116 protein-coding genes, 2 tRNA genes and 2 pseudogenes (1 of these 120 only partly in view) are annotated in these 109,857 nt (G+C 69.9%); 86 read left to right on the top strand and 34 right to left on the bottom strand.

Translation table 11 applies throughout. The features are described from left to right. Positions 1-1,238, top strand: the 3' end of a protein-coding gene (locus tag EZ242_RS15520; RefSeq protein ID WP_135286096.1) for a DUF1631 family protein. The gene continues 1,600 nt to the left of window position 1, outside the view; the window shows 1,238 of its 2,838 coding nt (coding positions 1,601-2,838); its start codon lies off the left edge, out of view; it ends in the stop codon at positions 1,236-1,238. Positions 1,239-1,522: 284 nt separating this feature from the next. Here the strand turns inward: EZ242_RS15520 and EZ242_RS15515 are convergent, their stop codons facing one another. The 3 genes from EZ242_RS15515 to EZ242_RS15505 all read right to left on the bottom strand — a co-directional run bounded on the left by EZ242_RS15515 (position 1,523) and on the right by EZ242_RS15505 (position 4,495). After that, positions 1,523-2,020 carry a Smg family protein gene (locus EZ242_RS15515; RefSeq protein ID WP_135286095.1) on the bottom strand — a complete coding sequence of 166 codons (498 nt, stop codon included), beginning with the start codon at positions 2,018-2,020 and terminating at the stop codon, positions 1,523-1,525. A 79-nt stretch (positions 2,021-2,099) separates the two neighbouring features. Beyond that, positions 2,100-3,239: a DNA-processing protein DprA gene (gene dprA / locus EZ242_RS15510; protein WP_135286094.1), complete on the bottom strand. Its 1,140-nt coding sequence runs from the start codon at positions 3,237-3,239 to the stop codon at positions 2,100-2,102. Positions 3,240-3,253: 14 nt separating this feature from the next. Further along, positions 3,254-4,495, bottom strand: a complete 1,242-nt coding sequence (locus tag EZ242_RS15505; RefSeq protein ID WP_135286093.1) for a LysM peptidoglycan-binding domain-containing protein — start codon at positions 4,493-4,495, stop codon at positions 3,254-3,256. A gap of 139 nt (positions 4,496-4,634) precedes the next feature. Here EZ242_RS15505 and def point away from each other — a divergent pair, with 139 nt between their 5' ends. The 5 genes from def to EZ242_RS15480 are packed head-to-tail and all read left to right on the top strand — an operon-like array spanning position 4,635 to position 8,405. Then, the gene (def, locus tag EZ242_RS15500) at positions 4,635-5,147 is read left to right on the top strand and encodes a peptide deformylase (RefSeq protein ID WP_135286092.1); all 513 of its coding nucleotides are present in this window, start codon (positions 4,635-4,637) and stop codon (positions 5,145-5,147) included. Positions 5,148-5,153: 6 nt separating this feature from the next. Beyond that, the gene (gene fmt / locus EZ242_RS15495) at positions 5,154-6,125 is read left to right on the top strand and encodes a methionyl-tRNA formyltransferase (RefSeq protein WP_135286091.1); all 972 of its coding nucleotides are present in this window, start codon (positions 5,154-5,156) and stop codon (positions 6,123-6,125) included. Further along, positions 6,125-6,856: an AzlC family ABC transporter permease gene (locus EZ242_RS15490; RefSeq protein WP_135286090.1), complete on the top strand. Its 732-nt coding sequence runs from the start codon at positions 6,125-6,127 to the stop codon at positions 6,854-6,856. The genes fmt and EZ242_RS15490 overlap by 1 nt, the downstream gene beginning before the upstream one ends. Next, positions 6,853-7,182 carry an AzlD domain-containing protein gene (locus EZ242_RS15485; RefSeq protein ID WP_135286089.1) on the top strand — a complete coding sequence of 110 codons (330 nt, stop codon included), beginning with the start codon at positions 6,853-6,855 and terminating at the stop codon, positions 7,180-7,182. The genes EZ242_RS15490 and EZ242_RS15485 overlap by 4 nt, the downstream gene beginning before the upstream one ends. A 29-nt stretch (positions 7,183-7,211) precedes the next feature. Then, a complete protein-coding gene (locus EZ242_RS15480) occupies positions 7,212-8,405 on the top strand; it encodes a phosphoglycerate kinase (RefSeq protein ID WP_135286088.1) in 1,194 nt (397 codons plus the stop codon). Between the two features lie 286 nt (positions 8,406-8,691). Here the strand turns inward: EZ242_RS15480 and EZ242_RS15475 are convergent, their stop codons facing one another. Further along, positions 8,692-9,756 (bottom strand): fatty acid desaturase, encoded by a 1,065-nt coding sequence (locus EZ242_RS15475; RefSeq protein WP_240787112.1) that lies wholly within the window; start codon positions 9,754-9,756, stop codon positions 8,692-8,694. Between the two features lie 141 nt (positions 9,757-9,897). Here EZ242_RS15475 and pyk point away from each other — a divergent pair, with 141 nt between their 5' ends. From pyk to EZ242_RS15460, 3 genes are all read left to right on the top strand, one after another. Further along, positions 9,898-11,331, top strand: a complete 1,434-nt coding sequence (gene pyk, locus EZ242_RS15470) for a pyruvate kinase (protein WP_135286086.1) — start codon at positions 9,898-9,900, stop codon at positions 11,329-11,331. A gap of 144 nt (positions 11,332-11,475) precedes the next feature. Continuing rightward, complete coding sequence (gene fba / locus EZ242_RS15465; RefSeq protein ID WP_135286085.1) at positions 11,476-12,540, top strand: class II fructose-bisphosphate aldolase; 1,065 nt, start codon at positions 11,476-11,478, stop codon at positions 12,538-12,540. Positions 12,541-12,667: 127 nt separating this feature from the next. Further along, positions 12,668-13,576, top strand: a complete 909-nt coding sequence (locus EZ242_RS15460) for a phosphoribosylaminoimidazolesuccinocarboxamide synthase (protein ID WP_135286084.1) — start codon at positions 12,668-12,670, stop codon at positions 13,574-13,576. Here the strand turns inward: EZ242_RS15460 and trxA are convergent, their stop codons facing one another. Then, positions 13,577-14,467, bottom strand: a complete 891-nt coding sequence (trxA, locus tag EZ242_RS15455) for a thioredoxin (protein WP_135286083.1) — start codon at positions 14,465-14,467, stop codon at positions 13,577-13,579. Between the two features lie 50 nt (positions 14,468-14,517). Here trxA and purE point away from each other — a divergent pair, with 50 nt between their 5' ends. The 4 genes from purE (at position 14,518) to EZ242_RS15435 (ending at position 18,200) form a co-directional block, all read left to right on the top strand. Then, a complete protein-coding gene (gene purE, locus EZ242_RS15450) occupies positions 14,518-15,015 on the top strand; it encodes a 5-(carboxyamino)imidazole ribonucleotide mutase (RefSeq protein ID WP_135286082.1) in 498 nt (165 codons plus the stop codon). Further along, positions 15,012-16,178, top strand: coding sequence for a 5-(carboxyamino)imidazole ribonucleotide synthase (locus EZ242_RS15445; protein ID WP_135286081.1), 1,167 nt, complete (start codon positions 15,012-15,014; stop codon positions 16,176-16,178). Before purE ends, EZ242_RS15445 begins: the two co-directional genes overlap by 4 nt. 4 nt (positions 16,179-16,182) lie before the next feature. Then, on the top strand, positions 16,183-17,175 hold the full coding sequence (locus EZ242_RS15440; RefSeq protein WP_135286080.1) for an L-threonylcarbamoyladenylate synthase: 993 nt from the start codon (positions 16,183-16,185) through the stop codon (positions 17,173-17,175). A gap of 71 nt (positions 17,176-17,246) precedes the next feature. Next, positions 17,247-18,200, top strand: coding sequence for an SGNH/GDSL hydrolase family protein (locus EZ242_RS15435; RefSeq protein WP_135286079.1), 954 nt, complete (start codon positions 17,247-17,249; stop codon positions 18,198-18,200). A gap of 12 nt (positions 18,201-18,212) precedes the next feature. Here EZ242_RS15435 and dacB read toward each other — a convergent pair whose 3' ends face one another. Then, a complete protein-coding gene (dacB, locus tag EZ242_RS15430) occupies positions 18,213-19,619 on the bottom strand; it encodes a D-alanyl-D-alanine carboxypeptidase/D-alanyl-D-alanine endopeptidase (protein WP_135286078.1) in 1,407 nt (468 codons plus the stop codon). A 52-nt stretch (positions 19,620-19,671) separates the two neighbouring features. Here dacB and tsaB point away from each other — a divergent pair, with 52 nt between their 5' ends. From tsaB to EZ242_RS15415, 3 genes are read left to right on the top strand one after another with little or no spacing between them, the layout of a single operon-like run. Next, on the top strand, positions 19,672-20,403 hold the full coding sequence (gene tsaB, locus EZ242_RS15425; RefSeq protein ID WP_240787111.1) for a tRNA (adenosine(37)-N6)-threonylcarbamoyltransferase complex dimerization subunit type 1 TsaB: 732 nt from the start codon (positions 19,672-19,674) through the stop codon (positions 20,401-20,403). After that, a complete protein-coding gene (gene rimI / locus EZ242_RS15420) occupies positions 20,400-20,867 on the top strand; it encodes a ribosomal protein S18-alanine N-acetyltransferase (RefSeq protein WP_135286076.1) in 468 nt (155 codons plus the stop codon). The genes tsaB and rimI overlap by 4 nt, the downstream gene beginning before the upstream one ends. Positions 20,868-20,877: 10 nt before the next feature. Next, entirely contained in the window at positions 20,878-21,672 is a 795-nt protein-coding gene (locus tag EZ242_RS15415; protein ID WP_338101469.1) for a uracil-DNA glycosylase, read from the top strand. A gap of 6 nt (positions 21,673-21,678) precedes the next feature. On the opposite strand, the gene EZ242_RS15410 is transcribed toward EZ242_RS15415, so the two are convergent. Together EZ242_RS15410 and purU are read right to left on the bottom strand one after the other, a co-directional pair. Beyond that, positions 21,679-23,175 carry an FAD-linked oxidase C-terminal domain-containing protein gene (locus EZ242_RS15410; protein WP_135286075.1) on the bottom strand — a complete coding sequence of 499 codons (1,497 nt, stop codon included), beginning with the start codon at positions 23,173-23,175 and terminating at the stop codon, positions 21,679-21,681. A 35-nt stretch (positions 23,176-23,210) separates the two neighbouring features. Continuing rightward, positions 23,211-24,059: a formyltetrahydrofolate deformylase gene (purU, locus tag EZ242_RS15405; RefSeq protein WP_135286074.1), complete on the bottom strand. Its 849-nt coding sequence runs from the start codon at positions 24,057-24,059 to the stop codon at positions 23,211-23,213. Positions 24,060-24,144: 85 nt separating this feature from the next. Between purU and aptA the strand changes: the two genes are divergently transcribed. Further along, on the top strand, positions 24,145-25,479 hold the full coding sequence (gene aptA / locus EZ242_RS15400; protein ID WP_135286073.1) for an omega-aminotransferase AptA: 1,335 nt from the start codon (positions 24,145-24,147) through the stop codon (positions 25,477-25,479). 22 nt (positions 25,480-25,501) lie between these two features. On the opposite strand, the gene EZ242_RS15395 is transcribed toward aptA, so the two are convergent. The 4 genes from EZ242_RS15395 to EZ242_RS15380 form a co-directional block, all read right to left on the bottom strand. Beyond that, positions 25,502-26,227 carry a ChaN family lipoprotein gene (locus tag EZ242_RS15395; RefSeq protein ID WP_240787110.1) on the bottom strand — a complete coding sequence of 242 codons (726 nt, stop codon included), beginning with the start codon at positions 26,225-26,227 and terminating at the stop codon, positions 25,502-25,504. Between the two features lie 91 nt (positions 26,228-26,318). After that, positions 26,319-26,591: a BTH_I0359 family protein gene (locus EZ242_RS15390; RefSeq protein WP_135286071.1), complete on the bottom strand. Its 273-nt coding sequence runs from the start codon at positions 26,589-26,591 to the stop codon at positions 26,319-26,321. A 107-nt stretch (positions 26,592-26,698) separates the two neighbouring features. Then, complete coding sequence (locus EZ242_RS15385) at positions 26,699-27,724, bottom strand: DUF3108 domain-containing protein (RefSeq protein WP_167784814.1); 1,026 nt, start codon at positions 27,722-27,724, stop codon at positions 26,699-26,701. After that, positions 27,721-28,497, bottom strand: a complete 777-nt coding sequence (locus tag EZ242_RS15380; RefSeq protein WP_135286069.1) for an IclR family transcriptional regulator — start codon at positions 28,495-28,497, stop codon at positions 27,721-27,723. Before EZ242_RS15380 ends, EZ242_RS15385 begins: the two co-directional genes overlap by 4 nt. A 90-nt stretch (positions 28,498-28,587) precedes the next feature. Between EZ242_RS15380 and EZ242_RS15375 the strand changes: the two genes are divergently transcribed. Then, positions 28,588-29,550 (top strand): fumarylacetoacetate hydrolase family protein, encoded by a 963-nt coding sequence (locus tag EZ242_RS15375; protein ID WP_135286068.1) that lies wholly within the window; start codon positions 28,588-28,590, stop codon positions 29,548-29,550. Positions 29,551-29,564: 14 nt separating this feature from the next. Here EZ242_RS15375 and otsA read toward each other — a convergent pair whose 3' ends face one another. The 4 genes from otsA to EZ242_RS15355 form a co-directional block, all read right to left on the bottom strand. Then, on the bottom strand, positions 29,565-30,983 hold the full coding sequence (otsA, locus tag EZ242_RS15370; protein WP_135286067.1) for an alpha,alpha-trehalose-phosphate synthase (UDP-forming): 1,419 nt from the start codon (positions 30,981-30,983) through the stop codon (positions 29,565-29,567). A 26-nt stretch (positions 30,984-31,009) separates the two neighbouring features. Then, positions 31,010-32,794, bottom strand: a complete 1,785-nt coding sequence (locus EZ242_RS15365) for a glycoside hydrolase family 15 protein (protein WP_135286066.1) — start codon at positions 32,792-32,794, stop codon at positions 31,010-31,012. An 8-nt stretch (positions 32,795-32,802) separates the two neighbouring features. Then, positions 32,803-33,543, bottom strand: a complete 741-nt coding sequence (gene otsB, locus EZ242_RS15360) for a trehalose-phosphatase (RefSeq protein WP_135286065.1) — start codon at positions 33,541-33,543, stop codon at positions 32,803-32,805. Positions 33,544-33,645: 102 nt separating this feature from the next. Further along, positions 33,646-34,059, bottom strand: coding sequence for a VOC family protein (locus tag EZ242_RS15355; protein WP_135286064.1), 414 nt, complete (start codon positions 34,057-34,059; stop codon positions 33,646-33,648). 60 nt (positions 34,060-34,119) lie between these two features. On the opposite strand from EZ242_RS15355, the gene EZ242_RS15350 reads away from it, so the two are divergent. From EZ242_RS15350 to EZ242_RS15330, 5 genes are all read left to right on the top strand, one after another. Continuing rightward, complete coding sequence (locus EZ242_RS15350) at positions 34,120-34,482, top strand: DUF2946 domain-containing protein (protein ID WP_135286063.1); 363 nt, start codon at positions 34,120-34,122, stop codon at positions 34,480-34,482. A gap of 111 nt (positions 34,483-34,593) precedes the next feature. After that, positions 34,594-35,121 carry a copper chaperone PCu(A)C gene (locus EZ242_RS15345; RefSeq protein ID WP_135286062.1) on the top strand — a complete coding sequence of 176 codons (528 nt, stop codon included), beginning with the start codon at positions 34,594-34,596 and terminating at the stop codon, positions 35,119-35,121. A gap of 66 nt (positions 35,122-35,187) precedes the next feature. Further along, on the top strand, positions 35,188-35,871 hold the full coding sequence (locus tag EZ242_RS15340) for a PhaM family polyhydroxyalkanoate granule multifunctional regulatory protein (protein WP_135286061.1): 684 nt from the start codon (positions 35,188-35,190) through the stop codon (positions 35,869-35,871). Positions 35,872-35,884: 13 nt separating this feature from the next. Beyond that, the gene (locus EZ242_RS15335; protein ID WP_135286060.1) at positions 35,885-37,147 is read left to right on the top strand and encodes an FIST signal transduction protein; all 1,263 of its coding nucleotides are present in this window, start codon (positions 35,885-35,887) and stop codon (positions 37,145-37,147) included. 10 nt (positions 37,148-37,157) lie between these two features. Continuing rightward, positions 37,158-37,646, top strand: a complete 489-nt coding sequence (locus EZ242_RS15330; protein ID WP_135286059.1) for a DUF456 domain-containing protein — start codon at positions 37,158-37,160, stop codon at positions 37,644-37,646. Positions 37,647-37,661: 15 nt separating this feature from the next. Here the strand turns inward: EZ242_RS15330 and tgt are convergent, their stop codons facing one another. Continuing rightward, positions 37,662-38,822 (bottom strand): tRNA guanosine(34) transglycosylase Tgt, encoded by a 1,161-nt coding sequence (gene tgt, locus EZ242_RS15325; protein WP_135286058.1) that lies wholly within the window; start codon positions 38,820-38,822, stop codon positions 37,662-37,664. Positions 38,823-38,824: 2 nt separating this feature from the next. Beyond that, positions 38,825-39,856 (bottom strand): tRNA preQ1(34) S-adenosylmethionine ribosyltransferase-isomerase QueA, encoded by a 1,032-nt coding sequence (queA, locus tag EZ242_RS15320; protein ID WP_135286057.1) that lies wholly within the window; start codon positions 39,854-39,856, stop codon positions 38,825-38,827. A gap of 68 nt (positions 39,857-39,924) precedes the next feature. On the opposite strand from queA, the gene recG reads away from it, so the two are divergent. Continuing rightward, positions 39,925-42,003: an ATP-dependent DNA helicase RecG gene (gene recG / locus EZ242_RS15315; RefSeq protein WP_135286056.1), complete on the top strand. Its 2,079-nt coding sequence runs from the start codon at positions 39,925-39,927 to the stop codon at positions 42,001-42,003. A 6-nt stretch (positions 42,004-42,009) separates the two neighbouring features. Then, positions 42,010-42,966, top strand: a complete 957-nt coding sequence (locus tag EZ242_RS15310) for a LysR substrate-binding domain-containing protein (protein WP_135286055.1) — start codon at positions 42,010-42,012, stop codon at positions 42,964-42,966. A 25-nt stretch (positions 42,967-42,991) separates the two neighbouring features. On the opposite strand, the gene EZ242_RS15305 is transcribed toward EZ242_RS15310, so the two are convergent. Further along, positions 42,992-43,534 (bottom strand): hypothetical protein, encoded by a 543-nt coding sequence (locus EZ242_RS15305; protein WP_135286054.1) that lies wholly within the window; start codon positions 43,532-43,534, stop codon positions 42,992-42,994. A gap of 116 nt (positions 43,535-43,650) precedes the next feature. Here EZ242_RS15305 and ubiA point away from each other — a divergent pair, with 116 nt between their 5' ends. Beyond that, positions 43,651-44,574 (top strand): 4-hydroxybenzoate octaprenyltransferase, encoded by a 924-nt coding sequence (gene ubiA / locus EZ242_RS15300; protein ID WP_135286053.1) that lies wholly within the window; start codon positions 43,651-43,653, stop codon positions 44,572-44,574. A 12-nt stretch (positions 44,575-44,586) separates the two neighbouring features. On the opposite strand, the gene proC is transcribed toward ubiA, so the two are convergent. Together proC and EZ242_RS15290 are read right to left on the bottom strand one after the other, a co-directional pair. Further along, positions 44,587-45,408 carry a pyrroline-5-carboxylate reductase gene (gene proC, locus EZ242_RS15295; protein ID WP_135286052.1) on the bottom strand — a complete coding sequence of 274 codons (822 nt, stop codon included), beginning with the start codon at positions 45,406-45,408 and terminating at the stop codon, positions 44,587-44,589. A gap of 22 nt (positions 45,409-45,430) precedes the next feature. Beyond that, on the bottom strand, positions 45,431-46,480 hold the full coding sequence (locus tag EZ242_RS15290; RefSeq protein ID WP_135286051.1) for a LacI family DNA-binding transcriptional regulator: 1,050 nt from the start codon (positions 46,478-46,480) through the stop codon (positions 45,431-45,433). A 239-nt stretch (positions 46,481-46,719) separates the two neighbouring features. Between EZ242_RS15290 and EZ242_RS15285 the strand changes: the two genes are divergently transcribed. The 31 genes from EZ242_RS15285 to EZ242_RS15135 all read left to right on the top strand — a co-directional run bounded on the left by EZ242_RS15285 (position 46,720) and on the right by EZ242_RS15135 (position 71,195). Next, complete coding sequence (locus EZ242_RS15285) at positions 46,720-48,153, top strand: ABC transporter substrate-binding protein (RefSeq protein WP_167784812.1); 1,434 nt, start codon at positions 46,720-46,722, stop codon at positions 48,151-48,153. A gap of 138 nt (positions 48,154-48,291) precedes the next feature. Beyond that, positions 48,292-49,200 (top strand): carbohydrate ABC transporter permease, encoded by a 909-nt coding sequence (locus EZ242_RS15280; protein WP_135286049.1) that lies wholly within the window; start codon positions 48,292-48,294, stop codon positions 49,198-49,200. After that, a complete protein-coding gene (locus EZ242_RS15275; RefSeq protein ID WP_135286048.1) occupies positions 49,197-50,036 on the top strand; it encodes a carbohydrate ABC transporter permease in 840 nt (279 codons plus the stop codon). The genes EZ242_RS15280 and EZ242_RS15275 overlap by 4 nt, the downstream gene beginning before the upstream one ends. After that, the gene (locus tag EZ242_RS22545; protein WP_135286047.1) at positions 50,033-51,082 is read left to right on the top strand and encodes an ABC transporter ATP-binding protein; all 1,050 of its coding nucleotides are present in this window, start codon (positions 50,033-50,035) and stop codon (positions 51,080-51,082) included. Before EZ242_RS15275 ends, EZ242_RS22545 begins: the two co-directional genes overlap by 4 nt. Before the next feature lie 19 nt (positions 51,083-51,101). Continuing rightward, positions 51,102-52,718 (top strand): arylsulfatase, encoded by a 1,617-nt coding sequence (locus EZ242_RS15265; protein WP_135286046.1) that lies wholly within the window; start codon positions 51,102-51,104, stop codon positions 52,716-52,718. Beyond that, a complete protein-coding gene (locus EZ242_RS15260) occupies positions 52,715-53,644 on the top strand; it encodes a formylglycine-generating enzyme family protein (protein WP_205960666.1) in 930 nt (309 codons plus the stop codon). Before EZ242_RS15265 ends, EZ242_RS15260 begins: the two co-directional genes overlap by 4 nt. Before the next feature lie 7 nt (positions 53,645-53,651). Continuing rightward, entirely contained in the window at positions 53,652-55,148 is a 1,497-nt protein-coding gene (gene glpK / locus EZ242_RS15255; RefSeq protein ID WP_135286045.1) for a glycerol kinase GlpK, read from the top strand. After that, the gene (locus EZ242_RS15250) at positions 55,145-56,743 is read left to right on the top strand and encodes a glycerol-3-phosphate dehydrogenase/oxidase (protein WP_420821255.1); all 1,599 of its coding nucleotides are present in this window, start codon (positions 55,145-55,147) and stop codon (positions 56,741-56,743) included. Before glpK ends, EZ242_RS15250 begins: the two co-directional genes overlap by 4 nt. A gap of 194 nt (positions 56,744-56,937) precedes the next feature. Further along, entirely contained in the window at positions 56,938-57,306 is a 369-nt protein-coding gene (rplN, locus tag EZ242_RS15245) for a 50S ribosomal protein L14 (protein ID WP_135286044.1), read from the top strand. Positions 57,307-57,318: 12 nt separating this feature from the next. Further along, the gene (rplX, locus tag EZ242_RS15240; protein ID WP_135286043.1) at positions 57,319-57,636 is read left to right on the top strand and encodes a 50S ribosomal protein L24; all 318 of its coding nucleotides are present in this window, start codon (positions 57,319-57,321) and stop codon (positions 57,634-57,636) included. Between the two features lie 11 nt (positions 57,637-57,647). Beyond that, the gene (gene rplE, locus EZ242_RS15235; RefSeq protein ID WP_135286042.1) at positions 57,648-58,187 is read left to right on the top strand and encodes a 50S ribosomal protein L5; all 540 of its coding nucleotides are present in this window, start codon (positions 57,648-57,650) and stop codon (positions 58,185-58,187) included. An 8-nt stretch (positions 58,188-58,195) separates the two neighbouring features. Further along, the gene (gene rpsN, locus EZ242_RS15230; protein WP_135286041.1) at positions 58,196-58,501 is read left to right on the top strand and encodes a 30S ribosomal protein S14; all 306 of its coding nucleotides are present in this window, start codon (positions 58,196-58,198) and stop codon (positions 58,499-58,501) included. A gap of 21 nt (positions 58,502-58,522) precedes the next feature. After that, on the top strand, positions 58,523-58,918 hold the full coding sequence (gene rpsH, locus EZ242_RS15225) for a 30S ribosomal protein S8 (RefSeq protein WP_135286040.1): 396 nt from the start codon (positions 58,523-58,525) through the stop codon (positions 58,916-58,918). Between the two features lie 16 nt (positions 58,919-58,934). Next, the gene (gene rplF, locus EZ242_RS15220; RefSeq protein ID WP_135286039.1) at positions 58,935-59,468 is read left to right on the top strand and encodes a 50S ribosomal protein L6; all 534 of its coding nucleotides are present in this window, start codon (positions 58,935-58,937) and stop codon (positions 59,466-59,468) included. Between the two features lie 11 nt (positions 59,469-59,479). Next, a complete protein-coding gene (rplR, locus tag EZ242_RS15215) occupies positions 59,480-59,845 on the top strand; it encodes a 50S ribosomal protein L18 (RefSeq protein WP_135286038.1) in 366 nt (121 codons plus the stop codon). Between the two features lie 17 nt (positions 59,846-59,862). Beyond that, complete coding sequence (gene rpsE / locus EZ242_RS15210) at positions 59,863-60,384, top strand: 30S ribosomal protein S5 (protein WP_135286037.1); 522 nt, start codon at positions 59,863-59,865, stop codon at positions 60,382-60,384. Positions 60,385-60,398: 14 nt separating this feature from the next. Further along, positions 60,399-60,581, top strand: a complete 183-nt coding sequence (gene rpmD / locus EZ242_RS15205) for a 50S ribosomal protein L30 (RefSeq protein WP_135286036.1) — start codon at positions 60,399-60,401, stop codon at positions 60,579-60,581. A 1-nt stretch (position 60,582) separates the two neighbouring features. Beyond that, entirely contained in the window at positions 60,583-61,017 is a 435-nt protein-coding gene (gene rplO, locus EZ242_RS15200; RefSeq protein WP_135286035.1) for a 50S ribosomal protein L15, read from the top strand. A gap of 24 nt (positions 61,018-61,041) precedes the next feature. After that, positions 61,042-62,361, top strand: coding sequence for a preprotein translocase subunit SecY (secY, locus tag EZ242_RS15195; RefSeq protein WP_135286034.1), 1,320 nt, complete (start codon positions 61,042-61,044; stop codon positions 62,359-62,361). Positions 62,362-62,388: 27 nt separating this feature from the next. After that, on the top strand, positions 62,389-62,502 hold the full coding sequence (rpmJ, locus tag EZ242_RS15190) for a 50S ribosomal protein L36 (protein WP_011481465.1): 114 nt from the start codon (positions 62,389-62,391) through the stop codon (positions 62,500-62,502). Between the two features lie 26 nt (positions 62,503-62,528). Next, a complete protein-coding gene (gene rpsM, locus EZ242_RS15185) occupies positions 62,529-62,894 on the top strand; it encodes a 30S ribosomal protein S13 (protein WP_135286033.1) in 366 nt (121 codons plus the stop codon). A gap of 18 nt (positions 62,895-62,912) precedes the next feature. Beyond that, positions 62,913-63,317, top strand: coding sequence for a 30S ribosomal protein S11 (gene rpsK, locus EZ242_RS15180; protein ID WP_135286032.1), 405 nt, complete (start codon positions 62,913-62,915; stop codon positions 63,315-63,317). 130 nt (positions 63,318-63,447) lie between these two features. Continuing rightward, positions 63,448-64,071 (top strand): 30S ribosomal protein S4, encoded by a 624-nt coding sequence (gene rpsD, locus EZ242_RS15175; protein ID WP_135286031.1) that lies wholly within the window; start codon positions 63,448-63,450, stop codon positions 64,069-64,071. A gap of 118 nt (positions 64,072-64,189) precedes the next feature. Beyond that, complete coding sequence (locus EZ242_RS15170; protein ID WP_135286030.1) at positions 64,190-65,179, top strand: DNA-directed RNA polymerase subunit alpha; 990 nt, start codon at positions 64,190-64,192, stop codon at positions 65,177-65,179. A gap of 198 nt (positions 65,180-65,377) precedes the next feature. Then, entirely contained in the window at positions 65,378-65,770 is a 393-nt protein-coding gene (gene rplQ, locus EZ242_RS15165; RefSeq protein WP_135286029.1) for a 50S ribosomal protein L17, read from the top strand. A 36-nt stretch (positions 65,771-65,806) separates the two neighbouring features. After that, a tRNA-Met gene (locus EZ242_RS15160) sits at positions 65,807-65,883 on the top strand. A gap of 302 nt (positions 65,884-66,185) precedes the next feature. Beyond that, positions 66,186-66,875, top strand: coding sequence for an iron-containing redox enzyme family protein (locus tag EZ242_RS15155; RefSeq protein ID WP_135286028.1), 690 nt, complete (start codon positions 66,186-66,188; stop codon positions 66,873-66,875). A gap of 9 nt (positions 66,876-66,884) precedes the next feature. After that, positions 66,885-67,133, top strand: coding sequence for a hypothetical protein (locus EZ242_RS15150; RefSeq protein ID WP_135286027.1), 249 nt, complete (start codon positions 66,885-66,887; stop codon positions 67,131-67,133). After that, the gene (locus tag EZ242_RS15145; protein ID WP_240787109.1) at positions 67,094-67,519 is read left to right on the top strand and encodes an N-acyl amino acid synthase FeeM domain-containing protein; all 426 of its coding nucleotides are present in this window, start codon (positions 67,094-67,096) and stop codon (positions 67,517-67,519) included. The genes EZ242_RS15150 and EZ242_RS15145 overlap by 40 nt, the downstream gene beginning before the upstream one ends. A 24-nt stretch (positions 67,520-67,543) precedes the next feature. Next, complete coding sequence (locus tag EZ242_RS15140) at positions 67,544-70,036, top strand: ATP-binding response regulator (RefSeq protein ID WP_135286026.1); 2,493 nt, start codon at positions 67,544-67,546, stop codon at positions 70,034-70,036. Between the two features lie 16 nt (positions 70,037-70,052). Then, complete coding sequence (locus EZ242_RS15135) at positions 70,053-71,195, top strand: hybrid sensor histidine kinase/response regulator (RefSeq protein WP_135286025.1); 1,143 nt, start codon at positions 70,053-70,055, stop codon at positions 71,193-71,195. Positions 71,196-71,257: 62 nt separating this feature from the next. Here EZ242_RS15135 and EZ242_RS15130 read toward each other — a convergent pair whose 3' ends face one another. Further along, positions 71,258-72,145, bottom strand: coding sequence for a LysR family transcriptional regulator (locus EZ242_RS15130; protein ID WP_135286024.1), 888 nt, complete (start codon positions 72,143-72,145; stop codon positions 71,258-71,260). A gap of 69 nt (positions 72,146-72,214) precedes the next feature. On the opposite strand from EZ242_RS15130, the gene EZ242_RS15125 reads away from it, so the two are divergent. Genes EZ242_RS15125 through EZ242_RS15115 form a run of 3 tightly spaced genes read left to right on the top strand, consistent with a single transcriptional unit; the run spans position 72,215 to position 74,894 of the window. Further along, a complete protein-coding gene (locus EZ242_RS15125) occupies positions 72,215-73,582 on the top strand; it encodes an acyclic terpene utilization AtuA family protein (RefSeq protein ID WP_135286023.1) in 1,368 nt (455 codons plus the stop codon). Further along, a complete protein-coding gene (locus EZ242_RS15120; RefSeq protein WP_135286022.1) occupies positions 73,579-73,896 on the top strand; it encodes an AtuA-related protein in 318 nt (105 codons plus the stop codon). Before EZ242_RS15125 ends, EZ242_RS15120 begins: the two co-directional genes overlap by 4 nt. A 29-nt stretch (positions 73,897-73,925) precedes the next feature. After that, positions 73,926-74,894, top strand: a complete 969-nt coding sequence (locus EZ242_RS15115; RefSeq protein WP_135286021.1) for a Bug family tripartite tricarboxylate transporter substrate binding protein — start codon at positions 73,926-73,928, stop codon at positions 74,892-74,894. 51 nt (positions 74,895-74,945) lie between these two features. On the opposite strand, the gene EZ242_RS15110 is transcribed toward EZ242_RS15115, so the two are convergent. Further along, complete coding sequence (locus tag EZ242_RS15110) at positions 74,946-75,527, bottom strand: Hsp20/alpha crystallin family protein (RefSeq protein ID WP_135286020.1); 582 nt, start codon at positions 75,525-75,527, stop codon at positions 74,946-74,948. Positions 75,528-75,817: 290 nt separating this feature from the next. On the opposite strand from EZ242_RS15110, the gene EZ242_RS15105 reads away from it, so the two are divergent. The 3 genes from EZ242_RS15105 to EZ242_RS15095 all read left to right on the top strand — a co-directional run bounded on the left by EZ242_RS15105 (position 75,818) and on the right by EZ242_RS15095 (position 78,523). Next, complete coding sequence (locus tag EZ242_RS15105; RefSeq protein WP_135286365.1) at positions 75,818-77,563, top strand: PHA/PHB synthase family protein; 1,746 nt, start codon at positions 75,818-75,820, stop codon at positions 77,561-77,563. A gap of 36 nt (positions 77,564-77,599) precedes the next feature. Then, complete coding sequence (locus EZ242_RS15100) at positions 77,600-77,818, top strand: TRAP transporter large permease subunit (protein ID WP_135286019.1); 219 nt, start codon at positions 77,600-77,602, stop codon at positions 77,816-77,818. 201 nt (positions 77,819-78,019) lie between these two features. After that, positions 78,020-78,523, top strand: a complete 504-nt coding sequence (locus EZ242_RS15095; RefSeq protein ID WP_135286018.1) for a septal ring lytic transglycosylase RlpA family protein — start codon at positions 78,020-78,022, stop codon at positions 78,521-78,523. Positions 78,524-78,533: 10 nt separating this feature from the next. Here EZ242_RS15095 and EZ242_RS15090 read toward each other — a convergent pair whose 3' ends face one another. After that, positions 78,534-79,220, bottom strand: a complete 687-nt coding sequence (locus tag EZ242_RS15090; protein ID WP_135286017.1) for a hypothetical protein — start codon at positions 79,218-79,220, stop codon at positions 78,534-78,536. Between the two features lie 60 nt (positions 79,221-79,280). Between EZ242_RS15090 and EZ242_RS22450 the strand changes: the two are divergent. The 5 genes and pseudogenes from EZ242_RS22450 to EZ242_RS15065 all read left to right on the top strand — a co-directional run. Next, positions 79,281-79,810, top strand: a pseudogene (locus tag EZ242_RS22450) (methyl-accepting chemotaxis protein); the annotation flags it as partial. 139 nt (positions 79,811-79,949) lie between these two features. Next, entirely contained in the window at positions 79,950-80,717 is a 768-nt protein-coding gene (locus EZ242_RS15080) for a GntR family transcriptional regulator (RefSeq protein WP_135286016.1), read from the top strand. A 5-nt stretch (positions 80,718-80,722) separates the two neighbouring features. Next, complete coding sequence (locus EZ242_RS15075) at positions 80,723-81,691, top strand: Bug family tripartite tricarboxylate transporter substrate binding protein (protein ID WP_135286015.1); 969 nt, start codon at positions 80,723-80,725, stop codon at positions 81,689-81,691. Between the two features lie 15 nt (positions 81,692-81,706). After that, positions 81,707-82,825 (top strand): Rieske 2Fe-2S domain-containing protein, encoded by a 1,119-nt coding sequence (locus EZ242_RS15070; protein ID WP_135286014.1) that lies wholly within the window; start codon positions 81,707-81,709, stop codon positions 82,823-82,825. Positions 82,826-83,444: 619 nt separating this feature from the next. Next, a complete protein-coding gene (locus EZ242_RS15065) occupies positions 83,445-83,777 on the top strand; it encodes a hypothetical protein (RefSeq protein ID WP_135286013.1) in 333 nt (110 codons plus the stop codon). Between the two features lie 453 nt (positions 83,778-84,230). On the opposite strand, the gene EZ242_RS15060 is transcribed toward EZ242_RS15065, so the two are convergent. Beyond that, positions 84,231-84,306 (bottom strand) — tRNA-Arg (locus tag EZ242_RS15060). A 114-nt stretch (positions 84,307-84,420) separates the two neighbouring features. Between EZ242_RS15060 and EZ242_RS15055 the strand changes: the two genes are divergently transcribed. Continuing rightward, a complete protein-coding gene (locus tag EZ242_RS15055; RefSeq protein WP_135286012.1) occupies positions 84,421-85,389 on the top strand; it encodes a c-type cytochrome in 969 nt (322 codons plus the stop codon). Positions 85,390-85,430: 41 nt separating this feature from the next. On the opposite strand, the gene EZ242_RS15050 is transcribed toward EZ242_RS15055, so the two are convergent. The 4 genes from EZ242_RS15050 to EZ242_RS15035 form a co-directional block, all read right to left on the bottom strand. Then, positions 85,431-85,964 (bottom strand): DUF2946 family protein, encoded by a 534-nt coding sequence (locus EZ242_RS15050; protein WP_135286011.1) that lies wholly within the window; start codon positions 85,962-85,964, stop codon positions 85,431-85,433. Positions 85,965-85,999: 35 nt separating this feature from the next. After that, positions 86,000-86,758 (bottom strand): sulfite exporter TauE/SafE family protein, encoded by a 759-nt coding sequence (locus EZ242_RS15045; protein WP_135286010.1) that lies wholly within the window; start codon positions 86,756-86,758, stop codon positions 86,000-86,002. Between the two features lie 125 nt (positions 86,759-86,883). Continuing rightward, positions 86,884-88,629 carry a GMC family oxidoreductase gene (locus EZ242_RS15040; protein WP_135286009.1) on the bottom strand — a complete coding sequence of 582 codons (1,746 nt, stop codon included), beginning with the start codon at positions 88,627-88,629 and terminating at the stop codon, positions 86,884-86,886. Positions 88,630-88,657: 28 nt separating this feature from the next. After that, complete coding sequence (locus EZ242_RS15035) at positions 88,658-90,199, bottom strand: CoA-acylating methylmalonate-semialdehyde dehydrogenase (RefSeq protein ID WP_135286008.1); 1,542 nt, start codon at positions 90,197-90,199, stop codon at positions 88,658-88,660. A gap of 153 nt (positions 90,200-90,352) precedes the next feature. On the opposite strand from EZ242_RS15035, the gene EZ242_RS15030 reads away from it, so the two are divergent. The 6 genes from EZ242_RS15030 (at position 90,353) to EZ242_RS15005 (ending at position 96,093) form a co-directional block, all read left to right on the top strand. Next, positions 90,353-91,486 (top strand): MlaE family ABC transporter permease, encoded by a 1,134-nt coding sequence (locus EZ242_RS15030; protein ID WP_420821254.1) that lies wholly within the window; start codon positions 90,353-90,355, stop codon positions 91,484-91,486. After that, complete coding sequence (locus tag EZ242_RS15025; protein ID WP_135286007.1) at positions 91,483-92,286, top strand: ABC transporter ATP-binding protein; 804 nt, start codon at positions 91,483-91,485, stop codon at positions 92,284-92,286. The genes EZ242_RS15030 and EZ242_RS15025 overlap by 4 nt, the downstream gene beginning before the upstream one ends. Positions 92,287-92,302: 16 nt before the next feature. Further along, complete coding sequence (locus tag EZ242_RS15020) at positions 92,303-93,280, top strand: MlaD family protein (protein WP_135286006.1); 978 nt, start codon at positions 92,303-92,305, stop codon at positions 93,278-93,280. Continuing rightward, positions 93,277-93,936 carry an ABC-type transport auxiliary lipoprotein family protein gene (locus EZ242_RS15015; protein ID WP_135286005.1) on the top strand — a complete coding sequence of 220 codons (660 nt, stop codon included), beginning with the start codon at positions 93,277-93,279 and terminating at the stop codon, positions 93,934-93,936. Before EZ242_RS15020 ends, EZ242_RS15015 begins: the two co-directional genes overlap by 4 nt. A gap of 67 nt (positions 93,937-94,003) precedes the next feature. Beyond that, positions 94,004-95,509 (top strand): class I SAM-dependent methyltransferase, encoded by a 1,506-nt coding sequence (locus EZ242_RS15010; RefSeq protein ID WP_167784807.1) that lies wholly within the window; start codon positions 94,004-94,006, stop codon positions 95,507-95,509. A gap of 2 nt (positions 95,510-95,511) precedes the next feature. Further along, complete coding sequence (locus EZ242_RS15005; protein ID WP_167784805.1) at positions 95,512-96,093, top strand: GNAT family N-acetyltransferase; 582 nt, start codon at positions 95,512-95,514, stop codon at positions 96,091-96,093. Between the two features lie 10 nt (positions 96,094-96,103). On the opposite strand, the gene EZ242_RS22070 is transcribed toward EZ242_RS15005, so the two are convergent. The 3 genes from EZ242_RS22070 to EZ242_RS14995 all read right to left on the bottom strand — a co-directional run bounded on the left by EZ242_RS22070 (position 96,104) and on the right by EZ242_RS14995 (position 98,583). Continuing rightward, complete coding sequence (locus EZ242_RS22070; protein ID WP_167784803.1) at positions 96,104-96,568, bottom strand: CesT family type III secretion system chaperone; 465 nt, start codon at positions 96,566-96,568, stop codon at positions 96,104-96,106. Beyond that, on the bottom strand, positions 96,561-97,763 hold the full coding sequence (locus tag EZ242_RS22065; protein WP_167784801.1) for a hypothetical protein: 1,203 nt from the start codon (positions 97,761-97,763) through the stop codon (positions 96,561-96,563). The genes EZ242_RS22070 and EZ242_RS22065 overlap by 8 nt, the downstream gene beginning before the upstream one ends. 73 nt (positions 97,764-97,836) lie before the next feature. Next, positions 97,837-98,583, bottom strand: coding sequence for an SDR family oxidoreductase (locus tag EZ242_RS14995; RefSeq protein ID WP_135286001.1), 747 nt, complete (start codon positions 98,581-98,583; stop codon positions 97,837-97,839). Between the two features lie 87 nt (positions 98,584-98,670). Here EZ242_RS14995 and EZ242_RS14990 point away from each other — a divergent pair, with 87 nt between their 5' ends. After that, positions 98,671-99,297, top strand: a complete 627-nt coding sequence (locus EZ242_RS14990; protein ID WP_135286000.1) for a 2-hydroxychromene-2-carboxylate isomerase — start codon at positions 98,671-98,673, stop codon at positions 99,295-99,297. After that, complete coding sequence (locus tag EZ242_RS14985) at positions 99,290-99,973, top strand: dienelactone hydrolase family protein (protein ID WP_135285999.1); 684 nt, start codon at positions 99,290-99,292, stop codon at positions 99,971-99,973. The genes EZ242_RS14990 and EZ242_RS14985 overlap by 8 nt, the downstream gene beginning before the upstream one ends. 134 nt (positions 99,974-100,107) lie before the next feature. Here the strand turns inward: EZ242_RS14985 and EZ242_RS14980 are convergent, their stop codons facing one another. Together EZ242_RS14980 and hemB are read right to left on the bottom strand one after the other, a co-directional pair. Further along, the gene (locus EZ242_RS14980) at positions 100,108-101,220 is read right to left on the bottom strand and encodes a magnesium transporter CorA family protein (protein WP_135285998.1); all 1,113 of its coding nucleotides are present in this window, start codon (positions 101,218-101,220) and stop codon (positions 100,108-100,110) included. A 3-nt stretch (positions 101,221-101,223) separates the two neighbouring features. Then, a complete protein-coding gene (gene hemB / locus EZ242_RS14975; RefSeq protein ID WP_135285997.1) occupies positions 101,224-102,225 on the bottom strand; it encodes a porphobilinogen synthase in 1,002 nt (333 codons plus the stop codon). A gap of 265 nt (positions 102,226-102,490) precedes the next feature. Between hemB and EZ242_RS14970 the strand changes: the two genes are divergently transcribed. The 9 genes and pseudogenes from EZ242_RS14970 to EZ242_RS14930 form a co-directional block, all read left to right on the top strand. Then, positions 102,491-102,919: a CopD family protein gene (locus EZ242_RS14970; RefSeq protein ID WP_135285996.1), complete on the top strand. Its 429-nt coding sequence runs from the start codon at positions 102,491-102,493 to the stop codon at positions 102,917-102,919. 3 nt (positions 102,920-102,922) lie between these two features. Continuing rightward, positions 102,923-104,086: a VanZ family protein gene (locus EZ242_RS14965; RefSeq protein WP_135285995.1), complete on the top strand. Its 1,164-nt coding sequence runs from the start codon at positions 102,923-102,925 to the stop codon at positions 104,084-104,086. A 25-nt stretch (positions 104,087-104,111) separates the two neighbouring features. After that, a complete protein-coding gene (locus EZ242_RS14960; protein ID WP_135285994.1) occupies positions 104,112-104,435 on the top strand; it encodes a (2Fe-2S) ferredoxin domain-containing protein in 324 nt (107 codons plus the stop codon). A gap of 2 nt (positions 104,436-104,437) precedes the next feature. Next, complete coding sequence (locus tag EZ242_RS14955; RefSeq protein WP_135285993.1) at positions 104,438-105,064, top strand: alpha/beta hydrolase; 627 nt, start codon at positions 104,438-104,440, stop codon at positions 105,062-105,064. A gap of 14 nt (positions 105,065-105,078) precedes the next feature. Further along, entirely contained in the window at positions 105,079-106,239 is a 1,161-nt protein-coding gene (locus tag EZ242_RS14950) for a D-alanyl-D-alanine carboxypeptidase family protein (RefSeq protein ID WP_135285992.1), read from the top strand. Between the two features lie 163 nt (positions 106,240-106,402). Then, positions 106,403-106,780 carry a 30S ribosomal protein S12 gene (gene rpsL, locus EZ242_RS14945; RefSeq protein WP_135285991.1) on the top strand — a complete coding sequence of 126 codons (378 nt, stop codon included), beginning with the start codon at positions 106,403-106,405 and terminating at the stop codon, positions 106,778-106,780. Between the two features lie 159 nt (positions 106,781-106,939). Next, positions 106,940-107,413: a 30S ribosomal protein S7 gene (gene rpsG, locus EZ242_RS14940; RefSeq protein ID WP_135285990.1), complete on the top strand. Its 474-nt coding sequence runs from the start codon at positions 106,940-106,942 to the stop codon at positions 107,411-107,413. Between the two features lie 68 nt (positions 107,414-107,481). Next, the gene (gene fusA / locus EZ242_RS14935; RefSeq protein ID WP_135285989.1) at positions 107,482-109,584 is read left to right on the top strand and encodes an elongation factor G; all 2,103 of its coding nucleotides are present in this window, start codon (positions 107,482-107,484) and stop codon (positions 109,582-109,584) included. 196 nt (positions 109,585-109,780) lie between these two features. Then, a pseudogene (locus tag EZ242_RS14930) lies at positions 109,781-109,857 on the top strand (GTP-binding protein); the annotation flags it as partial.

Here is a 109,857-nt window from a genome sequence, read left to right as displayed (position 1 = left end):
CGAGCCGAGCCGGCGAGAAGGCGGTCATCGAGATCGTCGCGCTCATGTTCCAGAGCATCCTGGCCGAAGAGCGCATCCCACCGGCCGTTCGCGTGTGGTTTGCGCGGCTGCAGATGCCGGTGCTGCGCATTGCGCTGTCGGAGCCGGAGTTCTTCGGCAGCCTGCAGCATCCTGCACGCCAGTTGATCGACCGCATGGGCTCCTGCGTGCTCGGCTTCGATGCGGGCACCATCGACGGCCGCGCCCTGGAGGCGGAGATCCGCCGGGTGGTGCAGACCATCGAGCAGTACCCGGAGACCGGGCGCAAGGTGTTCCAGCTCGCCGTGGAAGAGTTCCAGAAGTTCCTGGCCCGCTTTCTCACCGGGCGCGGCCGCACGCAACGCCTCGTCACCGTGGCGCAGCAGATCGAGCAGAAGGAGACCATGGCGGTGCGCTACACCATCGAGCTGCGCAAGATGCTCGAGGGCATGCCGGTGCGCGAGGAGATCCGCAGCTTCCTCTTCAAGGTCTGGGCCGAGGTGATGGCCGTGGCCGCCGTGAAGAACGGCTCCCAGCATGCCGACACGCTGGCGCTGCGCAAGTCCGCCTCCGAGCTGGTCTGGGCCGCCAGTGCCAAGCCCAACCGGGCCGAGCGCGCCCAGGTGATCCAGGGCCTGCCTGCCCTCCTGCAGCGGCTGCGCCAGGGCATGGGCCTGCTGGGGCTGGACGCGGCCGAGCAGGAAGCCCACATCAAGGTGATCGGCGACACCTTCGCCGACGCCTTCCAGTCCAAGACGGCCGCCATTCCGGCCGCGAGCATCGAGGCCATCGCGCGCCGCCTGGCCGACCTGGAGGACACGCTGGGCGAGGAGCCCGAAGGGGACCTGCCCCTGGTGGCCGAGAGCATCGAGCTGATGCTCGGCATGGACAGCAGCGGCATCGAAGTCATCACCGACGGCGGCAGCACGCCCGGTGCGGCCATGCTGGCCTGGGCCCGCGAGCTGCAGCCGGGCACCTGGTTCAGCCTGGACCACAACGGCCGCATGCACCAGGTGCAGTACGTCTGGCGCAGCGAACACGGGCAGCTCCATCTCTTCGTGTCTGAAGCGGGCCCGAGCTTCCTGGTGCAGCTCGGGCGCCTTGCGGCCTACCTGCAGGCCGGTCTGGTCCTGCCGGCCGAGGAAGAAGCGCTCACCGTGCGCGCCACGCGCGAGGCACTCGCCAAGCTGGACGCCAACCCGGAGCGCCTCTTCGCCTGAAGGTGTGAATGAATCTACTGCGCGGCCCGATCTGGCGCCTGCGCTTCTCGCCGTACGCTTGTACGGGTGCGATGCTCCGCGCCACCTCGGGCCGCTCGCTACGATTCCTTCACACCTTCTTCAGCGGACCTAAGGACCCGCTTTGTCTCTCCTTTGCGACCCGATCTGGCGCCTGCGCTTCTCGCCGTACGCTTGGAGGGCTGCGATGCTCCGCGCCACTTCGGGCGGCTCGCTACGATCCCTTCACACCTTCTCAACGGACCCTCAGGGCCCGGTTTCTGAGCTCAGTGCGGCAGCCGGCTGCGGGTGTCGTCGCAGAGTTCGTCGAGCACCAGCGCGTCCAGCTCGGTGCCGCAGCTCCAGTAGACCATCAGCACGATGATCTTCAGTTCGTCCAGCGACACCGGGTCGCCGGGCGCGGCCATGGCGCGATCGACGACGATCTCGCGCAGCGGCGGCGGCAGCACGCCGGCGGCGTCGAGGAAGGACAGGAAGCCCAGGCACTCGGCACCCAGGTGGTCCTGTTCGGCGACCGAATAGACGCGCAGGCTGGTGGGGGACGGGAGAACCGGCGCGAAGCCGGTGCTGGCGGGGCAGGCCTCGTCGGGGGCGAGCTGGGCGTTCTGCGCCGCGAGGGACAGTCCATCGAGCCAGAGCAAGGCTTCCTGGATCTCCTCGGGTTCGAAGCCGTGGGCGCTCAGCTTGCGCTCGAGTTGATGCAACTCGGGGCACGCGTCGCCGCGCCAGTAGTTTTCGTAGACGAACACCAGCACTTCAAACATGGGGCTCAATATAGCCCAGAAGCGCGGCCGCAATGCGCTCTTGCACGAGGCGCGTTGTTGCCCGTGCGCAGCACCTGCGTCAGGCCGACCCCATGCGCTGGTACAGCCCACCGGGCAGGCGCGCGAGTTCGCCCGCGAGTTCCAGTTCGAGCAGGCGCACCTGCAGTTCGGCGGTCGACAGGCCGGTGCGCGCCTGCAGCGCATCGAGGCTGACCGGGTCGTGGCCTGCGGCACCGAGAAGAGGGTCGGCGGAGGATGCGGCGAACGCTTCGGCAGGGATCGGGCGCGCGGTCGGTGCGCTTGCCGGGAGCAGTTCGTCCATCACGTCCTGCGCCGTCTCCACCAGCTTGGCGCCCTGCTTGATCAGCGCATGGCAGCCGCGCGACTGGACCGAGTGGATGGAGCCCGGAATGGCGAAGACCTCGCGGCCCTGTTCGGCGGCCATGCGCGCCGTGATCAGCGAGCCCGACTGCACGGCCGCCTCGACGACCAGCGTGCCGCGTGCCAGCCCGGCGATGAGGCGATTGCGGCGCGGGAAGTTCTCCGGCAGCGGGGGCGTGCCCAGGGGGTACTCGCTGACCATGAGGCCGTGCTCGTGGATGCGGTGCGCCAGCGCCAGGTGCTGGCGCGGGTACACGCGGTCCAGGCCGGTGCCTACCACGGCAACCGTAGCCGGGTGGTCCGCGCCGGGTGAGCCCTCCAGCGCGCCTTCGTGCGCCGCGCCGTCCACGCCGAGCGCCAGGCCCGAGACCACGCACCAGCCGGCCTGCGCGAAGCTGCGCGCGAACTGGCGGGCATTCGATGCGCCCTGGGCCGTCGGGTTGCGACTGCCGACGATGGCGATGGCCTGCCGGGGCCAGGGCAGTGAGGCCTGCCCCTCCACCATGGCGCCGGAGACCCACAGCATCAGGGGCGGATCGGCGATTTCGAGCAGCGCCTGGGGATAGTCGGCATCCGCCAGCGTGAGCAGGCGCCGGCCGGGCTGGGCCAGCCAGGCCCGCGTGGCCTCGCGCAGGCTGGGCAGGCCCTCGGGCTCGCCGCGCAGGGCGTTGACCTGGGCGCTCGTCGCGACCTGGGCCAGCGCCGCTGCCGAAGCGCCGAAGATGTGGTCTGGCAGGCCGAAGGCGGCCAGCAGCCGCCTGGCGGTGAGCGCGCCGACCTGCGGCGTGAGCGCCAGGCGCAGCCAGCCGTCCAGGCCCTCGAGCGCGTCCGCTGCCATGGGCGCGGGAAGGATCAGCGCGGCGAGACGAGGCGGTCGCCGACCTTCACGCCTTCGGAGGTCTCGAGCACCAGCGCATAGGACAGCCGGTCGAAACTGCGGAACACCATCAGCAGGCCGTTGCGCTCGTCGGGCAGCTTGATCTGCTCGCGATCGCCATTCTGGGCCCGGTCCAGCACGCGACGGCCTTCCTTGAGGATGGCCAGCACGTGCCCGGGTTCCAGGCCGTCGGCCCGGCCCTTGTTGAGGGTGACGATCTGGTTCTGGCCCGCGACCCCCACGGCGTTGCCGTACATGGAGACCACGGCGGCGCCCTGCAGCGGCTGCTGCGGGGCGCGGGGCACGTAGCTCACCAGCTCGCGCGGCGGCTCGGGCAGCAGGCGGTCGCCGACGCGGATCTCCTCGCGGGCGGAGACCACGTCCAGCGAAGCCGGGACCGGCAGCGTGCGGGTCTCGCCGTCGGCCGTGCGAACGGCCTCCTGCGATTCGCCGCGTACGAGCACGGCACGGGCCACGTACTGGGCCTCGTAGCCCAGCACCGCCCGGGTGACCGGGTCCAGCAGCGGACGGGCACTGCGGAAGATGCGGTAGGCATCGCCAGCGGCGGACGCCGCTTCGCGCAGCGGCGCCTCGGGCAGGCCGCGCGCGTAGGCGCGGTCGCCCTGGGTGATGAGCACGCGCGTGTCGGGCGCGGCGACGATGCGCGGCGCGCGCTCGAGCACCCCTTCCTCGACGATCAGCGGCTCGGCCAGGAAGGGCTCGATCAGGTGCGGCTGCAGCGTGGGCAGGGCCAGGTCCGGCAGGGGCTGCACGCGGGTGCGCGGCGACACGCGCACGGTCTCGATGGGCGCGTCGTTCGAGGGCTGGGCCAGGCGCAGGCGGGCGCGGCCGTCCACCTTCTCCAGCACCAGGCGCTGGCCAGGGTAGATGAGGTGCGGGTTGCGCACCTGGTCCATGTTCATGCCCCAGAGCTCGGGCCAGCGCCAGGGCGTGCGCAGGAACAGGGCCGAAATGCCCCAGAGCGTGTCGCCGCGCTTGACCGTGTGGCTGTCCGGCGCGTTGGGCGCGAGTTCCGACAGCGGCACGCCGGCCTGGGCCACCTGCTGCGCGGTGGCGCGCTGGGCCGGGGTGATGGGAAGGTTGGGGAAGCTCTGCGACAGGGCGGGGACCGCGGCCGCAGCCGCCAGGAGCGCCGCGGCGGCGCCGGCCAGGCGGGGCGGGGTGAGGAGGGGGGCGGTCTTCCGTCGTGCCGTCATGGATCGCTTTCCAGGCTCTTCTTGATAAGTCACGCGCGATTCTGGCCCCAAGCCCTTGACGGGGCAATGTAATTGGCGCCGGCGACGGGGAGGCTGGCGCCAAAGTGGCGGAAAATAGCGACACCCTTGCGACCCCGCCATGGCACTTCTTCCCATCCTCGTTTTTCCCGATCCCCGTCTCCACACCGTGGCCAAGCCGGTCGCGGCTATCGACGATCGCGTGCGCCAGCTCGTGGCGGACATGACTGAGACCATGTACGACGCCGAGGGCATCGGCCTGGCCGCCACCCAGGTGGACCGCCACGAACGCGTCATCGTCATCGACGTGTCCGAGCAGCGGAACCAGCCCCTGGTGCTGATCAACCCGGAAATCGTCTGGGCCAGCGAGGAAACGCAGGTCGGCGACGAAGGCTGCCTGTCCGTACCCGGCATCTACGACGGCGTGGAGCGTTCCACCTCGGTCAAGGTGCGTGCTTTGGACCAGGACGGCACCGAGCGGGTGATCGAGGCCGAAGGGCTGCTGTCGGTGTGCATCCAGCACGAGATGGACCACCTGGCGGGCAAGGTCTTCGTCGAGTACCTGTCGCCCCTGAAGCGCAATCGCATCAAGAGCAAGATGCTCAAGTCCCGGCGCGAGGCCGTGCGGGCCTGAGCACCGATGCGCCTCGTCTTCGCCGGCACGCCCGAGTTCGCCCGCGTGGCGCTGGAGCGCCTGCACCAGGCCGCCGGCTTCGAGATCGTCCTGGTCCTCACGCAGCCGGACCGGCCGGCGGGCCGCGGCCTGAAGCTGCAGCCGTCGGCCGTGAAGCAGTTCGCGTTGGCCGAGGCGCTGCCGGTGGCCCAGCCGCGGGGCCTGCGACTGGACGGTCGCTGGGCGGACGACGCCGCCGCGGCGCGGGACGCCATCGAGGCCGCGCAGGCCGATGCCATGGTGGTCGCTGCCTACGGCCTCATCCTGCCGGCCTGGGTGCTCGCGGCCCCGCGCCTGGGCTGCCTGAACATCCATGCGTCGCTGCTGCCGCGCTGGCGCGGCGCCGCGCCCATCCACCGCGCCATCGAGGCGGGCGACGCCGAGACCGGCGTCACCATCATGCAGATGGACGAGGGCCTGGACACCGGCGGCATGCTGCGCAGCCAGGCCCTGCCGATCGAGCCCGGTGACACCACCGGCAGCCTGCACGACAAGCTCGCGGCGCTGGGCGCGGACCTCATCGTCCAGGCGCTGCAGGACGCCGGCCGGGATGCCCTCAGGGCGCGGCCCCAGCCGGCCGAGGGGGTCACCTACGCGCACAAGATCGACAAGGCCGAGGCGCAGCTCGATTGGTCGCAGCCCGCCGAGGTGATCGCGCGCCGCATTCGCGCCTTCGACCCCGCCCCGGGTGCTCAGGCGCGGCTGTCGGGCGAGGTCTTCAAGCTCTGGCGAGCGCAGCCCCTGCCCGGCGAGGCCGAGGCGCCGCCCGGCACCGTGGTGGCGGCGGATGCCGGCGGCATCGACATCGCCTGCGGCACCGGCCGCCTGCGTGTCACGGAACTGCAGCGCGCCGGCGGCCGCCGCCTGCCCGCGGCGCAGCTGCTGCGCGGTTTCGCCATCGCGCCCGGCATGCGCTTTTCCGCAGGGGAGGCCGCCTGATGTTCTGGCGCCCCGAGCTGTACCGGCATCCGCAGTTCCGGGTCGGCGTGCGCGACATGCTGCCGCAGACCCCGGGCACCGCCGCCTGGGGGCTCATGACCGGCGTGGCCATGGCCAAGTCGGGCCTGTCGCTGGTGGAGTCGCTGTCCATGGCCCTGCTCGTGTTCGCGGGCAGCTCCCAGCTCGCCTCGCTGCCGCTGCTGGTGGCGGGCGCGCCGATGTGGGTCATCTTGGCGACCGGCTTCTGCGTGAACCTGCGCTTCGTCGTCTTCAGCCTGCACCTTCGCAACTACCTCATGCACCTGCCGCTGGCGCGAAGGCTGGTCACGGGCTACCTCACCACGGACATGAGCTACGCCATCCTCACGCGCCGCCACCCGCACGCGGCGGCCGACGAGGCGGGGCGCCACGGACAGCTCGCGCACCTGGCCGGAAGCTGCCTGGCGAACTGGCTGTCCTGGATGCTGCCCAGCCTGGCTGGCATCGTGCTGGCCAACTTCATTCCCGTGGAATGGGGCCTGGGCTTCGCCGGCATCCTGTGCCTGCTGGGGGTCATGGCCACGCTGGGCACGACCCGATTGCGCCTGGTGTCCGCCGCGGTGGCGGGAGCCACGGCCGTCGCTGCCTACGCGCTGCCCTTCAAGCTCAACATCGTGCTGGCCATCGGCGTCGCGGTGCTGGCCTGCCTGGCCCTGGAGGGCCGCCCCCGCCTGACGCAGGCCCAGCCATGACCGACGCCTGGACCTTCGCGGCCATCGTGGGCCTGGCCTGCGTCACCGTCATCACGCGCAGCTTCTTTTTCATCTCCAGCCGCCGCTGGCCGCTGCCGGCCTGGGCCGAGCGCGGGCTGCAGTACGCCCCGATTGCCGCCCTGGCGGCGGTGGTCATCCCCGAGATCGTCACGGTGCAGGGCGAGTTCATCGACACCTGGAAGGACGCCCGCGTCTTCGGCGCGCTGGCGGGCCTGGCCGTGTTCGCCTGGCAGCGCAGCGTGCTGTGGACCATCATCGTGGGCATGGCCGTCTACCTGCCCCTGCGCCTGGCCCTCGGCTGGTAAGCTTTCGGGCCGATTTTTCGCAGCCAGACATGAACATCCTTCGCTTTTCCGATCTGTGTGCCCAGGGCAAGGCCCGTGGTCAGCGCGTCTTCATCCGGGCCGACCTGAACGTGCCGCAGGACGAGGCGGGCCACATCACGGAAGACACGCGCATCCGCGCTTCGCTGCCCTGCATCCGCATGGCGCTGGACGCCGGCGCGGCGGTGATGGTCACCTCGCACCTGGGCCGGCCGACCGAAGGCCAGTTCAAGCCCGAGGATTCGCTCGCGCCCGTGGCCGCGCGCCTGTCCGAGCTGCTGGGTCGCGAGGTGCCGCTGCGCGCGGGCTGGATTGATGGCGTGGAGGTGGCTCCGGGCGAGGTGGTGCTGCTGGAGAACTGCCGCCTGAACAAGGGCGAGAAGAAGAACGACCCCGAGCTGGCCCGCCGGATGGCCGCCCTGTGCGACATCTTCGTGCACGACGCCTTCGGCACCGCGCACCGCGCGGAAGCCTCCACCTATGGCATCGCGCAGTTCGCCAAGGTGGCCTGTGCCGGCCCGCTGCTCGCGGCCGAGATCGACGCGATCACGCAGGCGCTGGCGAATCCGAAGCGGCCGCTGGCGGCCATCGTGGCCGGCTCCAAGGTCTCCACCAAGCTCACCATCCTGCAGTCGCTGGCGAAGAACGTGGACCAGCTGATCGTGGGCGGCGGCATCGCCAACACCTTCATGCTCGCGGCCGGCCTGCGCATCGGCAAGTCGCTGGCCGAGGCCGACCTGGTGGGCGAGGCCAAGGCGGTGATCGAGGCCATGAAGGCGCGCGGCGCCGAGGTGCCGATCCCGACCGACGTGGTGGTCGCCAAGACCTTCGCGGCCGACGCGCCGGCCACCGTCAAGGCCGCCACCGAGGTGGAGGACGACGACCTCATCCTCGACATCGGCCCCCAGACCGCGGCCCGCCTGGCCGAGCAGCTCATGGCGGCCGGCACCATCGTCTGGAACGGCCCGGTGGGCGTGTTCGAGTTCGACGCCTTCGCCCATGGCACCGAAACCATCGCCCGTGCCATCGCCCGTTCCACCGCCTTCAGCATCGCCGGCGGCGGCGACACGCTCGCGGCCATCGCCAAGTACGGCGTCGAGAAGGACGTGGGCTACATCTCCACCGGCGGCGGCGCCTTCCTCGAAGTGCTGGAAGGCAAGCAGCTGCCCGCCTTCGAGATCCTGGAAAAGCGCGCCTCGGCCTGAGCCTTCATTCGCCGCGGCCGCAGCCGCGGTGGAAGACCTGCCGGATCAGACATATCCGTTCGGCCTGAGCCTGTCGAAGGGCCTGTCCTGAGCTTGTCGAAGGGCCCGCGTGGTCGTCTCGCGCAGGGCTTGGACAGGCTCTCAACCAACAGCGAATCCACGGACCCCGTCGGGTCCCACCGTTCGGGCTGAGCCTGTCGAAGCCCATCGCGCGAGCCCTTCGACAGGCTCAGGGCGAACGGTGTCAAGCGACCGGAACAGGGTTTGTCGTTTGTTCACAGGCTCATCAGCTGGTCGGCTGTCCTGCGTAGTCCGTCCATCCATCGCGCCCGAAGTCATAGAGCTTGCACCGGCGCGCGGTGTCGAAGTACCAGCGCCAGGAAAAGCGCTGGACGATGATCCGCCCGGGCAGCATCTCCTCCAGCCGTGCCTGCGCCTGCTCCAGGCGGTACAGCGGAATGCTCATGTCCACGTGGTGCGCCGTGTGCTCCATGATGTGGTGCATCAGCGCGCCGATGCGCAGCGGGAAGGTGAGGTGCACCGTGGTCGAGACGAAGGGCTGCGACTGCTGCCAGGCCGCGCGGTCCGCATGCCAGTGCACGCGGGGGTGCGTGTGGTGCACGTACACCACGAAGCCGATCATCGAACACCAGAAGAAGAAGGGCAGCGCCACGCCGGCGGCCAGTACCACGGCCACCGATTGCCCGGTCGCCACCGCTGCCCAGGCCAGGCCGCCGACCCAGGCGGCGGCGAAGGCCGAGACCAGCAGGCCGTCCCAGGTGAACACCGGGCGGCGCGAGGGCATCTGGCGTGCGTTCGGGAAGAACATGCGCTTCCACCAGATCTCCACCAGGTAGTACAGCCCCGGCGCCCAGCCGCTTCGGTAGATGCGGTCCATGAGGCGTCCGAAGGGGCTCATGGCCTGGTACTCCTCGCGCGTGGCCGGCGCCCAGACGAAGTCCACGCCCTTGAGGTTGGTGAAGCCGTGGTGCACCACGTTGTGCCCCGCATCCCACAGGCTGTAGGGCGTGAGCGAGGGCAGGAAGGCGATGCGCCCCAGCCACTTGTTCAGGCGCCGGCGCGGGGTGAGGCTCTGGTGGCAGGCGTCGTGGCCGATGATGAACAGGCGCCCGGTCACGAAGCCGGCGACCCCGCCGCACAGGACCTTGGCCCAGGCCGCCTCCAGCAGCACGGTGCCGGCCAGGGCGGCCAGCCACAGGAGCGCGTCGAACGCCAGCAGCGCGATGGCGCGGGGCGTGGCGCGTTGCGACAGGGGAGCCAGCCATTGCCGGAGCACCTTGCGGTGCGGGAGGGGGGCGTCGGGAGCGAGCGGGCTGGCGGGGGCGGACATGAGGGTTCGAAGCGGCGGCCTGTTGCCGCGAGGATGCAAAGCCTCGCATCGTAGGAAGGTCCTGCGCCGATTCCATGACATGGATCAAGCGGGCTGCGTGAGAATGCCCTCTTTCCTGTCGTATCCGAGGAAGGTTTGTTCATGGCCCGTCGAGCCACCAAGATCGTTGCCACCCTGGGCCCCGCATCCAGCGACCCGAAGCTGCTGGAGGAGATGGTTCGCGCCGGCGTGAACGTCGTGCGGCTGAATTTCAGCCACGGCAAGGCCCAGGACCACATCGACCGGGCGAAGCTCGTTCGGGAAGTGGCGCAGCGCGCGGGCCGCGAGGTGGCCATCATGGCGGACCTGCAGGGTCCCAAGATCCGCGTGGGCAAGTTCGCCGAGGGCAAGGTGCTCCTGGAGCCGGGCAGCCGCTTCGTGCTCGATGCCTCGCGCGAGGCGCCGGGCGACGTGTACGGCGTGGGCCTGGACTACAAGGAGCTGCCGCGCGACGTGCGCGCCGGCGACGTGCTGCTGCTCAATGACGGCCTCATCGTGCTCACGGTCAATGCCGTGGAGGGCGAGCAGGTGCACACCACCGTCAAGCTCGGGGGCGAGCTGTCCAACAACAAGGGCATCAACAAGCAGGGCGGCGGCCTGTCCGCGCCGGCGCTCACGGCCAAGGACATGGAGGACATCCGAACCGCCATGAGCTTCCAGGCCGACTATGTGGCCGTGAGCTTCCCCAAGACCGCCACCGACATGGAGATGGCGCGCCAGCTGTGCAACGTGGCGGCCGCCGAGTACCGCCACAAGGCACACCTGATCGCCAAGATCGAGCGGGCCGAGGCCATTCCCAACCTGGAGTCCATCCTCAAGGCCAGCGACGGCATCATGGTCGCGCGCGGCGACCTGGCGGTGGAGGTGGGCAATGCGGCCGTCCCGGCGCTGCAGAAGAAGATGATCCGCATGGCCCGCGCCAACGACAAGCTGGCCATCACCGCCACGCAGATGATGGAGTCCATGATCACCAACCCGGTCCCCACCCGGGCCGAGGTGAGCGACGTGGCCAACGCGGTGCTCGATGGCACCGACGCCGTGATGCTCAGCGCCGAGACCGCCGCCGGCCGCTACCCGCTGGAGACCGTGATCGAGATGGCCAACATCTGCGCCGAGGCCGAGATGGCCGAGGAGGTCACGCTCGATGCCGACTTCACCAGCATGGACTTCCAGCGCATCGACCAGTCCATCGCCATGGGCGCCCTCTTCACGGCGCACCACCTGGGCTGCAAGGCCATCGTGGCATTGACCGACTCCGGCTCCACGGCCCTCTGGATGAGCCGCCACCGCATCCACATTCCCATCTATGCGCTCACGCCCCGGCTCAGCACCCAGCGCAAGATGGCGCTGTACCGCAACGTGCGTCCGCTGCTCATGGACCAGAGCGCCGACCGCGACACCGCGCTGCGCGAGGCCGAGGCGCACCTGAAGCGCCGCGGCATCGTGGGCAAGGGCGACATCTACGCCATCACCTGCGGCGAACCCATGGGCGCGCCCGGCGGCACCAACATGCTCAAGATCTGCCGGGCTGAGTAGGGCCGAGGGCCCTGTCGGGCCCGGACATAGCCCGTCCGGGCCATGTCGGGGCCGCGGCCGGGGGTGGCCCCGATAAAATCGTCCGCATCGCGCAGGCGCGGCCCGGCTGCCCTGCCCCAGTTTCCAACATCGATCGGACCCACCATGCCCCTCGTTTCCATGCGCGAACTGCTGGACCATGCCGCCGAGAACGGCTACGGCATCCCGGCCTTCAACGTCAACAACCTCGAGCAGGTCCAGGCCGTGATGGAAGCGGCCAAGGAGACCGGCGCCCCGGTGATCCTGCAGGCCAGCGCCGGCGCCCGCAAGTACGCCGGCGAGTCCTTCGTCAAGCACCTGATCCAGGCGGCCGTGGAGGCCTATCCCACCATTCCCCTGGTCATGCACCAGGACCACGGCCAGAACCCCGACGTGTGCCACGGCGCGATCGACCTGGGCTTCACCTCCGTCATGATGGACGGCAGCCTGGAAGCCGACGGCAAGACCATCGCCAGCTACGACTACAACGTGGACGTCACGCGCAAGGTCGTGGACCTGGCCCACAAGCTGGGCGTCACGGTGGAAGGCGAGCTGGGCTGCCTGGGCTCCCTGGAGACCATGCGCGGCGACAAGGAGGACGGCCACGGCACCGACGCCACCATGACCCGCGAGCAGCTCCTCACGGACCCCGAGCAGGCCGCCGACTTCGTCAAGAAGACCCAGCTGGACGCCCTGGCCATCGCCATCGGCACCAGCCATGGCGCCTACAAGTTCACCCGCAAGCCCACCGGCGACATCCTGGCCATCGACCGCATCAAGGAGATCCACCGGCGCATCCCCAACACCCACCTGGTGATGCACGGCTCCTCCAGCGTGCCGCAGGACCTGCTGGCCGTCATCCGCCAGTACGGCGGCCAGATGAAGGAAACCTACGGCGTGCCGGTGGAAGAGATCCAGGAAGCCATCAAGCACGGCGTGCGCAAGATCAACATCGACACCGACATCCGCCTGGCCATGACCGGTGCGGTGCGCAAGTTCCTGGCCGAGAACCCCGAGAAGTTCGACATGCGCGAGTGGATGAAGCCCGCACGCGAGGCTGCCAAGCAGATCTGCAAGCAGCGCTACATCGAGTTCGGCTGCGAAGGCCAGGCCGGCAAGATCAAGGGCGAGAGCCTGCAGGTGATCGCGCGCAAGTACGCGCAAGGCGAGCTGGCCCAGGTGGTGCATTGAGCCACCCGGCCGCTGCGTCAGGCCGCCTTCGGGCGGCTTTTTCACGCAGGCTCGCCCGCCCGGCTGCCGAGTTCGCGCAGCCGGTCAAGGGAACGACAATCAGCGACGGCTTCACTCCGACAAGCTCATGACATCCGCCCTGCATACCTCCACCCTCACGTCCCTGCCGCTGCTGGCGCGCGGCAAGGTCCGGGACAACTACGCGGTCGGCGAGGACCGCATCCTCATGGTGGCCACGGACCGGCTCTCGGCCTTTGACGTGATCATGGGCGAGCCCATCCCCGGCAAGGGCGAGCTGCTCACCCACATGTCCCTGTTCTGGTTCGGCAAGCTCGCGCACCTGTGTCCCAACCACCTCACCGGCGAGCTGCCCGAGAGCGTGGTGAGCTCCGCGGAGCTGCAGCAGGTGATCGGGCGCTCCATGCTGGTCAAGCGGCTCAAGCCCATCCCCGTGGAGGCCGTGGTGCGTGGCTACCTCGCGGGCAGCGGCTGGAAGGAGTACCAGGACGGCGGCACCGTCTGCGGCGTGCCCCTTCCGCCCGGCCTGACCAATGCCGCGCGCCTGCCCGAGCCGATCTACACGCCCGCGGCCAAGGCGGCTGTCGGCGAGCACGACGAGAACATCAGCTACGAGCGCACCGTCGAGATGATCGGCCCCCAGCTCGCGGCCCGGATCCGCGACACCAGCCTGGCGCTGTACCGCGAGGCCGCTGCCATCGCGCTGGCCAAGGGCATGATCATCGCGGACACCAAGTTCGAGTTCGGCCTGGACGAGGAAGGCACCCTGGTGCTGATGGACGAGGTGCTCACGCCCGACTCGTCCCGCTACTGGCCGGTGGAAGGCTACGAGGAGGCCGCCCGCCGCGGCGAGAACCCGCCCAGCTACGACAAGCAGTTCGTGCGCGACTGGCTGGAGCAGGTGCGAATCAACGGCAAGCCCTGGGACAAGACGCCGCCCGCGCCGCGCCTGCCCAAGGAAGTGATCGAGAAGACCGCCGCCAAGTACCGCGAGGCGCTGGAGCGGCTGACGAGCTGATCAGCTCAGCACGACGCTCGACAGGCGCCTGCGGTAGGTCGCCACCACCGGATCGTCGGGCGGGATCTGGCCGTCGGCCACCTTGGGCCGGGGCGGCTCGATGAGGTCGATGATGGCGATGTACAGCTTGCGTGCGGCCTCGTCGTTCCAGGCCTTGTCGCGCATCAGGATCTCCAGCAGCTCGTCCATGGACTCGGTCCATTGCTGGCGCGCGGCCAGCAGCTGGGCGCGGCCGAAGCGGGCTTCGAAGTCGCGCTTGTTGGCCGCGATGCGGGCGTCCAGCGCCTGCGCATTCGCCTCGGGCGTGGCCGCATAGGCCATGGCCTCCATCACGCGCTGCAGCGAGTCGAAGCGGCGCACCAGGGCCACCTTGTCCACCACCGGGGCGAAGGCGGTCTTGGCCTCCTCCATGCGGCCGGCCAGCATCAGGGCCTTCACGTAGCTGAAGCGGGCGTCGTCGTTGGCCGGGTCGGTGGCGACGGCGTGCTGGAGCTGTTCGAGCTGGACGTCGCTGCCGGCCGGGGCCTCGGGCGCGGCCTCCACCTCCTCCTCGGGCAGGTCCTCGGCCGGCGGCAGGTGCTTGTCCAGGAACTCCTTGAGCTTGCCTTCGGGCAGCGCGCCCATGAAGCCGTCCACCGGCTGGCCGCCCATGAGCAGGATGCAGGTGGGAATGCTGCGGATGCCGAAGGCGGCGGCCAGCTGCTGCTCCTGGTCGGAGTCGATCTTGACCAGCTTGAAGCGGCCTGCGTACTCCAGCTCCAGCTTCTCCAGCAAGGGGCCGATCACCTTGCAGGGTCCGCACCAGGGGGCCCAGAAGTCCACCAGCACGGGGACCTGCATCGAGGCCGCGATGACCTCGGTTTCGAAATTTTCCAGGGTGACGTCGATCATTCGGGTGCGCTCTGCGGGCAAATTAAACTCAGACCTTTTGGACGGCAGGCATGAGCACGGTTCAGGTTGGCGTGGTGATGGGGTCCGGCAGCGACTGGGACACCTTGCAGCACGCAGTGGCGATTCTCCAGGAATTCGGCGTGCCGCACGAAGCCCGCGTGGTCTCGGCCCACCGCATGCCCGATGACATGTTCGCCTACGCCGAGGCCGCCGCCGGGCGCGGGCTGCAGGCCATCATCGCCGGGGCGGGCGGCGCGGCCCACCTGCCGGGGATGCTGGCCGCCAAGACCACGGTGCCGGTGCTGGGCGTGCCGGTGGCCAGCCGCCACCTGCAGGGCGTGGATTCGCTGCACAGCATCGTCCAGATGCCCAAGGGCATCCCGGTGGCCACCTTCGCCATCGGCGCGGCCGGCGCGGCCAACGCGGCGCTGTTCGCCGTGGCCCTGCTGGCCACGCACGACGAGGCGCTGCGCGAGCGGCTGGAAGCGTTCCGGCGCCGCCAGACCGAAGCCGCACGCGCCACCACCCTTCCGCCGGCCGCGCCATGAAGCCCCAGACCCTGCTTGCCGGTGCCACGCTGGGCGTGATGGGCGGTGGCCAGCTGGGCCGCATGTTCGTGCACGCGGCCCAGCGCATGGGCTATTCCACCGTGGTGCTCGACCCCGACGCCACCAGCCCCGCCGGCCGCGTGAGCCACCACCACCTGCACGCCGACTACCTGGACACGCGCAACCTCGCCGAGCTCGCGCGCCTGGCCGACGCCATCACCACCGAGTTCGAGAACGTGCCGGCCGACGCGCTGGCCCAGCTCGCGGCGCACCGGCCGGTGGCGCCCGCCGGCGAGGCGGTGGCCATCGCCCAGGACCGGGCACGCGAGAAGGCGCACTTCACCCGCTGCGGCGTGCGCTGTGCCCCTTACGCGGTGATCGAGTCCGAGGAGCAGCTCGCGCTGGTGCCCGACGCGCTGGTCCCCGGCATCCTGAAGACCGCGCGACTGGGCTACGACGGCAAGGGCCAGGTCCGCGTGGACGGCCGCGAGGCGCTCGTGGCGGCCTGGGACGGCCTGGGCCGCGTGCCCTGCGTGCTGGAGCAGCGACTCGCGCTGGCTGCCGAATGCTCGGTGGTGGTGGCCCGCGGCGCCGGTGGCACGCTGGTGCACCTGCCGCCGCAGCGCAACCTGCACCGCGCCGGCATCCTGGCCGTCACGGAGGTGTTCGACGGCGTGCTGCCCGACGCGCTCGCACAGGAGGCGGTGCAGGCCACGCGGTCCATCGCCGAGGGCCTGGACTACGTCGGCGTGCTCTGCGTCGAGTTCTTCGTGCTCCAGGACGGCACGCTGGTGGTCAACGAGATGGCGCCGCGACCGCACAACAGCGGCCACTGGAGCCTGGATGGCAGCGACGTGTCGCAGTTCGAGCTGCAGGTGCGTGCGCTGGCCGGACTGCCACTGGTGCAGCCGCGCCAGCACAGCCCGGCCATCATGCTCAACCTGCTCGGGGATCTCTGGTTCCGCCCGGGCGCGGACGCACCCGTCGAGCCCGACTGGCCGGCCGTGCTCGCCCTGCAGGGCATGCACCTGCACCTGTACGGCAAGTCCGAGGCCCGCCCCGGCCGCAAGATGGGCCACCTGACCATCACCGGCGCCAGTCCCGTGGCCGTGCGCCAGGCGGCGCTTGCGGCCTGCGACGTGCTCGGCATCGAGCCGTTCTGACGCCGTGATCCTGGACGGGCGTTCTCCTTCGGCCATCGGCGAGGCCGCACGCGCGCTGGCCCGCGGCGCGCTGGTGGGCTTTCCTACCGAAACCGTCTACGGCCTGGGCGCCGATGCCGCGAGCGACGAGGCGGTGGCCGGCATCTTCCGCGCCAAGGGCCGGCCGAGCGACCACCCGCTCATCGTGCACGTGAGCGACGCCGAGGGCGCACGGCGCTTCGCCGCCGACATCCCGCCCGTGGCGCAGCGGCTGATGGACGCCTTCTGGCCGGGTCCGCTCACCCTCATCCTGCCGCGACGTCCGGAGGTCGCCCAGGCGGCGGCCGGCGGCCACCCGAGCATCGGCCTGCGCTGTCCGGCCCACCCGGTGGCCCGGGCCCTGCTGCAGGCATGCGCCCGGCTCGATCCGCCGCTGTCCGGCCTGGCCGCGCCCAGCGCCAACCGCTTCGGCCGCGTGAGCGCCACCACGGCCGCCCATGTGGAAAGCGAGTTCGGCGCCGGGCTGCTGGTGCTCGATGGCGGCGCCTGCGAGGTCGGCATCGAGTCGGCCATCGTGGACTGCACACGGGGCGTGCCGGTGCTGCTGCGCCCCGGCGTGCTCACGCGCGCGCAGATCGAGGCCACCTGTGGCGAGCGCCTGCGCGATCCGCAGGAACTGGCACAGCCCGCGCCGCGCGCCTCGGGCACCCTGGAGTCGCATTACGCACCGCAGGCCAAGGTCCGCCTCATGGACGGCAAGAGCCTGCAGGCGGCCCTGGACGTGCTGGGGCGGGACGCCGCCGGCATCGCGGTGTGGGCCCGCACCGGGCTGCGCACCGCCTCGCCCGGCTTGCTGCTGCGCCCCATGCCCGACGACGCCGCGCAGGCCGCGCGAGAGCTGTTCGCCGTGCTGCGCGAGTTCGACGCGCAGGGTGTGCGCCTGATCTGGATCGAGACGCCGCCCGATGCCCCGGAATGGGCGGGCGTGCAGGACCGCCTGCGCCGCGCGGCCGCCTGAAGTGAGCCTGGCTGCCGCTCGCTACACTCCCCGGCTGCCCTGATGTCCGTTCATCCCTGGAGACGAGTTCCATGAGTTTTCAACGCACGCGCCGCGCCCTGCTCGGAGCGGCCTGCCTGTCCGGCCTGCTGGCCGCCTGCGGTGGCGGTGAGGTCGAGTCGCAGCTGCAGCCGCGGCGCCTGGTCGTCTTCGGCGACGGCTTCGCCGACCTGGGCCAGGGCGGCTCGCGCTACACCATCAACGACGGCACGGTGAACAACTGGACGGCGCAGCTCGCGCAGCGCTACGGCCTGTCGCTGGCACCGTCCAGCGCGGGCGGCACCAGCTACGCCACCGGCAATGCCCGCGTGGTGGCCGAGCCCGACGCGGCCGGCAGCACCGCAACGCCCACGGTGGCCGAGCAGATCGACGCCTTCTTCGCCGGTGGCGGCAGCTTCGCCGAGAACGACCTGGTGGTCGTGGCCGCCGGCATCGCCGACATCGTGGCCGAGGTCGGCCAGACGCAGGCCGGTGCGCAGACCGCCGCGCAGGCCCAGGCTGACATCGCCGCTGCCGGGACGGCGCTGGGCAACCAGGTGCGCCGGCTGGTGAACGCCGGGGCGCGGCACGTGACGGTGGTGGGTCCCTACAACCTCGGCCGCACCCCCTGGGCCATCGCCACGAACCAGAAGGCGCTGCTGGAGAGCTACACCACGCGCTTCAACGACTCGCTGCTGATCTCCATCGTGGACCTGGGTGCGCGCGTGCTCTACGTGGACGCCGCCCTCTACTACAACCTGGTGACCGCCGGGCCGGGCGGCTACGGCCTGTCCAACGTCACGGAAGCGGCCTGCACCTCGGTCGATCCGGGCCCCGGCATCGGCATCGGCGCGGGACAGGTCAATTCGGCCCTGTGCACCCCGGACACGGTGCGTAGCGGCATCGACCGCAACGCCTGGTTCTTCGCCGACGCGATCTATCCCAGCCCCGCCGCGCAGCGCCTCTTCGGCGACTACGCCTACGACCGCATCCGCGCGCGCTGGTAGGCGCATCGCGCCTCAGGGCTCGCGCAGGGTCCAGTCGATCAGCGCATCGATCACCGGCCGGAACTCGCCGGCCCGGGGGTGGTTGGCGATCGCCACCAGCACGCGCCGGCGTCCGTCCGGCAGGTGCACATAGCCGGCCACGCCGGTCACGTCACGCAGGCTTCCGGTCTTCAGGTGCGCCCGCCCGGCGGCGAGCGCCCCGGTGCGGCGCGCGGTGCCGTCGAGCCCGCTGACCGGCAGTGAGGCGATGAACTCCGGCATCAGCGGCGAGGCCCAGGCGTGCTGCAGCAGGCGGGCCAGCTGCGCGGCGGTGATGCGCTCCTCGCGCGACAGGCCTGATCCGTTCCCCAGCTGGGGCGGCTCGCCGCCCAGGCGCTCGCGCCACCACTGCTGCACCAGCTCGCGCGAGGCCTGTGGCGTGCCCTGCCCCAGGCGCTGCAGGCTCAGGGTGAGGAACACCTGCTGGGCCATCACGTTGTTGCTGTACTTGTTGACGTCGCGCACCACCTCGGCCAGCGTCGGCGAGACCGACTCCACCACCGCCTGCGCCCCCGCGGGCGCCGCGCCCTCGCGCACCACGCCGTCCAATGCGCCGCCCAGCTCCTGCCACAGCCCGGCGACGGCACGGCCCGCGTGGGCGGCCGGATCGGCCCCGGCCAGGGGCCAGCTGCGCGCGCCGCACGCAGCCGGATACGTCCCCTCCAGGCGCACGCGCGCCGGGTCGCTGAAATCGGCCTTGAGCGCGCCGCGCCAGTCGTTGCACGGCCCGTTCGCCAGGGGCACGCTGCGCGGCACCTGCACGCCGGCCAGGGGCGGCTCCATCTGCACCCGGGCCGCGTCGCCCAGGGGCGTGAAGTGCAGCAGCACCGCCCGGAAGTTCACCAGCAGCGCGTCGGGCGCGGCGTTGTAGGGGCGCAGGGGCTCGCCGTCGAAGGCCGCCGGGTCCTGCGCGGGCACCGCGAAGGCGCTGCGGTCGATCACGATGTCGCCGGCGATGCGCCGGATGCCCAGGCCCTGCACGCGCCGCAGCAGCAGCCAGAGGCGCTCGGCCACGAGCTTGGGGTCGCCCTGGCCCTTCAGGTACAGGTTGCCCTGCAGCGTGCCGTCCCGCACCGGCCCGTCGATCAGCACGGGCGTGTTCCAGGTGAAGGCGGGCCCGAGCAGCTCCAGCGCGGCGAAGGTGGTGACCAGCTTGGTGACCGAAGCCGGGTTGACGCTGGCGTCGGTGCGGTGCGCCAGCCGCGGGCGCCGCCGCCCCTCGGCATCGGCCACCATCAGCGTCACGCTGTCCTCGGGAATGCGGCTTTTCGCCAGCGCCGCCGCGACCTCCGGCGGCAGGCCCCGGGCCGTGGCGGCCAGTGGCAGCAGGGACGTGGCGGCCAGCAGCAGCCAGCGGGCAAGGCGTGGGGGAGCGGGCATGCGGGATTATGGTCGGCGGGATAATCGCGGGTTCCCCCCTGCTGCGCCTGACGTGCCCCAGAACCTTCTTGCCTTCGACACCAGCACCGAGTCGCTGTCGGTCGCGCTCGCCTGGAACGACGGCAGCGGCCGGCGCCTGCTCGCGCGCGAGGCCGAGGGCGGCCGCGCCGCCTCGGCGGCGCTGGTGCCCGCGCTCATGGATCTGCTGCGCGACGCCTCGCTTCCCCTCGCGCGGCTCGACGCCATCGTGTTCGGCCAGGGGCCGGGCTCCTTCACGGGCCTGCGCACCGCCTGCGCCGTGGCCCAGGGCCTGGCCTGGGGCGCCGGCCTGCCCGTGCTGCCGGTCGAGACCCTGATGGCGGTGGCCGAGGATGCGCGCGAGCGCCACGGCGCCGAGCGGGTGGCGGCGGTGATCGACGCCCGCATGGGCGAGGTGTACTCGGCCGACTACGAGCACGCGCAGGGCCAGTGGCAGCGGCTGGGGCCGATCCGCCTCGGCCCGCCGGAGGCGCTGGTCGTGCCGGCGGGTTTCGTGCTGGCCGGCAATGCCTTCGCAACCCTCGGCGAGCGGCTTCCCGCAGGCGCCGAGCGCCTGCCGGCAGCGCCCACGGCCGCCGCGCTGTTGCGCCTGGCCCCCAGCCTCATCGCGCGCGGCGGCGCCGTGGCACCGGGCGAGGCCCTGCCGCTGTACATCCGCGATAAAGTCGCCCAGACGACGCAGGAGCGCCTCGCCGCCCGCGGCGAAACGTCTCCCGAATTTCCGGCTCCACCCGCAGTCGCATGAACGCCCTGGTCCACGCCGCCGAAGCCGAGTTCGAAGCCATGTCCGAGGCAAGGCTGGAGGCCGTCATGGACATCGAGACCCGGGCCTACGAGTTTCCCTGGTCGCGCGGCAACTTCAGCGACTCGCTGCGCGCCGGCTACCAGGCCCAGCTGCTGGTCGCCGAGGGCGCAGTGCTCGGCTACTTCGTGGCCATGAAGGGCCTGGACGAGGTCCACCTCCTCAACCTCACCGTCGATCCGGCCCTGCAGGGGCGCGGCTGGGGCCGCGTCATGCTGGAGGCGCTGGCCACCTGGGCGCGCGGCAAGGGGGCCGAGTGGCTGTGGCTGGAAGTGCGCGTGAGCAACCTGCCGGCGCAGCGCCTGTACGAGCACGTGGGCTTCCGCACCGTGGGGCGCCGGCCCGCCTACTACCCGGCCGCGGCCGGCCAGCGCGAAGACGCCATCGTCATGAGCCTGAAGCTGTGAGGACGCCCCGGTGAGCCTGTCCCTCGACGCCCGCCAGCGCGCGATGCTGGCGGAAATGGGCATCCGCCTGTTCGAGCCGCCGGCGTCGGATGCCGCCGTGCCCGCGCCCGCGCGTGCAAGCCCACCCGCGCGTGCGACCGTGCGCGAGCAGGCACCGGCCAGGCCGGTCGAAGCGGCGCCCGCCCCGCCGCCTGCGTTCGAAGCCGCGGCCGCGCCGGCCGCGGGCCAGGTGCCTGCATCGCTCGACGTCGAGGCCATGGACTGGGACACGCTCGGCCAGGCCGTGGCCGGCTGCCAGGCCTGCGGCCTGTGCCAGGGGCGCCGGCAGGCGGTCTTCGGCGCGGGGGACCGGCAGGCGGCATGGATGGTCGTGGGCGACGCCCCGGGCGAGGAGGAGGACCTGCGCGGCGAGCCTTTCGCCGGCCAGGCCGGTCAGCTGCTGGACAACATGCTGCGTGCCGTGGGCGTGGACCGGCAGCAGGGCGCCTACCTCACCACCGCCATCAAGTGCCGCCCGCCGGGCAACCGCCCGCCCGCGCCGCAGGAGCTCGCAAGCTGCGCGGCCCACCTGCGCCGGCAAGTCGCACTGCTCCAGCCGCGCGTCATCCTGGCCCTGGGCCGGCTGGCGGTGCAGAGCCTGCTGGGAAGCACCGAGCCCCTGGGACGCCTTCGGGGCGGCGTGCACGAGTTCCAGGGCGTCCCGGTCGTGGTGAGCTACCCGCCGGCCTACCTGCTGCGCAACCCGGGGGACAAGGGGAAGGCCTGGGAGGATCTGTGCCTGGGCCTCACGAAGCTGGAGCCGTAGCCGGGCTCAGAGCCGTTCCAGCTCCGGGTGGGCGATCTTGCCGCCCCGCACCAGCATCTTTCCGTACTCGGCGCACCGGTTCAGGGTGGGGATCACCTTGCCGGGGTTCAGCAGCCCTTGCGGATCGAAGGCGCGCTTGAGGCCCAGCATCTGCTCGCGTTCCTCGGGCGAGAACTGCACGCACATGGAGTTGAGCTTCTCCACGCCCACGCCATGCTCCCCGGTCACCGTGCCGCCCATGGCCACGCTGGTCTCCAGGATGTCGGCGCCGAAGAGCTCGCAGCGGTGCAGCTGGTCGGGGTCATTGGCGTCGAAGAGGATCAGCGGATGCAGGTTGCCGTCGCCGGCATGGAACACGTTGGCGCAGCGCAGGCCGTACTTGCGCTCCATGGCCTGGATGGCCAGCAGGATGTCGGCCAGCCGCTTGCGCGGGATGGTCGAGTCCATGCACATGTAGTCCGGACTGATGCGGCCCGAGGCCGGGAAGGCGTTCTTGCGCCCGCTCCAGAAGCGCAGCCGCTCGGCCTCGTCGCGGCTCACGGCGATGGCGGTGGCGCCAGCCGCGCGCAGCACCTCGCTCATGCGGCCGATCTCCTCTTCCACCTCCTCGGGCGTGCCGTCGCTCTCGCACAGCAGGATGGCCTCGGCCGTCAGGTCGTAGCCGGCGCGCACGAAGTCTTCCACGGCCGCCGTCATGGGCTTGTCCATCATCTCCAGCCCGGCCGGGATGATGCCGGCGGCGATGACGGCGGCCACGGCGTCCCCGGCCTTTCGCACGTCGTCGAAGCTGGCCATGATGCAGCGCGCCAGTTGCGGCTTGGGCACCAGCTTCACGGTGACCTCGGTGGTGATGGCCAGCATGCCTTCGCTTCCGACCGCCACGCTCAGCAGGTCGAAGCCCGGCACGTCCAGCGCGCGGCTGCCGAAGGTCACCGGTTCGCCTTCGACGGTGAAGCCGCGCACCTCCAGCACGTTGTGCAGGGTCAGGCCGTACTTGAGGCAGTGCACCCCGCCCGAGTTCTCGGCCACGTTGCCGCCGATGGTGCAGGCGATCTGGCTGGACGGATCGGGCGCGTAGTACAGGCCGTACGACGCGGCGGCCTCGCTGATGGCGAGGTTGCGCACGCCGCATTGCACGGTGGCCGTGCGGCTCACCGGATCGACCCGCAGGATGCGGTTGAAGCGCGCCAACGACAGCGTCACTCCCTCGGCGTGCGGCATGGCGCCCCCCGAGAGGCCGGTGCCGGCGCCGCGCGCCACCACCGGCACCGCCAGCGCATGGCAGGCCCGCAGCACCGCCTGCACCTGCGCCTCGGTCTCGGGCAGGGCCACCACCAGCGGCCGCTGCCGGTAGGCCGTGAGGCCGTCGCACTCGTAGGGCGTGGTGTCCTCGGACTGCCAGAGCAGGCCGCCTGCCGGCAGCAGCGGCGCGAGCGCCGCGACCACCTGCTGCTGGCGCGCGGCGCGCGCGGCAACCGGGGTAGGGTCGTGGGGGGCGTTCATGGGAGCGAGTGTAGGCAGGTGCCGCTCGCAGCGCTCTACTTGAAGATCACCGTCTTGTGCCCGTTCAGCAGCACCCGGTGTTCGCTGTGCCACTTCACGGCGCGGGCCAGCACCAGGCTTTCGGTGTCGCGGCCCAGGGTGGTGAGGTCCTCCACCGTCTTGCTGTGGTTCACGCGGGCGACGTCCTGCTCGATGATGGGGCCCTCGTCCAGGTCGGCGGTGACGTAGTGGGCCGTGGCGCCGATGAGCTTCACGCCCCGGTCATGCGCCTGGTAGTAGGGCTTGGCGCCCTTGAAGCTGGGCAGGAAGCTGTGGTGGATGTTGATGGCCCGGCCCTCCAGCTTGCGGCACAGCTCGTCCGACAGGATCTGCATGTAGCGGGCCAGCACCACCAGCTCGGCGCCCTCGGCTTCGACGATCTCGTACTGCCGGGCCTCGGCCTGGGCCTTGGTCGCGGCACTGACCGGGATGTGGTGGAAGGGCACGTTGTAGCTCGCCGCGAGCTGGTAGAAGTCGCGGTGGTTGGAGACGATGGCGCGGATGTCCAGCGGCAGCAGGCCGCTTTTCCAGCGGAACAGCAGGTCGTTCAGGCAATGGCCCTCGCGGCTGACCATGATCACGGTGCGCATGGGCTGCGCCGCCTCGTGCAGGCGCCAGCTCATTTGCAGGCCCGTCGCGAGCTGCGCGAGCTGGGTCTTGAGCTCCTGCGTTCCCAGCGCCTCGCAGGCGAAGCGCACGCGCATGAAGAACAGCCCCGTGTCGCGGTCGTTGTACTGCGCGGCCTCTTCGATGTTGCCGCCGCGCTCGAACAGGAACCCCGAGACGGCATGCACGATGCCCGGCCGGTCCGGGCACGAGAGGGTGAGGATGTAGGCGTGGCTCATAGGCCGCCGATTGTCGCAGCGCCCGCAGGGTGGCCGTCGGCGGCACAATGGGCCTTCGGGAAGTGAACGCAAGAAGGAGACTGGCATGGCCTACAACGATTTCGACACGGGCAACCACTGGCTGCCCTTCACCCCCAACCGGCATTTCCGCAAGGAGCCGCGCGTGTTCGTGCGGGCCGACGGCATGCACCTGACCACGCACGACGGCCGGCAGGTGATCGACGGCATCTCCAGCCTCTGGTGCGTGGGCGCCGGGCACAACCGGCGCGAGATCAACGAGGCCATCAAGACCCAGCTGGACACGCTGGACTACGCCACCACCTTCCAGGCATCCAACGACCGCGCCTTCGAGGCCGCCGGCATGATCGCCGCCCTCGCGCCCGGCGACCTGAACAAGGTGCTGTTCTGCAACTCGGGTTCCGAGGCGGTGGACACGGCGCTGAAGGTGGCGCTGGCCTACCACCGCGCGCGCGGCGAGGGGCACCGCAACGTCTTCATCGGGCGTGAACGCGGCTACCACGGCGTGGGCTTCGGTGGCATCAGCGTGGGCGGCATCCCGGCCAACCGCAAGGCCTTCGGCGTGGCCATGCTGCCGCGCGTGGACCACATGCGCTTCATCCACGACCCGGTGGACAACGCCTACATCCATGGCAAGGACCCGGTCTGGAAGGAAGACCCCTTGCTGGAGCTGGAGCAGCGCATCCTGCCCCTGCACGACCCGAGCAACGTGGCGGCGGTGATCGTCGAGCCGGTGGCGGGCAGCGCCGGCTGGTACCTGCCGCCGCAGGGCTACCTCAAGCGCCTGCGCGAGATCTGCGACAAGCACGGCATCCTCCTCATCTTCGACGAGGTGATCACCGGCTTCGGCCGCATGGGCACGCCCTTCGCGGCGGACTTCTACGGCGTGGTGCCCGACATGATGACCTTCGCCAAGTGCGTGACCAACGGCGTGCAGCCGCTGGGCGGCGTGGTCTGCCGCGACAAGCTGTACGACCAGATGATGAAGACCGATGCGCCCGAGCACGTGGTCGAGTTCTTCCACGGCTACACCTACTCGGGCCATCCGGTCGCCTGCGCCGCAGCGGTGGCCACGCTGCAGCTGTATCAGCAGCACAACCTCTTCCAGCGCGCGGGCGAGATGGGCAAGGTGCTGGGCGATGCCTTCCATTCGACGCTCAAGGGCCTGCCCAACGTCATCGGCATCCGCAGCCTGGGCTGCGCGTCGGCGGTGGAGCTGGCGCCCATCGCCGGAACGCCCGGCAAGCGGGCCTACGACATCTTCCTGGACTGCTTCAAGCGCGGCGCCTGGGTGCGACCGGCCGGCGACGTGCTGGTGATCGCACCGCCCTACATTGTGGAGAAGTCGCACATCGAGCAGCTCGTGGGCACGCTGGCGGAGTCGATCCGCCGCCACGCCTGAGGAAATTGCTGCGCGACCTGCCTCACCGGCCCATCTGCCGGCGCAGCTCGGCGCAGTAGTCCTTCTTCGGGGGCTGCGGCGGCCAGGTGACCGGCCGCACGGAGAGGTCTTCCCGCAGGTGGCGCGGCACGCCCAGCTCGGGGTCGACGTGGCCGCTGCCGGCCAGCAGGACCACGGTCGCGCCGCGCCGTGCCGCCTGCGCCAGGGTGCGCGCCATCGCTTGGTCGCGGGCCACCTGGATGCGGGCCATGGGGCCGAGGCGCTCGGCGGGGATCAGGTCGCAGTGGCCGGCGCGGATCGCCTCCCGGTGGCGGGCCATGGCCTCGGGTGGGAGCGCGGCGTCCAGGCGGGCATCCGCCATCGCACCGCGCATCTGCTGGCGGGGCAGGTTGGCGCCCAGCACCGGCACCCCGGCACGCACGGCCGCCATCACGGCCGGCGCGTAGGCCTGCCAGTGCCAGGCCTGTTCGCTCCAGCCGAGCGCGCTGCGCACGGCCGACTCGTCGGCGTTGCGTGGCAGGCCAGCCGTCGTGGCGCCCTCTTCGGCCATCTCCAGCACGAGCGCGGCCAGACGGCCGCGGCCGAGCAGGTCGACCACGGTCTGGTGATGCAGGCGCTGGTGCTCGGCCGCATCGTGCTGCTCACCCAGCAGGAGCAGGTCCACGTCCTTGTCGCCAGCGGCGGGCGGCGCGGCCGCGCAGCCGGCGGCCAGCGTGGCGCAGGCAAGCAGGAAGGAAAGCAGGCGCACGAGAGGTAAGCGCAAGAAGCTGTCCCGAAGCGGGCGCGGTGGGATCTGAAAGCGCGACCGCGGTCGGTGCAGCGCTCGCGCGCGGGAAGCGTCAGTGCATGACGAGCGGGTTCTGGGCCAGCTCGGCGTAGCCGTCCAGGGTTTCCTCGACCTCTTCCTGTGTCGGGGTGTTCACCTGCCAGGCGTTGATCTGGCGCTGGAAAGCCTCGGCCCAGCTGCCGTCGAGGTAGACCTCCTTGTTGGACCGCTTGTCGACGATTTCAAAGCCGTGACGCGCGATGCTAGGCTCCGGTTCGCCCTCCGACGGGGCGTTGGCCTGCATGTGCACGACGACGAAGGCGTCCGAGTCATAGAGCATTTGCATGGTTCTCAATCCCTTCTAGCCACAGAGGTGGCACCGATCCGGCGCTGTTCAAGAGCCAGAAGGGCGCCTTTCGGCTTCCATGGCGGCCAGATTAGGGGCGTGCGCGTTCAGGGCCTGTCGGTTGCGGACCAGCGCTGATCCATCCATTCCCCGTCCGGCTGTGTCAGACGCAGGCGCACCGGGGCGTAAGCGTGCCCGGGAGCCAGCCACAGTTCGAGCTGGCTATCGTGCGGCTCGCGTGGCCGCCGAAGCAGCTTGAGCGCCGGTACCGTGCCGGCGGGAAGGGACAGTGTTTCCTCGCCGGCCGCTTCGAATTCCCAGACCTCGGCGCCGCGGACGCCGGCCACCTGCATGGACACGCCGCTGCGCGCCAGCGTGGGATCGGCCGCCAGCAGGGCGGACAACTGCAGCACCACGCTCAGGCGGTCCTGGGCGCCGGGCAGCAGGGCGACCGGCTCGCGCGGGCTGCTGAAGACCAGGCGGCCGCGCTCGCGCTCGAAGTGCACGGCCTGCTCGCCGCGCCGCTGCTCCGAGAAGCGGTCCGGCGCCAGGCCCTGCGGCGTGACCCGGCCGCTGCTGCGCAAGGTGCGTGCGGGCGCGGGCAAGGCGCGCAGCGTCATGCGGGCTTCGTACCGGACGCCGTCGTGCGACCACTCGAGCTCGCCCTGGCCAGGCCACTCCAGTCCATGGCTGCGCAGGGTCAGCACGTACTGCAGCCGCACCGGCGCCGGGACCTGGACGATGGGCAGCGGCCTGGCAGGCTGGGCGGGGGTGGTGGGCGTGGCGGGCGTGGCCGGCGTGGCCGGCGTGGCCGGCGTGGCCGGCATGACGGGTGCGGCAGGCGTGGCAGCCACCGCCGGGGTGCGGGGAACCGGGCCGGACGGCGTCGCTTCGGCGGCGCGCGGCGGCGAGCGGGGTGCCGCGGACGGCGGCGATGGCCTGGGCGGCGTCCCGGCATCCCGCGGTGGCGCTGGCGGCGCCTCGGCCAGTCGGACGAGGGGCCGCAGGACGGGCGGCGCGGCTTCGGTGCGCGGAGACTGGGCCCGGGCCAGGCCTTCCAGGCCGCCGAGGTGCAGGGCCGACACGACGATCACCAGCAGGGCCAGCGCGCGGCCGTGCTGGCGCGGCGTCATCCCCGCCACCCCAGGTCGCTGGACAGCTGCGACGCACATTCCCGCAGCGGGCCGGCGACGGCGCCCTTCCAGTCGGCGTCGAAGCTGCCGGTCGGGCCCATGGCCACGATGCCGAGCGCGAGGTGCCCGTCGGCGTCGAAGACCGGGGCGCAGAAGCCCGCCACGCCGGGCAGCAGCACGTCCACGACACGGGCGATGCCGCGCTCACGGACCTCGACGAGCATGCGCTCCACCTCGGCCATGGTGGACGGCAGTTCGCGCAGGCCCTGGCGCCGTGCGCGGGCGAGTTCCTCGGTGAGCAGGGGCGCGATCGCATCGGCGGGCGCCCAGGCCGCGAAGCAGCGGCCCGTGGCAGACGACAGCAGGGGCATGACGTCCCCCAGCCGCAGGTTCACGGTCACCGCATGCGGTGGCTCTTCCCAGTGGACGATGGTCGGCCCGTGGTTGCCCCGGACCGCCAGCGCCAGCGTATGCTCGACGCGGGTCATGAGCTGGGGCATGCGTTCGCGGGCGAGCTTGACGGCGTCCAGCCGCGACAGCGAGGCCAGCCCCAGGCGCAGCGCCGCGGGGCCGAGGTCGTAACGGGTGCTCACCGCGTCCTGCACCACCAGGGCCAGGCGTTGGAAGCTCACGAGGTAACGGTGCGCCTTGGCGGCGCTCATGCCGGCGGCGGCCGCCAGGTCCCGCAGCATCAAGGGGCCGCGCGCCTGGCCCAGGACTTCGAGCAGCGAGAAGCCCACCTCGACCGACTGAATGCCTGCGCGTTCCTTCACGGTCGTCCCGTACAATTTCGTTTAGGTAAATTCATTTCACAATGCGTAACGACGCACTGTAACGCAGCCCACGGCTGGGAGACAAGCGGCATGAAACTCGCCACGTACAAGGACGGCTCGCGCGACGGGCAGCTGGTGGTCGTCTCGCGCGACCTGGCCGCGGCGCATTATGCGACCGGCATCGCCGACCGCCTGCAGCAGGTGCTGGACGACTGGAACTTCCTCGCGCCGCAGCTTCAGGACCTGTACGACGCCCTGAACCAGGGCCGAAGCCGCCACGCCTTCGCCTTCGACCCCGCGCGCTGCATGGCGCCCCTGCCGCGCGCCTACCAGTGGGTACGCGGCTCGGCCTACCTCCAGACCGACAGCTTGATCGACCAGGGTGCGAGCGACCACTTCCTGGGTCCGCGCGATCCCATCGTGCTGCCGCGCGAGGAGCTCGGGGTGGACTTCGAGGCCGGCCTCGCGGTGGTCACGGGGGACGTGCAGCGGGCTGCGTCGCCCGAGCAGGCGCTCGACGGGGTGCGCCTGCTGATGCTGGTCAACGACGTGAGCCTGCGCAGCCTGGTCGCGCCCGAGCGCGAGGCCAAGGACAGCGCCGGCGTGCAGGGCCGCCCCGCGACCGCGTTCAGCCCCGTGGCGCTCACGCCCGACGAGCTGGGCGAGGCCTGGCAGGGCGGCCGCGTGCACCTGAGCCTGCATAGCAGCTGGAACGGCCGCAAGGTCGGCCTGTGCGAGACCGGGCCCGACATGCGCCTGCACTTTGGCGAGCTCATCGCCCAGGTCGCTCGCCTGCGCCCCGTGCGGGCCGGCAGCATCGTCGGTTCCGGCGTCGTGAGCAATCCCGCCGTCGAAGCGGCCTCCGGCCGCATGGAATGGCCGCGCGGCTTCAGTTGCATCGCCGATAAGCGAGCCGCCGAAATCGTCCTCGATGGCCAGCCGAGCAGCGGCTACCTGAAGTTCGGCGACACCGTGCGCATCGAGATGAAGGGCAAGGACGGCCAGAGCCTCTTCGGCGCCATCGACCAGGAGCTCGCGTCCGGCGAGGCGTAGCGCGGTCCACGCGCCTACAGCCGCAACCAGGGCGTCCCGGACTCCTGCGCATGCGTGGTGCCGAGGTCCTCCAGGAAGGTGTCGCACCACCAGTGCACGTCCCAGCGCTTGCAGACCGCCAGCAGCGCCCGGTGCCGCTCGCGGCGCTCCTCCAGCGGCATCTGCAGCGCCAGGTGGATGGCCTCGGCCGTGCCTTCGCTGTCGTAGGGGTTGACCAGCAGGGCTTCCTTGAGCTGCTCGGCCGCGCCGGCAAAGCGTGAGAGCACGAGCACGCCCGGGTCCTCCGGATCCTGCGCCACGACGAATTCCTTGGCCACGAGATTCATGCCGTCGCGCAGCGGCGTGACCAGCGCCACCTGGCTGGCGCGGTACAGGCCCGGCAGGCGGGCCCGCGCCACCGTGCGGTGGATGTAGCGCACGGGCATCCAGTCGAGTTCGCCGTAGTTGCCGTTGATGGAGCCGCACAGGCTCTCCAGCTCGTGCAGGATGTCCGTGTAGGCGCCCACGTCCTCGCGGCTGGGCGAGGCGATCTGGATCAGCGTGGCGCTGCGGTGCGTGTCGGGGTAGTTCTGCAGCAGGGCGCGGAAGGCTTTCAGGCGGTGCGGCAGGCCCTTGGAGTAGTCGAGGCGGTCCACGCCCACCAGCAGCTTGCGACGGGAGTATTCGCGCTTCATGCGCTCGTACATGTCGCGTGCCTCGGGGGCCTCGGCCAGGGCGTTGAATTCCTCCACGTCGATGCCGATCGGGTAGGCGCCTGCGCACAGCGTGCGGTTGAACACCCGCCACTGGGCGCCCTCCAGCGATTGCGCGTGGAACTCGCCCTGGATGTACTGGCAGAAATGCGCATGGTCCGCCTGGCTTTGCAGGCCGACCAGGTCGTAGGAGCACAGGCCCTTCATCAGCCAGTCGTGTCCCGGGATGGCCGCGAACATGGGCGGCGGCGGCAGGGGCACGTGCAGGAAGAAGCCGATGCGCTGCTGGCAGCCCAGCGCGCGCAGCTCGCTGCCCAGGGGAATGAGGTGGTAGTCGTGCACCCAGACGATGTCGTCGGGCTGCAGCAGCGGCGCGAGCTGGCGCGCGAAGAGCTGGTTCACCCGCCGGTAGCCCTGGATGTCGCTGGCCTCGAAGTCGGCCAGGTCCAGCCGGTAGTGGCACACCGGCCAGAGCACGCCGTTGGAGTAGCCGAGGTAGTACGCGTCGTGGTCCTCGCGGCTCAGGTCCAGGGTGACCAGCTTGACCGGCCCGGCCTGCTGCGAGTGCATCTGCGCCTCGCCCGCGCGTCCGCCTTCGGCGGGCTCGACCACCTTGCCGCTCCAGCCGAACCAGATGCCCCCAGTGCTGTTCAGGAACTCGGCCAGGGCGACGGCGAGGCCGCCGGCGGAGGCCTTGCGCGGATCGGCCACGCGGTTGGAGACGACGACGAGACGGGCCATGTGAGACGACTCCTGGTGGCGGGACTTCAGATCACCGTGTCCCAGCTGGACGACAGGCGCGTGGCGGCATTGATCAGGCCGACCATGGAATAGGTCTGGGGGAAGTTGCCCCACAACTCGCCGGTCGTGGGGTGGGTGTCCTCGGACAGCAGGCCCAGCGGGTTGCGCAGCGTCAGCATCTGCTCGAACAGGGCCCGGGCCTCCTCGCGCCGGCCGATGCGCGCGAGCGCGTCGATGTGCCAGAAGGTGCAGATGTTGAAGGCGGTCTCGGGCCGGCCGAAATCGTCCGGGGCTTCGTAGCGGCGCATGTAGGGCCCGTCGCAGAGCGTGCGCTCCAGCGCCTCCACGGTGGAGACGAAGCGCGGGTCCAGGGGCTCGATGAAGTTGACTTCGGCCATCAGCAGCACGCTGGCGTCCAGGTCGCGCCCGCCGAAGCTCTCGGCGAAGGCGCCGCGCTCCTCGCACCAGGCCTCGCGCAGGATGCGCTCGCGGATCATCTCGGCGCGCTCGCGCCAATGGCGCTCCCGCGGCGGCAGGCCGAGCATCTGCGCCACCTTGGCCAGCCGGTCGCAGGCGGCCCAGCTCATGAGCGCCGACGAGGTGTGGATGCGGGCGCGCGTGCGCAGCTCCCACATGCCGGCGTCGGGCTCGGCGTGCACGCGGAAGGCCTGCTCGCCCACGGCTTCCAGGTAGCCGAACTCGGTGCGTCCGGAGCGGCGGAACAGCCGGTGGTCGTGGAAGGCCTGGGCCGCGCCCAGCACGATGTTGCCGTACACGTCGTGCTGGAAGTGCTCGGCGGCCTGGTTGCCCACGCGCACCGGCCCCATGCCGCGGTAGCCGGGCAGGTGGTCCATGACGGCTTCGGGCAGCATGTCTTCCTGGCCGATGCCGTACAGCGGCTGGATGTGCCCGCCCCGCGAGCGCACCACCACGTTGTTGAGCCAGCGCAGGTAGTCCTCCATGGTGCCGACCTCGGACAGGCTGTTGAGGGCGCGCACCACGAAGAAGGCATCGCGAAGCCAGCAGAAGCGATAGTCCCAGGTGCGGCCGCTGTCCGGCGCCTCGGGAATGCTGGTGGTCATGGCGGCCACGATGGCGCCGGTGTCCTCGAAGAGGGACATCTTCAGCGTGATGGCCGCGCGGATCACCGCGTCCTGCCATTCCAGCGGCACCGACAACGCCCGCGACCACCCCTTCCAGTAGCTGCTGGTCTCCTGCTCGAAGCCGCGCGCGGTGTCCTCGATGCCGGACAGCAGCGTCTCGTCCGGCCCCAGGATGAAGTTCATGGGGCGGTCGGCCACGAACCAGCGCTCGGACAGGATGTACGACAGCGGCGCGTCGCTGTTCAGGCGCAGCGCCGTGTGCTGGCCCACGTAGCGGATGTGCGTGCTGCCCTGCGTGATCTGCGGCACGTCGCGGCCCCAGTCGAAGCGCGGCCGAAGCAGCACCCGCATGCGCGGCGAGCCGCCCAGCACGCTGATGCGGCGCACCAGCGTGAGCGGCCGGAAGGTGCGGCCGCGGCTGAGGAAGCGCGGCGCGAAGTCGCTGATCTCGATGCCCTGGCCCTGGCGGTCGTACAGGCGCGTGCGCAGGATGGCGGTATTGGGCTCGTAGCGCTGCTCGCTGCGCTCGAAGTCCTCCAGCTCGAAGGTCCAGAAGCTGCCCTGGTCGCTCGCGTCCAGCAGCGCGTTGAACACCGGGTCGCCGTCGAAGCGGGGCAGGCAGCACCAGACGATGGCGCCGCGCGGATCGACCAGCGCGCTGTAGGCGCAGTTGCCGATGACGCCCAGGTCCAGCGATTGCGGCAGCATCGGCGTGTTCAGGCGACCGGGCGGGCCGCGCGTTCCACCAGGTTCCCCAGCTGTTCCCGCAGGGCCTGCGGCGTGTCGATGCGGTGGTCGGCGACGCTGGCGCCCTCGCCCACCTTGACCGCCACGCCCCCGAGGCGCTGCACCACGGCGAAGCCCACCTCGTCGGTCACGTCGTCGCCGATGAACACCGGCGTGCGGCCGGCAAAAGGCGCCTCGCGCAGGAAGTCCTCGATCGCGTGGCCCTTGCTCGCGCGGGCGGGCTTGGCCTCCACCACCATCTTGCCGTGCAGCAGGATCAGGCCCGGCGATTCGTCCACCGCGGCCTGCATGGCGGCCACGCAGGCGGCTTCGAGCTGCGGCGCAAGGCGGTAGTGCAGCGCCACGGCGCCGCGCTTGAGTTCCACCTGCAGGCCCTCGTGCTGCTGCGCGAGCTGGCGCGCCGCCGCTTCCACGCGGGCCGGCGGCTCGGCCTCCATGTCCACCCGGCTGCCGTCGGCGCGCCGACGCTCCACGCCGTGCACACCGGCCACGGGCAGGCGCTGCGGCGCGAGGAACTGGTCGAGCTGCTCGATGGGCCGGCCGCTCACCACGGCCACAGCGCCGCCCAGCCAATGCCCGAGCGCGTCGAGAAGCGGCGCCAGTCCCGCATCCACCTGCACCGCCTCCGGCCGCGGGGCGAGGTCCACCAGGGTGCCGTCGAAATCCAGGAAGAGGGCGCAGTTCGGGTTCAGGTACTCGGACAGATTCATTGCTCCCGAAGGTAACCCAAGCGCACGGCCGGGTCAGCCCCCGCCGCCCGCTTCGCCCTGTAGGAGCCGGCCGACAGCCGGGTTCGCCGTGCGCTTGCGCCTTCAGCGCGCGTACAGGCCGTCGAGGGAGCGGAAGCCCTTGATTTCGATGGGATTGCCGCAGGGGTCGCAGAAGAACATGGTGGACTGCTCGCCCGGCTCGCCCGGATAGCGCAGGTGCGGCTCGACGATGAAGGCCGTGCCCGCGTCGCGCAAGCGCTGCGCGAGCGCGTCCCAGTCGGGCTGCAGCAGCACCAGGCCGAAGTGCGGCATGGGCACCAGCCGGTCGCCCACGCGCCCGGTGAGGCTGGTGCGCAGGGGCTCGCCCAGGTGCAGCGAGAGCTGGTGGCCGAAGAAGTCGAAGTCCACCCAGGTGTCCGTGCTGCGCCCTTCGGTGCAGCCCAGCACGCCGCCATAGAAGCGGCGGGCCTGGTCGAGGTCGGTCACGTGGAAGGCGAAGTGGAAGAGGCTGCGCATGGGCGCCAGCTTAGCAAGCCGGCGACAATCGCCGTCTGCTTTGCCGATCGCGACCCCGCCATGCCGCCCCGCCGCCTGCACCTCCTCGCCCGCCTCGCGCTGGCCTGGCTGCTGCTCTGGGTCGCTGCAGCCTCCGCCGCACCCTGGCTGGGCGGAGGATCCGGCGAGTGGGTGTGCTCCGGCGGTAGCCTCAAATGGGTCGACGGCCAGCCCGATGCCACCCCGGGCGGCGGCCGGCCCATGCTGGAATGTCCGAGCTGCCTGGGCCTGGATGCGCCCGCGCCCCCGTGTGGCATCGCCCCGCCCGTCCAGGCCCCGCAGGCCAGCCGGCTCGCGCTTCCTGCCGGCGATGCACCACCGGCACCGCGTGCTGCAGCCCCCTTGCCGGCCCGCGGTCCGCCCGCGCACGCGAAGCACGCCTGATCCATCGCCATCCCGACGCTCGCGGCACCGGGGTCCAGGTCTCCACGCCGGAACACCGTCCCGCCCCGCCCGCGCCGTCCCATGTCCACCAAGCCTCAGTCATTCCCGATCATGAATACGTCACGTCAACGCACCCTCCTGCGCGGCCTCGCCTTCGCTTGTCTTCCCCTGGCGCTCGCCACGTTCGCGCAGGCCCAAGCTTCCTTGCAGGTTGAAGCCCCCTGGGCCCGCCTGAGCGTGCCGGGCCAGCAGGCCAGCGGCGCCTTCATGCGCCTCACGGCCGCCGAGCCGCTCAGCCTGGTGGGTGCGCGTTCGCCCGTGGCCGGGCGCGTCGAGGTGCACGAGATGAAGATGGACGGCGATGTCATGCGCATGCGGCCGCTGACCGCTTTGCCGCTGCCGGCGGGGCAGGCGGTCGAGCTGCGGCCCGGCGGCCTGCACCTGATGCTGCTGGACCTCAAGGCGCCCCTGCAGGCCGGAACGCTCGTGCCGCTCACGCTGCTGCTGCGCGACGCGCGCGGCGCCGAGCAGCAGCTTGCGCTGGACGTCCCGGTGAGCGCCCGCCCGCCCGGCGCGGCCGGCGGTGCGCGCGTGGCGCCGCCCGCCGATGCCCATGGTGGCCACGGCCACAAGCACTGAGGGCCTTCGTCCTCCAGGGCCGTGGGCCTCTGATAAGCTGGTTGGCCCACGGCCTGGAGGACTTCGATGAGCGACTCACAGAACTTCAGCGGCTTCGGCCAGTTCGTCCCGGGGTTCGACTTCCTGCAGAACCTCGCTAAGGGCGCCTCGGAAGCCATGCCGCAGATGCCCACCCTGTCCAGCTGGATCGCGCCCACGCTCAGCGTGGAGGAACTCGACAAGCGAATTTCCGAGCTGCGTGCCGTGCTCTTCTGGCTGGAGCAGAACCAGAAGGCGCTGGGCGCGACCATCCAGGCGCTGGAGGTGCAGAAGATGACCCTGGCCACGCTCAAGGGCATGGACCTGACCCTGGCCGACCTGGCCGAGGCGATGAAGGTCAAGCCCGCGCCCGCGTCGCCGGCGGCCCCCGCACCCACCGAAGCGGCAGCGGACGCTGCCGGGACGGAGAAGAAAGGCGCGACGCGCGCGGCGGGCGGTGCGAAATCCGAGCCGGCCCAGGTGGTCGATCCGGTGCAGTGGTGGACGGCGCTCACGCATCAGTTTCAGCAGATCGCCGCCAATGCGCTGCAGCAAGGCGCGCAAGCCGCCGCCGCGGCCGCGCCGGCAACGACGGGACAGCCACAGGGCCGCGCCGAGGGCAGTCCGGCCCCGGGCGAGGGACAGGGCGCCGTTGCGGCCAAGCCGCGCGCCCCGGCCGCGCGCAAGCGTGCGAGCACCCGCCCGCCCGGCAAGCGCAGCAAGCTCGCCTGAGGGCCGCGCCCGCATGAAGCTGTTCCCTTTCGGGCACGCCACGCATCCGCAGTGGCAGATGGCCGCCGGCCTGGTGCTGGCGCAGCTGCGCGCCCAGATGGCCCGCCCGGACTACGCGGGCGCGCCCACCCTGGGCCTTCTGTACATCACCGACCACTACGCCGGGCAGGCGCGGGACATCCTCGACCACCTCTCGGCCGAACTGCCCCTGGTCACCGACTGGACCGGCACCGTGGGCGTGGGCATCTGCGCGGGCAGCGCCGAGTACATCGACGAGCCGGCGCTCGCGGTCATGCTGTGCGCGGTGCCGCCGCACCAGTACCGGGTGTTCTCCGGCGTCGCACCGCTGGGGGCCGGCGAGGGCATGGGCTTCGAGGCGCATGCCGCCCTGGTGCATGCGGACGCGCAGACGCCGGAGCTGGCGGAACTGCTGGCCGAGATGGCGGGCCGCACCACCAGCGGCTACCTGTTCGGCGGCCTGGCCTCCAGCCGCGGCCCGGCGGTGCAGTTCGCCGTGGGCGGCAACGGCAACATGCGCGGCCAGGGCGCGGCCAGCGGCGTCTTCAGCGGCGGCCTCTCGGGCGTGGCCTTCGGCGAGGAGGTGGCGCTGGTCTCGCGCGTCACGCAGGGCTGCCAGCCGGTCACGGCGCAGCGGCGCATCTCCTCGGCCGAGGGCAACGTCATCCTGTCCTTGGACGGCGAACCCGCGCTGGACCTGCTGCTGCGCGAGCTGGGCCTGTCGCTGGACGAGCCGCAGGAAGCCATCGCCACCCTGCGCGCGACGCTGGTGGGCCTCACTTCCGCTGGCAGCCAGGCTGTCGACCGCACCGGCAGCTTCGGCACCGACGTGCGGGTGCGCCACATCATCGGCCTGGACCCGGGGCGGCGCGGCGTGGCCGTCGCCGACCAGGTCGAGGCCGGCATGCCCATGGCCTTCTGCCAGCGGCACGCCCGCGCGGCGCGGGCCGACCTCATGCGCGTGTGCGCCGAGATCCGCGAGGAGCTGGAGCCGCACGAGATGAGCCTGTCCACCGCCACCGCACTCGCCGCCGACGAGGCGCTGGCCGCACCCAGCCCGGCGCGCCGGATCGCCGGGGCCATCTATGTGAGCTGCGCCGGCCGGGGCGGCCCGCACTTCGGCGGCCCCAGCGCCGAACTGCAGATCGTGCGCCACGCCCTGGGCGACGTGCCGCTGGTGGGCTTCTTCGCCGGCGGGGAGATCGCGCGCCACCACCTCTATGGCTACACCGGCGTGCTGACGGTGTTCACCGCCTAGGCGTCGCCGGATGGAGTTCACCGACCTGCTTCTGTGGGTGCTCAGCGTGCTGCTGATCGGCGTGGGCATCGCCGGCACCGTGCTGCCGGCCCTGCCCGGCACGGTGCTGGTGCTGGCGGGCATCGTGGTCGGCGCCTGGATCGACGACTTCACCCGCGTGGGCTGGGTGGCGCTGGCGAGCGTCACCGTGCTGGCCATCGTGAGCGGGGTGGTGGACTATCTCTCCGGTGTGCTCGGGGCGCAGCGCGCGGGGGCCAGCCGCCTCGCGGTGATCGGCGCGGCCGTCGGCACGGTGGCCGGCATCTTCATGGGCTTCGTGGGCGTGCTGTTCATGCCGCTGGTGGGCGCGGCCGTGGGCGAGTGGCTGGCGCGGCGCGACCAGGTGAACGCCATGCGCATCGGCGTGGCCACCTGGGTGGGCCTGATGATCGGCATGGTCGCCAAGGTGGCCCTGGCCTTCGTCATGGTGGGCATCTTCGTCGTCGCGCTGCTGGTGTAGCAGCGGATCGCTTTTTCACACCCCGCGCCGACGGTCCTCGCGGAAGGCCTGCGCCCAGGCCGTGAACCGTCCGGCGTCCAGCGCCTCGCGGATCTGGCGCATGGTGTCCAGGTAGAAGTGCAGGTTGTGGATGCTCGCCAGCATGGGCGCGAGCATCTCGCCGCAGCGCTCCAGGTGGTGCAGGTAGGCGCGCGAGAAGCCGCCCGACACGGTGCCGTCGGCGTTGGTCACGCCGCGGCAGGTGTAGCAGCCGCAGGTCTCGTCCAGCGGGCGCTCGTCGCCGCGGTGGCGGGCGTTGCGGATCTTCAGGTCGCCAAAGCGCGTGAAGAGGTGGCCATTGCGGGCATTGCGGGTGGGCATCACGCAGTCGAACAGGTCCACCCCTTGGGCCACGCCCTCGACCAGGTCCTCGGGCGTGCCCACGCCCATGAGGTAGCGCGGCTTGTGCGCGGGCAGGCGCTGCGGGGTGTGCGCCATGATGCGCAGCATGTCTTCCTTGGGCTCGCCCACGCTCACGCCGCCAATGGCATAGCCGGGGAAGTCCATCTCCACCAGCGCCTCCAGCGACTCCTGCCGCAGGTGCTCGAACATGCCGCCCTGAACGATGCCGAAGAGGGCGTTGGGGTTTTCAAGCCGCTGGAACTCCGCCTGGCAGCGCAGCGCCCAGCGCCGGCTCAGCTCCATGGAAAAGCGCGCCTCGGCCTCGGTGGTGCGATGCCCCTTGGTCTCGTAGGGCGTGCACTCGTCGAACTGCATGACGATGTCGCTGTTCAGGATGCGCTGGATCTGCATGGAGATCTCGGGCGTGAGGAAGAGGCGGTCGCCGTTGACGGGCGAGGCGAACTTCACGCCTTCTTCGCTGATCCTGCGCATCTCGCCCAGGCTCCAGACCTGGAAGCCGCCCGAGTCGGTGAGGATGGGTTTGTTCCACTGCTCGAAGCGGTGCAGGCCGCCGAACTGCTGCAGCACGTCCAGGCCCGGGCGCATCCAGAGGTGGAAGGTGTTGCCCAGGATGATCTGCGCGCCCATCTCCTCGAGCGAGCGCGGCGTCACGCCCTTGACGGTGCCGTAGGTGCCCACGGGCATGAAGATGGGCGTCTGCACCACGCCGTGGTTCAGGGTGAGGCGGCCCCGGCGCGCGAGGCCTTCGGTGGCAAGGAGTTCGAACTGGAGCATGGTCAGGAGCTGGCCCGGGCCAGCAGCATGGCGTCGCCGTAACTGAAGAATCGGTAGCGCTGCGCGATGGCGTGCCGGTACAGCGCCATCACGGGCTCGTAGCCCGCGAAGGCGCTGATCAACATCATCAGCGTCGAGCGGGGCAGGTGGAAGTTGGTGAGCATGAGATCCACGAGGCGGAACTCGAAGCCCGGCGTGATGAAGATGTCCGTGTCGCCGCTGGCCGCGCCCGAGCGCGCCCAGGATTCGAGCGTGCGAACGGTGGTCGTGCCCACGGCGACGATGCGGCCGCCGCGCGCGCGGGCGCGGTCGATGGCCTGCTGCGTGGCTTCGGGCACTTCGTACCACTCGCTGTGCATGCGGTGCGCGGCGAGGTCCTCGGTCTTGACCGGCTGGAAGGTGCCCGCGCCCACGTGCAGCGTGACGGCGGCGCGCTCGATGCCGCGCGCGGCCAGCGCGCCCAGCACCGCGTCGTCGAAGTGCAGGGCGGCCGTGGGGGCGGCCACCGCGCCGGGGCGCCTTGCGAACACCGTCTGGTAGCGCGTCTCGTCCTCGGCGCTGTCGGCGTGCTCGATGTAGGGCGGCAGCGGCACATGCCCATGACGGGCCATGAGTGCGTGCGGCTCGTCGTCGAAGGCCAGGCGAAACAGCGGGCCGTCGTCGTCGGGCCAGCGCCCGAGCAGCGTGGCCGTGAAGCCGCCCTGCATGGAAAGCCGCGTGCCCACGGGCGGCTTCTTGCTCACCTTCATGTGCGCCACGACCTCGCGCTCGCCGATCACCCGCTCGACCAGCAGCTCCAGCTTGCCGCCGCTGGGTTTCTCGCCGAAGAGGCGGGCCTTGAGCACCTGCGTGTCGTTGAAGACCAGCAGATCGCCGGGGTCCAGCAGCGTGGGCAGCTCGCGGAAGATGCGATCGATGGGGTCGGGGCCGCGGCCGTCGAGCAGGCGCGAGGCGCTGCGTTCGGGGGCCGGGTGCTGGGCGATCAGCTCGGGCGGGAGCTCGAAATCGAAATCGGACGTGCTGAAGTGGCGCATCGCTTGAGGGTCGGACGGACCCGTGCCAAGGAAAAGGGAGGAAGGGCCGGAAGAGGCAGAATTCTCCCATGCCCGCCGCCGCGCCCGCCCAGGCGCCCCTGTCCGCCCCCCAGAAGGCCCTGGTCAAACTGGGCCTGGCGCGCGACATCGACCTGGCCCTGCACCTGCCGCTGCGCTGGGAGGACGAGACCCGCATCACCCGCCTGGCCGACGCGCGCGAAGGCGAGGTGGTGCAGGTGGAGGGCGTGGTCACCGACAACCAGGTCGCCTTCCGGCCGCGCCGGCAGCTGGTGGTGACCCTCGACGACGGCAGCGACACCTGCCAGCTGCGTTTCCTGCACTTCTACCCTTCGCAGCAGAAGGCGCTGGCGGTGGGCACACGCATCCGCGCGCGGGGCGAACTGCGCGGCGGCATGTTCGGCCTGCAGATGGTGCACCCGGCCACGCGGCCGGCAAGCGCCGAGTTGCCCGACACCCTCACCCCCGTCTATTCCACCGTTGCCGCATTGCCGCAGGCCTACCTGCGCAAGGCCGTGCAGTCGGGCCTGGTGCGCGCCGACCTGGGCGACACGCTGCCGCCGGGCGCGGCGCAGGCCATGGGGCTGGATTCGCGCTGGGGCCTGCGCGAATCGCTCCGGTTCCTGCACCATCCGCCGCCCGAGGCATCGGCTGCGGCGCTCGAAGACCGCAGCCACCCGGCCTGGCAGCGCCTGAAGGCCGAGGAGCTGCTGGCGCAGCAACTCTCGCAGCTGGCGAGCAAGCGCGAGCGCGATGCCCTGCGCGCGCCGCGCCTGCCCACGCGCGCGGGTGGGCTGCAGGAGCAGCTGCTCGCGGCCCTGCCCTTCGCACTCACCGGCGCGCAGCACCGCGTGGTGCAGGAGATCGCGCGCGACCTGGACCGCGAGGTGCCCATGCACCGCCTGCTGCAGGGCGACGTGGGTTCGGGCAAGACCGTGGTCGCGGCGCTGGCGGCCGCGATCGCCATCGAGGCCGGCTGGCAGTGCGCGCTCATGGCGCCCACCGAAATCCTCGCCGAGCAGCATTTCCGCAAGTTGATCGGCTGGCTGGAGCCTTTGCTCGCCGGGCGCGCACGGTCCGTCGCCTGGCTCACCGGCAGCCAGAAGAAGAAGGACCGTGCGCCCATGCTGGAGCAGGTGGCCAGTGGCCACGCGGCGCTGGTGGTGGGAACGCACGCCGTGATCCAGGAGCAGGTGCAGTTTCAGCGCCTGGCCCTGGCCATCATCGACGAGCAGCATCGCTTCGGGGTCGCGCAGCGCCTCGCCCTGCGAAGCAAGATGCAGGTGGCGGGGCAGGAGCCGCACCTGCTGATGATGTCGGCCACGCCCATCCCGCGCACGCTGGCCATGAGCTACTACGCCGACCTGGACGTCTCCACCATCGACGAGCTGCCGCCCGGCCGCACGCCCATCGTCACCAAGGTCATCGCCGCCAGCCGGCGCGAGCAGGTGATCGACCGCATCCGCCTGCAGCTGGCCGAAGGCCGGCAGGTGTACTGGGTATGCCCTCTCATCGAGGAGAGCGAGGCGCTGGACCTGGCCGACGCCACGGCCACGCACCAGCAACTGAGCGAGGCCCTGCCCGATGCCCTGGTGGGCCTGCTGCACTCGCGCATGCCGCCGGCCGAGAAGAAGGCGGTGATGGCCCTCTTCACCGGCGGGCAGATGGGCGTGCTCGTCTCCACCACCGTGATCGAGGTGGGCGTGGACGTGCCCAATGCCTCGCTCATGGTGATCGAGCACGCCGAGCGCTTCGGCCTGTCGCAACTGCACCAGCTGCGTGGCCGGGTGGGGCGGGGCGCGGCGGCATCCACCTGCGTTCTGCTCTACGCCCCCAACGAGAACGGCCGCCTGGGCGACACCGCGCGCGAACGCCTGAAGGCCATGGCCGAGACCGCCGACGGCTTCGAAATCGCCCGCCGCGACCTCGCCATCCGCGGCCCGGGCGAGTTCCTCGGCGCGCGCCAGTCCGGCGCGCCCCTGCTTCGCTTCGCGGACCTGGAAGCGGACCGCGACCTGCTCGAGGCCGCCCGCGAGCTCGCGCCGCGCATGCTCGATCGGCACCCCGAACTGGCCGAGCGGCATGTGCAGCGGTGGCTGGGGGGAAAATGGGAGTACCTGAAGGCCTGAGACCCCATGACCCTCACAGAACTCAAATACATCGTCGCCGTCGCCCGCGAGAAGCACTTCGGCAAGGCCGCCGAGGCCTGCTTCGTCTCGCAGCCGACGCTGTCGGTGGCGATCAAGAAGCTGGAGGAGGAGCTGGAGGTCAAGCTCTTCGAGCGCAGCGCCACCGAGGTGGCCGTCACGCCGCTGGGCGAGGAGATCGTGCGGCAGGCGCAGAGCGTGCTGGAGCAGGCCGCCGCCATCAAGGAGATCGCCAAGCGCGGCAAGGACCCGCTCGCCGGCCCGCTGCGCCTGGGCGTCATCTACACCATCGGCCCCTACCTGCTGCCCGACCTGGTGCGCCAGGCCATCGCCCGCACGCCGCAGATGCCGCTCATGCTGCAGGAGAACTTCACCGCGCGCCTGCTGGAGATGCTGCGCACCGGCGAGATCGACTGCGCCATCCTGGCCGAGCCCTTTCCAGACACCAACCTCGCCATCGCGCCGCTGTACGACGAGCCTTTCATGGCCGCCGTCCCCAGCACGCACGCGCTCGCCTCACGCAAGACCATCACCGCCCAGGAGCTCAAGGCCGAGACCATGCTGCTGCTCGGCACCGGCCATTGCTTTCGCGACCATGTGCTGGAGGTCTGCCCCGAGTTCGCGCGCTTTTCCAGCAATGCCGAAGGCATTCGCAAGAGCTTCGAGGGATCGTCCCTGGAGACCATCAAGCACATGGTGGCCGCCGGCATGGGGGTGACGCTGGTGCCGCGCCTGTCGGTGCCCAAGGAGGCGCTGGACGCCAAGCCGCGCCGGCGCAAGGAAGACGAGAGCTACGTGCGCTACATCCCCTTCGACGGGGCCGACCAGCCCACGCGACGCGTGGTGCTGGTCTGGCGGCGCAGCTTCACGCGCTACGAGGCCATCGCGGCGCTGCGCAATGCGGTCTATGCCTGCGAGCTGCCGGGGGTGACGCGGCTGTCGTGAGCGCAGGCGGTCGCGCCCGGCCGCCTCAGCGGCGCTCGTCCTTGTCGAGCGACGTCACATCGGCGCTCGTCGGCGCGGCCGCTTGCGCCGGCCGCGGTGCCCGTAGCGGTGCGAGCCAGTCGATCAGCTCCCGGACGTTGCGGGAGATCCCGTTCCAGATGGCCGGCTGGGTGAACAGCACGCTGCTGGTGTCCAGCTTGGCCTTCAGGTGCTCCAGGTCGCGCTGCAGCGCCTCGGCCAGGTGCTGGCGTTGTTCCCCTTCGGCCGAGGTGACGAGTGCGCGGCGCGCGTTGAACGCGCCGGTGTACATGCCGACCACGTGGCGCGCGATGTCGATCACCATCTCGCGGTCGGCTCCCACCTCATCGGGCTTCAGGCCGATGAGGGCCGACTGGGCGCCAAGCCGCACCATGTCCAGCTGTTCCAGGGTCAGCAGGCCGGCCTCGGCCAGGGTGTCCGCCACCTCGTAGAGGCGACCATCGCGGCCGTCCAGGCGCGTGGCGGCGGACCAGCAGGCGTCGGCGAAAACCGGGGTGCGCCACTGCGGAACCTGTATCCATCGGGGCAAGAGCCGGAACAGGTCTTCCCCGGCGGATGTGCGCTCGCAGGCAAGGTGCGCTGCGCCTCCGCTTCGGTTCCACTGTCGGCCGGGGCTGCCGCCGCCCGCTTCGCTACCATCGCCCCATGTCCCGCCCGCACACGCCCGACCCATCGGATTCCCTGCGCGGGCGGTCGCCTGCCGGGGCCCTGCGCGAACGCCTCGCCCTCTGGCTCGACCTGATCCGCTTCAACCGCCCGGCCGGCTGGCTGCTGCTGCTGTGGCCGGGGCTGTGGGCGCTGTGGATCGCGGCCGAGGGCTTTCCCGGCTGGCACCTGCTGGCCGTCTTCGTGGGCGGCACCTTCCTCATGCGCAGCGCCGGCTGCTGCGTGAACGACGTGGCCGACCGCGACTTCGACAGGCACGTCAAGCGCACCGCGCAGCGGCCCGTGACCACCGGGCGCATCTCCGTGCGCGAGGCGCTGGGGGTGGGCGCGGCACTGGCGCTCGCGGCCTTCGCGCTGGTGCTGACCACCAACCGGGTGGCCGTGGCCTGGTCCTTCGCGGCGCTGGCGGTCACGCTGGTGTATCCGCTGGCCAAGCGCGTGGTGTCCATGCCGCAGGCGGTGCTGGGCATCGCCTTCAGCTTCGGCATCCCCATGGCCTTCGCGGCCGTGCAGGCGCAGGTGCCGCTTGTGGCCTGGGTGCTGCTCCTGGGCAACCTGTTCTGGGTGCTGGCCTACGACACCGAGTACGCCATGGTCGATCGCGACGACGACCTGCGCATCGGCATCAAGACCTCGGCCATCACGCTGGGCCGCGCCGACGTGGCGGTGGTGATGGCCTGCTACGCGGCGGCGCTGGCCGTGTGGGCGCTGGTGCTTGCCGGCCGCATTCCGCTGGTCGTGGTGGCGCTCACGGTGGGGGCCGCCGGGGCTCAGGCAGCCTGGCACTACACGCTGATCCGGGACCGCTCGCGGGACGGGTGCTTTCGCGCCTTCCGCCTGAACCACTGGTTCGGCGCGACGCTCTTTGCCGGCACCGTGGCGGGCTACCTGCTGCGCGGCTGAAACGGAGCGGCCTCAGCGGCCGAATTCCTCGCCCAGTTCCTGCGCGCGCCGCTCGGCCGCGTGCAGCGCTTTCTGGAACGCGGCCTTCACCCCGTCCTGCTCCAGCGACGTGAGTGCCGCGTAGGTGGTGCCGCCCTTGGAGGTGACGCGCTCGCGCAGCAGGGCGAGCGGCTCTTCGGACTGCCGCGCCAGCTCGGCACCGCCCGCGAAGGTGCCCACGGCCAGGCGCCGCGCCTGCGCTTCGTCCAGGCCCATGTCGAGGCCGGCTGCGACCATGGCTTCGAGAAAGTAGAAGACGTAGGCCGGGCCCGAACCGGACAAAGCCGTGACCGCGTCGAGCTGCGACTCGTGCTCCACCCAAAGGTGCTCGCCCGTGGTGGCGATCACGCGCTCCACGCGGGCGCGGTCCTCCCCGCTCACGCCGGGCCGTGCGTACAGGCCGGTCATGCCGCGCCCGACCAGGGCCGGCGTGTTGGGCATGGCGCGCACGATGCGCTCGGTGCCCAGCCAGCGGGCCATGCTGTCGGAGCGGATGCCGGCGGCCACGCTCAGGTGCAGCGCGCCCGCGCAGTGCGGTGCGGCCGCCGCAGCGGCCTCGGCGAAGGTCTGCGGCTTGACGGCCCAGACCACCAGCGCGGCGCCGGACAGGGCCTGCGCGGGCTGCTCGCTGGCCTCGACGCCGAAATGCTGACGCAGCCGCTCGCGCGCGCCCTCGAAGGGCTCCATCACGGCGATGTCGCCGGCCGCATGGCCCTGCTTCAGGAGGCCGCCGATGATGGCGCTGGCCATGTTGCCGCCGCCGACGAATGCAATGCGAGAAGCGCTGGAGTTCATGGCGCGATTGTCGCCGCGTGTCTCATTCGCTCGGCGGCGGCGCGGTGCTGCCCCGGTGCACCAGCTCCACGGGAAAGGCCTGGAAGGTCTCGCAGGGCAGGCCCTCCAGCCGGGCGACCAGCTGGTCGGCGGCGGCCCGCCCGATCTCGGTGATGGGCGTGGCCACGCTGGTCAGGCCCGGGGTCTGCGTGGCGCCCAGGTCGGTGTTGTCCACGCCGGTGATGGACAGGTCCTGCGGGATCCGCACGCCCGTCTTGCGGCAGGCGATCATCGCGCCGACCGCGAAGACGTCGTTGGTGGCGACCACGGCGGTGGGCCGCTCGGGCGCCGCCAGCAGCTGCTGCATGGCCGCCTCGGCGGCGGCCAGGGAGATCGGCGCGTAAGCGATGTGCCGCGGATCGAGCGTGAGCCCTGCCTCGGCCAGCCCGGCGCGCAGGCCCTCGCCGCGGGCGCGGGCGCGGTCGTTGCCCTCGGGCGGTGCGCTGAGCAGGCCGATGCGGCGGTGGCCGAGGCCGACCAGGTGGCGCGTGACGGCCAGCGTGGCGGCGCGGTTGTCGAAGCCGATGCTGGGATGGCGCTGGGCGCCGTCCACGCCCCAGGTGAGCACATAGGGCCGGCCGTAGTCCTGCAGCAGCGAGAAGAGGCGCTGTTCATGGTCCAGCCCCACCAGCACGAAGGCGTCGACACCGTGCTCCACCAGCTGGCCCGCGATGCGGGTCTCGGCGGCCAGCTCGTAGTGGTGCTCGGCCAGCACCAGCGCGTAGCCGCGCTCGTCCAGCCGCTGCTGCAAGGCGCTGGTGGTGCGCGCATAGAGCGCGTAGTCGAAGGACGGGACGATGGCTCCGACCATCTTGCTGCGGTGGCTGCGCAGCGTGCGCGCCGCGCCGTGCGGCACGTAACGCAGCTTGGCGGCCGCTTCCAGCACGCGCTCGCGGGTGGCCGGGTCCACCTGCTGCGAGCGGTTCAGCACGCGCGAGACCGTGGCCGTGGACACGCCCGCCAGCCGCGCCACGTCCTTGGCGCCGGAGCGGCCCTTGGTCGGCGGCAGGCTGGTGGGCTCGGGGGTCGCCATGGCGGCTCGGATGCTCCTGTAATCGGTTGCACGGAACCGGCAATGCCGATCCGCATGCGAGGCAATGTAACCGATGCGAAAGCACGCGCGCCGCAAGCGCTGGCAGAGGGAAATCCCTGAGAAAAGCGGGCTGACGCCGGCGCGCGGCCTGACTAGACTGAGGGTCGTGTAATCGATTGCATGGCATGTCGCCACGCCCCCCGCGTGCGAGCGCACGCATCCACACCAGGAGACAAGGCATGACCCAGGACGCGCACCCGGATACCGGCGCCACTTCCTCCGAGACCCCCTCCGCGACCCGTCGTCGCTTCATGGGCCAGGCGGCCGCGGCTGGCGCCGCGCTCGCCGGCACCGGCTGGATGGGCGGCGCTTTCGCCCAGGGGCAGGACGACCTGGCGCCGTACCGCAGCGCCAAGATCAACTGGCGCCAGGCCGAGGGTGAGCAGATCTCCGTGGCGGTCATCCCGGCCAGCTACTTCGAGAACCTGTTGACCTTGCTGCCGCAGTTCGAGGCGCTCACGGGCGTGAAGGTGCGCGCGGAGAAGGTGCCGCCGGGGCAGATCCGCCAGAAGGCCATGCTGGACCTGTCGTCCAAGACCGCCACCTACGGCACGCACGCGGCCGACCCCATGTACTACCCGCTGTACGTGGCCAACAAGTGGGTCGAGCCGCTGGACAAGTACCTGAACGACGCCACGCTCACGGACCCCGCCTGGTTCAAGTACGAGGACATCATCAAGGCCTGGCGCGAGGCCGACTCCGTGGACGGCAAGCCCTACGGCATCCCCTACGACGGCGAGGTGACGGTGCAGGTCTATCGCAAGGACCTCTACGACGCCAAGGGCCTCAAGCCCGCCGAGACCTACGAGCAACTGCTGTCCAACGCCAAGGCGGTGCACGACCCGGCCAACCGCACCTACGGCCTGGCGCTGCGCGGCTTCGCCGGCGCGGGGCAGAACATGTACATCTACCCGTCCATCCTGGGCGGCTTCGGTGGCGACTGGTTCCAGAACAAGCAGCTGGTGGTCAACAGCCCCGCGCACGTGAAGGCGCTGGAGTGGTACGTCAACGCCCTGACGCAGTACGCGCCGCCCGCGGTGCGCAACTGGAACTGGCCGGATATCGCCGACGCGTTCTCGCAGGGCACGGTGGCCACTTACATCGACGCGCATTCCTCGGCGGCCGTCATCACCAACCCCGAGAAGTCCAAGGTGGTGGGCAAGGTGGCCTACGCCCGCTGGCCCGCGGGGCCGAGCGGCCAGCGCGTGACCTCCATCTGGAACTGGGGCTTTCCCATCAACGCCGCGCTCTCGGACAAGGCCAAGCGCGCCACCTGGCTCTTCATCTCCTGGGCCGCCTCGCCCGAGACGCAGGCGCGCACCTCCTGGAAGTTCGACGGCCCGGCCAAGCGCTCCGGCCTGAACCGCATGGCGCTGTGGAAGTCGCCCGAGTTCGCGGCCGCCATGAAGAACGCGGGGGACAACTTCATTCCCGCCGCGCTGGCGTCGCTGGAGCAGGACACGAGTGTCGAGTGGCGCCCGCGCGTGCCGCAGTGGCCCGCCATCGGCGAGACCATGGCCACGGCCATCCAGTCGGCACTGGTGGGGCAGAAGAAGCCGAAGGAAGCGCTGGACGAGGCCCAGGCCCGCATCACGGCGATCATGAAGTCTTGATCCCCCCCGAAGCGCCTTCGGCGCCTCCCCCCAGGGGGGCGCCACCAGCGGCCCGGCAAAGCCGGTTCCGCGGTGGCCCCCGGTTTCGTCATCCGCACTCGAGCCGCGCGGCCAATTCAAGCATCGTGGAGACCTGAGATGAGAGCTACGCGCTCCCTGCCCGCGGGCGTGGGAACGCTCGCACGGCAGGAGCGGCGCTTCGCGCTGGCCCTGTTCGCGCCCGCGTTCCTGCTGCTGCTGATCACGACGACGGCTCCCCTGGTTTACCTGGGCTGGAACAGCCTGCACCGGATCGACATGAGCATGCCCTGGCTCTCGGGCTTCGCGGGCCTGGAGAACTACACCCGCATGGGCGAGGACCCGCGGTTCTGGAACTCGCTGTGGCTCACGGTGGTGTACACGGCCTCCACCGTGGTGCTGCAGGTGCTGATCGGCCTGTCGCTGGCCCTGCTGGTGCTGCAGATCCCCAAGGGTCAGGGGCTGCTGCGCGTCGCGGCGATCCTGCCCATCGTGCTGGCACCGGTGGTGGTGGGCCTGTTCTGGCGCACCCTGGTGCTGGCACCGGACGTGGGCCTGGTGGACGTGGTCACGCGCGCCCTCGGCCTGGGCAGCCACAACTGGCTGGGGGATCCGCAGCTCGCGCTCATCTCGGTCATCGCCATCCACACCTGGCAGTGGACGCCCTTCGCCTTCCTCGTGCTGCTGGCGACACTGGCCACGCTGCCGCCCGACGTGTACGAAGCCGCGCGCCTGGACCGCGCCAGCGCCTGGCAGCGCTTTCGCTACATCACCCTGCCCCTCATCCGCCCGGCGGTGGTGATGGTGGTGATCCTGCGCACCATGACCGCGCTGTCGGCCTTCGCCGCCATCTTCGCGGCCACGGGCGGCGGGCCGGGCACGTCCACCGAGATCCTGAACCTCTACGCCTACCGCACCTCCTTCACCGTGCTGAACATCGGCTACGGCTCGGCGCTCGCGGTGGTGCTCATGGCCATCACCCTGGCCGTCTCCTGGCTGCTGTTCAAGCGGCGCAAGGGCTACGCATGACACGCAGTCTCACCCGGCAGGGCATGCTGTACCTGGTGGCCGGCCTGCTGGTCTCGGTCTGGGTCTTCCCGGTGCTGTGGGCCCTGCTCACCTCCTTCAAGACCGAGCGCGACGTGCTGGCCTACCCGCCCACGGTCATCTTCATGCCCACGCTGGACAACTACCGCGAGGTGCTGTTCGGCGCCTCGTCCATCGTGCCCAACCTGTGGTCCAGCCTGGTGGTGAGCGTGTCGGCCACGGTGCTCACCATGCTTTTCGCCGTGCCGGCCGCCTATGCGCTGGCGCGCCTGCGCTACCCGGCCAAGCGCGCCAGCGGCTTCTACGTGCTGGCCACGCAGATGCTGCCGCCGGTGGGGCTCATCATTCCCTACTACCTGGTGCTGCAGCGCATCGGCGGACTGGACACCTACAGCGGCATGGTGGCCATCTACCTCACCTTCTCGCTGCCCTTCGCGATCTGGCTGATGGTGTCCTACTTCGAGGACGTGCCCTACGAGATGGAGGAGGCCGGCTTGCTGGACCGGGCGGGGCGCCTGCGCACGCTCTGGTACGTGATCCTGCCGCAGGTGCGCGGGGGCATCGCGGTCACCACCGTCTTCGTCTTCCTCAACGCCTGGAACGAGTTCCTGTTCGCCGTGGTGCTGGCAGGCAACACCGTGCGGCCGGTGACGGTGGCCATGTTCAATTTCATTTCGCTGGAGCAGACCCAGTGGGCGCGCCTGGCGGCCGGGGCCATGGTGGCCATGGCGCCGGTGATCGTCGTGGGCCTGCTGGCCCAGCGGCACATCGTCAAGGGGCTCACGGTGGGTGCGGTCAAGGGGGGAGGACGTCGATGAAGGGCAATGCGCAACTGCGCGGGATCGTGAAGCGGCACGGGGACACCACCGTGCTGCACGGGGTGGACCTGGAGATCGGGGCGGGCGAGTTCTTCGTGCTGCTGGGCCCCTCGGGCTCGGGCAAGACCACCACGCTGCGCATCCTGGCCGGCCTGGAGCCGGTGAGCGAGGGTCAGGTGCTCATCGACGGCGAGGACGTCACCCACGCCGAGCCCGGCGCGCGCGACGTGGCCATGGTGTTCCAGAGCTACGCGCTCTACCCGCACATGACGGTGGCCGAGAACATCGGCTTTCCGCTGCGCATGGTCGGCACCGACAAGGCCACGCTGGCGCAGGCGGTGCAGGACGCCGCCGCGCGCGTGAGCATCGGCCACCTGCTGCAGCGCCGTCCGGGGCAGCTCTCGGGCGGCCAGCAGCAGCGCGTGGCGCTGGCGCGGGCCATCGTGCGCCAGCCGCGCCTGTTCCTGCTGGACGAGCCCCTGTCCAACCTGGACGCCAAGCTGCGCCTGGAGACGCGGCTGGAACTGAAGCAACTGCAGCGGTCCCTGGGCGTGACCACGGTGTACGTGACGCACGACCAGGAGGAGGCCATGACCCTGGCCGACCGCGTGGCCGTGTTCATGGACGGGCGCATCGTGCAGATCGCCACGCCGCGCGAGATCTTCCGCCGCCCCGCGCAGGTGGCCGTGGCCGGCTTCATCGGCACGCCCCCCATGAACCTGCTGCCCGCCACCTGGAGCGGCGACCGCGTGCTGCTGGAGGGCGTGTCGCATCGCGTGGCCCACACCGCCCCGCAGGACCGCGAGGTGGTGCTGGGCGTGCGTCCCGGCGAGATGCGCGCCGGCACCGAGGGCAGCCCGGCGCGGGTGGAGTACGTCGAGGAACTGGGCGACCACTGCATCCTGGACCTGAAGGCCGGCGGCCAGCGCATCAAGCTCAAGGCCGACACGCAGGCCGCACTCGCCGAGGGCGAGCAGACGTTCCTCAGCTTCGAGCCGGGCAGCGTGCACCTATTCGACCGCGCGAGCGGCCAGCGACTGAACTGAACGCCACCGAAGGAAGGCCATGGCCAAGCAACCCAACATCCTCCTGATCCTGAACGACGACATGGGCTATTCCGACATCGGCTGCTACGGCGGCGAGGTCGAGACGCCCCACCTGGACCGGCTGGCGCAAGGCGGCCTGCGGTTTTCCCAGTTCTACAACACGGCCCGCTGCAGCCCCTCGCGCGCCTCGCTGCTCACCGGCCTGCATCCGCACCAGACCGGCATCGGCATCCTCACCTACGACTCGGGCCCCGAGGGCTATGCCGGCAACCTGAACCAGCGCTGCGCCACCATCGCGGAGGTGCTCAGGCCCGCGGGCTACCGCAGCTACCTGAGCGGCAAGTGGCACGTCTCCAGCAACCTCACGCAGCCCACCGACTCGTGGCCCATGCAGCGCGGCTTCGATGACTTCTTCGGCACCATCATCGGCGCGGGCAGCTTCTACGACCCCAACACGCTCACCCGCCGCAACGAGAACGCGGAAGCCGAGGCGCGTGCGCCGGGCTTCTTCTATACCGACGCCATCAGCGACGAGGCGGTGAAGTTCCTGCGCACCCACCGGAAGGAACACGGCGACCAGCCCTTCTTCCAGTACGTGGCCTACACCGCGCCGCACTGGCCGCTGCACGCGCACCCGGAAGACATCGCCAAGTACAAGGGCCGCTTCGACGCCGGCTGGGACCAGCTGCGCGAGCAGCGCCTGGAGCGCCTGGTGGCCTCGGGCATCCTGGATGCGCAGTGGAAGCTCACCGGCCGCGACCCGAGCCAGCCGGCCTGGACCGACGCGCAGCACAAGGCGTGGCTGGCCAACTGCATGGAGGTGTATGCGGCGCAGATCGACCGCATGGACCAGGGCATCGGCCGCATCCTCGCGGCCCTGTCCGAGATGGGGCAGCTGGAGGACACGCTGGTCATCTTCCTGGCCGACAACGGCGCCTGCGCCGAGGACATTCCCGAGAACGTCACGGTGGACGAACTGGTGAACAAGCTGATGATCGCGCGCTCGCACACGCGGGACGGCGCCGTGGTGCACTTCGGCAACAACCCGGACATCGCGCCCGGGCCGGAAGACACCTACCAGAGCTACGGGCAGGCCTGGGCCAACCTCTCCAACACGCCGTTTCGCCTCTACAAGCACTGGATCCACGAGGGCGGCATCTCGACGCCGCTCATCATGCACTGGCCGAACGGCATCGCGCAGCGCGGCGAGATCCGGCACACGCCGGGCTACCTGCCGGACATCATGGCCACCCTCTGCGACGTGGCCGGCGCCGCCTACCCGCAGCAGCTCGATGGCCGCAGCATCCTGCCGCTGGAAGGCCACTCCCTGCGCCAGGCCTTCGAGGCGGACCTGGGCGAGCGCCCGCCCATGTTCTGGGAGCACGAGGGCAATGCGGCCGTGCGCGTCGGCCAGTGGAAGCTGGTGCGCGAGTACCCCAAGGACTGGGAGCTCTACGACATGCAGGCCGACCGCACCGAGACGAACAACCTGGCCGCGCAGCACCCCGGGCGCGTGGCCGACATGGCGCGCCAGTACGAGGCCTGGGCCCAGCGCTGCGGCGTGCTGCCGCGCGACAAGATCGTGGCCCTGATGCGCAGCCAGGGCGTCACCCGCGCCTTCTGGGAAGACGAGTGAGCAGCTGCTGCATGCCGGCCGGCGGCGGTGCGACCGCCGCGTCCGTCATGCCCGCGGCCGGGACGGCGCAGGGGCAGGCCTGGGTGCGCCTTCCCGGCGGCGCCTTCCTCATGGGCACCGACGACGCGGAAGGCTTCGCCGAGGATGGCGAGGGGCCGGTGCGCGAGGTGCGCGTGAGCGCCTTCCGCATCGCGCCCACCGCGGTCACCAACGCGCAGTTCCGCGACTTCGTCCGCGCCACGGGCTACATCACCGAAGCGGAGCAGGTCGGCTTCTCCTTCGTCTTCTACCTGCAGGTGGGCCCGGACCTGCGCCGCAGCGCGCGCCAGGTCTCGCGCGAGTTGCCCTGGTGGCTGCCGGTGGAGGGCGCCTGCTGGCAGCGGCCGGCCGGCCCGGGTTCCTGGGTCCATGACCGCCCCGACCATCCGGTGGTTCACATCAGCTGGAATGACGCCGCCGCGTACTGCGCCTGGGCCGGCGCGCGCCTGCCCACCGAAGCCGAATGGGAGTACGCCGCGCGCGGCGGCCTGTCGCAGTGCCGCTATCCCTGGGGCGACGACTTCGAGCCCGGCGGCGAGCGACGCTGCAACACCTGGCAGGGGACCTTTCCCAACGCCCCCGCCGAGGGCTGGTCGCCCGGCACGGTCCCGGCCGCCTCGGGCCCGGCCAACGGCTTCGGCCTGCACCACATGGCCGGCAACGCCTGGGAGTGGTGCGCCGACTGGTTCAGCGCCGACTACCACCGCGCGACCGCCTCCGTGGACCCGCTGCAGGACAAGCCCACGGGCCGGCGCTCCATGCGGAGCGGATCCTTCCTCTGCCACGCCTCCTACTGCAACCGCTACCGCGTGGCCGCGCGCGGCGCGAACACGCCCGGCAGCAGCGCGAGCAACGGCGGGTTCCGGGTCGCGGCTGGGCTAGAGTAGCGCCCCCATGCAGTACATCCTCGCCCTCGACCAGGGCACGACCAGCTCTCGTGCGATCGTCTTCGACCATGCCGGCCAGCCGGTCGCCATGGCGCAGAAGGAATTCCGGCAGCTCTTTCCGCAGCCGGGCTGGGTCGAGCACGATCCGCGCGAGATCTGGGCGACGCAGCACGCCGTCGCGCTGGAGGCCGTGGCCCAGGTCGGCGGCATCGAGCACATCGCGGCCATCGGCATCACCAACCAGCGCGAGACCACGCTGCTGTGGGACCGCACCACCGGCCATCCGGTGGGCAACGCCATCGTCTGGCAGGACCGCCGCACCGCCCCGCGCTGCGACGAGTTGAGGGCGCAGGGCCATGCGGGGCGCATCCAGCGCAAGACCGGCCTGGTGATCGACGCCTACTTCGCCGGCACCAAGCTCGAATGGCTGCTGGACCACGTGCCGGGCGCGCGCGCCCGCGCCGAACGCGGCGAGCTGGCCTTCGGCACCGTGGACAGCTGGCTGGTGTGGAACCTCACCGGCGGGCGCGTGCATGCCACCGACGCCAGCAATGCCTCGCGCACCATGCTGCTGGACCTGCGCACGCAGGACTGGAGCGAGGAGCTGCTCGCGCTGCTGCGTGTGCCGCGCGCGGTGCTGCCGCAGGTGGTGCCGTCCAGCGGTGTCATCGCCGAGACCGAGCCGGCCCTGTTCGGCCGCGCGCTCCCCATCGCCGGCATCGCGGGCGACCAGCAGGCCGCCACCTTCGGCCAGGCCTGCTTCACGCCGGGCCTGGCCAAGAACACCTACGGCACCGGCTGCTTCATGCTGATGAACACCGGCGCGCAGCCGGTGGCAAGCCGCAACCGGCTGGTGACCACCATCGGCTGGCAGGGGCCGCCGGGGCCGCATCGCACGGCCTACTGCCTGGAAGGCTCGGTCTTCATGGCCGGCGCGACGGTGCAGTGGCTGCGCGACGGGCTGCAGATCATCCAGTCGGCGCCCGAGGTCGAGTCGCTGGCGGCGCAGGTGGACGACACCGAAGACGTGTACCTGGTGCCGGCGTTTGCCGGCCTGGGCACGCCCGATTGGGACGGCTATGCCCGCGGCACGCTGGTGGGCATGACCCGCGGCACGGGCCGGGCCCACATCGCCCGCGCGGCGTTGGAGGCCATCGCCTTGCAGTCGGCCGATGTCTTCGCCGCCATGGCGCGCGACGCCGGCCTGCCGCTGACCGAGCTGCGCGTGGACGGCGGGGCTTCCCGCAATAACCTGCTGATGCAGATGCAGGCCGACTTCCTGGGCGTGCCCGTGGTGCGCCCCCAGGTGACCGAGACCACCGCCCTGGGCGCCGCCTACCTGGCCGGCCTGGCCACGGGCTTCTGGCGCGATGCCGGCGAGATCGCTGCCCAGTGGCGGGCCGAGCGCCGCTTCGAGCCGCGCCTGGCCCCCGCCGAGCGGGAGGCCAAGCTCGCCCGCTGGCGCGAGGCGGTGGCACGCGCCAAGGGCTGGGCCGTATCGTGAGCGGCGCAACCCCCCTGGCCGCGCCGACCCGGCGCGAAGAGCTGCTTGCGCGCCTGGCCGCGCCGGGCACCTGGGACCTGGCGGTCGTCGGCGGCGGCGCCACCGGTCTGGGCGTGGCGCTGGACGCTGCCGCCCGCGGCCTGTCGGTGGTGCTGGTCGAATCGCACGACTTCGCCAAGGGCACCTCCTCGCGCGCCACCAAGCTGCTGCACGGCGGCGTGCGCTACCTCGCGCAAGGCAACATCGCCCTGGTGCGCGAGGCCCTGCACGAGCGCACCACGCTGCTGCGCAACGCGCCGCACCTGGCCCAGCCCCTGCCCTTCGTCATGCCGTCCTATCGGCACTGGGAGACGCCCTTCTACGGCCTGGGCCTGAAGGTCTACGACGGCCTGGCCGGACGCGCCGGCCTGGGCGCGACCGAATTCCTCGGCCGCCGCCAGACCCTGGCCTGCCTGCCCACGGCGCGCGGCGACGGGCTCAAGGGCGGCGTCAAGTACTGGGACGCGCAGTTCGACGACGCCCGCCTGGCCCTGGCCCTGGCGCGCACGGCCGCGAGCCGCGGCGCCCTCGTCGTCAACTACTGCGCCGCCACCGGCCTGCTGCACGAGCAGGGCCGGGTGAGCGGCGTCGCCTGCCGCGACATGGAGTCCGGCCGCGCCTTCGAGCTGCGCGCGCGCTGCGTGGTCAATGCCACCGGCGTCTGGGTCGATGCCCTGCGGCGCCAGGACGGCGCGGCCATCGGCCGGGCGGTCGAGTCCATGGTCGCGCCCAGCCAGGGCGTGCACCTGGTGGTGGACCGCGAGTTCCTGCCGGGGGACCATGCGCTGCTGGTGCCCAAGACGGCCGACGGCCGGGTCCTGTTCGGCGTGCCCTGGCTCGGCAAGCTGATCCTCGGCACCACGGACACGCCGCGCACGGACCTGCCGCAGGAGCCCCGGCCCTTCGCCGCCGAGCTGGACTTCATCCTGTCCGAATCGGCCCGCTACCTGGTCCGGGCGCCCCGGCGCGAGGACGTGCGCAGCGTCTGGGTGGGCCTGCGCCCGCTGGTGCGGCCGGTCGGCGACGACGCCGAGCGCACCCAGGCCATCAGCCGCGAGCACACGGTGCTCGTGAGCAAGAGCGGTCTGGTCACCGTCACCGGCGGCAAGTGGACCACCTACCGCGCCATGGCCGAGGACGTGCTGGACAAGTGCGTCCGGGCGGGCCTGCTGCCGACCGGGCCGACCGGCCTCACGCGCGAGCTGCGCCTCGTGGGCGCGCCCGGGCGCGAGGCCGCGGTGCACCCGATCGCCGCCGCCCCCGGCCCCCACCTGTATGGCAGCGAAGCCGGCCAGTTGGCGCAGCTGCCCGGACGCGAGCACCAGCTCGGCGGGGGGCTGTCCGAGGCCATGGTGCGCTTCGCGGCCCGCCACGAATACGCCCGCACGGTGGAAGACGTGCTCGCCCGGCGCAGCCGGCTCCTCTTCCTGGACGCCGCCCTGGCCGCCGCGCTGGGGCCGCAGGTCGCCGCCATCCTGCAGGCCGAGACCGGCGCCGATCCGCAGGCGGCGGCCTTCGCCGAACTGGCCGCGAGCTACCTGCGGGAAGTGCGGTAGAGCCCGACTGTTGACAAAGCCTTTCAATCGGTCATAATCGCGGGCTCGCCATTTTTTGGCGAACTTCTGCCCATTCGAAGCTTCGGCCTGCCGCTACCTGGCAGGGCGCTGCGACGGCGGGCCCAAGACTGCTCCGATGCCCTGTGGGATCGTCCTTCAGGGAGCCTTCGGAACAAGTTGGGAACAACACTGCAATGATCCAGACTGAATCTCGGCTCGAAGTTGCCGACAACACCGGTGCGAAGTCCGTTCTGTGCATCAAGGTGCTCGGTGGCTCCAAGCGTCGCTACGCCAGCGTGGGCGACATCATCAAGGTGAGCGTCAAGGAAGCTGCCCCGCGCGGTCGCGTCAAGAAAGGCGAGATCTACAGCGCCGTGGTGGTCCGCACCGCCAAGGGCATCCGCCGTGGCGATGGCTCCCTAGTCAAGTTCGACGGCAATGCCGCCGTGCTGCTCAATAACAAGCTGGAGCCGATCGGCACCCGCATCTTCGGCCCGGTGACGCGCGAGCTGCGCACCGAGAAGTTCATGAAGATCGTGTCGCTGGCCCCTGAAGTTCTGTAAGAGGACGCGTTCATGAACAAGATTCGCAAAGGCGACGAAGTGATCGTGCTCGCGGGCCGCGACAAGGGCAAGCGGGGCCGCGTGGTGCTGCGCAAGGACGAGGACCATGTGGTCGTCGAGGGCATCAACCTGGTCAAGAAGCACACCAAGCCGAATCCCATGAAGGGCACCACGGGCGGCATCGTGGAGAAATCCATGCCGATCCACCAGTCCAACGTGGCCATCTTCAATCCCGCGACCGGCAAGGCCGATCGCGTGGGCATCAAGGTCGAGGGCGACAAGCGCGTGCGCGTGTTCAAGTCCTCCGGCGACGAAATCAAGGCGGCCTGAGGGGCATCGACATGGCACGACTCAAGAAGCATTACCTCGAGAAGGTGGTCCCCGAGCTGACCCAGAAGTTCGGCTACAAGTCCCCGATGGAGGTCCCGCGCCTGACCAAGATCACCCTGAACATGGGTGTCTCGGAAGCGGTGGCCGACAAGAAGGTGATGGACAACGCCGTCGGCGACCTGACCAAGATCGCCGGCCAGAAGCCCGTGATCACCAAGGCCAAGAAGGCCATCGCCGGCTTCAAGATCCGCGAAGGCCAGGCCATCGGCACCATGGTGACGCTGCGCGGCACGCGCATGTACGAATTCCTGGACCGCTTCGTCACCATCGCGCTGCCGCGCGTGCGTGACTTCCGCGGTGTGTCCGCCCGTGCCTTCGACGGCCGCGGCAACTACAACATCGGGGTCAAGGAACAGATCATCTTCCCCGAGATCGAGTACGACAAGGTCGATGCCCTGCGCGGCCTGAACATCAGCATCACGACCACGGCCAAGACCGACGAAGAGTGCAAGGCACTGCTGTCCGGCTTCCGTTTCCCGTTCAAGTCCTGAGGTACACCGTGGCTAAGAAAGCTTTGATCGAGCGCGAGCTCAAGCGAGAAAAACTGGTCGCCAAGTACGCGAAGAAGCACGCGGAACTGAAGGCGATCACCGAAGACGCCAAGAAGACCGGCGAAGAGCGCGCTGCCGCGCGCCTGGCCCTCCAGCAGCTGCCCCGCAACGCCAACCCCACCCGGCTTCGCAACCGCTGCGAGATCACGGGTCGCCCGCGCGGCACCTTCCGCCAGTTCGGACTGGCCCGCAACAAGATCCGCGAGATGGCCTTCACCGGCGACATCCCGGGCGTGATCAAGGCCAGCTGGTAAGCCAGGCAGGAGAGACAGAACATGAGCATGAGTGATCCCATCGCCGACCTGCTGACCCGCATCCGCAACGCGCAGATGGTGGCCAAGGCCACGGTGAGCGTGCCGTCCTCCAACCTGAAGGTCGCCATCGCCCAGGTGCTGAAGGACGAGGGCTATATCGACGGCTTCCAGGTCAAGCAGGAAGGCGGCAAGAGCGAGCTCCAGATCGCCCTCAAGTACTACGCCGGCCGTCCGGTGATCGAGCGCATCGAGCGCGTGAGCCGTCCCGGCCTTCGCATCTACAAGGGCCGCGACGCCATTCCGCAGGTCATGAACGGCCTCGGAGTCGCCATCGTCACCACGCCCAAGGGCGTGATGACCGACCGCAAGGCGCGCGCCACCGGCGTGGGCGGCGAAGTCCTGTGCTACGTCGCCTAAAGGGAAGGAAAGAGCAATGTCCCGAGTAGGAAAGAACCCGGTCGCCGTCCCGCAGGGCGTGGACGTGCAGATCAAGGACGACCAGATCAGCGTCAAGGGCACCGGCGGCCAGCTGTCGCTGTCCACCAATGCCCTGGTCAAGGTCGTCAACGACAACGGCAAGCTGACCTTCAAGCCGGTCGACGAGTCGCGTGAAGCCAATGCCATGAGCGGCACCATGCGCCAGCTGGTCAACAACATGGTCGTGGGCGTGACCAAGGGCTTCGAGAAGAAGCTCAGCCTGGTCGGCGTGGGCTACAAGGCCACCGCGCAGGGCGCCAAGCTGAACCTGGCCGTGGGCTTCTCGCACCCGGTCAACAAGGACATGCCCGCCGGCATCACCGTCGCCACGCCCGCGCCCACGGAAATCGTGATCAAGGGCGCCGACCGCCAGCGCGTCGGCCAGGTGGCCGCCGAGATTCGTGCGATCCGTCCGCCCGAGCCCTACAAGGGCAAAGGCATCCGCTACGCGGACGAGAAGATCACGATCAAAGAGACCAAGAAGAAGTAAGGGGCCGCATCATGTTGACCAAGAAAGAGCAGCGCCTGCGCCGCGCCCGTCAGACCCGCATCCGCATTGCCCAGCAAGGCGTGGCGCGGCTGACCGTCAACCGCACCAACCTGCACATCTACGCTGCCGTCATCTCCGAAGACGGCAGCAAGGTGCTGGCCTCCGCTTCCACCGCCCAGAAGGACATCCGCGAGCAGCTCGGGGGTTCGGGCAAGGGTGGCAACGCCTCGGCCGCCCAGGTCGTGGGCAAGCTGATCGCCGAGAAGGCCAAGGCTGCCGGTGTCGAGAAGGTCGCCTTCGACCGCTCCGGCTTCGCCTACCACGGCCGCGTCAAGGCTCTGGCCGATGCCGCCCGTGAAGCGGGCCTGCAGTTCTAACGGACACGGATACACAAATGGCAAAAATGCAAGCGAAGCCCCAGGGTGACGGTCCGGAAGACGGCCTGCGGGAGAAGATGATCGCGGTCAATCGCGTGACCAAGGTCGTCAAGGGTGGTCGTATCCTCGGTTTCGCCGCCCTCACGGTGGTGGGCGACGGCGACGGCCGCGTCGGCATGGGCAAGGGCAAGTCCAAGGAAGTGCCCGCGGCAGTGCAGAAGGCGATGGAAGAAGCCCGTCGCAACATGACCAAGGTGTCCCTCAGGAACGGCACCATCCACCACAACGTGGTGGGCCACCACGGCGCCGCGCGCGTCATGATGGCGCCGGCCCCCAAGGGCACCGGCATCATCGCCGGCGGCCCGATGCGCGCCGTGTTCGAGGTCATGGGCATCACCGACATCGTGGCCAAGAGCCACGGTTCGACCAACCCCTACAACATGGTTCGCGCCACCTTCGACGCGCTCAAGAACTCCACGACCCCTGGGGAAGTGGCGGCCAAGCGCGGCAAGTCGGTCGAAGACCTGTTCGCGGCCTGACCGGAGCTATGCACATGGCTGAACAGAAAACCATCAAGATCAAGCTCGTTCGCAGCCCGATCGGCACCAAGGCCTCGCATCGCGCGACGGTCCGGGGCCTGGGCCTGCGCAAGCTCAATAGCGTGAGCGAACTCGAAGACACGGCCGCGGTGCGCGGCATGGTCAACAAGGTCGCCTACCTGGTACAGGTGCTCTGACATGGAACTGAACACTCTCAAGTCCGCCCCGGGTGCGCGCAAGGCGCGTCGCCGCGTGGGCCGTGGCATCGGCTCCGGCCTGGGCAAGACCGCCGGTCGTGGCCACAAGGGCCAGAAGTCGCGTTCGGGCGGCTACCACAAGGTCGGCTTCGAAGGCGGCCAGATGCCGCTGCAGCGCCGCCTTCCTAAGCGCGGTTTCAAGTCGCACCTGCTGAAGTTCAACGCCGAAGTCTCGCTCACCTCGCTGGACAAGCTGGGCGCGGACGAGGTCGACCTGCTCGCCCTCAAGGCAGCGGGCCTCGTCCCCGAGATCTGCAAGGTGGTCAAGGTCATCAAGTCCGGTGAGATCGCCCGCGCGGTGAAGCTCAAGGGCATCGGTGCGACCGCCGGCGCCAAGGCCGCGATCGAAGCTGCCGGTGGCAGCCTGGCCGAGTGAACGTTTCCTTCGAGGTAGCTTGCAGTGGCCACTAGTGCAGCCCAGATCGCGAAGACCGGCAAGTTCGGCGACCTGCGTCGCCGGCTGGTTTTCCTGCTGCTCGCGCTGGTGGTCTACCGCATCGGCGCGCACATCCCCGTGCCGGGCATCGACCCCACGCAGCTGCAGGCCCTGTTCCAGGGTCAGCAGGGCGGCATCCTGAGCCTGTTCAACATGTTCTCGGGCGGCGCGCTCTCGCGCTTCGCGGTGTTCGCCCTCGGGATCATGCCGTACATCTCGGCGTCCATCATCATGCAGCTGCTCACCTACGTGGTCCCCACGCTGGAACAGCTGAAGAAGGAGGGCGAAGCCGGGCGGCGCAAGATCACGCAGTACACGCGCTACGGCACGCTGGGCCTGGCCATCTTCCAGTCGCTGTCCATCGCCATCGCGCTGGAAGCGTCGGCGGGCCTGGTCATCAACCCCGGCTTCGGCTTTCGCATGACCACGGTGGTCAGCCTCACGGCGGGCACCATGTTCCTCATGTGGCTGGGCGAGCAGATCACCGAACGCGGGCTGGGCAACGGCATCTCGATCCTGATCTTCGCGAGCATCGCCGCGGGCCTGCCCAGTGCGATCGCCGGACTGCTGGAGCTGGTGCGAACCGGCGCAATGAGCATCCTGATCGCGCTGCTGATCGTGGCGCTGGTGGCGGTGGTGACCTGGTTCGTGGTGTTCGTCGAGCGGGGGCAGCGCAAGATCCTGGTGAACTATGCGCGCCGGCAGGTCGGCAACAAGGTGTACGGGGGCCAGTCCTCGCACCTGCCGCTGAAGCTGAACATGGCCGGCGTGATCCCGCCGATCTTCGCGTCGTCGATCATCCTGCTGCCCGCAACGGTGGCGGGCTGGTTCGCCACCGGCGACTCCATGCGCTGGCTGCGCGACATCGCGGCCACGCTCTCGCCGGGACAGCCGATCTACGTGATGCTCTACGCGGCGGCCATCATCTTCTTCTGCTTCTTCTACACCGCACTGGTGTTCAACAGCAGGGAGACGGCCGACAACCTGAAGAAGAGCGGCGCCTTCATCCCCGGCATCCGGCCGGGTGACCAGACGGCCCGCTACATCGACAAGATCCTGGTGCGCCTGACGCTGGCCGGAGCCGTGTACATCACGCTCGTGTGCCTGCTGCCGGAGTTCCTGATCCTTCGCTACAACGTGCCCTTCTACTTCGGTGGCACGTCCTTGCTGATCATCGTGGTCGTGACCATGGACTTCATGGCGCAGGTGCAGAACTACCTGATGTCGCAGCAGTACGAATCGCTGCTCAAGAAGGCGAATTTCAAGACAACGGTGGGCGGCTGAAGCCCCAGGCATTTAGGAGAAAGACACATGAGAGTTTCGGCTTCCGTCAAGAAGATCTGCCGCAACTGCAAGATCATCCGTCGCAAGGGCGTTGTCCGCGTGATCTGCACCGATCCGCGCCACAAGCAGCGCCAGGGCTGACCCCCAGAGTTACAGGAAATACGCACATGGCACGTATCGCTGGCATCAACATCCCGCCGCACCAACACGCTGAGATCGGTCTGACGGCCATCTTCGGCATCGGCCGCACGCGCGCCCGCAAGATCTGCGAGGCCTGTGGCATCGCCTATTCGAAGAAGGTCAAGGACCTCACGGACGCCGACCTCGAGAAGATCCGCGACCAGATCGGCCAGTTCACCATCGAAGGTGACCTGCGCCGCGAAACCACCATGAACATCAAGCGGCTGATGGACATCGGCTGCTACCGTGGTTTCCGCCATCGCCGCGGCCTGCCGATGCGCGGTCAGCGCACCCGCACCAATGCCCGCACCCGCAAGGGTCCGCGCAAGGCGGCCCAGGCTCTGAAGAAATAACCGGGAAAGAGATTCGATATGGCCAAGTCTCCCGCCAGCAACGCCGCCCAGCGCGTGCGCAAGAAGGTCCGCAAGAACGTGTCCGACGGTGTCGCGCACGTCCACGCCTCCTTCAACAACACCATCATCACCATCACCGACCGCCAGGGCAACGCGCTGTCCTGGGCGTCCTCGGGTGGCCAGGGCTTCAAGGGCTCCCGCAAGTCCACGCCCTTCGCCGCGCAGGTCGCCTCCGAAGTCGCCGGCCGCGCCGCGATCGAACAGGGCATCAAGAACCTGGACGTCGAGATCAAGGGCCCCGGCCCGGGTCGCGAGTCCTCGGTGCGTGCGCTCGCCGCCCTGGGCATCCGCATCAACTCGATCTCCGACGTGACGCCGGTGCCGCACAACGGCTGCCGCCCGCAGAAGCGTCGCCGGATCTGAGCCGCCCGGCTCACTCGACGCCGGCCGACTGAGAGGCCGGTTTTTTCGTTCAACCAAGCCCACCGCCGGCATCGACCGATGACCGGCTCCCGCGGCGGATGGCCGCGGCAGCATCAACAAGGACACGACTGTGGCACGTTACCTCGGCCCCAAGGCCAAACTCTCCCGCCGCGAAGGCACGGACCTGTTCCTCAAGAGCGCCCGCCGCTCGATCAGCGACAAGGCCAAGTTCGACTCCAAGCCGGGCCAGCATGGCCGCACCTCGGGCCAGCGCACCTCCGACTTCGGCCTGCAGCTGCGCGAGAAGCAGAAGGTCAAGCGCATGTACGGCGTGCTCGAAAAGCAGTTCCGCCGCTACTTCGAGGAAGCCTCGCGCCGCAAGGGCAACTCCGGCGCCAACCTGCTGGCGCTGCTGGAGTCCCGCCTGGACAACGTGGTGTTCCGCATGGGCTTCGGCTCGACCCGCGCCGAAGCGCGCCAGCTCGTCTCGCACAAGGCGATCACGGTCAACGGCCTGCCGGTGAACATCCCGTCCTACCTGGTCAAGGCCGGTGACGTCGTGGCCGTGCGCGAAAAGTCCAAGAAGCAGAACCGCGTGGTCGAGGCCCTGCAGCTCGCGCAGCAGGTCGGCATCCCCGCCTGGGTCGAAGTCAATGCCGACAAGGCCGAAGGCACGTTCAAGAAGGTTCCGGACCGCGACGAGTTCGGCGCCGACATCAACGAATCGCTCATCGTCGAGTTGTATTCGCGCTGATCCCGCATCCGCGCGCTGGTCTCACTGTTTTTTCGTTCCTGGCCGCGGGGCACCGCGGCCGGGCGCTTCACCAGCCTTACCGGTGTAACGAGCCGGGGGTATTGAGAGGAAGTCCTGCATGCAAACCAATTTGCTGAAACCCAAGTCCATCAACGTGGAACAGCTGGGCCCCAACCGCGCCGAGGTGACGCTGGAGCCCTTCGAGCGCGGCTACGGCCACACGCTGGGCAACGCCCTGCGGCGTGTGCTGCTGTCCTCGATGGTCGGGTATGCGGCAACCGAAGTCACCATTGCCGGTGTGCTTCACGAGTATTCGTCGATCGACGGCGTCCAGGAAGACGTGGTCGCGATCCTGCTGAACCTCAAGGGCGTGGTGTTCAAGCTCCACAACCGCGACGAGGTCACGCTGTCGCTGCGCAAGGATGGTGAAGGCCCGGTCACGGCCGCCGACATCCAGACCCCGCACGACGTCGAGATCATCAATCCCGAGCACGTCATCGCGCATCTGTCCCAGGGCGGCAAGATCGACATGCAGATCAAGGTGGAGAAGGGCCGCGGCTACGTGCCGGGCACCATGCGCCGCTACGCCGACGAGCCGACCAAATCCATCGGCCGCATCGTGCTGGACGCATCCTTCTCGCCGGTCAAGCGCGTGAGCTACACCGTCGAGAGCGCCCGCGTCGAGCAGCGCACCGACCTGGACAAGCTGGTCCTGGAGATCGAGACCAACGGCGCCATCACCGCCGAAGACGCCGTGCGCGCCTCGGCCAAGATCCTGGTCGAGCAGCTGGCCGTCTTCGCGCAACTGGAAGGCAGCGAACTGGCCGCCTTCGACCAGCCGGTGCAGCGCACCTCGCAGCAGTTCGACCCGATCCTGCTGCGCCCGGTCGACGAGCTCGAGCTCACGGTGCGCTCGGCCAACTGCCTGAAGGCCGAGAACATCTACTACATCGGTGACCTGATCCAGCGCACCGAGAACGAGCTGCTCAAGACCCCCAACCTGGGTCGCAAGTCGCTCAACGAGATCAAGGAAGTGCTCGCTTCGCGCGGCCTTACCCTGGGCATGAAGCTCGAAAGCTGGCCGCCCGCCGGCCTCGACAAGCGCTGAGACGTCCACTGAGAAATCGCTGCGCGACTTCTCAGTGGTTTTGAAAGTCAGTGTGGAGAGGTCCGGCGAAGCCAGATCCTCTCCACAGTAGGGACCGCGCTGCATGTTATTCGGGCGGTCCGAGTGGGGCCCTGGGGCCCCGGTGAAACTGGCAGTACCTGATCCGGCTGCCTTTGAGATAAGGAAAGGAAGATCACCATGCGTCACGGACACGGACTTCGCAAACTCAACCGCACCAGCGAGCACCGCCAGGCGATGCTGCGCAACATGATGGTGTCGCTGCTCGAACACGAAGCCATCAAGACCACGGTCCCCAAGGCCAAGGAACTGCGCCGCGTCGTCGAGCCCATGATCACGCTGGCCAAGGAACCCACGGTCGCCAACAAGCGCCTGGCCTTCGACCGCCTGCGCAATCGCGACATCGTGAGCAAGCTGTTCAACGATCTGGGGCCGCGCTTCAAGACCCGTCCCGGCGGCTACACGCGCATTCTCAAGATGGGCTTCCGCGTCGGCGACAACGCGCCCATGGCCTTGGTCGAACTGGTGGACCGTCCGGAAGTTTCTTCGGACGAAGCACCCGCGACCGAGTAATCGGCTTCGTTTCGGTCTATAATCTTTTTCTTCTGACGCGCGGTGGAGCAGCCTGGTAGCTCGTTGGGCTCATAACCCAAAGGTCGCAAGTTCAAATCTTGCCCGCGCAACCAATCCGATAACCCGCCGAGGTGTCTTCCAGACATCCGGCGGGTTTTCTCATGGGCGCGCCGCAAAGACGCCCCCTTCGCCCACCTCTCGGTTTCGCCTCGGCCATGGTCCTGCGAACAGGCAAGGCCTTTAGCGGCCACCGGAGTAGTAGGCGGCTCGGCACGAGGCGCGTGGAAGCACGGGATCACTCGCCAGCGCAGAAGGCGCTCAGACCATGAGGCGCCGCCTCGCCACAGGGTTACCGGTCATAATTTGTAACCGAACCTGTCAGTTCTGACAGGGTGTGAATGTCAGGCGCGGTGACATGATCCGGAAGCATTTGCCCGGAGCTTTCCTTTTGTCCACTGAATTCATTCAAGCCCTTCGACTTGCCGTCGATGACCAATGGAAGGTGATCCGCCAGGGCGCCTTCTGGCGCCAGGTCATGGACCGGCCGGTCACCCATGCCTTGTACCGTGACCTGATGCTTCAGGTATGGCACTACTCCAGGCATAACTCGATGAATCAGGCGGTTGCCGCATTCGTTCCGGCGCCAGAAGGACTGCTCAAGTTCGTCTACCGGCACGCCGCGGAGGAGTTGGGACACGAGAAGATGGTCGTGCACGACCTGCGCAGCATCGAACTGTTCGACGAGTCGGATCTCCTGCGGGCGCCGCTCCCTGCCACCGAGGCCCTGATCGGCTATTTGTACTATGTCTCCCTTCGGTATGGACCCGTGGCCCGCCTCGGGTACAGCTTCTGGGCCGAGGGCATCTATGAACACATCCAGGCCCCCTTCGCAAAGATCTGCGCCGATCTGAAGCTGACCAGCAAGAACGTCACCTTCTTCGGCGCCCATGCCGAAGCCGACGAAGAGCACATCAAGCAGGTCGAAGAGATGATCACCCGGTTCGCGCAATCGCCGCAGCAGCAGGCCTTGGTCCAGCAGGTGGCGCTCACCACGCTCTCGCTGACCGGACAACTGCTCGAGCAAGTGGCCGCCCGAAATTCCTAGGAGATTCCCATGAGCTTCATGCCAACCCAGGCCATTGCGGTGCGCTCAGCGCTTCCGATGGCGCTGAACAGCGATGTGGCTGACGATCCGGTGGTTCTGCGTCACCTGAAAACCCCGCAGGAGATCGAGGCCGTGCTTCCGCTTCGCGGCGGCATCGACCTGTCCGCTCACACGGCGGCAGGCGATAGCTTTGTCTCGCTCGAAAAAAAAGAGACGAATTGGGCTTTGTCGGTGCATTCGAACGCGGCGGCCGCCTGATCGGCACCATCCGGCTCGTTCCGATGGGCTTGGGGCTCACGCTAACCGATGATCTGCTCAAGCACCTTGGTCCGCAGGCACCTAGCCATCCGGGCACCTGCTGGGAAGTTGGACGCCTTGTGCTCGACGAGGCGCACCGCAGCGATGTCAACGCGTTGCGCCAGTGCCTGTTCCTGTCGCTCGACTATGCGTGCACGCTGACTCGCGTCGACAACCTGTACGCATCCTGCACGCACGTGCTGGGTCGCCTCTACCGGCGTTTCGCCTTCAACAGCTTCGCCGCTGACGTGCCCCTGGCGGGCACGGACAAGCGCTATACCCTGATTCATGGCTATGCGACGGAGGTGCTCGCCAGCCTCAGTGGTCGCCAGGTGACGGCGCACTGATCCTCGCCGAGGATGGAATAGGCCATGCTGACACTGATCCGAGATCTCCTGGACCGCTACCAGAGCTATCACGAGCGCGAGCCCATCATGCACTGGTACGCGGGCCTGCTTGGGACCGTGTGCTTTCCATTGTTCTACCTGCTTCGCTTCACGAAAGCAGAGCCGGTCTATGACGATCTGTGGCTGCGCCTTGCAGCAGCCGGGATGTGTGCGCTGCTGCTGCTGCGAAAGTACTGGCCGGAGCGCGCCCGGCCCTACTTCTATGGCTACTCCTACTTCGCCCTGATCTTCACCTTGCCCTTCATGTTCGTGTTCACGTCCTTGAAGAACGGCGGAGGCACCGTGGCCGTCGGCAACACGCTCATGGCCGCCTTCTTCGTCATCCTGATGACGGACTGGCGGAACATGATCTCGATGCTGACGCTTGGATTCGGGGCGGCCGCCATTGCCTTCTGGGCCTCGGACCCTGGCGCCACCGTCCCGGCGAACTACATTGCCCGGCTTCCGATTCTTGCGCTGGTCGTCGTTGGCGGAACGTTCTTCAAGCTCGCACTCGAACGCGCCACCGCCAACAAGGTTCGCGAGGCTTATGCGGCGATCGCTGGCTCGATCGCCCACGAGATGAGGCACCCCTTGGGGCAGGTTCATCACAGCATGCAGGAGGTCCAGAAGCTCCTGCCGGCTCCGGGCGCCTGGACGACCCAGCCCCTGGCTCCGTCCGACCTGGACAAGCTCTACCGGCACCTTGCCCAGGGAGAGCAGGCCATCGATCGTGGGCTGCAGGTGATTTCAATGACCCTGGCGCAGGTCAATGACGAGCGTCCCCTGGACAACGCGTCCTTCTGTCCGTGTTCCGCGGCAGAGGTCGTCCGCAAGGCGGTCGAGGATTACGGCTACGAGGATGCGTCGCTTCGCGACCGGATCGACGTGATCGTCCTGGAGGACTTCCAGTTCAAGGGCGAGGAGACGGCCTACCTCTATGTGCTGTTCAACCTGCTGAAGAACGCTCTTTACCTCGTGCCTTCGGCGCCGGCGATGCGGATCACCATCACGGTCGGCGGGCACGCGGTGAAAGTGCGCGACACCGGGCCTGGCATCGCGGCGGCGCGACTCAAGAGCCTGTTCGAGCCGTTCCGGTCCATCGGAAAAGAAGGCGGAACGGGCCTGGGGCTGCGGTACTGCCGCCGCGTGATGCGTGGGTTCGGCGGCGACATCACCTGCGACTCGCGCCTGGGCGAGTTCACGGAATTCACCATGCGGTTCCCCGTCATCCCCCTTGCGCAGCAAGAGGCTTACGCCGCGCAGGTCCTGGCATCCGCCAGGCAGGCGCTGTCCGGACGGCGCCTGCTGCTGGTCGATGACGACGCGGCCCAGCGATCGGCCACACGCCAGAAACTGCGCATGCTGGAAGTCAGCATCGATGAAGCGGGCGACGGCCAGCGTACCTTGGAAATGCTGGCGCTCACGCGCTACGACCTGGTGCTGCTGGATCTGCGGATGCCGATTGTCGATGGCTGGCAACTCGCCGGCAGGATTCGCCGCGGCGACGTGCCGCTCAACACCGATGCGCGCCTGGTGGTGTACAGCAGCGAGCCTGAACAGACCGCCCGCGTCAAGGCACGGCGTGTGGGCATCGATGCCTTCGTTGCCAAGCCCGGCTCGGAAGTGGCGCTTGCCCGGGCGCTTGCCGGCGCGATCACCCAGCCCGCCGGCGTGTCCCAGCGCCTGCTGGAAGGCCGCCGGATCCTGGTGGCCGACGACAGCGCGTCGAACCGACGGGCTGTCGTCGCCTTCCTCGGCGAAGCCGGGGCGCAGGTGGTCGAGGTCGACCATGGGCAGGCGGTGCTGCAACAACTGATGGCCGGCGTGGAGATCGATGCTGTGCTCCTGGACATCAACATGCCGGGCAAGGGTGGCCTGCAGACGGTGCAGGAGATCCGAAGCGCGACGGCTGCGTGGTCGCGCATTCCGGCGGTCGCACTGACCGCTCACTCCGATGCGCAGATGCTGGACGCTGCGCGCAAGGCTGGAATGGACGGGTTCCTCGTCAAGCCGGTGACGGCCGATGTGCTCACGGCCACGATCTCGAGGCTGCTGCTGTCCGGAGCGGGGCAGGCCTTCGAAGGAAGCGAGCCGGCGAAAGCGCCTGAGCCGCTGACGGAGCCGCTATTGGATTACCGCCGTCTGGAAGGCTACGGACGCCTGGACCTGCTGGACGACCTGCTGACGGAGTACGTCCCGGAGATTCAGCGCCTGATGGTCTCGCTTGAAGAGGTAGCCCGGCAGGATGACTCGCGCCGCCTGGAGGACCTGCTGCATTCGCTGCTGGGCTTGAGTGGGGAGGCTGGCGCCCAGGCGCTGCACCAGGCCGTGCGCAAGATCTACGTTCCCATGCGGGAGGAAGGTGCGTGCAAGGCGGCCGACGAATGGCTGCCGACGCTGAAGAAGCTGGCCCACGAAACAGAAAAGCAGTTGAGGGCCTACGCACAGCAACACACCGTGCCACCGCAGGTTTGACGAAAGGCGGTTTCCGATGCAGGTAGACGCACGGGGCATCCTGTTCGTGGATGACGAGTCCGTGTCGCGGCGCTGGTTCGAGCGGCGCTTTTCCGACGAGTTCGAAGTGAGCGTCGCTGGCAGCTTCCGGGAAGCGCTCGAACTGCTGGCAGAGCGTGGCAGCGATTTCGCCGTCGTGTGCACGGACTACCGCATGCCCGAAGGCAATGGCTTGCGGCTGCTCACCCACGTTCAGCGCAGCCACCGGCACCTCGTCCGCTTGCTCGCCTCGGCGTACGCGGACAAGCACGTTGCCATCGCCGCCGTGAACGAAGGACGGGTTCTGCGGATCCTGGAAAAGCCGCTGGACGACGGTTTGACGCGCGAGACATTGCGCGAGGCACTCGAGGTCTATCGGGTCGCCGCACTGCAGCGGGCACAAAACGAGAGCCGTGCCGTGGCGGTCCGAGAGACCTTGGGGTTCCTGGCGCATGAGCTGACGACGCCCTTGACGACCATTCGCGGCAGCCTCACCGCCATTCTCGATCGGCGCCTGCCTGACGCGCCTGGGGACGTCGCGCAGTTCCAGAACGCGTTTGGCGAAATACTGGGATCCCTGGAGCGCATCGGGCGCAGCGCTCAGTACTGTCAATCGCTGGTCCAATCCTTCCTGCAGTCGGCGCGTGACGCCTTCCCCGATGCGGCACCCCAGAAATTCAATGCTGCAGGCCTGCTCGATGCCCTGATAGCGGAGTACCCGTTCGAGGCCAGCGAGCGTGCCGTCGTGAAGGTGTCCGTGCAGCGTGACTTCGTGCTGCCAGGCCGGCGCGACCTGGTCTACCTGGTCCTCTGCACGCTGGTCAAGAACGCGCTTCAGGCACTTCAAGGCTGCACTGATCCCAGCCTGAGCATCGAGGTGGGCAGCGAGGTGGATGCAGGCGGGTCGGAGCATGGCTGGCTTCGCGTGGCAGACAACGGCCCTGGGATCGCGCCTGACATCCTGCTGCAGCTGACCAAGACGCGCGTCACCACCCGTTCGACGGTCGGCGGCAGCGGAATGGGGTTGATGTTCTGCCAGCGCGTCATGCAGGACGGGCGCGGCTCGGTGGAGATCGAGTCGACGCAGGGCCAGGGAACGTCCGTGACGCTGAAGTTTCTTTCAACGCTGCCGATGGGCTAGCGGCAGCAACCCGCCGTCGTCCGGCGGGTCTTCCATGGGCGGAAGCGCAGCCGAGGCCGCGTTCACTTCGCCCGCGGCTGCCTCACGATCTCGTCGGCCATGGCCTGCGCCGCGGAAGAGAGCGCCTTGCCTTTGCGACGGGCAAGAACGATGGGCCGCACCAGACTCGGGTCGCGCACGGGCACGCGCGCCAGCCCGGCGCGTTCGAAGTGGAACAGGGTGAGTTCCGGCACGACGCTCACCCCCAGGCCCTGCGCCACGAGCGACGCGACGGTCGCAAGGTGCTCCACCTCCAGCGCGCCCGGCTGACCGAGGGCATCGGGCCAGGCGGCCTCCAGCCGCTGGCGCACGCTGCTGCTGCGCGCGAGGTGCACCACCTCCTGCCCCTGCAGCTGCCTCAGCGTGACGTGGCGCTTGCCGGCCAGCGCATGGCCAGGCGGGCAGACGAGCCAGAAGCGCTCCTGCTTCAGCTCCACCAGGTCGAACTCCCGCAGATCGCCGCCGGCCGTGATGGCCAGGTCGACCGCGCCGGCCCGCAGCAGGTCCAGGCCATGCTGCGCCAGCGCGTCGAAGAGCTGCACGCGCACCTGCGGCCAGGCCGCGCGGTAGCGGGCGATCACGGGTGGCATCCACACGGCGGCCGCCGAAGGCAGGGCGGCCACCGCCACCTTGCCCACGCGCCGCGTCGTCAGGTCCTGCAGGCTCGCGAGGGCGTGTTGCAGGTCGCTGCGGATGCGCCGGACCTCCTCGGCGAAAGCCTGGCCCTCGGGCGTGAGCGCCACCTGCCGCGTGGACCGTTCGAACAGGCGTACCCCGGCGGCGCGCTCGATGCGCGCGATCTTCTGGCTGAAGGCGCTCTGCGACAGGTGGCAGCGCTCGGCTGCGCGCGTGAAGTGCTGCGTGTCGGCCAGGGCCAGGAAGGCCTCCAGGTCTCGGACCGAGAGATTCATTGTTCGTGTGGATGAATGCATTCGAAAAATCCATTTTACGGATCGGACCTGCAGGAAGAGGATCGCGCCATGGACACGCTTTCACCGCTGCGCATCGGTTGCGGCGCCGGCTTCTCCGGCGACCGCTGGGATGCCGGCTTGCCGGTGGCGCGCACGCTGGCCGCGCAGGGCGGACCGGCGGTGCTCATGTACGAGACCCTGGCCGAGCGGACGCTGGCCCTGGCCCAGCTGCGCCGGCGGGTGCAGCCCGATGCCGGCTGGGAGCCCTCCCTGGCGAACTACCTGCGCCCGGTGCTGGCCTTGTGCGTCAAGGCGGGCATTCCGATCGTCGGCAACTTCGGCGCCGCCAACCCGGCGGGCGCCGGGCGGCAGCTGCAACTGCTCGCGCAGGAACTGGGGCTGGGCCCTTTGAAGGTCGCCGTGGTCGAGGGCGACGATCTCATGGCCGCCCTCGCCCCCGATGCCTTGCAGTCGCTGCTGCCCGAGTCGCTGCGCGGGCGCGAGCTGGTCAGCGCCAATGCCTACCTCGGCGCGCGGGAGATCGCTCAGGCGCTTCGGGCCGGCGCGCAGGTGGTGGTCACCGGTCGCGTGGCCGACCCGTCCCTGGCCCTGGGGCCGCTGCTCGCGCACTTCGGCTGGGCCGAGGACGACTGGGACCGCATCGCGGCCGGCACCATGGCCGGGCACCTGCTGGAGTGCGGTGCGCAGGTCACCGGCGGCTATTTCGCGGACCCGGGCTTCAAGGACGTGCCCGGCCTGGCCGACGTGGGCTTTCCCATCCTGGAGGTGCATGCGGACGGGCGCATGGTCGTCGGCAAGGCCGACGGGACCGGTGGCCTGGTGGACCGGCGCACCGTCACCGAGCAGTTGCTCTACGAGATCCACGACCCCCGCGCCTACCTGACACCCGACGTGGTGGCGGACCTGGGCGAGGTGGAGGTCACGCGCCTGGCGAAGGACCGCGTGGAGGTGCGCGGCGTGCGCGGCCATCCCGCGCCGCCCACCTTGAAGGCCACCGTCTGCTACGAAGGTGGCTGGCTCGCCGAGGGCGAAATCTCCTATGCCGGTCCCAACGCCGCGGCGCGCGCGCGGCTGGCCGCGCAGGTGGTGCGCGAGCGTGCGGGGCGCATGCCCGAGCCGCCCGTCGCGCTGCGCTGTGACCTCGTCGGCGCGGCCAGCGTGTTCGCCGACGATGCGGGCCGCTGGTGGGACGGCGCTGCCCTCCCCGCCAGCGCACCGGAAATACGGCTGCGCGTCGCTGGCGCCTGCGCCTCGCGCGAGCAGGCCGCGGCCCTGGCCCATGAAGTGACTGCGCTCTACACCTGCGGCCCGGCGGGCGGCGGCGGCGTTCGCACCCAGCTCACGCCGCGCCTGCACAGCGATTCCTGCTACGTGCCGCGCGAATGGCTCGCGCCGCGCTGGAGCTTCGTCGAATGAGCACCGTCCCGCTGCACCAGCTGGCCCACGGCCGCACCGGCGACAAGGGCAACCGCTGCTCCATCAGCGTGATCGCGCACGACCCGGCGCACTGGCCGCTGCTGGTGGAGCAGGTCACCGAGTCGCGTGTTGCCGAACTCTTCGCTCATCGGCGGCCGACGGCGGTCAAGCGTTACCTGCTGCCCCGGCTGCAGGCCATGAACTTCGTCATCGACGACGTGCTCGACGGCGGCGTCAATGGTTCGCTCAACGTTGATGCGCACGGCAAGAGCCTCGCGTTTCTTCTCTTGAGCCTGCCCGTGCGCCTTCCCTAAACTCAATCGCTTCAACAACGGAGACAACCATGCCCTTCACCCGCCGGTCCCTCGCCATCCTGTCCGCCGCCCTCGTCTGGGCCGGCGTGGCCGCTGCGCAGACCTATCCCGCCAAGCCCGTTCGCGCGGTCGTTCCCTTCGCCGCCGGCAGTGCCACCGACCAGATCGGCCGTGCCTTCGCGCAGAAGATGTCGGAGACGCTGGGCCAGCCCATCATCATCGAGAACAAGCCCGGCGTGAACGGCATGCTGGGCGCCAGCGAAGTGGCCAAGGCCGCGCCCGATGGCTACACCATCCTCATCGGCACCAACAGCACCAACGCGGCGCTCAAGAGCCTGATGAAGCAGCTGCCCTACGACCAGGACACCGCCTTCGCGCCGGTGGCCTACATGGGTTCGGTGCCGCTGATCATGTCCGTCAACAACGACGTGCCGGCCAAGACGCTCAAGGAGCTGGTGGACCTGGCCAAGAGCAAGCCGGGCCACGTCACCTTCGCCAGCGCCAGCACCTCGCAGCTCGTCTCCACCGAGATGATGAACAGCATGGCGGGGATCAAGATGACCAACGTGCCGTACAAGAGCGGCCCGGCGGCCATGACCGACCTGATCGGCGGCCAGGTGATGATGTTCAGCGCCGACTTCGCGGTGATGCTGCCGCAGGTCAAGGCCGGCAAGGTGCGCGGCCTGGCCGTGACCTCCAGCAAGCGCTCGCCGGCCGTGCCCGAGCTGCCCACGGTCAACGAAGCGCTGGGCCTGAAGGACTACGAGCTGATCGCCTACTTCGCGGTGTTCGCGCCGGCCGGAACGCCGCCCGAGATCGTCAACAAGCTGAACCAGGCGGTGAACGCTGCGGCGCAGAACAAGGACATCCAGGAGAAGTTCGCGGCCATCGGCTTCGCCGTCGAGCCCGGAACGCCCCAGGCCCTGGCCGAGCGCAGCAAGCGCGAGACGGCCAAGTGGGCCAAGGCGATCAAGGAAGCCGGCATCGAGCCGCAGTAAGCACGGGCACCGCGACACGCCGGGGTCGCCCCGGCGCGCCGCGGATCGCGCTCAGTGACGGGTGGCGTCCGCCGACTTGTCCTGGGCTTCCGTGGCGGGCTCCTGCGAGGGCGCATCCAGGATGCGCCCTTTGTCGTTCTCGGGGGCCGCGCCCTGGATCTCGATGCGCCGGCTGCGCTCCTGCTGCACGGGCTTGGGCACGCGCACCGTCAGCACGCCGTGCTCGAAGCTCGCCCGCACCTGCTCCGGGTCGGGCGCGAAAGGCAGCTGGATGGACCGCTGGAAGCGGCCGAAGCTGCGCTCCATCACGTGGTAGTCCTCGCGCTCCTGCTGCGCTTCGTTCTTCTTCTCGCCACGCAGCGTGATCACGTTGCCCTCGATGCGCAGGTCCACGTCGGAGGGCTTGACCCCGGCCAGCTCGGCGCAGATGGCGATCTCCTTGTCGCCCTCGCGCACGTCCAGCCGCGGCACGGCCATCGGCGCGCCCTGCGACTGTGCGCCGGTCGGGGTGGCGCCGCCCACCAGGAAGTCGTCGAACAGCCGGTTCATGGCGTGGTGAAGCTCGTTGAACGGATCGCCCGCGCCCTGCGCGCGCGAACCGGTGCCGAACGGAACGACGAAACGGGACATCATCTTCAGCCTCCTTCACGAGTGGTTCGAGGCTCCTGAAGTGGGAGCCGCGCCGGCCGGCTTGAGTCGGACGGCGCCGCGACAGCGCGTCGGTGCCGTCCGACAGGGTCAGGCCCTTCAGTTGACGTGGAACAAGCTTGGCAGCGCCCGGCGCGGGTACGCTGTGCATCGTCCAGCCGCTTCGGAAGCCGACCATGCCTGCCAGCCGACCGCACCTGCGCCCGCGCCGCGACCTGCCGCGCGCGACGTCCTCCCGCCGCACGGCCCCGCGGCCCAAGCCGCTGCCGGCGCCGATGCCGCCGGACGTGGCACCCACGCCGGCGGTCGGACCGGAGGCCATCGACCTGCCGCTCAAGCTCGCCATCGCCCGGCTCGCGCACGGACTGTCGCCGGCCTCGCTGGCCCAGGCCCAGGCGGACTGGCTGGTCCACCTCATGGTCACGCCGTCGCGGCAGCTTGCGCTCACCGGCAGTGCGATGCAGAAGGCGATGGCGTGGTCGCGATTCGTGCTGCGTGCCATGCAGGGGCCCTGCGAGGACTGCATCACGCCCGCGCCGCAGGACAAGCGGTTCAGCCAGCCCGAGTGGCAGGCCTTTCCCTTCAGCGCCCTGGCCCAGGGCTTCCTGCTGACGCAGGCCTGGTGGGGCGAGGCGACGCAGGGGGTGCGAGGGGTCTCCCGCCACCATGAGGAAGTGGCGGCATTCGCGCTGCGGCAATGGCTGGACATGGCCTCGCCGTCCAACTTCGTGGCCACCAATCCCCAGGTGCTTCGCGAGACCGTCACCAGCGCGGGAATGAACCTCGCGACCGGCCTGGGCAACTGGTGGAACGATGCGATGCGCGTCGTGGCCGACGGCCGGCCGCGCGGCGTCGAGGCTTTCGCGCCCGGCCAGGGCGTCGCGCTCACGCCCGGGCGGGTGGTCATGCGCAACGCGCTCATCGAGCTGATCGAATACGCGCCCACGACAGAGCAGGTGGACAAGGAGGTGGTGCTCATCGTCCCCTCCTGGATCATGAAGTTCTACATCCTCGACCTCACGCCCGAGAGCTCGCTGGTGAAGTACCTGGTGGACCAGGGGCACACGGTGCTGATGGTGTCCTGGCGCAATCCCGGCGCGGAGGATGCGCACCTCGGCTTGGACGACTACCTGCACTTCGGCGTCCTCGACGCGGTCAAGGCGGTGGACTACCTGCACCCCGGCCGCGGCATCCATGCCATGGGCTATTGCCTGGGCGGCACGCTGCTGTCCATGGCGGCGGCGCTGCTGTGCGCGCGCGGCGGCTCGCCGCTGCGCACGGTGTCCCTGCTGGCGGCGCAGGTGGACTTCCGCGAGCCAGGCGAGCTGGGGCTCTTCGTGGACGAGAGCCAGATCGCCTTCCTGGAGGACGTGATGGCCGAGCACGGCTACCTCGACGGCCGCCAGATGGCGGGCGCCTTCGCCCTCATCAACTCCAAGGACCTGGTCTGGTCCAAGCTCGTGCACGAGTACCTCATGGGCGCGCACACGCCCATGACGGCGCTGCGCGCCTGGAACGCCGATGCGACCCGCATGCCGGCGCGCATGCACTCCGAGTACCTGCGGCGCCTGTACCTGCACAACGACCTGGCCGAGGGCCGCTACCGCGTCCACGGCGAGCCGGTCCTGCTCGACGAGATCCGCCTGCCGATGTTCGTGCTGGCCACCGAACGGGACCATGTCTCGCCCTGGCGATCCGTCTACGAGGTGCTGCGCCTTGCGCGTGCGCCCGCCACCTTCGTGCTCACCTCGGGCGGGCACAACGTGGGCATCGTGAACCCGCCGACCGGCCCCGACAGCCATCCCAAGGCCTGGTTCCACCACGCCTCCCACGGAAGCCGCCAGGCCGCCATCGACCCGCGGCGCTGGCTGGCGCACGCGCACCGGGAGGAAGGTTCCTGGTGGCCGGCCTGGGAGCGCTGGCTGCGCCGTCACTCGAGCGGCCACATCGACGCCGCCGCACCCCGACCGATGCACGGCGGCGCTGTGGCGGCGCCCGGTGACTACGTGCACCAGCGCTGAGGGGCCCGCAAGGGCGGCGCGTGCAGAGCGACGAGCTTGGCACTCGAAGCGCCCGCTGCCGACGACCAGCAGCCCCCGATCGCCTTCACGCCCCCCTTCGGCATCAACCTGTTCGTCGGCCAGGCGGTGTTCCGCCTGCCGCTCGCGGAGATCTGCCGCGGCACGCTCCCGTTCATTGCGGCGGCGATCGCCGCGCTGGCCGTGGTGAGCTACGTGCCCCAACTCTCGCTGGCCCTGGTGCGCTGGCTCTACTGAGCGACCGGACGCACGTCGGACGGGCGCAGCGCGCCGCCGCAGAACCGGCCGGCACCGCTGTGGGCCGGGATCGATGAGGCATCGGGCCTGCACGCGCAGGCCGCAACCGGCCCTTCCTACCGCGATCACCGGGCGTGCCTGACCGATTCGATGCGCCGCGTGGCCGAGGCTGGAGCCCTTGCACAAACTGCGGGAGTTCCCATGGCCCTGACCCACCGACGCGTGCTGCCGGCCCTGATCGCATTCGGGGTGTGCCTGTCACTTGCCACGCCCGCCCTTGCCGAGTCGCGGGCGTCGGAAGCGGCCGCATCGCGCGAAGCCGATGCGCAGCCGACGCCGAAGTCCGGCACCGACCACACCGGCAAGCCGCGCGTGGGCAAGGCGTCCTTCTATCACGACCGTTTCGTCGGCCGGAAGATGGCCAACGGCAAGCCCATGCGCGCCGAGGACGACAACGCCGCGAGCCTGACCTTGCCCCTGGGCACCACCGCGCGCGTGACCAACCTCGAGACCGGGCAGAGCACCGTGGTGACCATCGAGGACCGCGGCCCTTATGTGGACGGCCGCATCGTCGACCTGTCGCCTTCGAGTGCCGAGGCCATCGGCCTGACGCGCGAGCAGGGCCTGGCGCCGGTCGAGGTCGCGCCCATCGAGGTGCCGCTTCCGGACGGCACGGTGAAGATGGGCGCGGGCGCGGCGAACTGAAGCCGGCGCATCAGGGGGGCGGCGGCGCGAAGACGACGCGGATCGGGAGCGCCGGCTCCGATCCCTGCTCGCGCATCCAGCGCGCCGCGAACTCGCGCACGGTGCGCTCGGCCTGCGCCTGGGCGCTGGCCAGGTAGGGGGCCTGCTTGCCGCGCCGCGCCAGCTCGGGTCCGAGCTCGCGGATCAGCCGTTCGCGGTTCTCGCCCTTGGGCGGCGAGAAAATACCGTTCTGCTCGGTGACGATCTCCATGCTGTCCGTGGCGAACCCCACCGGCTCCTGCAGTTCCAGCGCAGGCACCGTCAGCCGGTAGTGGTCGCCTGCCCGGTGCAGGGTCCACTGCGCAGCCAGGGGCAGGCGGTACACGTAGCTGGCGCGCGCCCGCACCCGCGAGATCGTGGGAGGCAACAGCGAGGCGCAGTCGAAGAAGCGGCAGGTGTACTGCGACTTCCAGGCGAATTCCTCCAGGCGCTCCAGGGTGGTCACCTCCAGCAGGCCGCCAGGCGTGCGCAGGTGAACGATCTGCGCGGGATCCAGCTGGGTCACGCGTTCCTGCATGGTCTGGACCGTCCAGGACGGCATCAGGCGTGGCGCGCCGACGTACAGCGCAGCTGCCCCCAGCGCGAGGAGCACGGCGGCCGCAGCCCACCGGCGCCGCGGGCGTCCTTCAGAGGTCCCGGGCGTTTCTGCGGGGGGCACGGCGGGCTCCTGCGGCGACATGGTGATTGATGCTAGCGAAAACCCGCCGCCATGGCGCTAGTGGTCTCGACGATGGGCGACATGAGTGCCGGCTCACGCCGCATCGCCGACATCATCGGCGTGATCGACGGCATTGCGTTCCAGACCAACATCCTGGCGCTCAACGCCGCCGTGGAAGCGGCCCGGGCCGGCGAGCAGGGCCGTGGCTTCGCCGTCGTGGCCGCGGAAGTGCGCAGCCTCGCCCAGCGCAGCGCGGAAGCCGCGCGCGAGATCAAGCAGCTGATCGGCGAAAGCGTGGACTAGGTGGCCACCTGCTCGACCCAGGTGCAACTGGCGGGCGCCGACATGGCAGGGATCGTGCAGTCCGTCGAGCGCGTCACCGCCATGATCCGCGAGATCACCACCGCCACCGGCGAACAGAGCGCCGGCCTGCGCCTCGTCACGCAGGCCGTCGCCCAGCTGGACACGAGCACGCAGCAGACGCGGCGCTGGTCGAGCAGGGTTCGGCTGCCGCACACAGTCTTCAGGAGCAGGCGGCGGCGCTGTCGACCATGGTCCGGACTTTTCGCACCGAGGCGGACGTGGCCTGACCGCGGCGCCGGGCGGTGTGCGGGGGCGCGCACAGCTTGCCTGATCCTGCATGCACAAAAATGGAATTTGGATACCAAAGAGTTAGGTGAAATCACCGAGCAGACGGTTTATCGCTGGTTGTGAATTCATAATGCGGCGATGCTCACTGCCATCGCCGCGCCGGCCGCCTCCGAAGAGCGCGCTTACCTGGGTCTTCGCGACCTCCTGCTCGCGGGCGAGATCGAGCCGGGGCAGCGCCTGAACGAGGTTCGCCTGGCCGAGCGCCTGGGCATGTCGCGCACGCCGGTGCGCTGGGCGCTTATCGAACTCGAGCACATCGGCCTGGTCGAGGCGCTTCCGGCCGGCGGCTTCGTGGCCAGGCGGTTCACCCCCAGCGAGGTGGAGGATGCGATGGTCCTGCGCGGTTTCCTGGAAGGCATGGCGGCCCGGCTGGCCGCCGAGCACGGCTTGTTCCCGGGCCTGCGCCGTGAGCTGCAGGCCCTGGTCGCCGAGGGCGCCAAGCTGGTGGCGGGCGAACACGCCAGCCCCGAACAGCAGCGCGCCTACGCGCAGGTGAATGAGCGCTTCCACGCGGGCATGGCCCGGGCGAGCCGCAGTGAAGCGTTGCAGCGCGCCATCGACCACAACAACCGCCTGCCCTTCGCCGCGCCCAGCGCGATGCTGCCCGTGAGCGAGCCCTCGGCTGAAAGCCTCTTCTGGCTGCGCAGTTCACAGGCGCAGCACGAGGCGCTGCTGGAGGCGATCGAGGCCCGGCAGGGCACGCGCGCCCAACTGCTCGCCGAGGAGCACGCACGCATCGGCCGTCGTGGCCTGGCACGCGCGCTGCAGTCGCCCGAGCGGCTGCGCGCCTTGTGGCCCGGCCTGGCCAAGGCCGCTGAGCCCGAACCCTCTCGACACCAGGAGTAAAACCTATGCAACGGAGACATTTCATCCACGCCGCGGCGGGCTGCGCCGCACTCGCTGCGAGTCCGCTCGCCTTCGCGCAGGGCAGCGACTGGCCGAGCCGTCCCATCACCCTGATCAATCCCTGGCCGCCGGGAGGCGGGGCCGATGTGCAGATGCGCACGCTGGCGAAGATCATGTCGGACATGCTGGGGCAGCAGGTGGTGGTGGAGAACCGGCCCGGCGCAACCGGCAGCCTGGGCGCCGCCGCGCTCATGAAGGCCCGGCCCGATGGCTACACGCTCGCCCAGATCCACAACGGCGTGCTGCGCCAGCCGTACATCGCGCCTACGCCCTACGACCCGCTCAAGGACTTCACCTACCTGATCAACGTCTCGGACAACCCCTTCGGCCTGGTGGTCCGCGAGGATCGGCCCTGGAAGACCTTCGCCGAGTTCATCGCCCATGCGCGGCAGAACCCGGGCAAGGTGAACATCGCCGTGCCGGGCATCGGCTCGCCGGGCCACCTGATCTCGGAGCAGGTCGCGGAGCAGTACGGCCTCAAGTGGACGGTGGTTCCCTACCGCGGCACGGCCAACAGCATGCAGGCCCTGCTGGCCGGCGATGTCGATGCGGCCGCCGAGAGCACGGGCTGGGTGCCCTTCATCGAAGGGGGCAAGGTGCGGCTCCTCGCCACCTTCGGCAAGCAGCGCCTGAAGAAATACCCGCAGGTGCCCACGCTGATCGAGCTCGGCGTGAACGCCTCGGACTTCTCGCCCTGGGGTCTGGTCGCGCCGGCGGGGCTGGACCCGCAGATCGCGGCCAGGCTGCACGACACCGTCAAGAAGGCCATGGAGTCGCCCGAGTTCATCAAGACCCTGTCCACCCTGGCGCAGGAGCCGGTCTACATGAGTGGCGCGCAGCTGCGCGAGTACGCCCGCGAGACCCTGCCGCAGCAGAAGGCCATCGTTGACAAGTTCAACCTGAAAGCCAATTGATCCGGCTTGTGAACCATGCTCAGTCCTGAGAAGAACGAACTGCTCACGCGCGTGAGCCCCGGCTCCGAGGCCGCCGAGCTGATGCGCCGCTACTGGCTGCCTGTCGCGGTGAGCGCGCAGCTCGAGCAGCGCAATCCCATGCCGGTCACACCTTTCGGCGAGAAGCTTGCGCTGTTCCGCGATGCCTCAGGCAAGCTCGGCCTGATCGCAGACCGCTGCGCCCACCGCGGCACGTCGCTGTCCGCCGGCGCGGAGAACGTCAAGACGGCCGGGCGGCTGGCGCCCAACGGGCTGCGCTGTCCCTATCACGGCTGGCTGTACGACGCCACCGGGCAGTGCCTCGAGCAGCCCGGCGAGCCGCGGCCCTTCGGCGACAAGATCAAGCTCGCCTCCTATCCCGTGCAGGAGCGCGGTGGCTTCATCTGGGCGTACATGGGTCCGGGCGAGCCGCCCGAGCTGCCGCCCATCGACGCTTTCGCCCGCGAGGACGGCGTTCGGATCAACACCGTAGGGCGCTGGCCGTGCAACTACTTCCAGGTGCTGGAGAACCTGGTGGATCCGGTGCACGTGTCGGTGCTGCACCAGGACACCGATTTCGACCAGGCCAAGTTCCAGGCGATCCCCACGCTGAACGCCGAGCCGACCCGCTGGGGACTCAAGACCATCGCAGGACGGCCCGGCTACGAGCGGGAGGTGGAGTTCCTCTTCCCCTCGGCGGTGCGGCTCGCCCTGCCCATCATGGACCCGGGGATCATGCTGGCGTTCTGGATCGTGCCGGTCTCGCAGACCGAGACGCTGTCCTTCCACGCCTGGTTCCTGCCCCTGCCGGCCGACATGCCGGCCGCCGAGCGCGAGAAAAAGGTCGCGCGCATGAAGGCCTTCATCTACGAACTCGACGACAGCGACCCGATCCACCATGCGTCCAAGGTCAACGTGCAGGACAAGTTCGCGTGCTACAGCCAGGGTGAAGTCGCCGACCGCACGGTGGAGACCCTGGGCCGCACGGACATGGGCGTGAACCTGCTGCGGCGGCTCTACTTCGCGGCCATGGAAGACGTGAAGGCCGGGCGCGACCCGATCGGCGTGGTGCGTGAGCCGATCGGGGACGTCGTTCGCTTCGACAACGTGTTCTGAGCGCGCGACCGCTCGGAACGTGGAGGTGGCTCGAAGAGTGATCGCGGGTGATTGGCGGCAGGCGCTTTCTGCCGCTGCCGGGATGTCTTGCTAGGCCCGGCACCGGCGCCCCCCCACTCGGGGATGCGCCGTGGTGCGCAGGACGTGCTGTCCGTGGCTCGCCAACCTTGTCGCCGGTTGGATTTGGAAAGGGCGGCAGGTGCTCGGTTGCCCTGACTGCGCACGACGCCTGTGCCGCATCGAGGCCGTGCAGGCCTCAGGGGTTTCGTGCGTTGCAGGAACCCGTCGAAACCCCTCCGCAACCCCTTGGGAAACCTGGCTGTCGTGCACGGGGTGACCGGCGAGTAAGGAGGCTACGACCAACTCGTGGATCGCTGGGAGGACCGCCGCTGGCGCCTCTCAAGTTGCAAGCACGGCGGTCCAACCATGTCTAACCGGGGCGGCATCGCACACCCCAGGAGACGGAAGCCTTGCCGAGCAAGCGCGTAGGAACCCCCCCGCGCTCGCCCGGGGTCTCCTACGGACACTTCCCGCTAGCTCCCACGCAACTCGGCCAGTCCAAGCCCCACTGTTGGTACACGGGTGGCGGTTTGCTGCCCTCACGATAAGGAGCAATCAGATGCAATCAATGATCAAAAAACTGGCCGCCGTCTCTTCCGTGGCGCTGCTGTTCGGAGTGGCGGGTTGCACGCAGCGAGACGAGGTGGCCGAGCAATACCAGGATTTGCAGCAAACTCGTCAGGAGGCAATGCAGGAGATTCGTGAGGCACACCGCGAAGCCATGCAAGAGATCGCGGAAGCGCGTCGCGACCTGAACAACGCGATCGCCGAGCGCCGTGAGGAACTGCGAGACGTCGAAAAGGCAGACCTGGAGGCGCAGCGCGAGACGGCTGCGGTGGTCGTCGTCCCCGAGACGCGCGCGATGGGCGCGGGTGCAACCCCAACCCAGTAAGGCGCACGCGCTCGGCATCCCGGGTGCTAGATGTTCCGCTCGCTGAGCCTTGGCTCCCGGGCAAGGGCCGCAGGCGTACCAGAGGAGCGTGGGCGGGGTCGCCAATGACGGCATGCTCTCACCCCTCTCGCTGCGGACGCCGGGCCCGACCCGCGGAAGGTACCCTGCGGCAGCCGTTTACCGATCCGCGCCGGGTATATGAGATTGAGCACGAATGCACCGGTCAGCGCAGGTGCCCACGCACGGCAGCTGCGCACGAAGAGCGCGGGGCCGCTCCATGGATCGGCCGTCAGGGGTTTCGCCCCTGCCCGCACCCGCTCGAAACCCCTCTGCAACCTCGGAACCCCCGGCTGTCCGCGAACCCATGCGGACCCTCGGCAGTGCGAGCGCCCTGTCCACAATAGGAAAAGGTAGAAACGAAAACGCCACCGCGAAGGGTGGCGTTCTTGTCTTTGGCGCGGCTGGCGGGGATCGAACCCACGACCCTTGGCTTCGGAGGCCAATACTCTATCCACTGAGCTACAGCCGCGCGGGCAAACGCAGATTATGACCGAAGTGCGCCGCCCTCCCGGGGCTGCTCAGGCGCGCTGCCTATAATCGAGGGTTTGTTTTCAACGCAGCTCCGCATTTCCCCGAGGACGCCATGAGCGACAGCACGCAGCAGGAAGAAGCCCACTCCGGTCCGATCAAGACACCCGTCCAACTGCTCTGGGCCGCCTTCTTTGCGTTCGTGGTGCCCGTGATCATCATCATCGGCCTCGTGGCGTATGTGGTGTCGGACACCAAGCCCGCGGGCAGCCAGCTGGCGGACCGCCACGTCCTCGGCGGCCTCAGCGCCGAAGACCTGGAGCGCAACGTCGCCGCCCGCATCCAGAAGGTCGGCACCGTGGAGATCCGCGACGCCAACCGTCCTCTGCAGGCGGGCGAGGCCGTGTTCAAGGCGCAGTGCGCCGCCTGCCACGTGGCCGGCGTGGCCGGCGCTCCGAAGGTGGGCGACACGGCGGGCTGGGCTGCCCGCATCCAGACGGGCTTCGATGCGCTCGTGGCCGCGGCCCTGAAGGGCAAGGGCGCCATGCCGGCACAAGCCGGCGGCGACTTCGAGGACCTGGAGATCGCCCGCGCGGTGGCCTACCTGGCCAACACAGGCGGCGGCAAGTTCGCCGAGCCGAACCGGCCCGAGGGTGGGGCCGCCCAGAGCGCCGCCGCCGGCCCGGCCGCTGCGGTGCCCGGCTCGCAAGCCAATGTCACCATGACGGCCACGCCGCCGCTGGTTGCCATGGCCCCGAACCCGGCCGCCGGCGCCAACCCGCCCGCTGCACCCGCTGCACCCGCCGCAGCTCCTGCGGCCCCGGCCGCCGCGCCCGTGGCCGCCGGCGCGGGCGAGGCGCTCTACAAGCAAGCTTGCATGGCTTGCCACGCCGCCGGCGTCGCCGGCGCGCCCAAGCTGGGCGACAAGTCCGCCTGGGCGCCGCGCCTGTCGGCCGGTGTCGATGGGCTGCTGCAGTCCGTGGTCAAGGGCAAGGGCGCGATGCCGCCCAAGGGCGGCGCCGCGGCCGCCACGGAGGCGCAGCTCCGCGCCGCCGTCGAATACATGGTGGGTACCGTCAAGTAAAGCGTGCCGGCCGCGCCGGGCCGCGACGCCCGGCGTGCCGCTCAGGCCGCCCCGGTCCGCAGCGCCTGCGGACTGCGCACGAAGCCGAAGCGCGCCGGCAGGTCCGCGGCCGTGAGCTCGCGCGGCGACCAGCGCCCGGACTCCACCGCGTCGGCCGCCTGGCCCATGTCCAGGCTGTGCACCAGGCCGAAGCCGATGTCGCTGTCCAGGTAGAGGCGCCCGGCCTCGTCGATCACGCAATCGCGCACCTGCGCTGCCTTGCCGGTGTGGGCGCGCACGCTGAAGTCCTCGCCGATGCGCCACACCAGGGGCGCGCATTCCAGCTCCACGTACACGCGCTGCGGACCGTTCTGGAAGTACCACTGCCCCTCATCGTCGGGCGCGTAGTTGCGGTGGATGAAGTCGATCAGCTTGTCGTGACGCAGCAGCGAGCCCTTGTGCTGCGGGAACGGCCCGGCGGCCTGCACGCGGTCGTCGCGCATGTACCAGCCGCCGCGCGCATCCAGGCCGAGCCAGCCCCAGCAATGCGGCACGTTGGGCCACTTGGCCATGGCCTGGCGCACGATGTCGTCCATCGGCGCATTATCCGGCGGCCTCCGCCGACGCAGGCTCAGCGGATGAACGCGTCGTAGCCGGTCTTGAGGATCAGGGCCGAGACGACCGCGATGAAGACGATGCGCACGAAAGCCGCTCCGTGGCGCAGCGCCAGGCGCGTGCCCAGCAGGCTGCCGGCGACGTTCGCCACGGCCAGCGCCAGCGCGTAGTGCCACCACACATGGCCCTTGAGCGCGAAGAGCGTCAGGGCCGAGAGGTTGGTCGCCGTGTTCAGCAGCTTGGCCGCGGCCGAGGCATGCAGGAAGTCGTAGCCCAGCCAGCGCACGAAGAGGAAGACGAAGAAGCTGCCGGTGCCCGGCCCGAAGAAGCCGTCGTAGAAGCCCAGCACCAGGCCGATGCAGGCGGTGGCCGCGCGTTCGCCGCTCGCGGAGAGCGCCGGGCGGTGATGCCGGCCCAGGTCCTTGCGCGCGAGGGTGTAGGCCAGCACCGCCAGCAGCACCAGCGGCAGCAGCTTGCGCAGGAAGTCGCCCGAGACGATCGTGACGGCCCACGCGCCCGTGAAGCCGCCCGCCAGGCCCGCGATCGCCGCCGGCAGCAGGGCCGACCAGTTCATGTGCACGCGCCGGCTGAACTGTGCCGCCGCCATGGCGGTGCCCCAGACCGAGGCGCTCTTGTTGAGGCCGAACAGGCTGGCCGGCGCCGCGTTGGGAAAGATGGCGAAGAGCGCGGGCACGAGGATGAGGCCGCCACCGCCGACGATCGCGTCCACGAAGCCGGCCAGCAGCGACGCGAGCGACATCAGCAGCAGTTCCATCGGCGCGATTGTGGCACTGGCTCTGCAGTGCCCTGCCTTGGGGCGCACCAAAAACAAAAGCGCCCGCAGGCGCTTTTGCAGCCGACACATGTCGGGTGAGCGTATCGCTCTCTTTGCTTGTCTCCTCAGGCCTCTCGACGCTGCGCCCCGATGGGGTGCCGCGAGATGGGCGAACTGTACGCAAGCTCACCGGCATGGTGCATCGGTGATTTCCCGTTAGCGCTTTCGTGCTCGCTTTCGGGGTGAACGGTCGCGCTGCCCTGGATCCATTCGGCCGCGCGCTCGGCCATCATGAGCGTGGGCGAGTTGGTGTTGCCGCTGGTGATGGTGGGCATGGCGCCGGCATCGACCACGCGCAGGCCGCGCACGCCATGCACGCGAAGGCGCGCATCGAGCACGGCCATCGGATCGTCGGCCGGGCCCATGCGCGTGGTGCCCACCGGATGGAAGATGGTGGTGGCGATGTCACCGGCCAGGCGTGCGAGTTCTTCGTCGCTCTGGTACTGCGGCCCGGGTCGCCACTCCTCGGGTCGGTAGGGCGCGAGCGCCGGCTGCGCCGCGATGCGCCGCACCACGCGCAGCGACTGCGCCGCCACGAGGCGGTCCTCGTCGGTGCTCAGGTAATTGGGCGCGATGAGGGGCGCGTCCTCGAAGCGCGGACTGCGGATGCGCACGAAGCCGCGGCTCGTGGGGTTCAGGTTGCAGACGCTGGCCGTGAAGGCACCAAAGGCGTGCAGCGGATCGCCGAAGGCGTCCAGGCTCAGGGGCTGGACATGGAACTCCAGGTTCGGCCAGGGCTGCTCGGGTGAGCTGCGCGTGAAGGCCCCGAGCTGCGAGGGTGCCATGCTCATGGGACCGGTGCGGCGCAGGGCGTATTCCAGGCCGATGAAGGCCTTGCCCCACCAGTTGGCCGCCAGCACGTTGAGGGTCTTGACGCCATGCACCTTGTAGACCGCCCGGATCTGCAGGTGGTCCTGCAGGTTGGCGCCGACGCCGGGTGCATCGCGCAACACCGGGATGCCGTGCGACTGCAGCAACGCGCCCGGACCGATGCCCGAGAGCTGCAGGATCTGCGGCGAGCCGATGCTGCCGGCCGCGAGCACCACCTCGCGCGCCGCCCGCACGGTGACCATCTCGCGCTCGTTCCAGACCTGCGCACCCTCGCAGCGCAGGCCGCCGTCCGCATCGCGCGCGACCAGCAGCTGCTTGACGTGCGCGCGCGTCCACACGGTGAGGTTGGGCCGCTTGAGCACGGGCCGCAGGAAGGCCTTGGCCGTGTTCCAGCGCCAGCCGCTGCGCTGGTTGACCTCGAAGTAGCCCACGCCTTCGTTGCTGCCGCGGTTGAAATCCGGGCTGGCCGGGATGCCCGCCTCCTGCGCCGCGCGCGCGAAGGCATCGAGGATGTCCCAGCGCAGACGCTGGCGCTCCACGCGCCATTCGCCGCCGGCGCCGTGCATCGCGTCGGCGCCGCCGTGGTAGTCCTCGTGGCGCTTGAAGTAGGGCAGGCAGGCATCCCAGCGCCAGGCGGGGTCGCCCGTGAGTTGCGCCCACTGGTCGTAGTCGCGCGCCTGGCCGCGCATGTAGATCATGCCGTTGATGCTGGAGCTGCCGCCCAGCGTCTTGCCGCGCGGGTAGCGCAGCACGCGGCCGTTCAGGCCCGCGTCGGCCTCGGTCTTGAACAGCCAGTCGGTGCGGGCATTGCCGATGCAGTACAGGTAGCCCACCGGGATGTGGATCCAGGGGTAGTCGTCCTTGCCCCCCGCTTCCAGCAGCAGCACGCGCCTCTGCGGGTCGGCACTCAGCCGGTTGGCCAGCAGGCAGCCGGCGGTGCCCGCGCCGATGACGATGTAGTCCCAGTCGGCCTGGCTCATGGTGCTCCCGCGAAATCCGCAACCGGCCTCACGAGGCCGTGGGCATCACGAACTCGGCGCCCTTGCCGATGCTCTCGGGCCAGCGCTGCATGATGGACTTCTGGCGCGTGTAGAAGCGAACGCCTTCCTCGCCGTAGGCATGCATGTCGCCGAACAGGCTCTTCTTCCAGCCGCCGAAGCCGTGCCAGGCCATGGGGACGGGAATGGGCACGTTGATGCCTACCATGCCCACCTCGATGCGGCGGCTGAACTCGCGCGCCACGTTGCCGTCGCGCGTGAAGCAGGACACGCCATTGCCGTACTCGTGCGCGTTGACCAGGGCCACGGCCTCGGCCAGGTCCTTGACGCGCACGCAGCCCAGCACGGGGCCGAAGATCTCCTCGCGGTAGATCTTCATGTCCGGGGTCACGTGGTCGAACAGGCTGCCGCCGATCCAGAACCCGTTGTCGCAGCCGGGGCCGGCCATGCGCCCCTGGAAGCCGCGGCCGTCGACGACCAGCTGCGCGCCTTCGGCCTGCCCCTGGGCGATGTAGCCGGCGATGCGCTCGTGCGCCGCGGCGCTGACGATGGGGCCCATCTCGGCATCGAGCTCGCGCCCGTCCTTGACCTTGAGCGCGCGCGTGCGCTCGGCCAGTACCGGCACCAGGCGGTCGGCCGCCGCCCCGACCAGCACGCCGACGGAAATCGCCATGCAGCGCTCGCCGGCCGAGCCGAAGGCCGAGCCGATGAGGGCATCGGCGACCTGCTCCATGTCGGCGTCGGGCATGACCACCATGTGGTTCTTGGCGCCGCCCAGCGCCTGCACGCGCTTGCCGTGGCGGGCGCCGGTCTCGTAGATCTTGCGGGCGATGGGCGTGGAGCCGACGAAGGACAGCGCCTTGACGTCCGGGTGCTCCAGCAGCGCATCGACCGCGTCCTTGTCCCCCTGCACGACGTTGAAGACGCCGTCGGGCAGCCCCGCCTCTTTCAGCAGCTCGGCCATGCGGATGGAGGGGCTGGGGTCCAGCGGGCTGGGCTTGAGCACGAAACTGTTGCCGGCGGCGAGTGCCACCGGGAACATCCACATGGGCACCATCACCGGGAAGTTGAACGGCGTGATGCCGGCCACCACGCCCAGGGGCTGGCGCATCGTCCAGTTGTCGATGCCGGTGGAGACCTGGTCGGTGTAGTCGCCCTTGAGCAGTTGCGGGATGCCGCAGGCGAACTCCACGATGTCGATACCGCGCGTGACCTCGCCCTGGGCGTCGGTGAACACCTTGCCGTGCTCGGCGGTGATCATGCGGGCCAGCTCGTCGCGGTGCTGGTTGAGCAGCTCCAGGAAGCGGAACATCACGCGGGCACGGCGGATGGGCGGGGTGTCGGCCCAGGCGGGCCAGGCCTGCCGCGCGGCGGCCACCGCCGTGTCCACGTCGGCGGTGTTCGCGAGGGCCACCCGGCCACTGACCTGGCCGGTGGCCGGGTTGAAGACATCGGCGCGCCGCTCGCCGGTGCCACTTGCCGTGCGGCCGGCGATCCAGTGGTCGATGGAGGCGATTGCGGCAGGGGCGGCGGGGCGGTCGGGAGCGTTCATGGAGGACTTCGGGGTACAGCAGGGAAGTTCCGCAGTCTAGGCCCAGGCCACCCGCCGGGGAACTAGGGCTTGCCTTGCCACCGGAAGGCGCGGCGCTGATCTCTCCTACAGGCCGGCTCACACTCAGCCTTTACGATGAACTTCAGCATGCCCATGACCGCATCCGCCCAGGTCTCCGCCGACGCGCCCCGGATCGAAGCACCGATCGGCGCCGATTCGGCTGCCCGCGTGCTCGGGCGCTGGACCGCCGCGCAGTTCGCGCGGCCGCGATTGCTCAAGGGGCTGCAGGCGCGGCTCGCAGCCTTGCCGGCCACGCCGGCCTGGGACCTGCGCGAGGCGCAGCAGATCGATCACCTGGGCGCCCAGCTCCTGTGGGACCACTGGGGCCGCCGCTGGCCCGAGGCGCTCGCGGCCTCGCCCTCGCAACGCGCGCTGATCGAGCGCGTGGCCGCGCACGCGGCCCCCGCTCCGGCCAGGCCGCGCCGCACGCTCGCGGGCGAGTTCCTCGCCCTGGGTGCCTGGGTGCTGCATGGCGCCCACGAGCTGCGGCTGTTCCTCATGCTGGTCGGGCAGCTCGCGCTGGACCTGCTGCGGCTTGCCCGCGCACCGGCGCGCGGGCCCTGGCGGGACGTTTCCGGCCACCTGTTCCGCATCGGCGCCACGGCCCTGCCGATCACGGCACTGGTGGGCTTTCTCATCGGGGTCGTGCTGGCCTACCTCACCGCGCAGCAGCTGCGCACCTTCGGGGCCGATGCCTACATCGTGAACATCCTCGGCATCGCGCTCATCCGGGAGCTGGGACCCATGCTCGCGGCCATCCTCATCGCCGGCCGCTCGGGCTCGGCCATCACGGCGCAGATCGGCGTGATGCGGGTGACCGAGGAGCTCGATGCCATGCGCGTCATGGGCATCCCGCACGGCTTTCGCCTCGTGATGCCGCGCGTGCTGGCGCTCGCCGTGGCCATGCCCCTCATCAGCACGTGGACGACGCTGTGCTCGCTGGCCGGCGGCATGCTCGCGGCCGACCTGGCGCTGGGCATCGGGCCGGTGTACTTCTTCAATGCGCTGCCCGGCGCGGTGCCGCTGGGCAACCTCACGCTGGCGCTGGGAAAGTCCTTTGTCTTCGGCATCCTGATCGCGCTGGTGGGCTGCCACTACGGCCTGCGGGTCAAGCCGGATACGCAGAGCCTCGGGAGGGGCACCACGGCCTCGGTGGTGACGGCCATCACCGTGGTGATCCTGGTGGATGCGCTCTTCGCCATCCTGTTCCAGACGGTGGGGCTATGAACGAAGGGCGCGCCGACGTGCATCCGGTCGTCGACATCCGCGGCCTGTGGTCCGTCTTCGAGAAGGAGGGCCAGCGCAACGTGGTGCACCAGGACCTGTCGCTGCGCGTCATGTCCGGGGAGCTGCTGTCGCTGGTGGGGGGCTCCGGCACCGGCAAGACCGTGCTGCTGCGGCAGATCCTGGGCCTGGAGGCGCCCACGCGGGGGGAGATCGAGGTGCTGGGCGAGCCGGCCGCGCGACTGGGCCGGGAGGGCGCCGCCAGCCGCGTGGGCATGCTGTTCCAGCACGGCGCGCTGTTTTCCGCCTTCACGGTGCTGGAGAACATCGAGCTGCCGCTGCGCGAGCTGCGCACCCTGCCACCGGCGCTGGTGCGCGAGGCGGCCATGCTCAAGCTGCAGATGGTGGGACTGAAGCCGCAGGACGCGGCCAAGATGCCGGCCGACCTGTCGGGCGGGATGATCAAGCGCGCCGCGCTGGCCCGCGCGCTGGTGCTCGATCCCCCGCTCCTGCTGCTGGACGAGCCCACCGCCGGCCTGGACCCGGACAGCTCGGATGCCTTCGTGGCGCTGCTGCGCGCCTTGCACCGCGAGCTGGGGCTGACGGTCATCATGGTGACCCACGACCTGGACACCCTGTTCGAGCTGTCCACGCGCATCGCCGTGCTGGCCGAGCGGCAGGTGATCGTGAGCGGCCCGCCGCGCGAGGTGGTGGCTTTCGACCATCCTTTCGTCCACACCTTCTTCCACGGCGAGCGGGGGCAGCGCGCGATGGCGCTGCTGGACGCGCCGCCTTCGAGCTGATTGCAGGGAGCCTTCCATGGAAAACAAGTCGCATGCCCTCGCCGCCGGTCTTTTCGTCGCGCTCGTGGCCGCCCTGCTGCTGGGCCTGGCCTCGTGGCTCACGCGGGATACGGCGCAGTACGAGGTGTACGAGATCTCGACCCGCGAGTCGGTCACCGGCCTGCAGCCCCAGGCCCCGGTGCGCTACCGGGGCGTGGAGGTCGGCAAGGTGGAGGACATCCGTTTCGACCCCGCCAACCCCGGCAACGTGCTGCTGCGGCTGGCGGTGCAGCCCCGCGCGCCGGTCACCCGCGAGACCTTCGCCACGCTCGGCTTCCAGGGTGTGACCGGCCTGGCCTACGTGCAGCTGGACGACCAGGGTCGCGCCGCACCGCCGCTGGAGCCGGCGGACGGCGCGCCGCCGCGCATTCCGCTTCGTCCCGGCCTGGTGAGCCGGCTGGGCGACCGGGGGGAGGACATCCTGCAGCAGGTCAACCAGACCGCCGAGCGGCTCAACCAGCTGCTGTCGGACCAGAACCAGCAGCGCGTGACCTCGGCCCTGCAGAGCATCGAGCAGGCGGCGCAGAGCCTCACGCAGCTGTCGCAGCAGACGTCCACGGTGCTCAACGCGCAGCTCGGTCCGGACCGGGTCAGCATCCCGCAGGCCGTGAACAGCCTGGGTGCCGCGGCAGAGGCCCTGCGCGGCCTGGCGGTCGAGGCCCGCGCCACCCTTCAGCCGGTCGGGCAGCTCGCCCGGCGATTGGGCGAGGAAGGCGGCACCGTCGATCAGCTCAACCAGGGCGCGGCCGCGCTTTCGCAGGCCGCGGGCACCTTCGGCACCTCGACCCTGCCGCGCATCAACTTGATGGCCGAGGAAGCCACCCGGGCGGCGCGCCGGCTGCAGGGCGCCGCCAGCAGCCTGCAGGAGAACCCGCAGTCCCTGATCTTCGGTCCTGGCCGCGCGGCGCCCGGGCCGGGCGAGCCGGGCTTCGGCGGCGCGGGAGGCCGGCGATGAGCGGGCGTCGCACGGCCTTGCGCGGGCTGCTGGCCGCAGCCTTGCTCGGCTTGGCAGCCTGCGCATCCGTCATCGACAAGAGCGAGCCGCCCACGCTCTACGACCTCGGACCCCTGCCGCCCCCTGCGGCGGGCGCCGCACCGCAGGCCGGTGCGGCCCTGGTGCTGCCGAGCATCGAAGCCAGCGGCGGGTTGGACAGCACGGCGCTGTTGTACCGCCTGGGCTACGAGAACCTGCACGAGCTGCGTCCCTACGCCCAGGCGCGCTGGAGCGCGCCGGTGCCGCAGCTCGTGCACGAGCGTCTGGGCGCGCTGCTGGCGCGCGAGCGCGCCGTCATCGGCACCGGCGAGCTCACCGCCACGCCGCGCAGCGATGCCGGCGCGCCCCGGGTGCTGCGGCTGCAGCTGCAGGAGTTCGCCCATCACTTCGAGGCGCCCCAGCGCAGCCGGGGCACGCTGCGCCTGCGGGCCACCCTGCTGCAGTCCGGGCCGCTGGGCGACCGGCTGATCGCGCAGCGCAGCTTCGAGGTCCAGCAGCCGGCCCCCAGCCCGGATGCGGCCGGCGGCGTGCGCGCGCTCTCGCAGGCGGTGGACGCGGCCGCGCGTCAGATCGACGCCTGGCTGCGCGAAACGCGCGACGCCACCCCTGCGGCTTGACGCCGCTTGCGCGGCTGAGCTGGCTGCGCATAATCCGACGCACCCTTTAGTTTTCAAGGTGATCGGAATGGCAGACCATTGGTCGAGCGGCTACGTGGCCGACATGACTTATTCCTACGGCTACTACCACGAGCTTTCGCCGCCCTTCATCCGCTTTTTCCTGCTGATGAACGGCCTGGCCAATGCCAGCGGGTCCGGGCCCTACACCTATTGCGAGCTGGGTTTCGGCCAGGGCGTCTCCTGCAACCTGCATGCGGCCGCCAACCCGCGCGGCCGCTTCTTCGGCACCGACTTCAACCCCGAGCATGCCGTCTTCGCCCAGTCGCTGGCGGCCGAGGCACGGCTGGAGGCGAGCTGGTGGGCCCGCAGTTTCGAAGACATGCTGGACGCCGAGCTGCCGCCGCTGGACTTCGTGGTCCTGCACGGGGTGTGGTCCTGGATCGACAATGCCGCCCGGCACGCGGTGGTAGAGTTCCTGCGCCGCCACCTGAAGGTGGGGGGCGCCGTCTTCATCAGCTACAACGTGCTGCCGGGCTGGTCGGCGGAGAAGCCCCTGCGCGACCTGCTGTGGATGCACACCGACCTGGCCAGCGGCCCGGCCGAGCCCACGGCCGGCAAGATCCGCGAGGCGCTGCAGTTCGCCGAGCGCCTGCGCCAGGGCAAGGCGGCCTTCTTCGAGCGCAACGGCCCGGCCGCGCAGATGCTGGATGACATGCTGCGCGACGACCTGCACGTCGTCGCCCACGAGTACTTCAACCGCAGCTGGCACCTCACCTACTTCCCGGAGCTGGCGCAGGCGCTCGACGGCGCGGGCCTGTCCTTCGCCTGCTCGCTGCATCGCAGCGACCTCACCGGCGAGGTCTTCCACCGCGCCCAGTCCTTCCAGCTTTCGCAACTGCCGCTCGTGCTGCGACAGGCAGCGCACGACTTCATCCTGAACCGCCGGTTCCGGCGCGACGTGTTCGTGCGCGGCCCGGACCGGCTGCCACGCTCGGCGCGCGACGAACAGCTGCTGCGGGTGGGCCTGGTGCTGCTGCGGCCCGCGGCCTCCATTTCCGCCGTCCAGCAGACGCCCTACGGGTCGGTCACGCTGGACGCCACGATCACCCAGCGCGCCGTGAAGGCCCTGGAGGCGGCGGGCGGGCCGCTTCGCATCGGCGAGCTGATCGAGCGCGCCGACATGCATTCCTCGCCGCGCGAGCGTGTCTTCGAGACCCTGGCGGCGCTGGTGGCGCAAAGCCAGCTCGCGCCGGTGTTCGACGAGGACCGGGCGGCCGCCGAAGGCGCGCGCGCTGCGGCCATGAACCGGGCCATCGCTGCGCGAGCGCAGCATGACGACACCCTGCGCTACCTGTGTTCGCCGCTGACCGGGCAGGCCGTCGATGCGAGCCGGCTGGACCGGCAGCTCTGGCTGGCGTGGCAGGACGGTGCGCGTACGCGCCAGGCACTGCGCGAGGCCGTGGTCCAGGGCCAGGCGGTCGACCTCCCGGAAGGTGGCCTGGACGCGCACATCGCGCAGTTCCTGGACGTGACGGCGCCACAGTGGCAAGGTCTGGCCATCCTGGAGGCATGAGCATGATCGACCCCAGCGCCAAGAGCCGAACCGAGCAGCCGACGCTTTGGCTGGAGAACGAACACTGGTGGCTCTATGCCGTGCATCCGAGCTTCGCCCAGCTCTATGCGCGCTTCCATGCCCGCAACCGCCACTACCTGTGCATGGCCATGACCCAGACCCCCGAGCTGGAGGAGGTGGGCTACTGGAGCGGTGAACTCACGCGGCGGCAGTCCGCCATGCAGGCGGGCCAGGCCGTGCACCTCGTGGGCTTCTGCAAGCAAACCGACGGCCAGGAGATCGGCTGCCTGAACAGCTACTGGGCCATCGAGCACGGCGACTTCCGGGCCTGCACCATCAGCTTCATGCTCGACGAGCCGCTGGAAGGGCGCGGGCTCATGTACGCGGCGGCGCATCCGGCCTCGCGCGAGGTGCTCAGTCGCTACAACCTGCACCGCATCATGGCCACGCACCTGCCCGAGAACCTGCGCAGCGCCAAGCTGCTGCGCAAGCTCGGCTTCGCCGTGGAAGGCTATGCGCGCGACTTCGTGATGATCAACGGCAAATGGCGCGACAACGTGCTGCTGTCGCTGCTCGTGGATTGAGTCGGTCCGTTCAGGCGTAGTGCGTCCAGAGTGGTTCGGGGCCCACGCTGCCGTCCTCCGCACGGAGGTTGAACGCGTGGCGCCAGTGCCGCGCGATGCGCGCCATCTCCAGCAGGCTGCGGTGCAGCCCCGCTGCCGTAGCGGCGTCGCGGGGGCAGGCGTATTGCAGCAGCACCTCGCCGGTGGCCGGGTTGCGGCCGAAGGCGGGCGCGTCGGGGCCGAGCATCAGGAAGTTGGCGTCGGCCAGGGTGCGCCAGATCTCGAGTTCCCGCTCTGGGGCGGGCGCGCCGAACTCCACCAGCAGGCACAAGGTCGGACCGACGGGCTCCTGCGGCCGGTCGACGAGGCTGATGTCCACGTCGTCCAGGCGCAGCGTGATGCCCCTCAGCCCGCCGGCGTCGCTCACCCAGTCCTGGGGCGGCAGGCCCAGGCGTCCGCACAGGCCGGCCAGCAGCGGATCCGTGGCTTCAGGCATACCCGTGGGCCCCTTCGTTCCCTTCGTCGCGTGGCGGCGGCTGCCCGAGCAGGGCGCGCAATTCCATCGCGCCGTCCGCTCGGTCTCGTCTGACCTCCGCCTGCCAGTGCCCGCGCTCGACCAGGGTGCTGCGCAGGTCGATGAGCACCAGGAGCGCGCAGCGGGCGATCTCGGTCGCGCGTGCGGCCGCCGAGTCCGGCGCCAGGCTGATCGCTGCGCTGCCGGCCAGCTCGGCGGGAACGCCCAGCCAGGTGCGCATGCCGGCATGCTCGCGCACCCGCAGCCAGGTGGCGGGCGCATCGCGCAGGTTGCGCGCGAGCGCCGGCAGGCCCTCGGCCGGCTCGGGCTGCACGGCCAGGCTGCGACTGGCGGCCACGAGGCCGGTCCACAGGCGGCTGGCGAAGGCGTGCACGGCCTCCAGCGCCACCACCCCGGCCGACGCGGCAAGCTCGCCGCGCAGCCGCCCGCGCAGGCTGCGGTCCTCGGGATCGACCTCCAGCCAGTCCTGCAGCGCCGGCGTCAGGTGGCTCCGGTTGGCCACGATCAGGGCAAAGTAGGCCACGCAGGTCAGCACCAGGCGGGCGCGGGTGATGCGTGGATCCACCAGCAGCGGCGGCGCCGGCTCCCGCCCCCGCCCCATGGGAAGGGGCGGCTGCAGGGTCATGCCGGGCAGGGCCTTGTCCACCAGCTGGTTGCCCGCGTCCCGCACCAGGTTGCCAGCCATGCGCCCGAGGGAGGCCACCAGCACGCTGGCGGCCAGCGGCAGGCCGGCGGGCTGGTCCTGTGCGTCGTGCCGCAGGTACCACGCCGCCGTGTCCACCGACAGCGCCAGCGGCGCCGCGACGGCCAGCTGGCTCGTGAAGCCTTCCTCCCCCAGCAGCGGCGTGGCGCGGCTCATGAGGCAGCAGCCGCCCAGCGTCAGCACCAGCACGCTGCCCAGGGCGACCAGGGCGGCGTCCTCGTCCGACCAGCCGGCGCGCGCCGCCAACGCGGCGACCAGCAGGCTGCGCACCAGCCCGCCGAGCGCGGTGCTCACGGTCTCGCGGGCCGCGAACGCCGCGCCGATCTTCGCCGACAGGCCCACCGCCTGGCAGCGGCTCGCACGAGGTGCCTGCGCGGCCGGTGCGTAGACGGGGCCTTCCCAGTGCCGGGCAGCGCCGGGGGCCGGATGGATGCGGACGGACGAGGCGAACATGCCGCCGGTTATCGGCAGCCCGCATGTCACCCCGGTGAAACCGGCCGGGGTTGTCAGCTTCCGTCAGCCTTTTTCAGCGGCCGCCGGAGACCTCCACCAGGCTCATGGTCGTGTAGCTCGCGTCCTGGGAGAGCAGCCAGACGATGGCCTGCGCCACCTCCTCGGCCGTTCCGCCGCGCTGCATGGGGACCTGGTGCGCCAGCTCGCGAACGCGGTCGGGCCAGCCGCCCGAAGCGTGGATGTCGGTGTCGATCAGGCCGGGTCGCACCGCGTTGACGCGGATGCCCTCGCTGGCCACCTCGCGCGCCAGGCCCAGGGTGAAGGCGTCGATGGCGCCCTTGGCCGCGGCGTAGTCGATGTACTGCCCGGCCGATCCCAGGCGCGAGGCCGCGCTCGACACGTTCACGATCGCGCCGCCGCTGCCGCCATGCCGCGTGCTCATGCGCCGCACGGCTTCGCGGGCACAGAGCAGGGAGCCGAGCACGTTGACGTCGAACATGCGCCGCCAGCGCTCGACGCTCATCTGGTCCAGCCGCGCCGCCACGTCCACCACGCCGGCGTTGTTGACCAGGCCCGTGAGCGGGCCGAGTTTCGCGTCGATCCGCTCGAACATCCCGAGCACCTGCGCCTCGTCGGCGACGTTGGCCTGGATGGCCATGGCGCTGCCGCCGTCGGCGCGGATCTGCCGCACCACTTCGTCGGCGGCCAGCGAGTTGGCGGCATAGTTGACCGCGACCGCCCAGCCGCGGCGCGCCGCCAGCAGCGCCGTCGCCGCGCCGATGCCGCGACCGCCGCCGGTCACCAGGAGCACTTTGTCCATCGTTCACCTCCACCGTACGGACCTCGCTAAGCTTTGCGTCCGCCAACAACACACCGGGCCGCCATCGGCCGACCCCAGGAGACCGGCTTGAGCCAGACCATCGATTATTTCTTCGCCCCTGTCAGTCCGTGGACCTACCTGGGCCACGAACGCTTCGTCGAGCTCGCCCGCGCCCAGGGCGCGCAGGTCCGGGTGCGGCCCATGGACCTGGGCCAGGTCTTCCCGGTCTCGGGCGGGCTGCCGCTGGCCAAGCGGGCGCCGCAGCGCCAGGCCTATCGGCTCGTGGAGCTGCGGCGCTTCTCGGAGCACCTGGGATTGCCGCTGAATCCGCAGCCGCGCTACTTCCCCGTGGCGGGGGACGACGCCGCGCGCCTCATCATCGCGACGGACCGGGAGGACGGCACCGCGGCGGCGCTGCGCCTGTCGGGCGCGCTGCTCGCGGCCGTGTGGGCGCAGGAGCGCAACATCGCCGATCCTGCCGTGCTCGCCGAGCTGCTGCGCGAGCAGGGCCTCGCGCCCGAGCGGCTGGAGCAGTCGCGCGCGCCGCAGGTGCAGTCGCAGTACGAAACCCACACGCGCGAGGCCATCGACCTGGGCATCTTCGGTGCGCCCAGCTATGTGGTGGGTGGAGAGATCTTCTGGGGCCAGGACCGCCTGGACCTGCTCGCCCGCAAGCTTCAGACCCTCAACGACAAGGAGACTTCCCATGGGTGATTTCACCGACCTTCAAGCCGCCGACGGCCACCGCTTCGCCGCCTACGTCGCCCGGCCCGCCGGCACGCCGCGCGGCGGCATCGTGGTGCTGCAGGAGATTTTCGGGGTCAACTCGCACATCCGTTCGGTGGCGGACGGTTTCGCTGCCGAGGGCTACCTGGCCGTGGCGCCCTCGACCTTCAGCCGGGTCCAGCCGAACGTGGACCTCGGGTATGGCGAGCAGGACCGCAATGCCGGCTTCGCGCTCAAGTCCGCGGTGGACGCGCTGCCCGCGGCCGGCGTCATGCAGGACATCGAGGCCGCCATCGCCCACGCCGCGCAGGCGGGCAAGGTCGGCATCGTGGGGTACTGCTGGGGCGGCCTGCTCAGCTGGCGTGCGGCGGGCTCGGCGCCGGGCCTGGCCGCGGCCGTGTGCTACTACGGCGGCGGCATGACCAGCCCCGAAGAAGCCGGCCGCCAGCCGCGCGTGCCGGTGATGGCGCACTTCGGCGAAAAGGACCACTACATCCCGCTGGACACGGTGGAGGCCTTCCGCCGCGCCCAGCCCGACGTGGAGGTGCACGTGTACCCGGCGGACCACGGCTTCAACTGCGACCAGCGCGGCTCGCACGACGCCCAGGCCGCGCAGCTCGCGCGCACCCGCACGCTGGAATTCTTCGCGCGGCACCTGGGCTGAGCCCGGGCTACACAAGGTGTGAAGGAATCGTAGCGAGCGGCCCGAGGTGGCACGGAGCATCGCAGCCGTACAAGCGTACGGCGAGAAGCGCAGGCGCCAGATCGGGCCGCAAAGGAGATTCATTCACACCTTGTTCAGCGGCTGCTGCGGGCCAGGTAGTGTTTTCGCCAGAACACCAGGCCCAGCACGACCGCCAGCGCGAGCATCGCGAGCATCGCGAGCCAGAAGCCGCGCTCCTGGTGCAGCAGGGGCATGGACTCGAAGTTCATGCCGAAGATGCCGGTGATCAGGTTCAGCGGCAGGAAGATGGCTGTGAGCGCAGTGAGCGTGCGCATGATGTTGTTGGCGCGATGGCTCTGCGCCGAGAAGTGGATCTGCACCACCGCCTCCGCGCCCTGCTCCATGCGGCGCACCTGGTGCACCACGCGCTGGATGTGTTCGATGACGTCATTGGCACGCGCGACCAGCGCATCGCGCTCGGCCTGCGTGGACAGTGGGGGCGGCTGCTCGCGCGCCGAGTCCAGCCACTCCTGCATGGCGTCGTTCTGCTCCTCGCACAGGTCCTCCAGCTGGTGCAGTTCGGCACGCGCGCGCATCAAGGCCTTCCAGTCGGTGCGCTGGTTGCCGGGCTGCAGCAGCGAGTCCTGCCACTGGGCCAGCTCGGTCGCCAGCAGCTTGCGCAGCTCCAGGTAGCTGTCCACCATCTCGTTGACCATGCGCAGCATCAGGTCGGCGGGGCCGGTCGGCAGGCGGCTGCGCGCCGCGGCATGCAGGGTTTCGGCCTGCACGGCGTCGGCCAGGTAGCGCTCCAGGTAGCTGCGCGCCGTGGCGCAGTCGGCCGGGTGCACCGTCACCAGCAGGCGATCGAAGACGGCGAAGCCCATGGCCCGCGTGCGAATGCGCTCGAAGGTGGACAGGGCCGCCGGCATCGGTGCGCGGGAACGGACCGCCTCACCCGCGAGTTCCGCGTCCACTTCCGCGGCCGTCGCCAGGCGCCGGAAGATGACCAGGTCATAGACCGAGGTGTAGTCGTAGCGCGAGGGATGCGCGGGGTTGGCCAGGTCGGTCAGGTGCAGGTCCAGCAGCACCGAGCCGCCGAAGCGCTGGGCAGCCAGCTGCACCTGCGCGAGCTGCTGCGGCAACTCGTCGCGGGAAACGAAGATCCAGATGAAGCCGCGTTCGGGCGCCTGCGCAGGCAGGGCGTCGAGGAACCTGAGCGTGCCCTGCGTGAACTCGACGATCTGCATGCCCTAGCGCGGCAGCCGGGCGGCCACGTCCAGGGCAAAGTAGGTGAGCACGCCGTCGGCGCCCGCGCGCTTGAAGGCCAGCAGGCTCTCCAGCACCACCGCCTGCTCGTCCAGCCACCCGTTCGCCGCCGCTGCCTTGAGCATCGCGTACTCGCCCGAGACCTGGTAGGCGAAGGTGGGGACCCGGAATTCGTCCTTGACGCGCCGCACGACATCCAGGTACGGCATGCCGGGCTTGACCATCACCATGTCCGCGCCTTCGGCGATGTCCATGGCCACCTCGCGCAGCGCTTCGTCGCTGTTGCCGGGGTCCATCTGGTAGACCTTCTTGTTGCCCTTGCCCAGGTTGCCGGCCGATCCGACGGCGTCCCGGAACGGCCCGTAGAAGGCGCTCGCGTACTTGGCGCTGTAGGCCATGATGCGCGTGTGGATGTGCCCCGCGTGTTCCAGGCCGCGGCGGATCGCGCCGATGCGCCCGTCCATCATGTCGCTGGGCGCCACCAGGTCCACGCCCGCTTCGGCCTGCACCAGGGCCTGTTGCACCAGCACGGCGACGGTTTCGTCGTTCAGGATGTAGCCGGTCTCGTCGAGCAGGCCGTCCTGCCCATGGCTGGTGAAGGGGTCCAGGGCCACGTCCGTCATCAGCCCGAGGTCGGGAAAGCGCTTCTTGAGTTCGCGCACCACGCGCGGCACCAGTCCGTCGGGGTTGAACGCTTCCTTGCCATCCGGTGTCTTCAGGCCGGCGTCGATCACCGGGAACAGGGCCATCACCGGAATCTGCAGTTCGACGCAACGCTGCGCGACCGGCAGCAGCAGGTCCAGGCTCAGGCGCTCCACGCCCGGCATGGACGCCACCGGATCGCGCCGCTTCTGGCCGTCCTGCACGAACACCGGGTAGATGAGGTCGTGGGGGCCGAGGCGGTGTTCGCGCACCAGGTTGCGGGTGTAGTCGTCGCGGCGAAGGCGCCGGGGCCGGCCTAGCGGATAGGGTGCGTGAAGCGTCATGGTGAAAATTGTGCCCCATGGCTGCGTGGCGCCTGCCGTGCCAGGGCAACAGAACTGAGTATTAAAGAACTAATTGCGATGGGTTGCCACCTGAAATGAAATCTCAGCGCTTGATGCCACCACGGCCGTTTGCTAAATTGCCCCCGGGCGGCTTGCCGCTCCCCGCTTTTCCTCCCTGAGCGGGTGCCTTGTTGTGTGACAGCAAAAAGGCTTCCCACCCCGGCTTTGCGGCCGGGGTTTTTTTTCGCCTCACTACACTCGATCCATGCTTTGGGTCAAAGCCTTCCACATCGTCTTCGTGGCCAGTTGGTTCGCGGGCCTGTTCTACCTGCCTCGAATCTTCGTCAACCTGGCGATGGTGGACGCGGGCTCGCTGGCCGAGCGCGAGCGCCTCCTGCTCATGGCGCGCAAGCTGCTGCGCTTTACCACCCTGCTGGCGGTGCCGGCCGTTGCCCTGGGGCTGTGGCTGTGGGCGGGCTACGGCATCGGCTGGGGGCCGGGCAATGGCTGGATGCATGCCAAGCTCGCCGTGGTGCTGCTGGCGCTGGCCTATCACCACGCCTGCGGCGTCATGCTGCGAGGCTTCGTCGCCGGACGCAACCGGCGCGGGCATGTCTGGTTCCGATGGTTCAACGAGCTGCCGGTGCTGCTGCTGGTGGCGGCGGTGGTCCTCGTGGTCGTCAAGCCGTTCTGAGGCATGCGCCGGCACCAGACCTCGGCCTGGCCGCTGGGGCTCGCCTACGCAGCGCTCATCGCCTATGCGAGCCTGTATCCGTTCTCGGGCTGGCGCGACCAGGGCATCTCGGCCTGGGCCTTCCTGGCCAGCCCCTGGCCGCGCTGGTGGACGGAGTTCGACCTGACCGCCAACGCGCTGGGCTACGCGCCGCTGGGGTTCCTGCTGTCGCTCGGCTGGCTGCGTCGAGGCGGTCGTTCCGGCGAACGCGCGCGCAAGCTTCCGGCCGTCGGCCTGGCGACGCTGGCCGCGGCGCTGCTGTCGCTCGCGATGGAAGCCGGCCAGAGCTTCCTGCCGGCGCGGGTGCCGTCCAACCTGGATTTCGGCCTCAACGTGGCCGGGGCCTTGGCGGGGGCGGCACTCGCCGCGGGCCTGGAGCTTGCCGGCGCCATCGACCACTGGTCGCGGTTCCGGGACCGATGGTTCGTTTCCGACTCGCGCGGCGCCCTGGTGCTGCTGGCGCTGTGGCCCTTCGCGCTCCTGTTCCCGGCGTCGGTCCCCTTCGGGCTCGGCCAGGTCTTCGAACGGCTGGAGAACGCCCTGGCCGACTGGCTGCTGGACACCCCCTTCCTGGAGTGGCTGCCGGTGCGCGACGTCGAACTGCAGCCGCTCGTGCCGCTGGTGGAACTCCTGTGCGTCGGCCTGGGCGTGCTGGTGCCGGCCCTGCTCGGGTTCTCGGTCATGAGCTCGCTGAAGCGCCGCGCCGCCTTCGCCGCCTTCACCATTGCCGCCGGCGTGCTGGCCACGGCCCTGTCGGCCGCACTCAGCTGGGGGCCGGTGCACGCCTGGTCCTGGCTGACGCTGCCGGTGGCCGTGGGCCTGCTGGGCGGCCTCGCCGGCTCGCTGCTGCTGGTCGCGCTGCCGCGCCGCGCCTGTGCGGCCTTGCTGCTGCTGGCCGTGACCGTGCACCTGAGCCTTCTCAACCAGGCGCCGGCCAGTGCCTATTTCGCCGACACGCTGGCGACCTGGGAGCAGGGTCGCTTCATCCGCTTCCATGGGTTGGCCCAATGGCTGGGATGGCTCTGGCCCTTCGCCACGCTGGCCTATGTGCTCACGCGCTTGGCGATGCCGGATGCCGCAGCGGCCAATGCCCCGGTGCCAGCGGCCGACCCGGGGCCGGGTCGATAATCGCCACCCTTGCGCGACACCTCCGATGTACTACAAGCACCACATCTTCTTCTGCCTCAACCAGCGGGACAACGGCGAGACCTGCTGCGCGCAGTTCCAGGCCCAGCAGGCCTTCGACCGCTGCAAGGCGCAGGTGAAGGCCCAGGGCCTGTCCGGCGCGGGCCAGGTCCGCGTCAACAAGGCCGGATGCCTCGACCGCTGTGCGGCCGGTCCCGTCGCCGTGGTCTACCCCGAAGGCGTCTGGTACAGCTACGTGGACTTGCAGGACATCGACGAGATCGTCGAGTCCCACCTCAAGAACGGAGAGGTGGTCGAGCGCCTGCTCACGCCGCCGCACCTGGGGCGGTGAGCATGAACGCCCGCAGCGAACGCCTGCGCCTCGAAGGCGCCGCCGGCGCCGTCGAGGCGCTGCGCGACGAGCCGCCTGATGGGCTGCCGCGGCGTGGCGTCGCGGTGATCGCGCATCCCCATCCCCTGTTCGGCGGCACCATGGACAACAAGGTGGTGCAGACCCTCGCGCGCGCCTTCGTGCAGTCGGGCTGGACAGCCGTTCGCTTCAACTTCCGCGGCGTGGGTGCGAGCGAGGGGGAATACGACGAGGGGCGCGGCGAGACCGAGGACCTGCTGCACGTCGTGAAGGCCGTGGCGCCCGAGGGCCCGCTGTGCCTGGCCGGCTTTTCCTTCGGCGCCTTCGTGACCAGCCGCGCGCTGCAAGCCCTGTGGGGGCAGCGGGACATCGAGCGCATCGTCCTGGTGGGGACGGCCGCTTCGCGGTTCCAGGTCCCCGAGCTGGCCGCCGCGGCGCGAGAGCGTGCGCTCGTTATCCACGGCGAGCAGGACGATACCGTTGCCTTGCAGTCGGTCTTCGACTGGGCCAGGCCGCAGTCACTCCCGGTTACGGTCGTGCCCGGGGTCGAGCATTTCTTTCACGGACAATTGCCGCTACTGAAGAGCCTGGTGCTTCGCCACCTCCGTTGACTTTCCTTCCTCCCATGAACCGATGTATTGCCCGGGCGCTCGCCGCGCCCCTGCTGGCCCTGGCCTGCCTTGCCGCGCAGGCCCAGGCCGTCCAGCCGCCCGAAGTCGCCGCCCGCAGCTACCTGCTGATGGACGTGACGGCCAACCAGATCCTGGCCGGACGGGACATCGACACGCCCGTCGAGCCGGCTTCCCTGACCAAGCTCATGACCGCCTACGTGGTCTTCGACGCCCTGCGCAGCAAGCGCATCGACCTGAAGCAGGCGATGCCGGTGAGCGAACGGGCCTGGAAGATGCCCGGCTCGCGCATGTTCATCGACCCCAAGATGAAGGTGCCGGTGGAGGACCTGCTCAAGGGCATGATCGTGCAGTCCGGCAACGACGCCACCGTGGCCCTGGCCGAAGCGGTCGGCGGCACGGTGGAGCGTTTCGTCGAGCTGATGAACGACCAGGCCAAGGCCCTGGGCATGAAGAACACGAGCTACCGCAATCCCGAAGGCCTCACGGCCCCGGGCCACACCACCACCGCGCGCGACCTGAGCATCCTGGCGAGCCGGCTGATGCAGGACTTCCCGGAGTTCGTCGGCTACTACGCCACGAAGAAGTACCGCTACGAGGGCACGCCCGCGGCCAACGACACCAACCGCAACACGCTGCTGTTCCGCGATCCCACGGTGGACGGGCTCAAGACGGGCCATACCGACGCGGCCGGCTACTGCCTGGTGGCGACGGCCAAGCGGGACTTCCCCAACCTGGGTTCGCGGCGCCTCATCTCGGTGGTCCTGGGGGCCGCCAGTGAGAACGCCCGCGCCAACGAAAGCCAGAAGCTGCTGAACTGGGGCTACACCGCCTTCGAGGCAGTCAAGCTCTTCGACGCCAACCAGCCGGTGGTCACGCCGGAGATCTGGAAGGGCACGCAGTCGCAGGCCAAGCTCGGGCGGCACCAGCCGATCGTGGTGGCGGTGCCCTCGGGCACGGCCGGCAAGATCCGCACCGAAGTGCTGCGGCCCGACCCGCTGGTGGCACCGCTGACCAAGGGCCAGTCGGTCGGCACGCTCAAGGTCCTCGCGGCCGACCAGCCCCTGCTGGAGGTGCCGCTGGTGGCGCTCGAGCCGGTGGCGCAGGCCGGCGTGCTCGGTCGCGCCTGGGACGCGCTGCGGCTCTGGATCAAGTAGGGCCTGCTGCGGCCCCGCGCCCTCCAAAAGCCCGGGATTTGCCCGTCAGCTGGGCGCGGGCTATACTCGCGGGCTTTTCCGCTATTGGGGCGGAAAAGCTTTTTCTTTGCCCGCCACCTTCTGGCGGGCCTTGCGTTCTTCCACGTTTAGGGACGTTTTTTCAATGCCAACCATCAACCAACTCGTGCGTCAGGGCCGGGAGGTCGAACAGACCAAATCCAAGAGCCCGGCCATGCAGAACTGCCCGCAGCGTCGCGGCGTCTGCACCCGCGTCTACACCACCACCCCCAAGAAGCCGAACTCCGCGCTTCGCAAGGTGGCCAAGGTGCGCCTGACCAACGGCTTCGAAGTCATCTCCTACATCGGCGGTGAAGGCCACAACCTGCAGGAGCACTCCGTGGTGCTCGTGCGCGGCGGCCGCGTCAAGGACCTGCCCGGCGTGCGCTACCACATCGTTCGCGGTTCGCTGGACCTGCAGGGTGTGAAGGATCGCAAGCAGTCCCGCTCCAAGTACGGTGCCAAGCGTCCCAAGAAGGCCTGATCCCGTTCGTTCTTTCCCCGGTGCCGCATCCGCCCTGGCAGGCCGATCCGGCGTAGTGACCCGAAGCAGGCGCCGCCTGCGGGTCGAGTAAGTGAGGGTTCGATGACCCTCGAGGCCCCCGCAAGGGACCGGCCAACTGAAGCAATTTGAGAGGTAACCATGCCACGTCGTCGCGAAGTCCCTAAACGTGAAATCCTGCCGGATCCCAAGTTCGGCAATGTCGAGCTCGCCAAGTTCATGAACGTCATCATGCAAGGCGGCAAGAAGGCGGTCGCCGAGCGCATCGTCTATGGTGCGCTCGACCAGATCGAGAAGAAGAACCCGGGCAAGGACCCGCTGGAAGCCTTCACGATCGCCATCAACAACGTCAAGCCCATGGTCGAGGTCAAGTCCCGCCGCGTGGGTGGCGCCAACTACCAGGTGCCTGTCGAAGTGCGTCCCGTGCGCCGCCTGGCGCTGTCGATGCGCTGGATCAAGGAAGCCGCCAAGAAGCGCGGCGAGAAGTCCATGGCCATGCGCCTGGCCAACGAGCTCATGGAAGCCACGGAAGGCCGTGGCGGTGCCATGAAGAAGCGTGACGAAGTGCACCGCATGGCCGAGGCCAACAAGGCCTTCAGCCACTTCCGCTTCTAAGCCCTCCCCCTCCTGGCAAGCGGGCCCGCCACGAGCGGGCCCGAAGCCGTCAACGAAAGAGATTCATCATGGCTCGCAAGACGCCTATCGAGCGCTACCGGAACATCGGCATCTCCGCGCACATCGACGCGGGCAAGACCACGACCACCGAACGCATCCTGTTCTACACCGGCGTGAACCACAAGATCGGTGAAGTGCACGACGGCGCTGCCACCATGGACTGGATGGAGCAGGAGCAGGAGCGCGGCATCACGATCACGTCCGCTGCCACGACCTGTTTCTGGAAGGGCATGGACCTGTCCTACCCGGAGCACCGCTTCAACATCATCGACACGCCCGGCCACGTCGACTTCACCATCGAGGTGGAGCGCTCCATGCGCGTGCTGGACGGCGCCTGCATGGTCTATTGCGCCGTGGGTGGCGTGCAGCCGCAGTCCGAGACGGTCTGGCGTCAAGCCAACAAGTACAAGGTGCCGCGCCTGGCCTTTGTCAACAAGATGGACCGCACCGGCGCCAACTTCTTCAAGGTCTATGAGCAGATGCGTCTGCGGCTGAAGGCCAATCCCGTGCCCATCGTCATCCCGATCGGTGCCGAGGAAAACTTCACCGGCGTGGTGGACCTGCTCAAGATGAAGGCCATCATCTGGGACGAGGCGTCGCAGGGCATGAAGTTCGAGTACCGGGACATCCCGGCCGAGCTGGCCGACACGGCTGTGGAGTGGCGCGAGAAGATGGTCGAAGCCGCGGCCGAAGCCAGCGAAGAGCTGATGAACAAGTACCTGGAAGAGGGTGACCTCTCCGAGGCCGAGATCAAGCACGGCATCCGCACCCGCACGATTGCCACCGAGATCCAGCCGATGCTGTGCGGCACCGCGTTCAAGAACAAGGGTGTGCAGCGCATGCTGGACGCCGTGATCGACTTCCTGCCGTCGCCCGTGGACATCCCGCCGGTCGCCGGCACGGACGAAGACGAGAAGGAAACCACCCGCCGCGCGGACGACAACGAGAAGTTCTCGGCGCTGGCGTTCAAGCTCATGACCGACCCGTTCGTCGGCCAGCTGACGTTCGTGCGCGTGTACTCGGGCGTGCTCTCCAAGGGTGACACCGTCTTCAACCCCGTACGCGGCAAGAAGGAGCGCATTGGCCGCATCGTGCAGATGCACGCCAACAATCGCCTTGAGGTCGACGAGATCCGTGCCGGTGACATCGCCGCGTGCGTGGGCCTGAAGGACGTGACGACCGGCGAAACGCTGTGTGACCCCGATGCCGTGGTCACGCTCGAGCGCATGGTGTTCCCGGAGCCGGTGATCCGCCAGGCCGTGGAGCCCAAGACCAAGGCCGACCAGGAAAAGATGGGCGTGGCACTGGGTCGCCTGGCTGCCGAGGATCCGTCGTTCCGCGTGAGCACCGACGAAGAGTCCGGCCAGACCATCATCGGCGGCATGGGCGAGCTGCACCTGGAGATCATCGTCGACCGCATGAAGCGCGAGTTCGGCGTGGAAGCCAACGTCGGCAAGCCGCAGGTCGCGTATCGCGAGACCGTGCGCAAGCAGGTCACCGATGTCGAAGGCAAGTTCGTGCGCCAGTCCGGCGGCAAGGGCCAGTACGGCCACGTGGTGTTCTCGCTGGAGCCGCAGGAGGCCGGCAAGGGCTTCGAGTTCGTCGATGCGATCAAGGGCGGCGTGGTGCCGCGCGAGTACATCCCGGCGGTGCAGAAGGGCGTCGAAGAAGCGCTGAACACTGGTGTGCTCGCGGGCTACCCGGTGGTGGACGTCAAGGTCACGCTCACCTTCGGCTCGTACCACGACGTGGACTCGTCCGAGCAGGCGTTCAAGATGGCCGCGATCTTCGGCTTCAAGGAAGCCGCTCGCAAGGCCAGCCCCGTCATCCTCGAGCCGATGATGGCCGTGGAAGTCGAGACGCCTGAGGACTACGCCGGCAACGTGATGGGTGACCTCTCGTCCCGCCGCGGCATGGTCCAGGGCATGGACGATCTGCCTGGTGGTGGCAAGGCCATCAAGGCCGAGGTCCCCCTGTCCGAGATGTTCGGCTACTCGACCACGCTGCGCTCCATGTCCCAGGGTCGTGCGACCTACACCATGGAGTTCAAGCACTACGCCGAAGCGCCGCGCAACGTGGCCGAGGCGATCGTGGCGGCTCGGGCCAAGTAAGGCTCCCCCCGAAGCGGCTGCGCCGCGCTCCCCTCAGGGGGGCGCTGCCAGCGGCCCGGCAAAGCCGGATCCGCGGCTGCCGCTGGTATTTGTCTTTGTCTTCGGCGCCGCATTGCGGTTGGCCTGCTGCCCGTGGTGGGGCCAGTGCCGGAGACGTTAAACAGGCACGGGCATTGTTCTTTTTCTAGGAATTGAGATGGCAAAAGGAAAATTCGAGCGGACCAAGCCGCACGTGAACGTGGGCACGATCGGTCACGTGGACCACGGCAAGAC

This window comes from Ramlibacter rhizophilus (assembly GCF_004681965.1).
In the GTDB taxonomy this organism is placed as follows: Bacteria; Pseudomonadota; Gammaproteobacteria; order Burkholderiales; family Burkholderiaceae_C; genus Ramlibacter; species Ramlibacter rhizophilus.
This window is presented reverse-complemented; position numbering and strand designations above follow the sequence as displayed.

Coding starts and splice junctions, on each gene's coding strand:
- EZ242_RS15275 (WP_135286048.1), top strand. CDS start 49,197: ATGACACGCAGTCTCACCCGGCAGGGCATGCTGTACCTGGTGGCCGGC.
- EZ242_RS15355 (WP_135286064.1), bottom strand. CDS start 34,059: ATGCGCAGCCTCTTCCACTTCGCCTTCCACGTGACCGACCTCGACCAG.
- EZ242_RS15070 (WP_135286014.1), top strand. CDS start 81,707: ATGCTCAGTCCTGAGAAGAACGAACTGCTCACGCGCGTGAGCCCCGGC.
- rplR (WP_135286038.1), top strand. CDS start 59,480: ATGTTGACCAAGAAAGAGCAGCGCCTGCGCCGCGCCCGTCAGACCCGC.
- aptA (WP_135286073.1), top strand. CDS start 24,145: ATGGCCTACAACGATTTCGACACGGGCAACCACTGGCTGCCCTTCACC.
- EZ242_RS15485 (WP_135286089.1), top strand. CDS start 6,853: ATGACCGACGCCTGGACCTTCGCGGCCATCGTGGGCCTGGCCTGCGTC.
- EZ242_RS15310 (WP_135286055.1), top strand. CDS start 42,010: ATGACCCTCACAGAACTCAAATACATCGTCGCCGTCGCCCGCGAGAAG.
- EZ242_RS15480 (WP_135286088.1), top strand. CDS start 7,212: ATGAACATCCTTCGCTTTTCCGATCTGTGTGCCCAGGGCAAGGCCCGT.
- EZ242_RS14980 (WP_135285998.1), bottom strand. CDS start 101,220: ATGCAGATCGTCGAGTTCACGCAGGGCACGCTCAGGTTCCTCGACGCC.
- EZ242_RS14950 (WP_135285992.1), top strand. CDS start 105,079: ATGAACCGATGTATTGCCCGGGCGCTCGCCGCGCCCCTGCTGGCCCTG.
- EZ242_RS15335 (WP_135286060.1), top strand. CDS start 35,885: ATGAAGCTGTTCCCTTTCGGGCACGCCACGCATCCGCAGTGGCAGATG.
- rpsK (WP_135286032.1), top strand. CDS start 62,913: ATGGCCAAGTCTCCCGCCAGCAACGCCGCCCAGCGCGTGCGCAAGAAG.
- otsB (WP_135286065.1), bottom strand. CDS start 33,543: ATGAATCTGTCCGAGTACCTGAACCCGAACTGCGCCCTCTTCCTGGAT.
- EZ242_RS15055 (WP_135286012.1), top strand. CDS start 84,421: ATGAGCGACAGCACGCAGCAGGAAGAAGCCCACTCCGGTCCGATCAAG.
- EZ242_RS15285 (WP_167784812.1), top strand. CDS start 46,720: ATGACCCAGGACGCGCACCCGGATACCGGCGCCACTTCCTCCGAGACC.
- EZ242_RS15075 (WP_135286015.1), top strand. CDS start 80,723: ATGCAACGGAGACATTTCATCCACGCCGCGGCGGGCTGCGCCGCACTC.
- rpmD (WP_135286036.1), top strand. CDS start 60,399: ATGGCTGAACAGAAAACCATCAAGATCAAGCTCGTTCGCAGCCCGATC.
- rplX (WP_135286043.1), top strand. CDS start 57,319: ATGAACAAGATTCGCAAAGGCGACGAAGTGATCGTGCTCGCGGGCCGC.
- EZ242_RS14960 (WP_135285994.1), top strand. CDS start 104,112: ATGTACTACAAGCACCACATCTTCTTCTGCCTCAACCAGCGGGACAAC.
- EZ242_RS15155 (WP_135286028.1), top strand. CDS start 66,186: ATGATCCGGAAGCATTTGCCCGGAGCTTTCCTTTTGTCCACTGAATTC.
- EZ242_RS15515 (WP_135286095.1), bottom strand. CDS start 2,020: ATGTTTGAAGTGCTGGTGTTCGTCTACGAAAACTACTGGCGCGGCGAC.
- EZ242_RS15390 (WP_135286071.1), bottom strand. CDS start 26,591: ATGCAAATGCTCTATGACTCGGACGCCTTCGTCGTCGTGCACATGCAG.
- EZ242_RS15170 (WP_135286030.1), top strand. CDS start 64,190: ATGCAAACCAATTTGCTGAAACCCAAGTCCATCAACGTGGAACAGCTG.
- EZ242_RS15290 (WP_135286051.1), bottom strand. CDS start 46,480: ATGGCGACCCCCGAGCCCACCAGCCTGCCGCCGACCAAGGGCCGCTCC.
- EZ242_RS15130 (WP_135286024.1), bottom strand. CDS start 72,145: ATGAATCTCTCGGTCCGAGACCTGGAGGCCTTCCTGGCCCTGGCCGAC.
- purE (WP_135286082.1), top strand. CDS start 14,518: ATGAGCACGGTTCAGGTTGGCGTGGTGATGGGGTCCGGCAGCGACTGG.
- rplQ (WP_135286029.1), top strand. CDS start 65,378: ATGCGTCACGGACACGGACTTCGCAAACTCAACCGCACCAGCGAGCAC.
- EZ242_RS15280 (WP_135286049.1), top strand. CDS start 48,292: ATGAGAGCTACGCGCTCCCTGCCCGCGGGCGTGGGAACGCTCGCACGG.
- fmt (WP_135286091.1), top strand. CDS start 5,154: ATGCGCCTCGTCTTCGCCGGCACGCCCGAGTTCGCCCGCGTGGCGCTG.
- EZ242_RS15115 (WP_135286021.1), top strand. CDS start 73,926: ATGCCCTTCACCCGCCGGTCCCTCGCCATCCTGTCCGCCGCCCTCGTC.
- EZ242_RS14955 (WP_135285993.1), top strand. CDS start 104,438: ATGAACGCCCGCAGCGAACGCCTGCGCCTCGAAGGCGCCGCCGGCGCC.
- recG (WP_135286056.1), top strand. CDS start 39,925: ATGCCCGCCGCCGCGCCCGCCCAGGCGCCCCTGTCCGCCCCCCAGAAG.
- EZ242_RS15065 (WP_135286013.1), top strand. CDS start 83,445: ATGCAATCAATGATCAAAAAACTGGCCGCCGTCTCTTCCGTGGCGCTG.
- dacB (WP_135286078.1), bottom strand. CDS start 19,619: ATGCCCGCTCCCCCACGCCTTGCCCGCTGGCTGCTGCTGGCCGCCACG.
- queA (WP_135286057.1), bottom strand. CDS start 39,856: ATGCGCCACTTCAGCACGTCCGATTTCGATTTCGAGCTCCCGCCCGAG.
- proC (WP_135286052.1), bottom strand. CDS start 45,408: ATGAACTCCAGCGCTTCTCGCATTGCATTCGTCGGCGGCGGCAACATG.
- EZ242_RS14970 (WP_135285996.1), top strand. CDS start 102,491: ATGCTTTGGGTCAAAGCCTTCCACATCGTCTTCGTGGCCAGTTGGTTC.
- trxA (WP_135286083.1), bottom strand. CDS start 14,467: ATGATCGACGTCACCCTGGAAAATTTCGAAACCGAGGTCATCGCGGCC.
- EZ242_RS15410 (WP_135286075.1), bottom strand. CDS start 23,175: ATGAACGCCCCCCACGACCCTACCCCGGTTGCCGCGCGCGCCGCGCGC.
- EZ242_RS15345 (WP_135286062.1), top strand. CDS start 34,594: ATGAATACGTCACGTCAACGCACCCTCCTGCGCGGCCTCGCCTTCGCT.
- EZ242_RS15340 (WP_135286061.1), top strand. CDS start 35,188: ATGAGCGACTCACAGAACTTCAGCGGCTTCGGCCAGTTCGTCCCGGGG.
- EZ242_RS15010 (WP_167784807.1), top strand. CDS start 94,004: ATGGCAGACCATTGGTCGAGCGGCTACGTGGCCGACATGACTTATTCC.
- EZ242_RS15385 (WP_167784814.1), bottom strand. CDS start 27,724: ATGACGCCGCGCCAGCACGGCCGCGCGCTGGCCCTGCTGGTGATCGTC.
- EZ242_RS22545 (WP_135286047.1), top strand. CDS start 50,033: ATGAAGGGCAATGCGCAACTGCGCGGGATCGTGAAGCGGCACGGGGAC.
- hemB (WP_135285997.1), bottom strand. CDS start 102,225: ATGACGCTTCACGCACCCTATCCGCTAGGCCGGCCCCGGCGCCTTCGC.
- glpK (WP_135286045.1), top strand. CDS start 53,652: ATGCAGTACATCCTCGCCCTCGACCAGGGCACGACCAGCTCTCGTGCG.
- rplO (WP_135286035.1), top strand. CDS start 60,583: ATGGAACTGAACACTCTCAAGTCCGCCCCGGGTGCGCGCAAGGCGCGT.
- EZ242_RS15375 (WP_135286068.1), top strand. CDS start 28,588: ATGAAACTCGCCACGTACAAGGACGGCTCGCGCGACGGGCAGCTGGTG.
- EZ242_RS15045 (WP_135286010.1), bottom strand. CDS start 86,758: ATGGAACTGCTGCTGATGTCGCTCGCGTCGCTGCTGGCCGGCTTCGTG.
- EZ242_RS15445 (WP_135286081.1), top strand. CDS start 15,012: ATGAAGCCCCAGACCCTGCTTGCCGGTGCCACGCTGGGCGTGATGGGC.
- rpsM (WP_135286033.1), top strand. CDS start 62,529: ATGGCACGTATCGCTGGCATCAACATCCCGCCGCACCAACACGCTGAG.
- otsA (WP_135286067.1), bottom strand. CDS start 30,983: ATGGCCCGTCTCGTCGTCGTCTCCAACCGCGTGGCCGATCCGCGCAAG.
- EZ242_RS15150 (WP_135286027.1), top strand. CDS start 66,885: ATGAGCTTCATGCCAACCCAGGCCATTGCGGTGCGCTCAGCGCTTCCG.
- EZ242_RS15005 (WP_167784805.1), top strand. CDS start 95,512: ATGATCGACCCCAGCGCCAAGAGCCGAACCGAGCAGCCGACGCTTTGG.
- EZ242_RS15020 (WP_135286006.1), top strand. CDS start 92,303: ATGGAAAACAAGTCGCATGCCCTCGCCGCCGGTCTTTTCGTCGCGCTC.
- purU (WP_135286074.1), bottom strand. CDS start 24,059: ATGAGCCACGCCTACATCCTCACCCTCTCGTGCCCGGACCGGCCGGGC.
- EZ242_RS15035 (WP_135286008.1), bottom strand. CDS start 90,199: ATGAACGCTCCCGACCGCCCCGCCGCCCCTGCCGCAATCGCCTCCATC.
- rplF (WP_135286039.1), top strand. CDS start 58,935: ATGTCCCGAGTAGGAAAGAACCCGGTCGCCGTCCCGCAGGGCGTGGAC.
- rpsE (WP_135286037.1), top strand. CDS start 59,863: ATGGCAAAAATGCAAGCGAAGCCCCAGGGTGACGGTCCGGAAGACGGC.
- EZ242_RS15350 (WP_135286063.1), top strand. CDS start 34,120: ATGCCGCCCCGCCGCCTGCACCTCCTCGCCCGCCTCGCGCTGGCCTGG.
- EZ242_RS15435 (WP_135286079.1), top strand. CDS start 17,247: ATGAGTTTTCAACGCACGCGCCGCGCCCTGCTCGGAGCGGCCTGCCTG.
- EZ242_RS15265 (WP_135286046.1), top strand. CDS start 51,102: ATGGCCAAGCAACCCAACATCCTCCTGATCCTGAACGACGACATGGGC.
- fusA (WP_135285989.1), top strand. CDS start 107,482: ATGGCTCGCAAGACGCCTATCGAGCGCTACCGGAACATCGGCATCTCC.
- dprA (WP_135286094.1), bottom strand. CDS start 3,239: ATGGCAGCGGACGCGCTCGAGGGCCTGGACGGCTGGCTGCGCCTGGCG.
- EZ242_RS14995 (WP_135286001.1), bottom strand. CDS start 98,583: ATGGACAAAGTGCTCCTGGTGACCGGCGGCGGTCGCGGCATCGGCGCG.
- rpsL (WP_135285991.1), top strand. CDS start 106,403: ATGCCAACCATCAACCAACTCGTGCGTCAGGGCCGGGAGGTCGAACAG.
- EZ242_RS15030 (WP_420821254.1), top strand. CDS start 90,353: ATGACCGCATCCGCCCAGGTCTCCGCCGACGCGCCCCGGATCGAAGCA.
- EZ242_RS15490 (WP_135286090.1), top strand. CDS start 6,125: ATGTTCTGGCGCCCCGAGCTGTACCGGCATCCGCAGTTCCGGGTCGGC.
- EZ242_RS15105 (WP_135286365.1), top strand. CDS start 75,818: ATGCCGCCGGACGTGGCACCCACGCCGGCGGTCGGACCGGAGGCCATC.
- EZ242_RS15475 (WP_240787112.1), bottom strand. CDS start 9,756: ATGTCCGCCCCCGCCAGCCCGCTCGCTCCCGACGCCCCCCTCCCGCAC.
- EZ242_RS15080 (WP_135286016.1), top strand. CDS start 79,950: ATGCTCACTGCCATCGCCGCGCCGGCCGCCTCCGAAGAGCGCGCTTAC.
- pyk (WP_135286086.1), top strand. CDS start 9,898: ATGGCCCGTCGAGCCACCAAGATCGTTGCCACCCTGGGCCCCGCATCC.
- def (WP_135286092.1), top strand. CDS start 4,635: ATGGCACTTCTTCCCATCCTCGTTTTTCCCGATCCCCGTCTCCACACC.
- EZ242_RS15095 (WP_135286018.1), top strand. CDS start 78,020: ATGGCCCTGACCCACCGACGCGTGCTGCCGGCCCTGATCGCATTCGGG.
- EZ242_RS15140 (WP_135286026.1), top strand. CDS start 67,544: ATGCTGACACTGATCCGAGATCTCCTGGACCGCTACCAGAGCTATCAC.
- EZ242_RS14985 (WP_135285999.1), top strand. CDS start 99,290: ATGGGTGATTTCACCGACCTTCAAGCCGCCGACGGCCACCGCTTCGCC.
- EZ242_RS15330 (WP_135286059.1), top strand. CDS start 37,158: ATGGAGTTCACCGACCTGCTTCTGTGGGTGCTCAGCGTGCTGCTGATC.
- rpsH (WP_135286040.1), top strand. CDS start 58,523: ATGAGCATGAGTGATCCCATCGCCGACCTGCTGACCCGCATCCGCAAC.
- rpsG (WP_135285990.1), top strand. CDS start 106,940: ATGCCACGTCGTCGCGAAGTCCCTAAACGTGAAATCCTGCCGGATCCC.
- fba (WP_135286085.1), top strand. CDS start 11,476: ATGCCCCTCGTTTCCATGCGCGAACTGCTGGACCATGCCGCCGAGAAC.
- EZ242_RS15120 (WP_135286022.1), top strand. CDS start 73,579: ATGAGCACCGTCCCGCTGCACCAGCTGGCCCACGGCCGCACCGGCGAC.
- EZ242_RS22065 (WP_167784801.1), bottom strand. CDS start 97,763: ATGTTCGCCTCGTCCGTCCGCATCCATCCGGCCCCCGGCGCTGCCCGG.
- tgt (WP_135286058.1), bottom strand. CDS start 38,822: ATGCTCCAGTTCGAACTCCTTGCCACCGAAGGCCTCGCGCGCCGGGGC.
- EZ242_RS15110 (WP_135286020.1), bottom strand. CDS start 75,527: ATGATGTCCCGTTTCGTCGTTCCGTTCGGCACCGGTTCGCGCGCGCAG.
- rimI (WP_135286076.1), top strand. CDS start 20,400: ATGAACGCCCTGGTCCACGCCGCCGAAGCCGAGTTCGAAGCCATGTCC.
- EZ242_RS15015 (WP_135286005.1), top strand. CDS start 93,277: ATGAGCGGGCGTCGCACGGCCTTGCGCGGGCTGCTGGCCGCAGCCTTG.
- EZ242_RS14965 (WP_135285995.1), top strand. CDS start 102,923: ATGCGCCGGCACCAGACCTCGGCCTGGCCGCTGGGGCTCGCCTACGCA.
- EZ242_RS15460 (WP_135286084.1), top strand. CDS start 12,668: ATGACATCCGCCCTGCATACCTCCACCCTCACGTCCCTGCCGCTGCTG.
- EZ242_RS15125 (WP_135286023.1), top strand. CDS start 72,215: ATGGACACGCTTTCACCGCTGCGCATCGGTTGCGGCGCCGGCTTCTCC.
- rplN (WP_135286044.1), top strand. CDS start 56,938: ATGATCCAGACTGAATCTCGGCTCGAAGTTGCCGACAACACCGGTGCG.
- EZ242_RS15025 (WP_135286007.1), top strand. CDS start 91,483: ATGAACGAAGGGCGCGCCGACGTGCATCCGGTCGTCGACATCCGCGGC.
- EZ242_RS15505 (WP_135286093.1), bottom strand. CDS start 4,495: ATGACGGCACGACGGAAGACCGCCCCCCTCCTCACCCCGCCCCGCCTG.
- EZ242_RS15040 (WP_135286009.1), bottom strand. CDS start 88,629: ATGAGCCAGGCCGACTGGGACTACATCGTCATCGGCGCGGGCACCGCC.
- rpmJ (WP_011481465.1), top strand. CDS start 62,389: ATGAGAGTTTCGGCTTCCGTCAAGAAGATCTGCCGCAACTGCAAGATC.
- EZ242_RS15135 (WP_135286025.1), top strand. CDS start 70,053: ATGCAGGTAGACGCACGGGGCATCCTGTTCGTGGATGACGAGTCCGTG.
- EZ242_RS22070 (WP_167784803.1), bottom strand. CDS start 96,568: ATGCCTGAAGCCACGGATCCGCTGCTGGCCGGCCTGTGCGGACGCCTG.
- EZ242_RS15365 (WP_135286066.1), bottom strand. CDS start 32,794: ATGCTGCCGCAATCGCTGGACCTGGGCGTCATCGGCAACTGCGCCTAC.
- EZ242_RS15050 (WP_135286011.1), bottom strand. CDS start 85,964: ATGGACGACATCGTGCGCCAGGCCATGGCCAAGTGGCCCAACGTGCCG.
- ubiA (WP_135286053.1), top strand. CDS start 43,651: ATGTCCCGCCCGCACACGCCCGACCCATCGGATTCCCTGCGCGGGCGG.
- rplE (WP_135286042.1), top strand. CDS start 57,648: ATGGCACGACTCAAGAAGCATTACCTCGAGAAGGTGGTCCCCGAGCTG.